Source organism: Allobosea sp. 10N428 (genome assembly GCF_056394545.1).
Window position 1 is genome coordinate 111,751 of sequence record NZ_JBFTIC010000001.1, and the last position, 113,772, is coordinate 225,522.

General features: G+C 66.9%; 102 protein-coding genes and 1 pseudogene (1 of these 103 only partly in view). 41 read left to right on the forward strand and 62 right to left on the reverse strand.

The features are described from left to right. Positions 1 to 118: 118 nt before the first annotated feature. Both sseA and AC1DDA_RS00550 read left to right on the forward strand, forming a co-directional pair. Positions 119 to 976, forward strand: a complete 858-nt coding sequence (sseA, locus tag AC1DDA_RS00545) for a 3-mercaptopyruvate sulfurtransferase (protein ID WP_476794198.1) — start codon at positions 119 to 121, stop codon at positions 974 to 976. 13 nt (positions 977 to 989) lie between these two features. Next, positions 990 to 1,511: a cupin domain-containing protein gene (locus AC1DDA_RS00550; protein WP_476794199.1), complete on the forward strand. Its 522-nt coding sequence runs from the start codon at positions 990 to 992 to the stop codon at positions 1,509 to 1,511. 117 nt (positions 1,512 to 1,628) lie between these two features. On the opposite strand, the gene tsaA is transcribed toward AC1DDA_RS00550, so the two are convergent. Beyond that, positions 1,629 to 2,120: a tRNA (N6-threonylcarbamoyladenosine(37)-N6)-methyltransferase TrmO gene (gene tsaA, locus AC1DDA_RS00555; RefSeq protein ID WP_476794200.1), complete on the reverse strand. Its 492-nt coding sequence runs from the start codon at positions 2,118 to 2,120 to the stop codon at positions 1,629 to 1,631. A gap of 14 nt (positions 2,121 to 2,134) precedes the next feature. Then, entirely contained in the window at positions 2,135 to 2,341 is a 207-nt protein-coding gene (locus AC1DDA_RS00560) for a TOBE domain-containing protein (protein ID WP_061967953.1), read from the reverse strand. A 103-nt stretch (positions 2,342 to 2,444) separates the two neighbouring features. Between AC1DDA_RS00560 and modA the strand changes: the two genes are divergently transcribed. The 7 genes from modA to AC1DDA_RS00595 all read left to right on the forward strand — a co-directional run bounded on the left by modA (position 2,445) and on the right by AC1DDA_RS00595 (position 10,523). After that, positions 2,445 to 3,248, forward strand: coding sequence for a molybdate ABC transporter substrate-binding protein (gene modA, locus AC1DDA_RS00565; RefSeq protein WP_476794201.1), 804 nt, complete (start codon positions 2,445 to 2,447; stop codon positions 3,246 to 3,248). Further along, positions 3,245 to 3,943 (forward strand): molybdate ABC transporter permease subunit, encoded by a 699-nt coding sequence (gene modB / locus AC1DDA_RS00570; RefSeq protein WP_476794202.1) that lies wholly within the window; start codon positions 3,245 to 3,247, stop codon positions 3,941 to 3,943. Before modA ends, modB begins: the two co-directional genes overlap by 4 nt. Continuing rightward, complete coding sequence (modC, locus tag AC1DDA_RS00575) at positions 3,940 to 5,034, forward strand: molybdenum ABC transporter ATP-binding protein (RefSeq protein WP_476794203.1); 1,095 nt, start codon at positions 3,940 to 3,942, stop codon at positions 5,032 to 5,034. The genes modB and modC overlap by 4 nt, the downstream gene beginning before the upstream one ends. A gap of 221 nt (positions 5,035 to 5,255) precedes the next feature. Continuing rightward, positions 5,256 to 7,760, forward strand: coding sequence for a heavy metal translocating P-type ATPase (locus tag AC1DDA_RS00580; RefSeq protein ID WP_476794204.1), 2,505 nt, complete (start codon positions 5,256 to 5,258; stop codon positions 7,758 to 7,760). A 1-nt stretch (position 7,761) separates the two neighbouring features. Then, the gene (cueR, locus tag AC1DDA_RS00585; protein ID WP_441513262.1) at positions 7,762 to 8,172 is read left to right on the forward strand and encodes a Cu(I)-responsive transcriptional regulator; all 411 of its coding nucleotides are present in this window, start codon (positions 7,762 to 7,764) and stop codon (positions 8,170 to 8,172) included. 166 nt (positions 8,173 to 8,338) lie between these two features. Further along, complete coding sequence (locus tag AC1DDA_RS00590; RefSeq protein WP_441513261.1) at positions 8,339 to 9,757, forward strand: M20 family metallopeptidase; 1,419 nt, start codon at positions 8,339 to 8,341, stop codon at positions 9,755 to 9,757. A gap of 208 nt (positions 9,758 to 9,965) precedes the next feature. Beyond that, positions 9,966 to 10,523, forward strand: coding sequence for a MarR family winged helix-turn-helix transcriptional regulator (locus AC1DDA_RS00595; RefSeq protein ID WP_476794205.1), 558 nt, complete (start codon positions 9,966 to 9,968; stop codon positions 10,521 to 10,523). On the opposite strand, the gene AC1DDA_RS00600 is transcribed toward AC1DDA_RS00595, so the two are convergent. The 10 genes from AC1DDA_RS00600 to AC1DDA_RS00645 form a co-directional block, all read right to left on the reverse strand. Further along, a complete protein-coding gene (locus AC1DDA_RS00600) occupies positions 10,480 to 11,190 on the reverse strand; it encodes an ABC transporter ATP-binding protein (protein WP_476794206.1) in 711 nt (236 codons plus the stop codon). The genes AC1DDA_RS00595 and AC1DDA_RS00600 overlap by 44 nt on opposite strands. Further along, complete coding sequence (locus AC1DDA_RS00605; protein WP_476794207.1) at positions 11,190 to 11,963, reverse strand: ABC transporter ATP-binding protein; 774 nt, start codon at positions 11,961 to 11,963, stop codon at positions 11,190 to 11,192. The genes AC1DDA_RS00600 and AC1DDA_RS00605 overlap by 1 nt, the downstream gene beginning before the upstream one ends. After that, on the reverse strand, positions 11,960 to 13,825 hold the full coding sequence (locus AC1DDA_RS00610) for an ABC transporter permease (protein WP_476795109.1): 1,866 nt from the start codon (positions 13,823 to 13,825) through the stop codon (positions 11,960 to 11,962). The genes AC1DDA_RS00605 and AC1DDA_RS00610 overlap by 4 nt, the downstream gene beginning before the upstream one ends. Before the next feature lie 206 nt (positions 13,826 to 14,031). Then, positions 14,032 to 15,237 carry an ABC transporter substrate-binding protein gene (locus AC1DDA_RS00615; RefSeq protein ID WP_441513257.1) on the reverse strand — a complete coding sequence of 402 codons (1,206 nt, stop codon included), beginning with the start codon at positions 15,235 to 15,237 and terminating at the stop codon, positions 14,032 to 14,034. 387 nt (positions 15,238 to 15,624) lie between these two features. Further along, positions 15,625 to 15,867 (reverse strand): hypothetical protein, encoded by a 243-nt coding sequence (locus tag AC1DDA_RS00620; RefSeq protein ID WP_476778374.1) that lies wholly within the window; start codon positions 15,865 to 15,867, stop codon positions 15,625 to 15,627. A gap of 70 nt (positions 15,868 to 15,937) precedes the next feature. Further along, positions 15,938 to 16,798: an energy transducer TonB family protein gene (locus AC1DDA_RS00625; RefSeq protein WP_476794208.1), complete on the reverse strand. Its 861-nt coding sequence runs from the start codon at positions 16,796 to 16,798 to the stop codon at positions 15,938 to 15,940. After that, complete coding sequence (gene exbD, locus AC1DDA_RS00630) at positions 16,795 to 17,247, reverse strand: TonB system transport protein ExbD (RefSeq protein WP_476794209.1); 453 nt, start codon at positions 17,245 to 17,247, stop codon at positions 16,795 to 16,797. The genes AC1DDA_RS00625 and exbD overlap by 4 nt, the downstream gene beginning before the upstream one ends. A gap of 3 nt (positions 17,248 to 17,250) precedes the next feature. Further along, on the reverse strand, positions 17,251 to 18,234 hold the full coding sequence (gene exbB, locus AC1DDA_RS00635; protein ID WP_476794210.1) for a tonB-system energizer ExbB: 984 nt from the start codon (positions 18,232 to 18,234) through the stop codon (positions 17,251 to 17,253). Between the two features lie 335 nt (positions 18,235 to 18,569). After that, positions 18,570 to 18,920 carry a winged helix-turn-helix domain-containing protein gene (locus AC1DDA_RS00640; RefSeq protein ID WP_476778378.1) on the reverse strand — a complete coding sequence of 117 codons (351 nt, stop codon included), beginning with the start codon at positions 18,918 to 18,920 and terminating at the stop codon, positions 18,570 to 18,572. A gap of 8 nt (positions 18,921 to 18,928) precedes the next feature. Next, positions 18,929 to 19,441, reverse strand: a complete 513-nt coding sequence (locus AC1DDA_RS00645; RefSeq protein ID WP_441513251.1) for a GAF domain-containing protein — start codon at positions 19,439 to 19,441, stop codon at positions 18,929 to 18,931. A gap of 233 nt (positions 19,442 to 19,674) precedes the next feature. Here AC1DDA_RS00645 and AC1DDA_RS00650 point away from each other — a divergent pair, with 233 nt between their 5' ends. From AC1DDA_RS00650 to AC1DDA_RS00660, 3 genes are all read left to right on the forward strand, one after another. Beyond that, positions 19,675 to 20,475: a class I SAM-dependent methyltransferase gene (locus AC1DDA_RS00650; RefSeq protein ID WP_476778379.1), complete on the forward strand. Its 801-nt coding sequence runs from the start codon at positions 19,675 to 19,677 to the stop codon at positions 20,473 to 20,475. Beyond that, complete coding sequence (locus AC1DDA_RS00655) at positions 20,472 to 20,711, forward strand: hypothetical protein (RefSeq protein WP_476794211.1); 240 nt, start codon at positions 20,472 to 20,474, stop codon at positions 20,709 to 20,711. Before AC1DDA_RS00650 ends, AC1DDA_RS00655 begins: the two co-directional genes overlap by 4 nt. A gap of 636 nt (positions 20,712 to 21,347) precedes the next feature. Then, positions 21,348 to 21,638: a GlsB/YeaQ/YmgE family stress response membrane protein gene (locus tag AC1DDA_RS00660; RefSeq protein ID WP_476794212.1), complete on the forward strand. Its 291-nt coding sequence runs from the start codon at positions 21,348 to 21,350 to the stop codon at positions 21,636 to 21,638. Positions 21,639 to 21,659: 21 nt separating this feature from the next. Here the strand turns inward: AC1DDA_RS00660 and AC1DDA_RS00665 are convergent, their stop codons facing one another. Genes AC1DDA_RS00665 through AC1DDA_RS00700 form a run of 8 tightly spaced genes read right to left on the reverse strand, consistent with a single transcriptional unit; the run spans position 21,660 to position 28,981 of the window. Beyond that, on the reverse strand, positions 21,660 to 23,459 hold the full coding sequence (locus AC1DDA_RS00665; protein ID WP_476794213.1) for an SLC13 family permease: 1,800 nt from the start codon (positions 23,457 to 23,459) through the stop codon (positions 21,660 to 21,662). 24 nt (positions 23,460 to 23,483) lie between these two features. Further along, entirely contained in the window at positions 23,484 to 25,115 is a 1,632-nt protein-coding gene (locus AC1DDA_RS00670; RefSeq protein ID WP_476794214.1) for a complex I subunit 5 family protein, read from the reverse strand. Then, complete coding sequence (locus tag AC1DDA_RS00675) at positions 25,112 to 26,635, reverse strand: complex I subunit 5 family protein (RefSeq protein WP_476794215.1); 1,524 nt, start codon at positions 26,633 to 26,635, stop codon at positions 25,112 to 25,114. Before AC1DDA_RS00675 ends, AC1DDA_RS00670 begins: the two co-directional genes overlap by 4 nt. Beyond that, positions 26,632 to 26,976 (reverse strand): NADH-quinone oxidoreductase subunit K, encoded by a 345-nt coding sequence (locus AC1DDA_RS00680; RefSeq protein ID WP_476778385.1) that lies wholly within the window; start codon positions 26,974 to 26,976, stop codon positions 26,632 to 26,634. Before AC1DDA_RS00680 ends, AC1DDA_RS00675 begins: the two co-directional genes overlap by 4 nt. Beyond that, positions 26,973 to 27,905 carry a hydrogenase subunit MbhD domain-containing protein gene (locus AC1DDA_RS00685; protein WP_476794216.1) on the reverse strand — a complete coding sequence of 311 codons (933 nt, stop codon included), beginning with the start codon at positions 27,903 to 27,905 and terminating at the stop codon, positions 26,973 to 26,975. Before AC1DDA_RS00685 ends, AC1DDA_RS00680 begins: the two co-directional genes overlap by 4 nt. Then, positions 27,902 to 28,195 (reverse strand): monovalent cation/H(+) antiporter subunit G, encoded by a 294-nt coding sequence (locus AC1DDA_RS00690; RefSeq protein WP_476794217.1) that lies wholly within the window; start codon positions 28,193 to 28,195, stop codon positions 27,902 to 27,904. The genes AC1DDA_RS00685 and AC1DDA_RS00690 overlap by 4 nt, the downstream gene beginning before the upstream one ends. Then, the gene (locus AC1DDA_RS00695; RefSeq protein ID WP_476794218.1) at positions 28,192 to 28,479 is read right to left on the reverse strand and encodes a monovalent cation/H+ antiporter complex subunit F; all 288 of its coding nucleotides are present in this window, start codon (positions 28,477 to 28,479) and stop codon (positions 28,192 to 28,194) included. The genes AC1DDA_RS00690 and AC1DDA_RS00695 overlap by 4 nt, the downstream gene beginning before the upstream one ends. Beyond that, positions 28,472 to 28,981, reverse strand: coding sequence for a Na+/H+ antiporter subunit E (locus AC1DDA_RS00700; protein ID WP_476778389.1), 510 nt, complete (start codon positions 28,979 to 28,981; stop codon positions 28,472 to 28,474). Before AC1DDA_RS00700 ends, AC1DDA_RS00695 begins: the two co-directional genes overlap by 8 nt. Positions 28,982 to 29,223: 242 nt before the next feature. Here AC1DDA_RS00700 and AC1DDA_RS00705 point away from each other — a divergent pair, with 242 nt between their 5' ends. Beyond that, on the forward strand, positions 29,224 to 30,963 hold the full coding sequence (locus AC1DDA_RS00705; protein ID WP_476794219.1) for a metallophosphoesterase family protein: 1,740 nt from the start codon (positions 29,224 to 29,226) through the stop codon (positions 30,961 to 30,963). On the opposite strand, the gene AC1DDA_RS00710 is transcribed toward AC1DDA_RS00705, so the two are convergent. From AC1DDA_RS00710 to AC1DDA_RS00760, 11 genes are all read right to left on the reverse strand, one after another. Then, the gene (locus AC1DDA_RS00710) at positions 30,953 to 32,011 is read right to left on the reverse strand and encodes an AI-2E family transporter (RefSeq protein ID WP_476795110.1); all 1,059 of its coding nucleotides are present in this window, start codon (positions 32,009 to 32,011) and stop codon (positions 30,953 to 30,955) included. The two genes, AC1DDA_RS00705 and AC1DDA_RS00710, sit on opposite strands and share 11 nt — an antisense overlap. Before the next feature lie 60 nt (positions 32,012 to 32,071). Further along, a complete protein-coding gene (locus AC1DDA_RS00715) occupies positions 32,072 to 33,058 on the reverse strand; it encodes a patatin-like phospholipase family protein (RefSeq protein ID WP_441513511.1) in 987 nt (328 codons plus the stop codon). Positions 33,059 to 33,176: 118 nt separating this feature from the next. Further along, the gene (locus AC1DDA_RS00720; RefSeq protein WP_476794220.1) at positions 33,177 to 34,907 is read right to left on the reverse strand and encodes a hypothetical protein; all 1,731 of its coding nucleotides are present in this window, start codon (positions 34,905 to 34,907) and stop codon (positions 33,177 to 33,179) included. Next, positions 34,904 to 35,413 (reverse strand): DUF1269 domain-containing protein, encoded by a 510-nt coding sequence (locus tag AC1DDA_RS00725; RefSeq protein ID WP_441513237.1) that lies wholly within the window; start codon positions 35,411 to 35,413, stop codon positions 34,904 to 34,906. Before AC1DDA_RS00725 ends, AC1DDA_RS00720 begins: the two co-directional genes overlap by 4 nt. Next, entirely contained in the window at positions 35,410 to 36,906 is a 1,497-nt protein-coding gene (locus AC1DDA_RS00730; RefSeq protein WP_476794221.1) for a M17 family peptidase N-terminal domain-containing protein, read from the reverse strand. Before AC1DDA_RS00730 ends, AC1DDA_RS00725 begins: the two co-directional genes overlap by 4 nt. A gap of 86 nt (positions 36,907 to 36,992) precedes the next feature. Further along, entirely contained in the window at positions 36,993 to 38,141 is a 1,149-nt protein-coding gene (locus AC1DDA_RS00735) for an efflux RND transporter periplasmic adaptor subunit (RefSeq protein ID WP_476794222.1), read from the reverse strand. After that, positions 38,138 to 41,218, reverse strand: coding sequence for an efflux RND transporter permease subunit (locus tag AC1DDA_RS00740; protein WP_476778395.1), 3,081 nt, complete (start codon positions 41,216 to 41,218; stop codon positions 38,138 to 38,140). The genes AC1DDA_RS00735 and AC1DDA_RS00740 overlap by 4 nt, the downstream gene beginning before the upstream one ends. Beyond that, on the reverse strand, positions 41,215 to 42,315 hold the full coding sequence (locus AC1DDA_RS00745) for an efflux RND transporter periplasmic adaptor subunit (RefSeq protein WP_476794223.1): 1,101 nt from the start codon (positions 42,313 to 42,315) through the stop codon (positions 41,215 to 41,217). The genes AC1DDA_RS00740 and AC1DDA_RS00745 overlap by 4 nt, the downstream gene beginning before the upstream one ends. A 235-nt stretch (positions 42,316 to 42,550) precedes the next feature. Next, positions 42,551 to 43,816, reverse strand: coding sequence for an MFS transporter (locus AC1DDA_RS00750; protein WP_476794224.1), 1,266 nt, complete (start codon positions 43,814 to 43,816; stop codon positions 42,551 to 42,553). Positions 43,817 to 43,819: 3 nt separating this feature from the next. After that, complete coding sequence (locus AC1DDA_RS00755; RefSeq protein ID WP_476794225.1) at positions 43,820 to 44,704, reverse strand: helix-turn-helix transcriptional regulator; 885 nt, start codon at positions 44,702 to 44,704, stop codon at positions 43,820 to 43,822. Positions 44,705 to 44,990: 286 nt separating this feature from the next. After that, the gene (locus AC1DDA_RS00760; protein ID WP_476794226.1) at positions 44,991 to 46,121 is read right to left on the reverse strand and encodes an alpha/beta hydrolase; all 1,131 of its coding nucleotides are present in this window, start codon (positions 46,119 to 46,121) and stop codon (positions 44,991 to 44,993) included. Between the two features lie 383 nt (positions 46,122 to 46,504). On the opposite strand from AC1DDA_RS00760, the gene AC1DDA_RS00765 reads away from it, so the two are divergent. The 5 genes and pseudogenes from AC1DDA_RS00765 (at position 46,505) to AC1DDA_RS00785 (ending at position 53,034) form a co-directional block, all read left to right on the forward strand. Next, positions 46,505 to 48,055: an AbgT family transporter gene (locus AC1DDA_RS00765; protein WP_441513229.1), complete on the forward strand. Its 1,551-nt coding sequence runs from the start codon at positions 46,505 to 46,507 to the stop codon at positions 48,053 to 48,055. A gap of 52 nt (positions 48,056 to 48,107) precedes the next feature. Continuing rightward, on the forward strand, positions 48,108 to 49,313 hold the full coding sequence (locus AC1DDA_RS00770; protein ID WP_476794227.1) for a M20/M25/M40 family metallo-hydrolase: 1,206 nt from the start codon (positions 48,108 to 48,110) through the stop codon (positions 49,311 to 49,313). 52 nt (positions 49,314 to 49,365) lie between these two features. Beyond that, entirely contained in the window at positions 49,366 to 51,195 is a 1,830-nt protein-coding gene (locus AC1DDA_RS00775; RefSeq protein WP_476794228.1) for an SLC13 family permease, read from the forward strand. 12 nt (positions 51,196 to 51,207) lie between these two features. Further along, the gene (locus AC1DDA_RS00780; RefSeq protein ID WP_441513226.1) at positions 51,208 to 51,474 is read left to right on the forward strand and encodes a YMGG-like glycine zipper-containing protein; all 267 of its coding nucleotides are present in this window, start codon (positions 51,208 to 51,210) and stop codon (positions 51,472 to 51,474) included. 125 nt (positions 51,475 to 51,599) lie between these two features. Next, positions 51,600 to 53,034: pseudogene (locus AC1DDA_RS00785) on the forward strand (metal-dependent hydrolase family protein). Between the two features lie 128 nt (positions 53,035 to 53,162). Here AC1DDA_RS00785 and AC1DDA_RS00790 read toward each other — a convergent pair. From AC1DDA_RS00790 to AC1DDA_RS00830, 9 genes are all read right to left on the reverse strand, one after another. Next, complete coding sequence (locus tag AC1DDA_RS00790) at positions 53,163 to 53,372, reverse strand: hypothetical protein (RefSeq protein WP_476794229.1); 210 nt, start codon at positions 53,370 to 53,372, stop codon at positions 53,163 to 53,165. Between the two features lie 137 nt (positions 53,373 to 53,509). Beyond that, positions 53,510 to 54,058 (reverse strand): single-stranded DNA-binding protein, encoded by a 549-nt coding sequence (ssb, locus tag AC1DDA_RS00795; RefSeq protein WP_476794230.1) that lies wholly within the window; start codon positions 54,056 to 54,058, stop codon positions 53,510 to 53,512. A 165-nt stretch (positions 54,059 to 54,223) separates the two neighbouring features. Continuing rightward, positions 54,224 to 55,489, reverse strand: coding sequence for a 3-phosphoshikimate 1-carboxyvinyltransferase (locus AC1DDA_RS00800; protein ID WP_476794231.1), 1,266 nt, complete (start codon positions 55,487 to 55,489; stop codon positions 54,224 to 54,226). 120 nt (positions 55,490 to 55,609) lie between these two features. Beyond that, positions 55,610 to 56,509: an ABC transporter permease gene (locus AC1DDA_RS00805; protein WP_476794232.1), complete on the reverse strand. Its 900-nt coding sequence runs from the start codon at positions 56,507 to 56,509 to the stop codon at positions 55,610 to 55,612. Further along, positions 56,464 to 57,456 carry an ABC transporter substrate-binding protein gene (locus AC1DDA_RS00810; protein ID WP_476794233.1) on the reverse strand — a complete coding sequence of 331 codons (993 nt, stop codon included), beginning with the start codon at positions 57,454 to 57,456 and terminating at the stop codon, positions 56,464 to 56,466. The genes AC1DDA_RS00805 and AC1DDA_RS00810 overlap by 46 nt, the downstream gene beginning before the upstream one ends. A 443-nt stretch (positions 57,457 to 57,899) precedes the next feature. Beyond that, positions 57,900 to 59,357 carry an efflux transporter outer membrane subunit gene (locus AC1DDA_RS00815; RefSeq protein WP_476794234.1) on the reverse strand — a complete coding sequence of 486 codons (1,458 nt, stop codon included), beginning with the start codon at positions 59,355 to 59,357 and terminating at the stop codon, positions 57,900 to 57,902. A gap of 127 nt (positions 59,358 to 59,484) precedes the next feature. After that, positions 59,485 to 62,760, reverse strand: coding sequence for an efflux RND transporter permease subunit (locus AC1DDA_RS00820; protein WP_476794235.1), 3,276 nt, complete (start codon positions 62,758 to 62,760; stop codon positions 59,485 to 59,487). After that, entirely contained in the window at positions 62,757 to 65,870 is a 3,114-nt protein-coding gene (locus AC1DDA_RS00825; protein WP_476794236.1) for an MdtB/MuxB family multidrug efflux RND transporter permease subunit, read from the reverse strand. Before AC1DDA_RS00825 ends, AC1DDA_RS00820 begins: the two co-directional genes overlap by 4 nt. Then, positions 65,867 to 67,123 carry an MdtA/MuxA family multidrug efflux RND transporter periplasmic adaptor subunit gene (locus AC1DDA_RS00830; protein WP_476794237.1) on the reverse strand — a complete coding sequence of 419 codons (1,257 nt, stop codon included), beginning with the start codon at positions 67,121 to 67,123 and terminating at the stop codon, positions 65,867 to 65,869. Before AC1DDA_RS00830 ends, AC1DDA_RS00825 begins: the two co-directional genes overlap by 4 nt. A gap of 179 nt (positions 67,124 to 67,302) precedes the next feature. Here AC1DDA_RS00830 and AC1DDA_RS00835 point away from each other — a divergent pair, with 179 nt between their 5' ends. Further along, positions 67,303 to 69,036, forward strand: a complete 1,734-nt coding sequence (locus tag AC1DDA_RS00835) for a SulP family inorganic anion transporter (RefSeq protein ID WP_476794238.1) — start codon at positions 67,303 to 67,305, stop codon at positions 69,034 to 69,036. Here the strand turns inward: AC1DDA_RS00835 and AC1DDA_RS00840 are convergent. From AC1DDA_RS00840 to AC1DDA_RS00905, 14 genes are all read right to left on the reverse strand, one after another. Continuing rightward, positions 69,033 to 69,974 (reverse strand): TIM barrel protein, encoded by a 942-nt coding sequence (locus tag AC1DDA_RS00840; RefSeq protein WP_476794239.1) that lies wholly within the window; start codon positions 69,972 to 69,974, stop codon positions 69,033 to 69,035. The two genes, AC1DDA_RS00835 and AC1DDA_RS00840, sit on opposite strands and share 4 nt — an antisense overlap. 30 nt (positions 69,975 to 70,004) lie before the next feature. Continuing rightward, complete coding sequence (locus AC1DDA_RS00845; protein ID WP_476794240.1) at positions 70,005 to 70,748, reverse strand: glycerophosphodiester phosphodiesterase family protein; 744 nt, start codon at positions 70,746 to 70,748, stop codon at positions 70,005 to 70,007. A gap of 26 nt (positions 70,749 to 70,774) precedes the next feature. Further along, positions 70,775 to 71,653, reverse strand: coding sequence for an ABC transporter permease (locus tag AC1DDA_RS00850; protein WP_476794241.1), 879 nt, complete (start codon positions 71,651 to 71,653; stop codon positions 70,775 to 70,777). Between the two features lie 11 nt (positions 71,654 to 71,664). After that, positions 71,665 to 72,594 (reverse strand): ABC transporter permease, encoded by a 930-nt coding sequence (locus AC1DDA_RS00855; protein WP_441511492.1) that lies wholly within the window; start codon positions 72,592 to 72,594, stop codon positions 71,665 to 71,667. Positions 72,595 to 72,604: 10 nt separating this feature from the next. Continuing rightward, positions 72,605 to 73,588 (reverse strand): ABC transporter ATP-binding protein, encoded by a 984-nt coding sequence (locus AC1DDA_RS00860; RefSeq protein ID WP_476794242.1) that lies wholly within the window; start codon positions 73,586 to 73,588, stop codon positions 72,605 to 72,607. Further along, positions 73,585 to 74,595, reverse strand: coding sequence for an ABC transporter ATP-binding protein (locus AC1DDA_RS00865; protein WP_476794243.1), 1,011 nt, complete (start codon positions 74,593 to 74,595; stop codon positions 73,585 to 73,587). The genes AC1DDA_RS00860 and AC1DDA_RS00865 overlap by 4 nt, the downstream gene beginning before the upstream one ends. A gap of 82 nt (positions 74,596 to 74,677) precedes the next feature. Further along, positions 74,678 to 76,312: an ABC transporter substrate-binding protein gene (locus AC1DDA_RS00870; RefSeq protein WP_476779704.1), complete on the reverse strand. Its 1,635-nt coding sequence runs from the start codon at positions 76,310 to 76,312 to the stop codon at positions 74,678 to 74,680. Between the two features lie 349 nt (positions 76,313 to 76,661). Beyond that, positions 76,662 to 77,486, reverse strand: coding sequence for an ABC transporter permease (locus tag AC1DDA_RS00875; protein WP_476794244.1), 825 nt, complete (start codon positions 77,484 to 77,486; stop codon positions 76,662 to 76,664). Further along, positions 77,486 to 78,439, reverse strand: coding sequence for an ABC transporter permease (locus tag AC1DDA_RS00880; protein WP_476794245.1), 954 nt, complete (start codon positions 78,437 to 78,439; stop codon positions 77,486 to 77,488). Before AC1DDA_RS00880 ends, AC1DDA_RS00875 begins: the two co-directional genes overlap by 1 nt. Next, the gene (locus AC1DDA_RS00885) at positions 78,440 to 79,966 is read right to left on the reverse strand and encodes an ABC transporter substrate-binding protein (protein WP_476794246.1); all 1,527 of its coding nucleotides are present in this window, start codon (positions 79,964 to 79,966) and stop codon (positions 78,440 to 78,442) included. Between the two features lie 95 nt (positions 79,967 to 80,061). Next, positions 80,062 to 80,499: a nickel-responsive transcriptional regulator NikR gene (gene nikR / locus AC1DDA_RS00890; protein WP_476794247.1), complete on the reverse strand. Its 438-nt coding sequence runs from the start codon at positions 80,497 to 80,499 to the stop codon at positions 80,062 to 80,064. Between the two features lie 102 nt (positions 80,500 to 80,601). Further along, positions 80,602 to 81,258, reverse strand: coding sequence for an urease accessory protein UreF (locus AC1DDA_RS00895; protein ID WP_476794248.1), 657 nt, complete (start codon positions 81,256 to 81,258; stop codon positions 80,602 to 80,604). 42 nt (positions 81,259 to 81,300) lie between these two features. Continuing rightward, complete coding sequence (ureG, locus tag AC1DDA_RS00900; RefSeq protein ID WP_476794249.1) at positions 81,301 to 81,951, reverse strand: urease accessory protein UreG; 651 nt, start codon at positions 81,949 to 81,951, stop codon at positions 81,301 to 81,303. 63 nt (positions 81,952 to 82,014) lie between these two features. Continuing rightward, a complete protein-coding gene (locus AC1DDA_RS00905) occupies positions 82,015 to 82,512 on the reverse strand; it encodes an urease accessory protein UreE (protein WP_476794250.1) in 498 nt (165 codons plus the stop codon). Positions 82,513 to 82,838: 326 nt separating this feature from the next. Between AC1DDA_RS00905 and AC1DDA_RS00910 the strand changes: the two genes are divergently transcribed. The 7 genes from AC1DDA_RS00910 (at position 82,839) to AC1DDA_RS00940 (ending at position 90,320) form a co-directional block, all read left to right on the forward strand. Beyond that, on the forward strand, positions 82,839 to 83,744 hold the full coding sequence (locus AC1DDA_RS00910) for an urease accessory protein UreD (RefSeq protein ID WP_476794251.1): 906 nt from the start codon (positions 82,839 to 82,841) through the stop codon (positions 83,742 to 83,744). A gap of 62 nt (positions 83,745 to 83,806) precedes the next feature. Further along, entirely contained in the window at positions 83,807 to 84,109 is a 303-nt protein-coding gene (ureA, locus tag AC1DDA_RS00915) for an urease subunit gamma (protein WP_476794252.1), read from the forward strand. Positions 84,110 to 84,118: 9 nt separating this feature from the next. Further along, positions 84,119 to 84,430: an urease subunit beta gene (locus tag AC1DDA_RS00920; RefSeq protein WP_476794253.1), complete on the forward strand. Its 312-nt coding sequence runs from the start codon at positions 84,119 to 84,121 to the stop codon at positions 84,428 to 84,430. Position 84,431: 1 nt separating this feature from the next. After that, on the forward strand, positions 84,432 to 86,135 hold the full coding sequence (gene ureC / locus AC1DDA_RS00925; RefSeq protein WP_476794254.1) for an urease subunit alpha: 1,704 nt from the start codon (positions 84,432 to 84,434) through the stop codon (positions 86,133 to 86,135). A 336-nt stretch (positions 86,136 to 86,471) separates the two neighbouring features. After that, on the forward strand, positions 86,472 to 87,518 hold the full coding sequence (gene ltaE, locus AC1DDA_RS00930) for a low-specificity L-threonine aldolase (RefSeq protein ID WP_476794255.1): 1,047 nt from the start codon (positions 86,472 to 86,474) through the stop codon (positions 87,516 to 87,518). A 175-nt stretch (positions 87,519 to 87,693) separates the two neighbouring features. After that, positions 87,694 to 89,133 (forward strand): FAD-binding oxidoreductase, encoded by a 1,440-nt coding sequence (locus AC1DDA_RS00935; protein ID WP_476794256.1) that lies wholly within the window; start codon positions 87,694 to 87,696, stop codon positions 89,131 to 89,133. A 344-nt stretch (positions 89,134 to 89,477) separates the two neighbouring features. Further along, the gene (locus AC1DDA_RS00940) at positions 89,478 to 90,320 is read left to right on the forward strand and encodes an amino acid ABC transporter substrate-binding protein (protein WP_476794257.1); all 843 of its coding nucleotides are present in this window, start codon (positions 89,478 to 89,480) and stop codon (positions 90,318 to 90,320) included. 107 nt (positions 90,321 to 90,427) lie between these two features. Here the strand turns inward: AC1DDA_RS00940 and AC1DDA_RS00945 are convergent, their stop codons facing one another. The 4 genes from AC1DDA_RS00945 to AC1DDA_RS00960 form a co-directional block, all read right to left on the reverse strand. After that, on the reverse strand, positions 90,428 to 91,177 hold the full coding sequence (locus AC1DDA_RS00945) for an SDR family NAD(P)-dependent oxidoreductase (protein ID WP_476794258.1): 750 nt from the start codon (positions 91,175 to 91,177) through the stop codon (positions 90,428 to 90,430). 304 nt (positions 91,178 to 91,481) lie between these two features. Next, entirely contained in the window at positions 91,482 to 91,712 is a 231-nt protein-coding gene (locus AC1DDA_RS00950) for a tautomerase family protein (protein ID WP_476794259.1), read from the reverse strand. Positions 91,713 to 91,741: 29 nt separating this feature from the next. Beyond that, on the reverse strand, positions 91,742 to 92,452 hold the full coding sequence (locus AC1DDA_RS00955) for an SDR family NAD(P)-dependent oxidoreductase (RefSeq protein ID WP_476794260.1): 711 nt from the start codon (positions 92,450 to 92,452) through the stop codon (positions 91,742 to 91,744). Positions 92,453 to 92,598: 146 nt separating this feature from the next. Continuing rightward, complete coding sequence (locus AC1DDA_RS00960; RefSeq protein ID WP_476794261.1) at positions 92,599 to 93,534, reverse strand: LysR family transcriptional regulator; 936 nt, start codon at positions 93,532 to 93,534, stop codon at positions 92,599 to 92,601. Between the two features lie 336 nt (positions 93,535 to 93,870). Here AC1DDA_RS00960 and AC1DDA_RS00965 point away from each other — a divergent pair, with 336 nt between their 5' ends. The 8 genes from AC1DDA_RS00965 to AC1DDA_RS01000 all read left to right on the forward strand — a co-directional run bounded on the left by AC1DDA_RS00965 (position 93,871) and on the right by AC1DDA_RS01000 (position 101,488). After that, positions 93,871 to 94,926, forward strand: a complete 1,056-nt coding sequence (locus AC1DDA_RS00965) for an NAD(P)H-dependent flavin oxidoreductase (RefSeq protein ID WP_476794262.1) — start codon at positions 93,871 to 93,873, stop codon at positions 94,924 to 94,926. Positions 94,927 to 95,331: 405 nt separating this feature from the next. Beyond that, positions 95,332 to 95,988 carry a VOC family protein gene (locus AC1DDA_RS00970; protein WP_476794263.1) on the forward strand — a complete coding sequence of 219 codons (657 nt, stop codon included), beginning with the start codon at positions 95,332 to 95,334 and terminating at the stop codon, positions 95,986 to 95,988. Between the two features lie 81 nt (positions 95,989 to 96,069). Beyond that, positions 96,070 to 97,449: an FAD-containing oxidoreductase gene (locus tag AC1DDA_RS00975; RefSeq protein WP_476794264.1), complete on the forward strand. Its 1,380-nt coding sequence runs from the start codon at positions 96,070 to 96,072 to the stop codon at positions 97,447 to 97,449. 124 nt (positions 97,450 to 97,573) lie between these two features. Then, a complete protein-coding gene (locus AC1DDA_RS00980; protein WP_476794265.1) occupies positions 97,574 to 98,239 on the forward strand; it encodes a DUF1684 domain-containing protein in 666 nt (221 codons plus the stop codon). A 119-nt stretch (positions 98,240 to 98,358) separates the two neighbouring features. Then, positions 98,359 to 99,234: a glycine betaine ABC transporter substrate-binding protein gene (locus tag AC1DDA_RS00985; RefSeq protein ID WP_441511465.1), complete on the forward strand. Its 876-nt coding sequence runs from the start codon at positions 98,359 to 98,361 to the stop codon at positions 99,232 to 99,234. A gap of 24 nt (positions 99,235 to 99,258) precedes the next feature. Further along, entirely contained in the window at positions 99,259 to 99,888 is a 630-nt protein-coding gene (locus AC1DDA_RS00990; protein ID WP_476794266.1) for an ABC transporter permease, read from the forward strand. Beyond that, positions 99,888 to 100,523, forward strand: a complete 636-nt coding sequence (locus AC1DDA_RS00995; protein WP_476779701.1) for an ABC transporter permease — start codon at positions 99,888 to 99,890, stop codon at positions 100,521 to 100,523. Before AC1DDA_RS00990 ends, AC1DDA_RS00995 begins: the two co-directional genes overlap by 1 nt. After that, a complete protein-coding gene (locus AC1DDA_RS01000) occupies positions 100,520 to 101,488 on the forward strand; it encodes an ABC transporter ATP-binding protein (RefSeq protein WP_476794267.1) in 969 nt (322 codons plus the stop codon). Before AC1DDA_RS00995 ends, AC1DDA_RS01000 begins: the two co-directional genes overlap by 4 nt. Before the next feature lie 76 nt (positions 101,489 to 101,564). Here the strand turns inward: AC1DDA_RS01000 and AC1DDA_RS01005 are convergent, their stop codons facing one another. Next, on the reverse strand, positions 101,565 to 102,788 hold the full coding sequence (locus AC1DDA_RS01005) for an MFS transporter (protein WP_476794268.1): 1,224 nt from the start codon (positions 102,786 to 102,788) through the stop codon (positions 101,565 to 101,567). A gap of 342 nt (positions 102,789 to 103,130) precedes the next feature. On the opposite strand from AC1DDA_RS01005, the gene AC1DDA_RS01010 reads away from it, so the two are divergent. From AC1DDA_RS01010 to AC1DDA_RS01035, 6 genes are read left to right on the forward strand one after another with little or no spacing between them, the layout of a single operon-like run. Further along, positions 103,131 to 104,168, forward strand: coding sequence for an ABC transporter ATP-binding protein (locus tag AC1DDA_RS01010; RefSeq protein ID WP_476794269.1), 1,038 nt, complete (start codon positions 103,131 to 103,133; stop codon positions 104,166 to 104,168). Positions 104,169 to 104,222: 54 nt separating this feature from the next. Then, a complete protein-coding gene (locus AC1DDA_RS01015; protein ID WP_476794270.1) occupies positions 104,223 to 105,530 on the forward strand; it encodes an ABC transporter substrate-binding protein in 1,308 nt (435 codons plus the stop codon). Between the two features lie 19 nt (positions 105,531 to 105,549). Continuing rightward, positions 105,550 to 106,428 (forward strand): carbohydrate ABC transporter permease, encoded by an 879-nt coding sequence (locus tag AC1DDA_RS01020; RefSeq protein ID WP_476794271.1) that lies wholly within the window; start codon positions 105,550 to 105,552, stop codon positions 106,426 to 106,428. Continuing rightward, a complete protein-coding gene (locus AC1DDA_RS01025; RefSeq protein WP_476794272.1) occupies positions 106,425 to 107,267 on the forward strand; it encodes a carbohydrate ABC transporter permease in 843 nt (280 codons plus the stop codon). The genes AC1DDA_RS01020 and AC1DDA_RS01025 overlap by 4 nt, the downstream gene beginning before the upstream one ends. Positions 107,268 to 107,283: 16 nt before the next feature. Further along, positions 107,284 to 108,126 carry an endonuclease/exonuclease/phosphatase family protein gene (locus AC1DDA_RS01030; RefSeq protein WP_476794273.1) on the forward strand — a complete coding sequence of 281 codons (843 nt, stop codon included), beginning with the start codon at positions 107,284 to 107,286 and terminating at the stop codon, positions 108,124 to 108,126. Continuing rightward, positions 108,123 to 108,947, forward strand: a complete 825-nt coding sequence (locus AC1DDA_RS01035) for an inositol monophosphatase family protein (RefSeq protein ID WP_476794274.1) — start codon at positions 108,123 to 108,125, stop codon at positions 108,945 to 108,947. The genes AC1DDA_RS01030 and AC1DDA_RS01035 overlap by 4 nt, the downstream gene beginning before the upstream one ends. Before the next feature lie 75 nt (positions 108,948 to 109,022). Here the strand turns inward: AC1DDA_RS01035 and AC1DDA_RS01040 are convergent, their stop codons facing one another. The 3 genes from AC1DDA_RS01040 to AC1DDA_RS01050 are packed head-to-tail and all read right to left on the reverse strand — an operon-like array spanning position 109,023 to position 112,518. Further along, a complete protein-coding gene (locus tag AC1DDA_RS01040; RefSeq protein ID WP_476794275.1) occupies positions 109,023 to 110,738 on the reverse strand; it encodes an SUMF1/EgtB/PvdO family nonheme iron enzyme in 1,716 nt (571 codons plus the stop codon). 47 nt (positions 110,739 to 110,785) lie between these two features. Continuing rightward, on the reverse strand, positions 110,786 to 111,241 hold the full coding sequence (locus AC1DDA_RS01045; protein WP_476794276.1) for a DUF4399 domain-containing protein: 456 nt from the start codon (positions 111,239 to 111,241) through the stop codon (positions 110,786 to 110,788). Beyond that, the gene (locus AC1DDA_RS01050) at positions 111,238 to 112,518 is read right to left on the reverse strand and encodes a DUF4399 domain-containing protein (protein ID WP_476794277.1); all 1,281 of its coding nucleotides are present in this window, start codon (positions 112,516 to 112,518) and stop codon (positions 111,238 to 111,240) included. The genes AC1DDA_RS01045 and AC1DDA_RS01050 overlap by 4 nt, the downstream gene beginning before the upstream one ends. Positions 112,519 to 112,667: 149 nt before the next feature. Here AC1DDA_RS01050 and AC1DDA_RS01055 point away from each other — a divergent pair, with 149 nt between their 5' ends. Further along, positions 112,668 to 113,772 carry the 5' portion of a caspase family protein gene (locus tag AC1DDA_RS01055; protein WP_476794278.1) on the forward strand. 350 nt of this gene lie beyond the right edge of the window, so 1,105 of the gene's 1,455 nt are visible here — the first part of the coding sequence; the start codon lies at positions 112,668 to 112,670; its stop codon lies beyond the right edge, outside the window.

Below are 113,772 nucleotides of genomic sequence, written 5' to 3' on the forward strand. Positions count from 1 at the left end.
TCATTTCGAGGCCGCGCCGATCCGGAATCCATCGCGTTCCATGATGGATTCCGGGGCAAGCCCGGAATGACGGAGCGGATCCGATCATCAGATAAGACTTTGCCCAGAGGATACGCCTATGGCCCGTGAAGACGTTTTCGTTTCGACCGAGTGGCTCGCCGAGCGCCTGAACGCGCCCGATATCGTCGTCGTCGATGCCTCCTGGTATCTGCCGGCGCAGAAGCGCGACGGAGCGGCCGAATATGCCCAGCGCCGCATTCCCGGCGCGGTCCATTTCGATATCGAGAAGATCAAGGACAGCCGCTCGTCCCTGCCCCACATGCTGCCATCCGCCCCCGAATTCGCGGCGGCCGTCGGCGCGCTTGGCATCGGCGACGGCATGCGCATCGTCGTCTATGACGGGCTCGGCTTCTTCTCGGCCCCGCGCGTGCGCTGGACTTTCAAGGTGTTCGGCGCGCGAGACGTCGTCATCCTTGACGGCGGCTTCCCGAAATGGCTCGCCGAGGGCCGTCCCGTCGAGGAAGACAGTCCGCAGCCGCGCCAACCCCGCAGCTTCACCGCCCGGCTCGACAACGGCGCCGTCGCGGATGCCGAGGACGTGGCGCGGGCCACGGCCTCGCAGGCGATCCAAGTGGTCGATGCGCGCGCGGCCGACCGCTTCCGCGGCGAAGCGGCGGAGCCGCGTCCCGGTCTCCTCTCCGGCCATATTCCCGGCTCGCTCAACCTTCCGTCATCCCAGCTCACCTCCGATGGCAGGCTGAAGTCTCCCGAGGAGATCACGGAATTGTTCCGGGATGCCGGCGTCGATCTCGACAAGCCCTCGATCATGACCTGCGGTTCGGGCGTCTCCGCCGTGATTCTGTCGACGGCGCTCGAGACCGTCGGCAAGCCGGCCAAGGCGATCTATGACGGCTCATGGTCCGAATGGGGCATGGGCCAGCGGCCTGTGGCGACCGGGCCAGCGAAGAAGGACTGATCGGGAGACTGCCATGGACCACGATCACGATCATTCGCACGACCACCCGCACGATCACAGCCATGACGGCGAGCCGCGCTGGAAGCATGAGGGCGTGCGCGTCATCTCCGGCGACAAGCTCGATCCCAACACGGCGCAGACGCCCGGCATGTTCCGGCAGGCGGCGATCAACCATGCCCGTGTCGGTGCGCAGAAGATCTGGGCCGGCACGGTTGCGATCGAGCCCAACGCCAAGACCGGCGTGCATCACCATGGCGAGCTCGAAAGCGTGATCTATGTGGTGAGCGGCAAGGCCCGCATGCGCTGGGGCGAGCGGCTTGAATTCGTCGCCGAGGCCGGGCCGGGCGACTTCATCTATGTGCCGCCCTTCGTGCCGCATCAGGAGATCAACGCCGATCCCGACAACCCACTGCAATGCGTGCTGGTGCGCTCGGACAACGAGGCGGTGGTGGTCAACATCACCGATGTCGACCCGGTCGAAAAGCCGGAAGAGGTCTATTGGGTCGACCCCATCCACAAGCACCCGCACGGCTGAGCGGAACTGCAGAAACGCCGTCGTTTTGCTCGGGCTTGCCCCGAGCATCTCCTGCCAGGGTTCTCGGGTCTGCGCTTCGCTCCGCCCTAGAACGACGGCGTTCTCAACGGGGCAACCTCAACCCGTCTCGAAATCGCCGGGCTGCGGCGGGGCGATCGGCGTGAACAGCGTGCGGTCCGGCTTGATGTCGAGGAGCGGCGTCTCGTCGAGGCAGTCGAGCCCGCGCACCAGCAACACCCGCCCTTCCCGCGCCACCAGCGTCGCGATCGAGGTGCCGATCGGATTGGGCCTCACCGGCGTGCGCAAGGCAAACGTGCCGTGGGTCTCGCCGTTGTTGGCCGGGCTCTGGCGGACGAGGTCCCGGCGCGACTGGTGCAGCCAGTAGAGCACCTCGAGCCGTTCGAAGCGCTCGACGCCATCCAGGGCCTCGTCCCAGGGCGGGAAGAGTTCGATGCGGCAGATCGGCCCGTCCGCCCTGCCCTGGCGCGGACAGGTCAGCCGCGAGGTCCAGGGCGTGCGGATCGTACCGATGAAGACGAGGCCGGCATCGGTCGCCTGCGGCGGCGCGACGGCGACCTCCTTCTCGCGGATTTCGTTCTCGCGGACCATGCCGGCAGACCTCCTCAGTCGATTGCGATCATCACGTCGGACGCCTTCACCACGGCATAGGCCTCCTTGCCGACGGTCAGCCCGAGATCGTCCACCGCCGCATTGGTGATCGAGGACGTCACGATCGCGCCGCCGATATCGATGCGCACATGAGCCGTCGTCGCGCCCTTGGTGATCTCGACGATCCTGCCCTTGAGCTGATTGCGCGCGCTGATCTTCATGGCTCGTCCTTTCGTTGCGACGGCGCCTTGACTTGGCTCGGGGGGCGCGGCAACCATCGTTATATCCATCGATATACAACGATAAATTCGAGCGAGGAACAGCATGTTGAAGCGTCGCACCCTGCTGGGCATGGGCCTGGCTCTTGCCGTGAGTTCCGCCCCGGCGTTCAACGCCGCGCAGGCGCAGACGAAGGACCTCGTCATCTTCGCCGCTGCCAGCATGAAAAATGCGCTCGACGAGGCCGCCGCCAACTGGGTTAGGGAGAGCGGCAAGCCCGCGCCGAAGATCTCCTACGCCGCCAGCAACACGCTCGCGAAGCAGCTGGAGAACGGCGCCCCGGTCGACCTCTTCGTCTCGGCCGATCTCGACTGGATGGACTATGCGGCCAGCAAGGGCCTGATCAAGCCGGACACCCGCGTCAGCCTGCTCGGCAACCGCATCGTGCTCGTTACCAGCAAGGATTCGACCGCCAAGCTCGACCTCAAGCCCGGCGTCGATGTTTCTGCGGCTGTCGGCTCCGGCCGCCTCGCCATGGGCAATGTCGATTCCGTCCCGGCCGGCAAATACGGCAACGCTGCGCTGGAAAAACTCGGCGCCTGGGACAAGGTGAAGGACAAGATCGCGCAAGCCGACAATGTCCGCGCCGCTCTGCTGCTGGTCTCGCGCGGCGAGGCCCCGCTCGGCATCGTCTATGCGACCGACGCGGCCGCCGACCCGCAGGTCAAGGTCGTCGCAACCTTCCCCGAGGCTTCGCATCCGCCGATCATCTATCCCGTCGCCGTTACCAAGGATTCGGCCAATCCCGACGCGCAGGCCTTCCTGACTTATCTGCGCAGCCCCGCTGCCAAGCCTGTCTTCGAGAAGCAGGGCTTCACGGTTCTCAACAAGCCCGCCACCTCTTCGTGACCGACTGGCTTTCGCCCGAAGAATGGACGGCGGTGAGGCTCAGCCTCATCGTCGCCAGCACGGCCATGCTCGCGAGCCTGCCGCTCGGGCTTGGCGTTGCGCTTCTGCTGGCGCGCGGGCGCTTCTGGGGCAAGTCTCTGCTCGACGCCATCGTCCATATGCCGCTGATCCTGCCGCCGGTGGTGACCGGATATCTGCTGCTCATCGGCTTCGGCCGGCGCGGGCCGATCGGGCAGTTCCTCTATGACTGGTTCGGGATCGTTTTCTCGTTCCGCTGGACGGGTGCGGCGCTGGCCTGCGGGGTGATGGGCTTTCCGCTGATGGTCCGCGCCATCCGTCTCTCGATCGAAGCCGTCGACCGCAAGCTGGAAGCCGCCGCCGGCACGCTCGGCGCGAGCCCCGTCTGGGTCTTCCTCATCGTCACCCTGCCGCTCTGCCTGCCCGGCATCATCGCCGGCATGATCCTGTGCTTCGCCAAGGCGATGGGCGAATTCGGCGCGACGATCACCTTCGTCTCCAACATCCCCGGCGAGACGCAGACGCTGCCGTCGGCGATCTACACCTTCACGCAGGTGCCCGGCGGCGATGCCGGCGCCTTGCGCTTGACGCTGATCTCGATCGTGATCTCGGTCGCGGCGCTCTTTCTCTCCGAATTGATGGCGCGCATCGTCGGTCGCCGGATCGACATCGAATGAAGCCCGCTCTCGACATCGCGGTCCGGCACCGGCTCGGCGACTTCAAGCTCGATGCCTCCTTCACCTCCGATGGGCGCCTGACCGCGCTGTTCGGCAGTTCGGGCTCGGGCAAGACCTCGCTCGTCAATGTCATCGGCGGGCTGATCCGCCCGGATTCCGGCTATGTCCGCGTCGATGGCGAGACGCTGGTCGAAACCAAACGTGGCATCTGCTTGCCGAAGCACCGCCGGCGCATCGGCTATGTCTTTCAGGAGGCCCGGCTTTTCCCCCATCTCACCGTGCGCCAGAACCTGCTGTTCGGGCACTGGTTCGTGCCGCGCGCCCAACGCAAGCCGGCCGAACTCGACAAGGTGCTCGAGTTGCTCGGCATCGGCCATCTGCTGCTGCGGCGGCCGGGCACCCTCTCGGGTGGCGAGAAGCAGCGGGTCGCCATCGGCCGCGCCCTGCTGGCGCAGCCCCGCCTTTTGCTGATGGACGAGCCGCTGGCCGCGCTCGACGAAGCGCGCAAGGCCGAGATCCTGCCGCATATCGAGCGGCTGCGCGACGAGGTCGGCATACCCATCGTCTATGTCTCGCACGCGCTGGCGGAGGTCGCACGTCTCGCCACCACCGTCGTCATGGTCGAGAACGGGCGCATTGCCGCTTGCGGGCCGACAGCCGAGATCCTCGCCCGGCCCGATCTGGCGGCGCGGCCGGGCGCACCGGAAGCGAGCACCCTGCTTGCGGCCGAGGTTGCTGGCTTCGAGGAAGCCTTCGGGCTGGCGCGGCTCGCCACCCTGGCCGGGCCGCTGACGATCGCGCGCGGCACGCTTCGGCAAGGCGAGCGGATCAAGATCCGCATCCTGGCGAGCGACGTCATGCTCAGCCTCGGCCGCCCCGGGGAGATCAGCGCGCTCAACGTGCTGTCCGGCACCATCTCCGAGATCGGCGAGCGCAGCGGGCCCGGCGGCAGCACAGTGCATCTGCTCATCGCCTGCGGCGAGGCGAAGCTGGCGGCGCGTCTGACGGCGAAATCCGTTGCCTTGCTCGGGTTGGCGCCCGGCAAGCCGGTCCATGCGGTGATCAAGAGCGTCTCGGTCGAGATGCCTTGATCCGGACGGTCAGGGCGTCATTCTCGGGCGAAGCGAAGCGCAGACCCGAGAATCTTAGGCAGGATGAGGTGAAAAGCGCCTCTTTCGGCATGAGACGCTCGGGTCAAGCCCGAGCATGACGGCCAAGCCGGTGATCGGAGAATTCGAAGCCCATCATACCCCTTGACCTTCCCACCATGGGAAGCCCTATATCGCTCGTCATCACCCTAAAGGAGACGGCGATGACGGTCATCGACAGGAGCAGGAACGACCTCGAAACCCTTGATGTGGGCGTCGAGGGCATGACCTGCGCGAGCTGCGTCGCCCATGTGGAGCGCGCCATCGCAGCGGTGCCGGGGGTCGATGCGGTCTCGGTCAATCTCGCGACCGAACGGGCACATGTCACTTTCGCCAAGGGCCGCACCGATCTCGGGCAGATCGAGGCCGCGATCCGGCACACCGGCTACACGCCGGTCGAGACGATGATCGAGCTGTCGGTCTCGGGAATGACCTGCGCGTCCTGCGTCGGCCATGTCGAGAAGGCGCTGCGCGCCGTGCCGGGCGTGGTTGAGGCCACCGTCAACCTCGCCACCGAGCGCGCCAGCGTGAAGACGCTCGCCGGCGACGAGATCGTCCCGGCCCTCGTCAAGGCCGTGGCCGGCGCCGGCTACGAGGCGAGCCCGATGGTCGCCGCCGATGGCGACGCGGCCTCGCGCCAGCAGGCCGCCCGGGACGAAGAGCAAGGCAAGTTGCTGCGCTCGGTCATCCTCGCCGGGCTGCTGACCTTGCCGCTGCTCGTCGTCGAGATGGGCAGCCACATGGTCCCTGCCCTGCACCACTGGCTCGCCGGCACCTTCGGCGAATGGAACGTGCGCGTCTTCTCCTTCGCGCTCGCGACCATCGTGCAGTTCGGCCCGGGCCTCGTCTTCCTGCGCAAGGGTTTCCCGGCGCTGCTGCGGCTCGCGCCCGACATGAATTCGCTCGTCATGCTCGGCACCGGCGCGGCCTATCTCTATTCGACCGTCGCGACCTTCCTGCCGGGTCTGCTCCCGGCGGGCACGGAGGGCACCTATTTCGAATCCGGCGCCGTCATCGTGACGCTGATCCTGCTCGGCCGCTGGTTCGAGGCTCGCGCCAAGGGGCGGACCAGCGCCGCCATCCGCAGCCTGATCGCGCTCCAGCCCAAGACCGCCCGCGTGCAGCGTGACGGCGCCGAGAGCGATGTGCCCGTCGAGAGCGTCCGCCCTGGCGATGTCGTCATCCTCCGGCCGGGCGAGCGCGTTGCGGTCGATGGCGAGGTCACGGACGGCACCTCCTACGTCGACGAATCCATGATCACCGGCGAGCCCGCCCCCGTACGCAAGCAGGCCGGCAGCATCGTCACCGGCGGAACCGTCAATGGTTCTGGCGCGCTGCGCTTCACCGCTCGGAAGGTCGGCTCCGACACGCTGCTGGCCCAGATCGTGCGGACCGTCCAGGCCGCGCAGGGCGCCAAGTTGCCGATCCAGGCGCTGGTCGACCGGGTCACGCTCTGGTTCGTGCCGGTGGTGATCGCGCTGGCACTGGCGACCTTCCTGGTCTGGCTGACGTTCGGCCCGAGCCCGGCCCTGTCGCATGCGCTGGTCAATGCCGTCGCGCTGCTGATCATCGCTTGCCCCTGCGCTATGGGCCTGGCCACCCCGACCTCGATCATGGTCGGTACCGGCCGCGGCGCGGAGCTCGGCATCCTGTTCCGGCAGGGCGACGCCTTGCAGGCGCTCAGGGACGTCCAAATCGTCGCGCTCGACAAGACGGGCACGCTGACCAAGGGCAAGCCGGAACTCACCTACATCGAGCCGGCTGCCGGCTTCGCGGTGGACGAGATTCTGCGCCTCGTCGCCTCGGCCGAGAACCGCTCGGAGCATCCGCTGGCACAGGCGCTGGTCGCGGCGGCCAAAGCGCGCGGGCTCGCGCTCGCCGAACCGGCCGATTTCGCCAGCGATCCCGGCCGCGGCGTCACCGCGACGGTCGAAGGTCGCAAGGTCGCGATCGGCGGCCACAGGCTGATGGAGGACGGCGGTCTCGACCTCGCGCCCTTCGCGGCCAGCGCCAAGGCGCTGGCGGAAGCGGGCAAGACGCCGCTCTATGCCGCGATCGACGGCCGGATCGCTGCCGTCATCGCCGTCGCCGATGCTGTGAAGGACACGACGCCCGCGGCCATCGCCGCCTTGCACAAACTCGGCCTGAGGGTCGCGATGGTGACCGGCGACGACCGGCGCACGGCAGAAGCCGTCGCACGCCAGCTCGGCATCGACGAAGTCCGGGCCGAGGTGCTGCCGACGGACAAGGCAGAGGTAGTGAAGGCGCTGCAGCAGCGCGGCGCCAAGGTCGCCTTCGTGGGCGACGGCATCAACGACGCCCCTGCCCTCGCCCAGGCCGATGTCGGCATCGCCATCGGCACCGGCACGGACATCGCAATCGAGAGCGCCGATGTGGTGCTGATGTCGGGCGACGTGATGGGCGTGCCGCGCGCCATCGCCCTGTCGCAGGCGGTGATCGCCAATATCCGCCAGAATCTGGCCTGGGCCTTCGGCTACAATGCCCTGCTGATCCCGGTCGCTGCGGGCGTGCTCTATCCGGCCTTCGGCATCCTGCTCTCGCCGGTCTTCGCCGGGCTCGCCATGGCGCTGTCGAGCGTCAGCGTCGTCAGCAATGCGCTGCGGTTGAAGCGCTTCCAAGTTCCGGTTTCGCATCGACAGGAGACCTGAGATGAATATCGGCGAAGCCGCGACCCGCTCCGGCGTCAGCGCCAAGATGATCCGCTATTACGAGAGCATCGGCCTGATCACACCGCCGGCCCGAACAGCCGCGCAATACCGGGTCTATGCCGATGACGACGTCCATACGTTGCGCTTCGTGCGCCGCTCGCGCGATCTCGGCTTCTCGCTGGAGGAGACGCGCGAACTGCTCGCGCTCTGGCGCGACAAGAGCCGGGCCAGCGCCGATGTGAAGAACCTCGCCATGGCGCATGTGCGCGAGCTCGAGGAAAAGGCGGCAGAACTCAAGGCGATGGCCGACACGCTGCGGCACCTTGCGACGCATTGCCATGGCGACCACCGGCCGGATTGCCCGATCCTCGCCGATTTCGCCGCCACCTCGCCGGTGCAGGGCAAAGCCTGAGACGCTGTTCCGCCATGCGCTGAATGTCTGGACGGCGCCGGCCGAGATTGCTCATATGCCGCTGCCCACCAGAGGCGGGTCCGGCCCGGCTGCATCGGCCCCGTCGGGGAATCCGCCTCTCAACGAAAGACGGGGAGCGCCCAGGCGTTCTCCAGGCGGAACGACAATGGACAATCGAAACGATCTCTGGCGGCATGTCGATGCGAACAAGGAGCGACTGATCGCGCTGAGCGACCGGGTCTGGGGCATGCCGGAGGTGTGCTACACCGAGAAGCGCTCGGTCGCCGAGCATATCGCCGAGCTGAAGCACCAGGGCTTCAAGATCACCGAGAATGTCGCGGATATCCCGACCGCCGTGATCGGCGAGGCCGGCGAAGGCGGCCCGGTCATCGCCTTCCTCGGCGAATACGACGCCCTGCCCGGCCTCTCGCAGGAAGCTGGCCTCGCCGAGCACAAGGAAATCGAGACCAACGGCCATGGCCATGGCTGCGGTCACAACCTGCTCGGCTCCGCCGCGATGCTCGCTGCCGTCGCGATGAAGGACTGGCTGGCCGAGAACAAGATTCCCGGCCGCGTGCGCTACTATGGCTGCCCGGCCGAGGAAGGCGGCGCCGCCAAGGCCTTCATGGTCCGCGCCGGCGCCTTCGACGACGCCGATGTTGCGATTAGCTGGCACCCGTCGAGCTTCTGGGAGGTCGCCCCGGCGCTGGCGCTGGCCAATACCCGCGCCGATTTCGTCTTCACCGGCCGCGCCTCGCACGCGGCGGCGGCGCCCCATCTCGGCCGCTCGGCGCTCGACGCCGTCGAGCTGATGAATGTCGGCGTGAACTATATGCGCGAGCACATGCCGTCCGATGCGCGCGTCCACTACGCGCTGCTCGACACTGGCGGCATCGCGCCGAACGTCGTGCAGGCCCATGCGCGGGTCCGCTACTCGATCCGTGCGCGTGACCTGCGCGGCATGTTGGAGCTCGTGCAGCGCGTGAAGAAGATCGCGGAAGGTGCTGCGTTGATGACGGAAACCAAGATGGAGATGCGGATCGTCAGCGCCGTCTCCGACCTCGTCGCCAACACGCCGCTCGAAGAAGCCATGCACAAGGTGATGGAGGATCTCGGCGCGCCGCATTTCGACGACGCCGACAAGGCCTATGCCGAGAAGATTCGAGCGACGCTCTCGCCGCAGGAGATCGCCTCGATCTGGCGCACCGTCGGCATGCCGGATAGCGGCGCGCCGCTCGCCGACTTCCTCGTGCCGCGCGATGCCAAGCGCAACCCGGCCATCGGCTCGACCGATATCGGCGATGTGAGCTGGGCGGTGCCGACCGTGCAGGCCCATGCGCCGACCGTCGCGATGGGCACGCCGTTCCACACTTGGCAGGTGGTGGCGCAGGGCAAGTCGCCGGCCGCGCACAAGGCGATGGTCCATGTCGCCAAGGCGATGGCTGCGACAGGCGCCGCCGTGCTCAGCGACCCCGCCCTGATGGAGGCCGCCAAGGCCGATCACAAGGCGCGCCTCGGCAAGGAAGGCTACACCTCGCCGCTGCCGCCCGAAGTGAAGCCGCCGCTGACGATGTCGCTGGGCTGATAGCGACGGGCTTGCCGTCATTCTCGGGCGCCGCCCAGCGGTGACCCGAGAATCTCGCACCGATAGATGCGCCCTTCCTTCATGATATGCTCGGGTCAAGCCCGAGCATGACGGCTGTGGTGCGCTAGCCTGCGCGATTGAATGAATACATATGATCCGGGACAATGACCCTGCCGGCCAGCCGGCAGAATCGCCGCCCGGAGCAGCCATGGATCGCGCAGACGAGTCGGACGACGGACTGGGCCGGCATCATCGCTCGGCCAGTGGTCAGGCTGATTCCGCCACTCCCGAACCGGTCGATCTCGCCGGCTATGTGCTGGACGAGCAGTTCGGCTTCCTGCTGCGGCAGATGCAGCAGCGCTATGTCGCGATGTTCCTGGAGATGATGGGCCAGGATGGGCCGACGCCGCCACAATTCGCGGTGCTGTGCCGCCTCGCAGCCGATGGCCGGATTTCCCAGAACCAGCTCGGCCGCATGACGGCTATGGACCCCGCGACCATCCGGGGAGTGGTGACCCGGCTTGCCGAACGCGGGCTGGTCGAGCGCCTGCACGATCCCGACGACAAGCGCCGCGTGCTGGTGCAGCTCGGCGCGCGCGGCCGCGAGTTGCTTCCTGATTATGTCGAGCACGCCAAGGCGATCACCGTCGCCGCGCTCGAGCCGATGGCCGAGCGCGAGATCGAGCCATTGCTCGACGTTATGCGGCGGCTGCTCGCCGGCTTCAAACCGCCAGATACTGGCTCCGCGCCGCCTCGTCGGTCTTGAGAGCGGCCATCGTATCGTCGAAGCGGATCAGCCCCTTCTCGATGATGACGGCACGGTCGGCGATGCTGCCGGCGAAGTGCAGATTCTGCTCGGAGAGCAGCACCGATAACCCCTCGCCCTTCAGCACGCGGATCGTCTGCGCCATGGCCTCGACGATGACGGGAGCCAATCCTTCGGAGGGTTCGTCGAGCAGCAGCAGGCGGGGATTGCCCATCAGCGTGCGGGCGATGGTCAGCATCTGCTGCTCGCCGCCGGACATCGCGCCGCCCGGCCGATCGCGCATGCGGCCTAGATTGGGGAAGAGGTCGAAGAGCCGCTCCGGCGTCCAATGCGGGGCGCCGACCCGTCGCGGCTGGCGGCCGACTTCGAGATTCTCCATCACCGTCAGCTCGGAGAAGACGCGCCGGTCCTCCGGCACATAGCCGATGCCGAGCCGGGCGATGGCGAAGGGCTCGCGCCCGGCGATCTCCTTGCCTTCGAAGCGGATCGAACCCTGCGGCTGCGGCACCAGCCCCATCACCGTCTTCATCGTCGTCGACTTGCCGGCGCCGTTGCGCCCCATCAGCGCGACGACCTCGCCCTGTCCCACCGAAAAGCCGACGCCGTGCAGGATCTTGGCGCGGCCATACCAGGCCTCGACGCCGGCGAGTTCGAGGAGCGCCGCCATTAGTGGCCTCCCGAAGTCGCGCCGGAGCCGAGATAGACGGCGCGCACTTGGCGGTCATTGCGGACCTCGGCGCTGGTCCCGGCTGCGATCAGCCGGCCGCGGTCGAGCACCAGCACGCGGTCGGCATGGGCGAAGACGACATCCATGTCGTGCTCTGTGAACAGCACGGCGATGCCGCGCTCCCTGGCGATGCGGGCGGTGAGCGCCATCAGCGCGATGCGCTCCTGCGGCGCCATGCCGGCGGTCGGCTCGTCCATCAGCAGGAGTTTTGGCGCATTGGCGAGCGCGACCGCAAGCTCGACGCGCTTCAGGTCGCCATAGGCCAGCACGCCGCAGGCGCGCTCCGCCTGCTTGATCATGCCGACCTGATCAAGCAGCGCGTCCGCCGCCTCGCTGTGGCGCCCGTTGGCGCGGCCGAAGGGGCGCCAGCTTTCGCCGGCATGTGAAATCAGCGCCATCTGGACGTTCTCGCGCACTGTCATCGAGGCGAAGGTCGCGGTGATCTGGAAGGTGCGGCCGACGCCGAGGCGCCAGATCTTGCGCGGTTCGAGCCCGGTGATCGGCTGGCCAGCGAGAAGGACCTCGCCGCGATCCGGCTTGAGCTGCCCGTTCAGCATGTTGAAGCAAGTCGTCTTGCCCGCGCCATTGGGGCCGATCAGCGCGACCAGCCGCCCGGCCGCGACCGAGAAGGACACCCCATCGACTGCTTTCACCCCGCCGAAGGATCGGGCGAGGTCGCGTGCTTCCAGCACGGGGGCCATGGGTGGGGTCATGCCGCCACGGCCGCTTGCGCCGCGCTGTCCCGCCGGGCGCGCCAGAACAGCCAGGTGCCCACCAAGCCTCGCGGGAACAGGACGACCAACAGCACGATCGACAGCCCGAGGCCGAAGCGCCAATAGGCCGTCATCTTCGCGAGCTGTTCGTTCAGTCCCATATAAGCGAAGGCGCCGACGACCGGCCCGGCAACCGTCTGCACGCCGCCGAGCAACACCATCAGCAGCGCGTCGACCGAGCGCGGGATCGCCATATAGGTGGGGAAGACCGAGCCCTTCGAGAAGGCGAAGAGCCCCCCGGCGATACCGGCCGCGATCGCGGCGATGACGAAGGCGGCCCATTGCAGGCGCCCGACATCGAGACCGATCGCCTCCGCCCGCAAGGGGCTGTCGCGGCCGGCGCGCAGGGCGTAGCCGAAGGGTGCGAAGATGATGAGGCGCAGGGCCAGGATCACAAGCACGGCGGTGGCCAGCGCGAGATAGTAGAACGCGGTCTTCGAGACTGCCCAGGCCGAGGGCCAAACGCCGAGAATACCGTTGTCGCCGCCGGTCAGATCTACCCATTGGAAGGCCGTCGCCCAGGCGATCTGGGCGAAGGCCAGCGTCAGCATGGCCAAGTAGACGCCCGAGAGCCGCACGCAGAACCAGCCGAAGATCGCCCCGGCGACGCCGGCCATCAGGGGCGCGAAGACGAGCGCAGGCTCCATCGATGCGCCCAGCCATTTTACCGCCAGCGCCGCGCCATAGGCCCCGAGGCCGAAATAGGCGGCATGGCCGAATGAGATGATGCCGCCCGGCCCCATCAGCAGATGCAGCGAGGCGGCGAAGACCGCGAAGATCACCAGATCGGTCAGCGTCAGGACGAAATGATCGGGCACGACGAGCGGCGCGATGACCAGCAGGGCAAGCGCGACAGTGCCAAACGGCTTGGCCGCGCCATCGGCCGGGCGCAGCAGGAAGAGCTGGCCGGCATGGCCGCGCGGCTCGGCGCCGGCTTTGCCGAGCAAGCCGTGGGGCCTGGCGATCAGCACCACCGCCATCACCAGGAAGACCAGCACCAGCGTGATCTTGGGGAGGATCAGGATGCCGAAGGCGTGGAACACGCCGATCAGCACGGCGGCGAGATAGGCTCCGGTCACGCTGCCGAGCCCACCGACAACCACGACGACGAAGGCCTCCGCGATCATCGACAGGTCCATATGCAGGTTGATCGCCTCGCGCGGGAGCTGGAGGGCGCCGCCAAGTCCCGCCAGCGCAGAGCCAAAGGCAAAGACCGAGGTGAAGAGCAGGCGCTGGTTGACGCCGAGCGCGCTGACCATCTCGCGGTCTTCAGTCGCTGCCCGGATCAGCACGCCCCAGCGCGTGCGATGGAACAGCAGCCAGATCAGGCCGAGCACGACCGGGCCGACCGCGATCAGAAGCAGATCGTAGCTCGGGAAACGGTTGTCGAACAGGATGACGAAACTGCGGAAGCCCGGTGCGCGCGGGCCGAGTTTGTCCTCGGGGCCCCATGTCGCCAGCGCGATGTCCTGCAGCATCAGCACGACGCCGAAGGTCGCGAGCAGTTGGAACAGCTCGGGCGCCTGATAGATCCGCCTGAGGATCGCGACCTCGATCAGCACGCCGACGACCCCGGTGAGCAGCACGGCCAGGATCACGCCGCCCCAGAAGCCCAAGGGATCAGCCGGGCCGAACCAAGTCACCAGCGTCCAGGCGAGATAGCCGCCCAGCATGTAGAGGGAGCCATGGGCGAAGTTCACGATGCGCGTGACGCCGAAGATAATCGACAGCCCGCACGCCACCAGGAACAGCGACGACGCCGAAGCCAGGCCGTTCAGGGTCTGGGTGAGGACGAGATCCAGCATGTCGTCTCGGGCAAAGCGATAGGTCTCAGACGGTGGGGATCTTAGCGGTGGTGGCATCCGGTGATGCCGGCGCTTCGCTCCGTCATTCTCGGGCGAAGCGCAGCGTAGACCCGAGAATCGTCCGCCGAAAGAGGCTCGGGAGCCTCATGCGTCAAGAGATGCTCGGGTCAAGCCCGAGCATGACGCGCTGGCTTTCAACGCCCTCAGACCGCCGGCCGCAGCTTGCGGACCTCGTCGTCGCTCGGCAGGTACTTGGCGCCGTCGCGATAGCTCCAGTCGACCATCACGCCCTTGCCGTTCCGGAGCGCGCTCTTGCCGACATAGGCGCCGAGCGTCGATTGGTGGTCGATCTTGCGGAACTCGATCGGGCCGAAGGCCGAGGTCATCTTCAGCCCCTCGAAGGCGTCGACGAGCTTCTCGTTGTCGGTCGAGCCGGCCTTCGCCAGCGCCGCAGCGATGGCCTGCACCGTCTCGTAGCCGACGACCGAGCCCAGGCGGGGATAGTCGTTGTACTTTGCCTTGTAGGCGTCTCGGAATTTGACGTGCTCCGGCGTCTGCAGGTCGGCATGGGGATAGCCGGTGATGATCCAGCCTTCCGGCGTCTCGGCGCCGAGCGTGTCGAGATATTCGGGCTCGCCGGTCAGCATCGAGACGACCTGGCGCCCCTCGAACAGGCCGCGCGTATTGCCGGCGCGGACGAAATTGGCGAGGTCGACCGCGAAGGTGACGTTGAAGATCGCCTCAGGCTTGGCGGCTTCCAGCGCCTGGACGGTGGCGCCGGCATCGATCCGGCCGAGCGCCGGAAACTGCTCGGCGACGAAGGTCACGTCTGGGCGCGCCTTGAGGAGCAGCTCCTTGAACCATTTCACCGCCGACTGGCCGTATTCGTAGTTGGGAGCGACGATCGCCCATTTCTTCGCCGGGAGCTTCGCCGCCTCCTCGACCAGCATCGCCGCCTGCATGTAGGTCGAGGGCCGCAGGCGGAAGGTGTAGCGGTTGCCCTTCGACCAGACGAGCGCGTCGGCCAGCGGTTCGGAGGCGACGTAGAGCCGCTTGTTCTGATTGGCGTAGTCGGCGAGCGCCAGGCCGACATTGGAGAGGAAGCCGCCGGCGATGATGTCGACCTTCTCGGCCGTGGCAAGGTCGGCGGCGTGGCGGACCGCGTCCTCCGGCTTGCCGGCATCGTCGCGGAAGACGGTCTCGAGCTTGCGGCCGAGCACGCCGCCTGCGGCGTTGATCTGCTCCTGTGCCAATTCCCAGGCCTGCCGATAGGGTTTCAGAAAGGCCGGCTGGGCGGTATAGGAGTTGATCTCGCCGATGCGGATCGGCCCGGCCCCCTGGGCGCGCACCAAGCCCGGAGCCCCGACGGCGGCGACGCCGGCGATGAAACTGCGACGATCGATCTGCATCAGGCTGTCCTTGCCCGCTTCGGCCGCGTTGCGCGCCGATACCACCCGCCACGCGATGCGGCAGGAGCGGATTCATTTGCATGCATATGAAAATCGATGCCAACCGATTGTCAACAGCGTCTCGGCAATGCAGCAGAAGCAGGACTGCCGAGAAACTCATCGCCGCCGCCGCAAATTTCAAGAAAACTTTTTGATATCAAGAGATTAATCGCAGCTGAAAAATAAGTCAGTGCTGCTGCCCTTTTCCTCTTGCGGGAGCGAGGTGACGCTCCTATCTAGTGCGCAGCGCAGCAGAGATGTTGCGTCGCCCTCCTTGGGCGTTTCCTCCCTAGACTTGGGCTGCGCTTTCGGGCGTGGCCCTTTTTTCTTGTCTGGAAGGTGGTTAGCTCACCACCAATTGCGGCCGTAATACCAACCGGGCGGTGCATCGTATCGGTCGAAGCGGGCGCGCCGATCCGCGGCACGATTGAGATCGAGCTGCAGCAGGCAGTTCGCAAAGCCTTCGCTCGATGTGCGGAAGCCGAATGAGTGGCAGCGCGCCTCGTCTGCCGCGCGCAGCTCGGCTTCCGTTACGCAGCCGCTGCAGGCGACCGCCAGAAGAGCGCCGGCTGCGAGCTTTCCGATATCCATGGCGCGTCTCCTTTGCGCACTGGCTGCGAACGCGACGACGCGCAAATGGCGTCCGGGTTCCCCATCTGCCTCAGCGCGAGAACCGGACGGGCACCGCAAGCGCGATCGCGCTGCCGCCGATCCCGTCCGGCGGCGCTGGCACGGGGCTCGCCCGCCTGATCATTGCGACCGCCTCCTCGTCCAGAGCCGCATCCCCAGAGCCACGGACCAGCCGCGCCGACAGGACCCGGCCGCCCCGGTCGATGCTGAACGCAACCTGCACGGTACCGGGACTGGCGCCGTTCGGGAAGCGCTTGAAGCGGTTGAGATGGGCGATCAACGAGCCCCGCCAGCTGGCATTGGCGGCCGGCGCAGCGGTCGAGGCACCCGAGGCAGGCGCCGCGGCCTGCGGGGCGGCCTGCGCCTGTGCGATCGGCGCCGTGGTCTGCTCCGCCTTCGGCTTGTCCGGGTTCACCGGCTTGCGCCGCTCGACCACTTTCGGCTTGGGCCTGGGCTTCGGCTTCACCTCCGGCAGCTTCGGCTGCTCCTTCGGCGGTGGCGTCAGCACGGCGGCAGCGTCAGGCAGCGGCGGCAGTTCTGGAATCTTGATCTCGGGTTCCGGAATCGCGACCGGCTCGGGCTCCGGCGGCGGCGGCTCTGGCTCCTTGGGCTGCTCGACAGGCTCTGGCGTCGGCGGCTCAGGCTCGGGCTGCGCCTCGACCATCTCCGGCCCCGGCGCGATATCCGGCTGTGCCGAAGCGGGCGCGACGGCGAGCGGCGCAAGCTCGATCATGACGGCGGCGGGCGGCGAGCCCATCGCAGCCTCGGCGCGCTGCCAGTTCGCCGCGACCCAGCCAGCCGTACCATGGGCACTCGCGACGACGAGCGCCGCCACGCTCCAGCGCAGCGCGGCCGGGGCGAAGCGCGACAGGGAGCGGCGTTCCAGGCTCATGGCTTAGCCCCCGCCGCGGCAGCGCCCTGTCCGGTATCCTCGAGGCCGACGAGAGCGATCTTGAGATAGCCGGCGTTACGCAGCAGGTTCATCACCTCCATCAGCTCACGATAGGCGACGGTGCCGTCGGCGCGGAGAAATACGCGCTGCTCGCGGTCCCGGTTCGTGCGCTGGTCGAGCGCGGCCTGCAGCGCCTCGCGGGACAAGGAGTCGTTCCCCAACGCCAGCGAGAGATCGCCCTTGACGGTGAGGAAGACGGGCGTGTCCGGCCGGGGCTGCGGCTGCGCATTAGACACCGGCAGATCGACGGCGACGTCGACGGTCGAGAGCGGTGCTGCGACCATGAAGATGATCAGCAGAACCAGGATCACGTCGATGAAGGGCGTGACGTTGATGTCACTGACTTCGCCGAGATCGCCATCCTGCGGGTCCTTGAGGGAAATGGCCATGGCTCACTCCGCCGGCACGAGCGGGGCGGAGGCGGCCGCGGCCGCCGAGGAGGAGGCCGAACGGGGAGTGGCCGCGACGGCGCGATGGCGCCGCTCGAGATCGCGCGAGAGATGGCGCAGGATCTCGCCGGAAGCATCCGAAAGCGTGGCGCGATAGCCGGTGATCGCACGAGCGAAGACGTTGTAGATGATGACGGCGGGGATCGCCGCGACGAGGCCGATCGCGGTCGCCAGCAGCGCCTCGGCGATGCCGGGCGCCACCACGGCGAGATTGGTCGTCTTCGCCTGGCTGATGCCGATGAACGCGTTCATGATGCCCCAGACCGTGCCGAACAGGCCGACGAAAGGTGCCGTCGAGCCGATGGTCGCGAGCAGTCCTGTTCCGCGCGCCATGGAGCGGCCGGCACGGGCCTCGATCCGCGACAGGGCGATGGCGACGCGCTCCTTGGTGCCGTCCTCACCGAGATCGGCCGAGCGCCGGGTCTCGGAGAGCGCTGCCGTGAGGAGTTCGCCGACGGCGCCGCGCAGCTTGCCGCTCTTCGAAGCTGCAGCGCTGGCCGCAGCGCCGAGACTGTCCGCCGCCTCGATACGGCGCAGTGCCCGGCCGGCCGCGGCCTTCGCGCCGGCGAGTTCCATCGCCTTCGCGAGCCAGATCGTCCAGGTGACCAGCGAGGCGAAGGCGAGGCCGAGCATCACGGCCTTCACGACGATGTCGGCAGCCATGAACATGCCCCAGGGCGACAGGTCGTGCGGCAGCACCGCCGCCACAGCCGGCGCGGCAGTGGGCGCCGATGGAGCCTCCGTCGTCAGCGGCGGATGCGCGGTGCTTGGCGGATTGATGCCGAACTGAGGCGGAACCGCGGGCAGCGGATTGGTCGGGGTGGCCGACTGGACCTGAGCAGCGGGAGCCTCCTGAGCGTGGACGGCAAGCCCGGACAGCGCCGAGAGACCCGCCGCGACGAGAGCCAGACGAAACGCACGCATCATAACCAAGTCCAGTCTTCGCTGGAGGTAAGCTTACCCAGCTGCTGCCGGCTCGGAGTCTTCCGGTTTGCGCTCTCTGCACACGGCCATCGGCCTCGTGCCAAGAAATCATTCCGAATACTTAGGCCCCGCCGCTTCCTCATTAGAAAAATTACAAAAAAGACCTGCAGAACTCATTCTGCATATGCGATACGCCTGTTCGAATAGGCTGAGAATGTCAAGGCTGACTAGCTTAGAGCCGTGTCTGTGCGCAGTCGTCTTTCCGGCGCCCAAACCGGCCCGGACGTTTCCGCATATCCGTTCTTCGATGGATGCGAGGCCGGGCGCCGGCTTGCGCTTCAGGAATTCGTCGGCCGGTCGATCTCGGCCTGAAGCGCGGCAAGGTGTTCGCTTGCGGCTGCGGTAGCGGCCTGCTCGACGGCCCGGAAGCGCGTGATCAGGGCCTGACCGAGATCGGTCACGCGGGCTCCGCCGCCATTGCGGCCGCCGGTCTGGCGCTCGACGACAGGCTTGCCAAACAGGGTATTCAGCTCCTCGACCAGTTCCCAGGCCCGCCGATAGGACATCGCCATCGCCCTGCCCGCAGCCGAGATAGAGCCCTGCGCCGCGATCTGCTCGAGCAGCTCGATCTTGCCGGGGCCGATCCGCCCCTCGGGATCGAGCTGGATGCGCAGGCTAAGCGAGGGCACCGCTCGGCTCAGGAAGCTTTGGCGAGACGGGCGCCCTCGCCGCAGGCGGCAAGATAGATCGCGGCGATGCGCTCGATCCCGGCCTGATCGGCGGCGTCGAAACGCGCGACCGAGGGGCTGTCGAGATCGATGACGCCGATGACGCCGTCACGGCCGATCAGCGGGACGACAAGCTCCGAGCGGGAGGCCGAATCGCAGGCGATATGGCCGGGAAAAGCATGGACATCCTCGACGAGAACCGAGGCACGGCGCTCGACTGCGGCTCCGCAGACGCCCTTCCCGACGGGAATACGCACGCAGGCCGGCTTGCCCTGGAAGGGCCCGAGTACGAGTTCCCCGTTCCGCATCAGATAGAAACCGGCCCAGTTCAGCTCCGGCATCATCTGGTAGAGCAGCGCCGAGGTGTTGGCCGCGTTGGCGATCGGGTCGCTCTCCCCGGTGAGCAGGGCTTCGAGCTGCGTCGTCAGCTCGTCATAGAATGCGGCCTTGTCGGTCGTGTCGATGCGCTGTGCCTCGAACATGGTCCTGCGTCTCGCTGAAGGGCTTTGAAGTCCGATGGCTGTCCTACCACCATCGACAGGCCGGCGCCAAAGCCCTTTCCGAAGGAGCGCGCGTCATGGCAATCCTCCCCCGCGCCATCTGAAAGGGAATCGACCTTTGATCGGGACGACCCGGCGGCTGCGCATTGCGACCGCCCTGCTGACGCGGGACCATATCCTGCCGTTCTGGCAATCCATGGCCTCGGAGGCCCTGAATGACCACTGACCTCAATGCCGCCACCAGCCTGCGCCGCGCCGATGGCAGCGCGGGAGATGCCGATTACGGCCGGATCGGCCAGGGCTATGCCTCCTATCGGCAACCGGAGCCGGCTATCGCCGCGCTGATCGAGAGCGCGCTCGGCCCGGCCGGTCGCATCCTCAATGTCGGGGCCGGCGCAGGCTCCTATGAGCCGCGCAACCGCGACGTCACGGCGGTCGAGCCTTCCGCCTCGATGCGGGCGCAGCGGCCGGCCGATATTGCCGTGGCGATCGATGCGACAGCCGCGAATCTGCCCTTTCCCGACAAAGCCTTCGACGCGAGCATGGCGACCTTCACCGTGCATCAATGGCAGGATCTCGATGCCGGCCTGCGCGAGATGCGCCGCGTGACCCGCGGCCCCGTCGTCATCCTCTCCTGCGACCCGGAGCTGGTCGAGGCTTTCTGGCTCAACCACTATGCCCCCAAGGTTCTGGCGACGGAGGCGCGGCGCTATCCCTCGCTCGGCCATATCGGCAAGGTCCTGGGCGGCGATGTCGAGATCGTCGCGGTGCCGATCCCCCTCGCCTGCCGCGACGGCTTCAACGAGGCCTATTACGGCCGGCCGGAACTCTTCCTGGAGCCGGGCGCTCGTTCGGCCTGCTCAGCCTGGAGCTTCGTCAGCGAAGCCGAGAGCGCCGCCTCGATTGCCCATCTGCAGGGCGACCTCGAATCCGGAGCCTGGGATTCGTGCTACGGCTTCCTGCGCAGCCAGCCGAGCTTCGAAGGTTCGCTGCGCCTCGTCGTCGCGCGGCCGTGACACAGCGACTTTCTGGCGAGGTGCAGGCGTTTCCGCGATCCATCGCTCCCGAGGCGAAACTCGTCAGCCGCGGCCTGACGCGGCGCGTCGGCTTCGTCGTGCCGAATTTCCAGTTGGTCCAGACACTGCTGCACGGCTCGGACCTGGACGCCCTGCTGCCGTCGCGCGCCCTGCGAGGGGCTGGTTTCGTTTCCGTCGCCGCTGCGGTGCTGGGCTTCTCGCTCCATATCGCCTAGCACCGGCGACGCTTGAAGGATGTCGCCCTGCGGCATGTCGCGGCGATTCTGACCAAGATGTTCCGGTAACGACATGGTTTGAAAGCGGCCCTGCAAGGTGCCGAAGATGTTGGCCCGGCTCTTCGGACGCTCTACATTATCAGTTCCGAAGCCAGTCTGGAGCGTATCCCATGGAACGACGTTCATTTCTGCTCGGATTGCTTGCCCTTGCAACGGGGTCCGCCCTGGCCCTACCGGCCCGCGAGGCCGAAGCGGCGCCGCGGCAGCCGACGCCATCGCCGGACCTGGAACTCAGGCTGCCCGACGGGACACCGATCGACTGGTCCCAGAATCGCAGGGGCCACCCGGTCCACCGCCGGCATCACTATCGGCACTGGCACCGCCATAATCGCCGCCGTCGGCGGGTTTGCCGGACCCATTGGGATCGGTGGGGAAGGCCTGTTCGCCGGTGCCACTGGGTCTCTTTCTAAAGCATTTTCGAGCGTAGCGGGTATCGTCTCGCGTGAAGAAAATGCGGTAAAACAAAGAACTAGAGCATTTCCGCGTATCGAAGACGTGCGGCGATGCTCTAGCGTTGTTTCTGCGGGCGGCCAGAGCGAACGTCGTCCCGCCATCGATCGCGACTTGGGGGGGAACATGCAGACGCTCGATCATGTGATTGTCTGGATCATCATCGGGGTGATCGGCGGCGGCCTCGCCGGCCTCACGATCAAATGGGACAAGCGCGGCTTCGGCCTCCTGCGGAATCTCGCCGTGGGTCTGGCGGGCGCCGTGGTCGGCGGACTGCTCTTCCGCTGGTTTCAGATCCTGCCGGGTCTCGACAACATCGCGATTTCGCTCAGGGATGTGGTCGCAGCTTTTGTCGGGTCGCTGATCGTGCTCGTCGGCCTCTGGGGCTGGAAGCGTTTTGAAGGGCCTTCGGCCTGAGGTCGGGGCGCCGGCAACCCTTCAGAATCGCCAGATCAGCGGTACGTAAAAGACCGCCATTACGAAGAACCACAGCATCAGCGGTGTGCCGAGCTTCCAGTAGCTGTTGAAGCTGTAGCCGCCCGGCCCCATGACCATCATGTTGGTCGCGGTCGCGATCGGGGTCAGGAACGAGGCCGAGCCGGCGACGCACAGGCTCATCAGCACCGGCCGCGGCGATACGCCCATGCCGGCCGCGGCGGCCATTGCGATCGGAATGACCAGCATCGTCGTCGCGGTGTTGCTCATGACCTGGCCGAGGCTCGCCGTCAGCACGAAGAGGCCGGCGAGGAAGACGATAGGCCCTGCCCCGCCCGTCAGAGCCACGAGATGGTCGGCCACGACCTTGGCCGCGCCCGACTGCACCATCGCTGTGGAGAGCGGCATCATCGCCGCGATCAGGATCACCGTCGTCCAGTTGATCGCACGGTAAGCCTGCTCGACGGTCATGATGCCGGCGGCGATAAGGGCCCCGGCACCGAGCAGCCCGGCGACGGCCGGCGGCAGGATGCCCGTCGCGAGCGCTGCGACGAGGCAGGTCAGCACCGCCAGCGCCACTCCGGCGCCCGCGCCCATCGGCACGGCCTGGCGCCGGACGAGGTCGGGCGAGTTGACGACGAGCACGTCGGGATCGTCGAGCTGGAGATCGAGCGCTTCCCAACTGCCTTCGAGCAGCAGCGTATCGCCGGCCAAGAGAGCATCGCCCGGCTCCAGATCGACCCCCGCGCGCTGGACGGCCAGCACGACGAGATCGCCGCTGTCCGTTACCATTCCCGGAAAGAGCGCACGGCCGATCAGTGCCGAGCGCGGCGGAATCACCACCTCCGCCAGCCCCGAGCGGCGGCTGAACAAGCCTTTCTGAGAAGGGTCGTCGCGCAGGGCGAGATGCTTGTCGGCTGCCAGCGTCGCGACGGCCTCCGCATCGCCGCGCACGAGGAGATAGTCCCCCTCGGAAATGGCCGGCGCCCGCAATGGTGTGCCGGAAGCTCCCGCCTGCACGGCCATCAGGCCGAGCCGCCCGTCCGCGTTGAGATCGACCTCGAGCGGGCTGACACCGATATAGGAGGAGGTCGAGCGCACGCGCAGCCTGAAAATCCCGTCGCTTAGCCCGTAATGCTCAACGAGAGTCTGAGCATGCCGGCTAAAATCGGCCGGCAGCCGCGCGCTACTCTGCTGCGGCAGCAGGCGTTTGCCCAGCAGCAGGATGATCGCCATCGTGCCCGCCAGCAGCGGCAGGCCGACGAGCGCGAACTCGGCAAAAGCGAACCCCTGCAGGCCGGCATCCTCCAGCGCCTCGGACACCAGGATGTTCTTGGGCGCTCCGGTCAGCAGCAGGTTGGAGCCGGCATGGGAGGCGAAGGCGAGCGGCATCAAGAGCTGGGCCGGCGACTGGCGCAGCCGCACCGCGGCCATGACCGCCACCGGCATGAGGGCTGCGACCGAGCCGCTGCCGCTGATGAGCGCGCTGAGACAGCCGGCCGCGACCATGATGATGATCAGCAGACGCGTCTGCCCGTCACTGCCAGCCTTGGCAATCAGATATTGCCCCGCCCAGGCGGTCACGCCGGTCTTGTCCAGCGCCGCGCTGATGATGAAGAGGCTGGCGACGAAAACAGCGGCGCGGTCGCCGAAGCCGGCGAAGGCCTGCTCGAGCGTGACCACGCCCGTGGCCCAGAGCGCCAGCGCCGCCCCGATCGCGACCACGACAACCGGAAGCCTGTTCCAGGTGAACAGCACGATCGCGGCCACGGTGACGACGGCGGTACTTTGGATCGGTGTCACGCAGCGGTCTCCTGCAGGCCTTCGTCAGGTCCTGAGCATCAAAGCGCCGCCGAGCAGGATGGCAAGAGCGATCAGCCCCAACCCGGCTGCGGGCCAGCGCCGGAGATGCACATCGATTTCTCCGATGCGGTTCGAAATGCCACGAACCAACGGGCCGCCCTTTTGCGCGAGGACGACGATGTCTCCCTCCGGCATCCTGCCCAGGCGTTGCGGCCAGCGGTCGACGAAGAGCATCACCGCCGCGCCCAGCAGCATCGGCCAGGTGACCTTCCAGAGCGCCTCGGGCTCGAGCAGGCTGGCGATGGGTTCGCCGGACACGGCCGGATAGAGCGACCAGGGGATGACGAGCGAGGCGGCGAGCACGACGAGCCAGGGCAAGAGCTGCCCGACCGGCGGCGATCCGACAGGGTTGTCGAGCGTGTCGCGGCGGAGGATCAGCAGAAAATGCACCATCAGCGCGGTGCTGCCCGCGGCGGCGAGCGTCATCGCGCCAGAGAGCCAGCCATAGCCGAGCATCGGCTTGGTCGCGAGCTTGGCCAGCGCCCCGCTGGTCAGCGGCAGGCCGCCGAGGCTCAGCGCCAGCACGGCCGTCAACAGCAGAACAGGCGTCAGCCGACGCCCGCCGGTTGCGGCGAGGATGCCGATGCCGAGAAAGAGCGCGCCCTTCACCAGCGTGTGGTGGACGGCGTAGTAGGCCGTCAGATGGGTGGCGGCCGGGTCGGCCGTGCCGAGGCCGACGCCGAGCAGCACGGCGAGCAGCCCCATCTGGCTCACGGTGGAATAGGCCAGCACCGTCTTGGCGCGCCGCTGGGTGACGCCGAGGATGGCACCGTAATAGGCTGTGACGAGGCCCGCGCCGATCAGGACGGCACCCGCGAACGGCATCCCGGCCTCGAAGGGCAGGAAGCGGATCAGCCCGATCACGCCGGCCTTGACCACGACGCCGCTCAGCACCGCCGAGGCCGGGGTCGGCGCCGCCGGATGCGCCAGCGGCAGCCAGACATGGAGCGGCACCAGCCCCATCTTCAGCGCGAAGCCGAGGATGAACAGCGCGACGATGCCGTCCCGCATCGGATTGGCCGAGAGATCGGCGACGACGCTGCGGATCTGGGGGTTGGCGTCGGGATGGCCTGCCGCCAGCATCACCAGCGCGATCAGCAGGAACGCCTCCGCCAGCAGCGCCAGCACGACATAGATGACGCCGGCCCGGTGCGCGGCAGCGCTCTGCTCATGGATGATCAGGCCATAGGCCGCGAGGCTCGCCAGCGTGAACAGCAGATAGAAGTTCACGACATCGCCGACGATGAACAGGCCGAGGCTGCCTGCGAGCGTCAACAGCCACCAGATCGCGAAGCGCGGCGCAGCCCGATCTCGTGCCATCTGCGAGGCGGCGTAGGCACCGGCCGCGCTCCAGAGCAGCGCCGCTCCCCCGAGCAGGATCGCGCCCGGCTGGTCGAGCACGAGCGTCAGCCTGAACGGCGCCGGGAAGAAGGCGAAGCGGCCTTCAGGCACGAAGATGGCCGCCGCAAGCGCCGGGAGCGGGGCAATGACGAGCACGGCCAGCGCCCTCGCCCGGAACCGGGCCGACAGGCAGCACGCGGCAAGCAGGAGCGGCACGAGCAGGGCCGAAGCTAGGAGGAGACCGGCGGCAGTCATGGCGCCAACGCCGTGGCGAGGCCGTCGCGGCCGATCTGCAGGAAGCCGAAGGGGCGAAGCGGCACGAATCCGAGCAGAACGGCGGCCACGGCCAGTGTCAGCGCCGCGAGCTCGAGCCGGCGCGGTACTTTGCGTCGCGGCGCGGCGGGAACGGCGGGGACGGCGAGTGCCTTGTCGATCACGCGGAAGACGTAGCCGCCGGCGAGAAGCCCGCCGGCCAGAATGGTCGCGGCCAGCCAGGGATTGCCCTGGATGACCGCCGCCGTCAGCAACAGGCATTTGGCAACGAAGCCGCCGCTTGGCGGAATGCCCATCAGCGACAGCCCGGCGAGGCCGAAGGCCGCCGCGCTGAGCGGCAGCACGCGGCCGAAGCCGCCGAGATCGGCAATGCGGTCATGGCCGTAGGCCTCGGCGATGACGCCGGCCGCAAGGAACATCGCCGCCTTCGCCAGCGCGTGAGAGATGAGCTGGAGCGCGCCGCCGGTCCAGGCGATCGTTCCCCAGGGCGGCAGCTCGGCGTTGCCGGCCGCCAGCGGAAAGACGATGAAGAGATAGCCGATCTGCGCGACCGTCGAATAGGCGATCATCAGCTTGAGCCGGGCCTGCCGGAGCGCCATGACGCTGCAGAACAGGATCGAGGCCGCGCCGAGGACGGCCAGCATCTGGCCCGCGATCGCGGCCGATTGCGGCGGAGCGACATCGAGCACCAGCCGCAGGATCAGGAAGATCGGCGCCTTGATCACCAGCGCCGAGAGCACGGCGCTTGCCGGCGCGGGCGCCCCGGCATGGGCCGGCGGCAGCCACAGATGCAGCGCGAACAGCGCCGCCTTGGCCAGGAGGCCGACGATCATCAGCGCCAGTGCCGCCGCGAGCGCCGGATCCTGCCGGCTCAGGCGCGAGAGCGCGAGCAGGTCGAGCGTGCCGTACTGGCCGTAGATCAGCCCGGTCCCGAGCAAGTAGAGCAGCGAGCCGATCAGCGCGAACAACAGGTAGCGCAGCGCGGCTTTGACGGTTTCCGCCCGGCCGTCGAGGCAGACCAGCGGCACCGCTGCGAAGGTCAGCAGTTCCAGCGCGACGTAGAGGTTGAACAGGTCCTCGCCGACGAAGACGGCGTTCAATGCACTCCAGAGCGCGAGCAGCATCAGCCAGAACGTCGTCTGCGCACGCCCGTCGTCTGCGCCCTCATGAAGCTTGTGCTGGGTTCGTGCGAAAAGGCCGACCGTGACGACGACCAGCGCCGTCATGACGAGCATGGCGCCCGAAAGCCCGTCGGCCCGCAGCGCGATACCGAGCGGCGGCTGCCAGGCGCCGACGACATAGGACAGCGCCGTGCCGCTGGAGGCGAGTTCGAAGGCGATCGCGACGGCAACGGCGAGCCCGGCCGCAAACGTCGTCATTGCGATCCGCGCCGCGCTGCGCGGCCCGCAGGCGAGGATGGCGAGCACGGCACAGACCGGCAGGATCACGGCCAGGACCAGCAGGAAGCCACCCGGCGAAGTGGTGTGGACGAGCGGCATCATGACCCGCTCCGCCGTTGGGCCGGCGCAGAGGCATCTGCCTGATCGCCCACATTCAGCTCGGAGAGGCGCTTCAGCAGGGCAACGGCCAGAGCACTCGCCGAAAAGGCGACGACGATCCCGGTGATGACCAGAGCCTGCGGCACCGGGTCCGCTTCGAAGCCGGCGGCGGCGCCCCGCCGCGCGACGGCGCCGAAGACGAGGAAGATACCCGCGCCGAGAATGTTGCAGCCTACGATCCGCCGCAGCAGGACGGGGCTCGTGACGATGGCGAAGAGCCCGATGCCGACGAGCGCAGCGCCGCATAGGCCGAACAGAATGCCGGGCTGCAGCGCCGCCGTCATCGTGTGGGCGCCTTTCGGGCCGGGCCGGCCACCAGCATGGCGAGCGCCGCGGCGACGGACAGAGTGAGGGCAGCCTCGATCGCCACGATCAGCGGCTTGGCGAGCCCTTTCGGATAGGCAAGGAAGCCGTCGGCAACAGCGAAGCCGAGAAAGGCGATCGCCAGGAACAGGGCCGGGCCGCCCGTGAGCGCGAGCCGAAGCAGCGGGCGCGCCGTATCGGGCGGTGCACGGAGGCCCGCCATCATCACCAGCAACCACATCGCGGCAAGCACCGTGCCGGCCTGGAAGGTGCCGCCCGGTGCATCGGCCCCGACCCAGAACATGTAGACGCCGATCACGATTCCGAAGGGTGGCAGGATGCGCGCGAGATAGGCCAGCGGCCCCGGAACGGCGGCGGGCTTCACCTCGGGGGCGCCACCCCAGACCCCGTCAGGCGCCAGGGACCAGACCCCGATCAGCGCGAGCAGCACGACGACCTTCTCCAGCAGGGTGTCGAGCGCGCGAAAGGCCAGCAGCACGGCAGTGACGGGGTTGCCAAGCCCCGTCGTCCCCAGCGCCTCCGACGCGGCCGGCGCCAGCGTCGGAGCGGGCGCCGACAGGGTCAGCACGGCAAAGGCGAGCCCCGCGGAGATCGCGGCGCAGCCCACGGCCACGGCGAGCTTGCCGGCGCGCGTCATCGTTTCCTCATGCTTGCCGCGGCCGCGCAGCGCCGCTTCCGCTCGCAGCAGCAGGATGCCAGTCCCGCCCCCTCCGATGGCGATTTCCGTCAGCGCGACGTCCGGCGCCGCGAGCCGGACCCAAACGAGCCCGAGCAGGAGCCCGAAGGCGAGGAAGGCGATGATCGCGCTGCGTTCATCCGGCTGCGCGACCACATAGGCCGCGAGCCCCAGCAGCCAGGCGACGAGCGCGAGATCGAGCAGGAGCGTCATGGCTCGGCCCGGTCGCGGTGGAGGGCGCGCGCGAGCAGCTGGCTCGCCGTCGCGGCCGAAAGCTGAGCGAGCAGCCAGACGCAGATCAGCTTCAGCGCGCCCGTGACGCTCGCCGCCTGTGGCAGGAGACCGAGAACGATCAAGCCGAGCCCCAGATTGTCCGCCTTGCTGATGGCGTGCAGCCGGCTCAACGTATCGGGGAAGCGCAGCAAGCCGAGCGTGCCGGCGAGAAAGAGCAGCGCTCCCGCCGTCACGAGAACGACTGTGACGATGTCGGGGAGGCCGCTCACGGCCGCTCCTTCGACGAATCCCCACCGGCGCCCGGCCCGTCGGCGCCAAGCACGAAGGCGACGCAGGAGAACGCCGCGAACAGCGCGAGCAACAGCGCGACATCGCTCGTCGCCGCCGATCCGGAAGCAGCTCCCAGCAGCAGGAGGGCCGCCGCTCCGCCGGTCCCCAGCAACTGTACGGCCATCATGCGCTCGGGAACGATGCCGGAACGCAGCACGCGGAACAGCGCTATCGCCGTCACGGCCAGGATGAAGAGCGCGGCCCCGGTGAGGAAATCAGCCATCGTGCCGCCCCGGTCCGAGGATGCGCAGGAATGCCGCCTCGTCATCGGCGACCTGCTCGGCCACGGCCTCGCGCAGATCTAGGCAGTGGATCAGCAACGTCCCGTCGGGCTCGGCGGAAACGGGCAGCTTGCCCGGTTGCAGGCTCATCACGGCGCAGGCCGAGTCGAGCGCAAGGCCGGCTGGAATCAAGAAGAGACAGGTCGCAAAACCGGGCTGCAGGTCGGGCTCGCGTGCAAAGGCGCGCCGCGCCACGTCGAGACCTGCAACGACGGATTGCGGGAGAAAGCGAGCCAGAAAACCAACGAGGCCAATCCATGAGAGCTTCCCGCCGGGCGGCCAGAGAGCCGTGCTGGCCCAGACTCCGCAGGCGCTGGCGACCAGCCCGACCGGCAAATCCTCGAGCGCCGGTCCCATCAGGATCACCCAAAGCAGCAGCAGCCCGAGCCCTCGGGCGAAGAGCGCCGAGAGGGGCGCGTCGTCGGCTGCGGCCGCCGCCTTCATTCCATCCGCCCGTCTCTGGTGGGTGCCCTGCCGGGCCGTGAGACCAAGGTAGCTTCCACCTCCGCGGGCAACATCAGCCCGACGTCTCACTCCTGTGCGCCGCGTCCCATTCTCGCCCGCGCTGCTGGCAGTGGCCCGCCCGATATGAGCAGGATGCGTTCGGTGCCGCACTCTGGGGATCGCATGAATCGGCCAAGGCTTTCGCCAATCACAGCTCTCGGCTCCGCCGGGGTGCCGTGTCCATGATCATCGAACCGCGCAACGGCGACGCCGAGGACGATGCCAGCAGCACCAAGAAGCACTCGCTGATTGCGATCGCCGGCAGTCTGCTCGGCGAGATCAGCCTGCCCAAGCTCGCGCTCGCCTGGGTTCTGGGCGCCTTGCTGCCGAGCCTCCTTCTGGGCGCAGCTCCGCTGGTCATGACGGCGTGGGTCGCATCGGTATCGGGCCGCGTGGTGGCGCTGGCCGGGATCAGCTCCCTCGTTTTGCTCGCACTTGTCGGAATTGTCGGCTGGTATGGCTTCCGGCCACTGTTCCGCATGGCAGAGAAGAGCTTCTGGTCGTTGAACGCTCTGGTGGTCCAGCCGGGCTACGCGGTCTGCCGCGAAGGGCTGCAGCATCTTGCGGAGAGTTTCAGTTCCGTCGGAACCGATCCCGATAAGCGCGCACGATTGCGGGCAGGCAGCGCGATCGGGGCAGGCTTGCTGGGTTGTGCCGTCGCCGGGGTCGTCTTCTGGCTCGTCTGGGCGGCGACGCGCTGGTCCGGCGGCTTTGCCGATTTCGCCGATCCGCTGCGGCTCGTCGTTCCAGCGCTGGCCAATGCGGTTGCGCTGATGTCGCTCTATCTGGCTGCGGCGTCGCTGCTCTGGGGCCTGGCCGACGGGCTGATGGACCAGCCGCGCGATCTCGATGGCTTCGACACCGCGGCCGCATCGGCGCGGCGATGGCGCGTCGCCCATCTGTCCGACGTCCATGTCGTCGGCGAGCGCTACGGCTTCCGGATCGAAAGCGGGCGCGCGGGTCCGCGCGGCAATGAACGCTTCCTGCAGGTGCTCGACAGGCTGGCGGCGATCCACGCGAGCGAGCCGCTCGACCTGCTGCTCATCACCGGGGACATGACCGATGCCGGGCGCTCGGCCGAGTGGGGCGAATTCCTCGACGCGATGGAACGCCATCCCGCCCTCGCCGGTCGCTGCCTGATCCTGCCGGGCAATCACGACGTCAACATCGTCGACCGCGCCAATCCCGCCCGGCTCGAGCTGCCGGGAAGCCCGGGCAAGCACCTGCGCCAGATGCGGACCCTTTCCGCCATGGCGGCCCTGCAGGGCGAGCGCGTGCAGGTCTTCGACCAGCGCCGGACCAGGCTCGCAGGCAGCCTCAGCGCGGCGCTCGAACCGCATCGCGAGAAGATCGCCGCCTTCGCCGACGCCGGCGGCCTGCGCCGAGCGGTGGGACTCGAAGCCGTCTGGGCGGATGCCTTTCCGATGGTGCTGCCGCCGGCGGAACCGGACGGGCTCGGCGTCATCCTGCTCAACTCGAATGCCGAGGCGCATTTCTCCTTCACCAACGCTCTTGGGCTGGTCGCCGAGGAGGACATGCAGGCCACCATCGCCGCGGCCCGCGCCTTCCCGCAGGCGCGGTGGATTTTGGCGCTCCATCACCACCCGATCGAATATCCGAAACCGGCGAAAGCCTTTTCGGAGCGGATCGGAACCGCGCTGATCAACGGCAGCCGCCTCTTGCGGCTGCTGCGGCCCGTCGCCGCCCGCATGGTCGCGATGCACGGCCACCGCCATATCGACTGGATCGGGCGCTGCGGCGCGCTGAAGATCGTCTCCGCGCCCTCCCCGGTCATGGAGGCGACGAATGCGGAGCCAACCTGCTTCTACATTCACACGCTGGCGGCAGCGCCCGAGGGGATCGCGCTGCTCGAACCGCAGCGCATCCTGATCGCGCCGGCACCGCCCGCCATTACGGCGTGACGGGCGCGCCTTCGGGGACCTTACCTTCCTTCTGCGGCGAGCCGAAGATTTCGGCGAGCCACAGGCTCGACGGATGCAGGGCGCAGAAGGTGAGGAAGGCGATGGTGATAGGCACGCCGATGAAGGCGCCGAAGACACCCCAGAGATAGCTCCAGAAGAACACCGAGAACAGCACTGTCGCCGGCGAGATCGAGAGCGCACTGCCGGCCACGCGCGGCTCGACATAGCTGCCGACGACGAACTGGATCAGGTTGAGGCAGGCGAAGACCGCGACCACCGCCTGCCAGGAGCCGAACTGCGTCATCGCGAACAGCGTCGGGAAGACGGTGGCGACGAGCGGCCCGAGGAACGGGATGTAGTTGAGCGAGAAGGCGATGAAGCCCCATTCCTCGGCCAGTTGCAACCCGACGGCTCTGGCGAAGAGCCAGACCAGGACGCCGGTGATCACGCTCATCAGCGTTCGCACCAGCATGTAGCGCCTGATTTTGGCCGCCGTCATCATGCTGCCTTGCAGCAGCAAGGCCCCAGCGGCGCGGTTGCGCATGCCCTTGAGCTTGCGGCCGAAATCGTCGACCTCCAGCAGCCCGAGAAAGACGTAGACGAGAACAACGAGCCAGAAGCTCATGGTGCTGTTCAGGCGGCCGGTCACGGTCTGCGCGGTGCGCAGCATCCAGCCGACACTGAACGCCTCCGACCAGGCTCCCGCGACCGCGATTCCGTGTCCTTCGAGCCAGAGTGTGATCTGGTCATAGAAAGCCTGGAAGCGGGCGGCGTCGCTGACGATCCAGCGCCCGACACGTCCGAACGCGGACACCACCAGCGACCCGACATAGACGAACGCGACGGTCATGACGATTACGCTGACCGCGAGCGCGAGCAGCCGCGGCAGAAAGCCCTGAAGCATCTTCTGCAGGGGCCAGACCAGCGCGATGATGAACAGCGCGAAGGCGACCGGCGCGAAGACCGAACTCGCGATCGACAGCGCCGCAACGACGAGGATCGTCGCAACGACGACCTGGGCCGCCTGATAGATGCCGCCACTCGTCATAGGCCCGCCCAATTCCGCATCCGGAGCGTCGCCGACACGGCTCGATTTCAAAGACACCCGTCAAACCCCCTTGGTGAACTCGGCGAGATCGAGCGTCGAGCGCTTTCCGATCTCGTCGCGATGCGTCCGGTAGAACATCTCGGCCGAGCGCCTGCCCTCGTCATGCAGCATCGTCAGGAACTCCCACTCGGCATTGAGTTTGGAAGAGTAGCCGAGCTCCGTCATCGCGTCGCTGGCGATGCGGTGGATGCGCATGCGCGCCCAGCGGGCGCCCTCGCCCGAGCCGGAGACTGCCTCACGCTGCAGGAGAGCCATCATGCGCAGCTCCTTCAGCAGAACCGCGTTGAAGGAGACCTCGTTGAGGCGGTTCAGAATGTCGCGCGCCGTCCGCGGTGTGCCCGGCCGCTCGACCGGATTGATCTGGACGAGGATCGTGTCGCTCGCGTTGCTCTCCTCGATCAACGGGGTCATGGTCGGGTTGCCGGAGTAGCCGCCGTCCCAATAGCTGTCGCCGTCGATCTCGACGGCTTGAAACAAGGTCGGCAGGCAGGCCGAGGCGAGCAGCACCTCGGGGGTGATTTCGGCGTTGCGGAAAACGCGGTTGCGGCCGGTCCGGACATTCGTCGCGCTGATGAACAGCTTGATCGGGCATTTCGCGAGCGCCTCGAAGTCGATCACCTCGGCGAGGATGTCCGTCAGCGGGTTCGTGCCCATCGGGTTGAGGCTATAGGGCGAGACGACGCGGGACATCATGTCCATCGCCACGAACAGCGGCGAGGTGTCGAGCGTCCAGCGCCCGAGCAGGACATCGAGCGGCGAACGCTGGAACGGGCTGAAGCGCGCAGCGTCCGAGACCTTCCGCCAGAATTCGTTCAGGGCCTCGCGCGCGCCGGCCCGCCCGCCCGTGACATAACCGGAGGCGAGGACCGCGGCGTTCATGGCGCCGGCCGAGGTGCCCGAGATAGCCTCGATCGTCAGCCAGTCTTCCTCGAGGATCCGGTTCAGCACGCCCCAGGTGTAGGCGCCATGTGCGCCGCCGCCCTGCAAGGCGAGATCGATGTTGAGCGGCTCGCGCGACGCTGCACTGCCGCGCTCATCGCTGGCGCTGCTGGAAGTGGAAGGTGCCTTGCTCACGATTTCACCCTTGTTGATAGAACCGGCCGCCTCACGACGACTTCACCAGCCCGGAGAAGCCCGCGACGGCGAGCAGGCTCAAGGCCCAGCCGACGACCGACTGGAAATAGAAATAGTTGATGGCGGCCCGCCCCCCCGGCTTGGTCGGATTCGGCCGCCAGAAGGTACGCTGCCCCATGTCGAGCACAGGAAGCAGCGTGTCGAGCGAATACATCCAGGGGCTGAAGGCGGGGTAGCTCGAGGCCTCCCAGCGCTGCCGGAAGCAGGCGAGCTGGTTCTGGCCGGGCGCCGCCAGCCCTTGCGACAGGCCGGTGGCGACCAGCGGCCGCTGCTCGCCCCGCTCGATGCCGCACAAGGTCCATTCGGGCGCGCGCAGCACCACGGCGCTGTTGGGCATCAGCGCGCCCTCGCGCTCGGCATAAGCGAAGATTGCGACCCCCACGAGCCAGAAGAACACCAGCCAGACGAGCGCGAAAAGCGGCCTACGGCCGTATCCGAGCGTGATCCCGAGAATGCCGTCGGCGACGAAGAGAATTGCCCGCCAGACCGGGTTCTCCGTCCGGGCGCGGCGCGCCCTGCGCTGCAGGCGCTCCTTGATGACGAGGACGGAGCTGGCATCCTCGCCATGGCCCATCTCGCGAAAGACGGCGGCGAGCTGCTCGTAGGGCTGCGGCCAGAAATCCTCGCCCCAGCGCTTGGGCGTTTGACGCGCCAGCCAGTCCAGACGGCTCTCGGCATCGACCGGCCCGTCGATGAAGGCGCCATAGCGGCAGCGGTTGAGGAGCAGGTCGCCGGCCCTCGGCCAGCTCGCTGCCTCGTCATGGATCGTACCGATCGAGGCGCCGGTGAGTGCGAGCGTGCCGTCCAGCCTTGCCTCGCGCCGCAGGAAGAACGCTCCCTTGACCACGACACGGCTCGCTTCGATGGCCGTCTGCCCGGCATTTTCCACGGTCGTGCCGGAGCAATCGAGATCGCCGGCGATGGCCGAGCCGATCAGCCGCACCTCCCCCGTGATCCGGGTGCCGCGCAGGACGACGCTGCCGTGGCAGGCGATCTCGCCGGCGTCGAGCGCCATTCGATCGAAAGCGGGGATGCTCGCACCGGCCGCATCCAGATCGGCGGCCAGCACGGCGCCGGACAGGTTGATCCCGCCGCGCAACATCGCCCCGCGCAGGAGCACGTTGCGAGCCTCCAGGCTGCGGCCCAGCAGTGCATAGTCTCCGCGGTTGCGGATCGCCGCACCATCGCATTGCAGGTTCCCGCCGAGCCGCGCCTGGTCGAGATTGACCGCCCCCTCGACCTCCGCGCCCCGCAGATAGACCCCGCCGCGCGCCTCCAATCGCTCGCCCTGCAGGCCGGGAAGCCGCGAGCCATCGAGGAACAGCCGGTTGATGATCGCCGCGCGCAGGATCGGCGTCGCCTCGAAATGGCAGTCGTTCAGGCCGATATCGCGAAAGACGCGGCAGGCTTCGAGATCGAGGACCTCCGTGATCCAGGCGCCCCGGATCAGGACGCCCTTCTCATGCGGGCGGAAGCCCGGCTCGCCGCCCAGGATCAGGAAGCGCAGGAAGGGGGCGCGAACCGACCGGGTCGGATCCGCCTGCGTGGGCAGGATGCCATCCCCCAGCCTGTCGAAATTGCCGGACTGGAGCCTGGCGACGATCTCCTCCTCTGCCGGAAGCAGAGGCCGGAAATCGTCGAGACGCGCGGTCGACGCCGCCCAGACGGCGGCCTCCGCTCCCAGGCTCCAGTCCAGGGTCACGTCGCGGCCGCTTGCGTGTCCGCCACGGCCGAGAGGGCTTCGCGCAGCTGGGCTTCCTTCGTTTCATCGAAGGAGGTGCTGATCAACGTGCCGCCGGTTCCCTTGAGATCGGCCAGAACCTTGTCGGTGGTCATCTTGCGGATCAGCAGGAAGAGACCGGCGGTGTTCGGCTGGAGCGCCGAGGCGGCATCCTTCATGAACTGGTCGTTGATGCCGATGTCGCTGAACTTGCCGCCCAGCGCACCCGAGGCGGCGCCGATCGCGGTGCCGATGAGCGGCGACAGGAAGATGAAGCCGATCAGCGTGCCCCAGAGCGCGCCCGAAGCCGCGCCCGTGGCGGTCAGGTTGATCATCTGGTTCAGCTTGACGTGGCCCTTGTCGTCCTTGACCACGACGACGGCGTCGCCGAGCTCGATCAGGTATTCGCGCTGAAGCGAGAGGACCTTCTGACGGACCTCCTCGGCCTTCTGTTCGGTCGGAAAGGCGATGAAGACGAGATCGCTCATGAGTGTAGCTCCGGGTTCGGGCGGGGGGGAAAGATTGACTGGCCGGGTACCGCCCGTGCCCTGCCGATCAGGAATTCGGCCAGCAGCGGGACAGGACGCCCCGTAGCGCCGCGGATGCGGCCCGCGGTCGAAGCGGTTCCGGAGATGTCCAGATGCGCCCAGGGATAGGCGGTGGCGAAGCGGGCCAGATCGGAGGCGGCGGCGATGGCGTCGGGCGGTCCGTCGGCCGGGTCCGCCTCACCGGCCGGAGAGGACGCCGGATCGTCATCCCATAGCGGCAGCCGCCAGACGCGATCGCCAGACCGTCCACCGCATTTCATCAGTTCCGATGCAAGAGCTTCGTCATTGGCGAACAGGCCGCTGGCATGACTGCCCAAGGCGACGACGCAGGCGCGCGTCAGCGCTGCGACATCGATGACGCAGCTCGGCGAAAACTGTGCGGCGTAGCCAAGCACGTCGCCCAGCAGCGAGGACTCATGTGCCTGCCGGCGCCGGACTGCTTTCGGCGCGGCTGGGCGCCATCCGCCTTGACGCGGTGTCCAACCCTGGCTGGCGACGATGAGCCCCACGACATTCAGAGCGAGGCCGAGCCGTTCCACCGTCCGCATCGCGCCCAGCACGCTGGCGATCCCGCTGATGTCGCGGATCGGGGCGCGATGCAGGCGCTGCTCATGCTCGGGCAGCGCGTCCAGCGCCGCGACGCCGTTACCGATCAGGACAATCGGCCGGCCCGTCGCCATGCGCCGGTCACTTCTCAGGACGATGAGTTTGCAGTCGCCAGCGGCGATCTGTTCTCCGGCGAGAAACGCCGCCAGCCCGTGTTCCTCGAATTCGCGCCGCCCGAGCACGTCGACGCTGAAGCCGAACTGGCTCGCCATCGCCTCGGCCGTCCGCGCGATGAAAGTCGGCGTGCACAGATCCGGCGGCAGGTTTCCGAGCTCCTTGGCGAAGGAGACGCCCTCTCCGATGGCCACGCCCTGCCGAAGCGCCGTGACCAGCTCCGAGGTCAGGGTTTGCGGCACCAGCAGCATGATGTTGCGCCGCTCCTCCCGAATGGGCACGTCAGGCAATCCGAAATCATAGCGGCCATCGGCGAGGATGCGCCCCGCCTGCTGCATCCGCCAGCTGAGCGTCCGGCGCGGGACCTCGTTCTCCGCCAGCGTCACGACTACCTCGGTAGCGGGGTCGCCATTGAGGGCTTTGGCCACGACGGAGAGTACCTGGCGATAGGCCCTGTCCGAAAAAGTCTCCGCACGTCCCAGGCCGACCAGCAGCAGTCGTTTCGCCGCGACGCCCGGCAACGGCCCGACCATTTGCACGGCGCCAACGGCGTCCCCGAGACCGGCCCGGCCGAGGATGCCGGCGAGCCGGCCGGAGCAGCGATCGTTCACGGCCCGAGCCGACCCCGTCAGCGGGCCATCGCCGAAGACGCCGAGGACGAGCAACTCGGCCCCGAGCTTTTCCGCTTCTCCGACTGCCGGAATGATCTCCATGGATGCCCTCTGCCGGGGAAACATCGTGTCGGTGGCCACATTTCGAAACGCTTTGACCTGGTATCGCGCCAGCTCCCGCCGCCGCGTCACGGTCGCTGCGGCGAAGCAGCGGCCTCCTGACGCGAGCCGGATCGCTGCTCGGGCAACAGCCTGACGCGTTGACCGGGATGCAGCGCCTGGATACCGGCCGAGACGATCGCTTCACCCGGCTCCAGCCCCTGTGACAGGATGACCTTGCCCGGATCGAAGCGCAGCACATCGACGCTGCGCAGGGAGACGGTCGACTTGACGGGATCGACGATCCACACGGCGGGCGAGCGGCCCTGCTGGGTCAGCGCGCTCGCGGGGATCGAGACGATTGCGGAGGTGGTGAGCTCGACCGTGCCGACGACGGTGGAGCCGAGCCGCATCGCCTCGGGCGGATTCTGCAAGCCGACCCTGATGGCGAAGGTCCGGGTCACCGGATCGGCCTGCGGGGCGACCTCGCGCACTGCGCCATAGGCCGTTACCGTCGGCGCATCGGCCAGCGCGACGCGGATCCGAGCGTCGCTGAGATGGGTATCGAGCACGGCCGCCGGCACGTTGAAGACCGCATCACGGCTGTCGTCGCGGGCGATCTGGACGACGACCTGACCGGGCTGCACGACCTCCCCAGGCTCGATCTGCCGCGCCGTCACCACGCCATCGACATTGGTGCGCAATTCGGTGAAGCCGAGGCGGTCCCGCGCCAGCTCGAGCTGCGCCTCCGCATTCTCCAGCCGGGCCTGCGCGGTTTCCTGGGCGCGCTGCGCCTGGTCGAAACGCGGCCTCGTGGTGAAGCCCTGCGCCATCAGGCGCTCCTGGCGCTCGAAGGTGTTGCGCGCCGTGTCGACCTCGCCGCGGGCAGCTTCCAGCGCCGCCTTGGCTGCCGCCAGCGCATTCTGTTCGAGGGCCGGTTCGAGCCTTGCGATGACCTGCCCCGCCTTCACCCGGTCGCCGACATTCACCGGGCGTTCGAGGACGCGCCCGCCGATGCGGAAGGCGAGCCCGACATCCTTCTTCGCCTGGATCTCACCGCTGAGCTGGATGTCGTCGGAGAACTGCCCGGCCTCGACCGTGACGACCCCGACAGGCCTCCCCTCCGCCTGCGGCGCCTTCTCGCTGCTGCAGGAAACGAGAACCGTTCCCAGCAACGCGGCGGCGGCGACCCGTCCCAACCCGTTCATCGGCATCCGCCTCGTCGCGATCGCGCTCATGACAGGGAGCCTCCCGCACCGGCCGTCCGCCCCGCCCTGCCGCCCGCGCTCGCTGCGCCGAAGACGGTGACGTAGAGGACAGGCAGAAGAACGAGGGTCAGCACGGTCGCGACCAGCAGGCCGCCCATGATCGCGAAGGCCATCGGCCCCCAGAACACGGTCGGCGCGATCGGGATCATGCCGAGCACGGTCGAGATGGCCGTCAGCATGATCGGGCGGAAGCGCGTGCCGGCGGCGTCGATGGCGGCTTCGACCACGCCCTTGCCGGCTGCACGCTCGTCCTCGATCTGTCCGACCAGGATCACCGCGTTCTTGGTGATGATGCCGATCAAAGCGAGGATGCCGAGCAGCGCGACGAAGCCGAGCGGCTTGCCGGAAAGCAGCAGCGCTCCGACGACGCCGATCAGTCCGAGCGGCGCGATGCTGAGCACGATGGCGAAGAGCCTGAAGCTCCTGAGCTGCGCCATCAGCACCGTGAACATGATCAGCAGCATCACGGGGATCACGGCGATGACCGATGCCTGCGACTTGGCGCTCTCCTCGACCGTGCCGCCGACGGTGATGTCGTAGCCGGCCGGCAGCGTCTTCCGGAGCGCGTCAACCGAGGGCTGCAGTGCGCCGACGACGGCATCCGGCAAGGTGCCGGGCGGCACATCGGCCGAGACCGTCAGGTTCGGCACCCGGTCGCGACGCCAGATCAGCGGCGCGTCGAGCCCGTAGCTGAAGCTCACGAACTGCGAGACCGGCACCGAGCGGCCGCTCGGCAGCGCGACCTGCATGCTGCGCAGCGTGTCGAGCGAGGCGCGCTCGGCGTCCTGGGCCCGCACGACGACGTCGACGAGGTAGATGGAGTCGCGCACCTGGGTGACGACCGTGCCGGAGACTACGGTGTTGACGATCGCGGCGACTGCGGCGGAGCTGAGGCCGAGCCGGCGCGCCTCGTCCTGGTCGACGCGCAGCCGCAGCTCGCGGGCGGGCTCGATCCAGTCGAAATTGATCTGGAGCGCCTTGGGATTCGACGCGACGACCTGCGCGAGTTGCATCGCGATGGTGCGGACCTCGGCGATGTCGGGGCCGCTGACGCGGTACTGGACCGGCCAGCCGACCGGTGGGCCGAGCTCGAGCGGCGAGACGCGCCCGACCACATTGGGGAAGTCCTTCGCGAGGAGCGCCTCGAGCTTCTTCTGCAGCCGCTCGCGTGCCGCAACATCCTTGGCGACGATCACGGCCTGGCTGAAGAAGTCGTTGGGAAGCTGCGCATTCAGTGGCAGGTAGAAGCGGATCGCGCCGCGGCCGACATAGGTGCTCCAGCGCTCGACATCGGGATCGCCTTTCAGTGAGGCCTCGAAGCGCTCGACGAGGTTCTCGCTCGCATAGATCGAGGCGTTCTGCGGCAGGGTGAGGTCGACGAGCAGCTCGGGCCGGTCCGAGGCCGGGAAGAACTGCCGCGGCACGAGCGCCAGGGCCAGGATCGACGCCACGAACAGGCCGAGCGTCACTGCGATCGTCACCCAGCGCAGCTTGATCGCGCCGGAGAGCAGGGAGCGGAAGCCGCGTTCGACCCGCCCTGGCTCCTTGCCCTGGGCCGAAGCGTCAGGTGCCTTCAGCATGGCGACGCCGAGCACCGGAGCGAAGAGGACGGCCACGAACCAGGATACGACGAGCGCGATCGTCACCACCGCGAAGAGCGAGAAGGTGTATTCGCCGGCCGAGCTCGCCGCGAAGCCGATCGGCACGAAGCCGGCGATGGTCACCAGCGTGCCGGCCAGCATCGCAGTGGCGTATTTGTCGAAGGCGAAGGTCGCCGCCTTCATCTTCGCGTCGCCTGCGGCCAGCCGCGTGACCATGGCATCGGTCGTGGTCATGGCGTCGTCGACCAATAGCGCGAGCGCGATGATGAGCGCGCCGAGCGAGATTCGCTGCATGTCGATGCCGGCGACCAGCATGCAGGCGAAGACGATGGCGAGCGTCAGCGGGATCGCGAGCGCGACGACGAGGCCCGGCCGCACGCCAAGGCTAATGAAGCTGATGAAGAGGATGATGCCGACCGCCTGCCAAAGCGAGGTCATGAAGTCGTTGATCGCGTGCGAGACCGTTACGGCCTGGTCGGCGACGAGATAAGGCTCGATGCCCAGCGGCAGGCCGGCGGTGATCCCTGCCATCGCCTTCTTGATGTTGCTGCCGAGCGCCAGGATGTCGCCGCCCTCGCGCATGGCGATGCCCAGCCCGATCGCATCGCGCCCATTGACGCGGAACATCGGCGCCGGCGGATCGACCTGTCCGCGCCTGATCGTCGCGATGTCGGCGAGGCGCACCATCCGGTCGCCGGCCGGGAAGTTGATGCCGAGCAGATCGGCCTCGGACTGGAAGGCGCCGGACACCCGTACCGAGAACGTCTCGTCCTGCGTCTGCACCTCGCCCGCCGGCCGGACCACGTTCTGCGCCTGGAGCGCCGCAAGCAGCGCGGAACGATCGAGGCCGAGATTGGCGAGCTCTCTCACCGAGAATTCGATGAAGATGCGTTCGTCCTGCGCGCCGATGATCTCGATCTTCGAGACATCGGGCACGAGCAGCAGGCGCGACCGGATGGTCTCGACATGGTCGCGCAGCTCGCGGCTGGAGAAGCCGTCCGAGGTGAAGCCGTAGATGATGCCGAACGTGTCGCCGAAGCGGTCGTTGAAGAACGGCCCGAGCGTGCCGGCCGGCAGCGTGTGCCGCATATCGGCGATGAGATTGCGCACTCTGTACCAGGTGTCCTGGACCAGGCGGCCGGGCACTTCACCCTTGAGGTTGACGAAGATCGTCGTCACGCCGGGCTTGGTGTAGCTGCGCACGCTGTCGAGGCCGGGCGTCTCCTCGAGCTGCCGCTCGAGGCGCTCGGTGACCTGGCTCAGCGTGTCTTCCATGCTGGCGCCGGGCCAAACCGCCGAAACCACCATCGTCTTGATGACGAAAGCCGGGTCCTCGTTGCGGCCGAGACGGATAAAAGCAAAGATTCCGGCCGCGACCGCTACGATCATGAGATAGATCACGACCGAGCGGCTCTTCAGCGCCCATTCCGAGAGGTTGAAGCTCATCGCGGCTCCGCTCCGATCAGGCGTACGCGCTGGCCTTCATGCAGAAGCCCCGCTCCGGCGGTGACGACGATGTCGCCGATGTCCAAGCCCTTGGCGATCCTGGCCGCCGCCGGGTCCGCGCTCGCGACGTCGAGCTTCCGCAGCGAGACCGTCAGATTCTTGGGGTCGACCACCCATGCCCCTGTCGCCTGATCACGCTGCGTCAGGGCCGTCGCGGGGATGGTGATGGCGCCGCTCGCGCTGGCGCGGATCGAGCCCGAGACGGCAGCGCCGAGCCGGAAGGCCGGCGTGGGGTCTGTGAGGCCGACCCTGATCCGGAAGGTTCGGGTCACCGGGTCCGCCTGCGGCGCGATCTCGCGCACGCGGCCGGTCGCCTCCGCGCCCGCCTCCCCGGTGAGCGCAACCCGCACCCGCATGCCGGGCGTGAGCTGACGCACCAGATCGGCCGGGATCTCGAAGACCGCGTCGCGGCCCTCTCGCCGCGCGAGCTGGACGATCATCCGGCCGGCCGTGACGACCTCGGAAGGCTCCGCGCCGACACGCGTCACGATGCCCGGCGCGTCAGCCGTCAACGTCGTGAAGCCGACGACGTCCTCGGCGGAGCGGACACGCGCCTGGGTGGCGTCGACCTGCGCGCGGGCTGCCGTGAGCGCCTGCTGGGCGGCCTCGAAATCGGCCTGCGTGGTGATGTGGCGATCGAGCAGATGGCTCTGCCGCTGGAACTGGTTCTCTGCCTTGCGCAGATCGCCCTGCGCGGCCGTGAGCGCAGCCTGGGCCGAGCGGAGATCGTTGAGCTCGTTCTCGGGGTCGAGCCGCGCGACGATCTCTCCCTCCTTCACGCTCGCGCCGACGCCGACAAGGCGCTCAGCCAGCCGTCCGCCGATGCGGAACGCCAGCGAGGCCTGATCCTGCGCTTCGATATGGCCGGTGAAGGCGAGATCGGGCGCCTGGCGCGGCGCCTCGACCGTCACGGTGCGGACATAGCGCACCGGAGGCGGAGCCTCCTTCTCCTCCCGATTGCAGGAGGCGACGCCGAGCGCGACGACGGCCGCGGCCGCGACGCAGCCCAGGCGCGATGAACCTTCGCTGCGCCTCATGCCCGCTCCGCGGAAGCCCCCCGGTGCCGTGTCGGCCCCGGACGCCGTAAGCCTCGCCTCTGCATCGAACTGTTCCTCTGACGGCTGCCGCGTCGCGCATCCGCAAGCGCGTTTGCGCCCAGCAAAGCTCTTCGGGACCCTGGATCGACGCTAGCAACAGCCGAGGAGGCGTGGATTAGCTCAGAATCCCAACTCTGGGCTGCTCATCCCATTGTTGGGAAAGGTCACTCTCCCGCTAGGTCACGCTCAACGGTTCCCGCGTCGAGACACGGCGCAGACCGAGGGCAACCGCCAGCAACAGGGAGAGCCCGGCCGCGGCGACCGCGGCCATGACGAGGTAGATCTGCTCTCCCCACGTCTCGTAGAGCAGGCCGCAAAGGGTCGTCAGGACGGCCATGGCGCCGGCCCAGCTGCCCGCGAGCCAGGCCTGGGCACTGGCTTGCATTCCGCCCGGCGCCAGCCGCGCGAGGAGGAAGATGCCGGCAAGATGCGTAGCGCCGAATGTCACCCCGTGCGTCAACTGGAGAAACACCAGCGTGGAAAGGCTCGGATCCTGCGACATCGCTCCCCAGCGCAGGATGGTGGCGACCGCCGCGACGACCAGCAGGCCGGCTGCGCTCGAGACGCCTTTGACGCGGTAGCCAAGGAAGGAAAACAACACGACCTCGGACAGGACACCGAGCGCCCAGAGCCCGCCCATCGCTGCGCCGGGAACCCCGGCTGCCTGCCAATGGAGCGTACCGAAGCCATAGTATGCGGCGTGGCTTGCCTGCACCAAGGCCGCGCCGGCAATTGTGCCGATGAGCAGCAATGGGCGCACCGCCCGCGCTTCGTTCGCTTCGGCAGCGCGCGGGCCGTTCGATCGGGGGGCCATGCAGCTGGTAGCGGCCGCCGCCGTGAGGACGGACGAGAGCAGCAGCATTGGGACGATCGAAGAGGTCGAAAACCATTCGAGCGACCAGCCGGTTGCGAGATTGGCTGCGGCGAAACCGAGCGATCCCCACAGCCGGATGCGCCCGTAAGTCAGCTCGGATCGCGGCGTTTCGGCGAGACGGCCGAGCGTCATCGCGTCGGCCAAGGCAATCAATGGGCCCTGCGCCAGAGCAATGGCGACGACGACGGCGAGGATCGGCCAGAAGCCGCGCGCGACGGTCAGGAGGCCGGTGCCGGCAGCAACCAGCGCCGCGCAGACCGCAAGCGTCGCCGAGATGCGTCCGCTCCGGTCCGCGAACGCCCCGACCGTGGGATTCGCGATAATTCGGATCAGCAACGGCGCCGCCAGAACAATGCCGATGGCGTCGGCGTCGAGAGACTGCGCTTGCAGCCAGAGCGGGAAGAACGGGAGATTGACCCCAAGTTCGAAGAACAGACATGCGTAGAGAAGCGAAAGCCGCCCCCTGGGCAGGCCAGCGGCCGGGCTCGCTAGCGGGACCTGCCGAACAGCAGAATCCGAGGTCCACCGGCCGAAACGCGGCGTTCTGGCACGTGCTCGAAGCCGCATCGTTCAGCCTTCGATCGCCTCGCCCCGCTCATCGGTGAAGGCGCGCACGATCCCCTGCTCACGCGCTTCGGTCGGGCTGTAGCCGAACTCGCGGCGAAAGGCCCGGCTGAAGGTGGAATGATCGACGAATCCGACCTCGCTTCCGATCGCGTGGATCGAAAGCGTTTCACGCTGCGAGCTCAACCGGAGATGGGCTTCGCGCAGCCGCTCCCTGTTGATGAAATGAGCCACCCCGCCACAGTTCTCGAAAAGCCGGTAGAGCTTCGAGCGGGACATCGCCAGCAGGCGGGCCAGCCGTTCAGGGCCGAAATCCGGCGAGGCCATGTTCTGGCGCACGACATTGCGGGCCCTGTCGACGAGAACCGATCCAAGAGGCGCCCTCGCCGCCTCTTGGTAAACCGATTGCGGGATGATGCAGGCCGCAACGAGCGCCCTGGTCGGCATTTCGAGGCTTGCTGCATGCTCCGCGGTGACGTGCGGCAACTGTCGCACCAGACTGTCCAAGTAGCCGATGAGCAGGGGCGCGAAATCCTGGCTCACGGCCAGATCATGCGCCCAATCGAAGCGCTGCTCGTCGGCAACGCGCTGGTCGCGCGGGAGATACAGGGTGATAACCTCGCTGTCCCGGGCTCTCCCCTCATAAGGGAGCGCCAGCGAACGGAAGCTCAGCTCTTCGTGCAGCACGCCGTTCGCAGCCTTCGTCCGCGCCAGCACGACGCACCAATGATCCAGATAGGATCTGGGGCGGTGCCGCCATTGCCTGTCCGGCGCGCCGGAATAGACGACATGCGTCAGGGCAAGCTCGCCCACGCGCCATGAGGCGAATTCGGCGGCGAATCCCGCCAGGGATTCGCGCGTCGGGAAAAGCTCGATGGTGTTCCCATGCAAGGACCGCCAAGCGTCAAATTGATCCTTCGCGTGAAGCTCTGCAGTGCAAAAATGCGCTACGGAAAACACGCTGGTGTCCTTCCTCACCCCGCCATGAGAGAAAGCCGGCATCGGACACTCCGATCATTCGACGCTCGTCAGAAGTAAGGTGAAATTCCAGCACAAACCGAAGTCGATTGAAATTGATCGAAGTCAATAAACTGAAACAAGATCAATATTGCTTATTCAGTATTTCAAGTTTAGTATATCAGTCAAATATTGGCACCATCGACCTAGGCCGTCAACCCTATGGCGTCGCTGCGGCATCGAACACTCTGATCGGCGCGGTGACGAGGAGTGTCGCCGCCGAGCCGATCGCCCCGGCAGCAGCCAGCGGTGCCGGAACGTCGACATCGGTGATCACCTGGCCTTGCAGCAACCTGTCGCCGATCAGGCGAACGGCGTCCGGGCTGGCCGCGAACAGATCATGGTTGATCCTGTCCCCCGCATTGATCGCGGACAGATCGATCACGGTGATCCCCGACAGCCCCGCGAACTGGGTGCGGTACTCCTCCTGCGTCGGGTCGATGCCGCCGAGCCGGGTCCCCCCGCGCGAAATAAAGCGGGACAGCTGCAGTGCCCGGTCGTGCTGTGCCGTGAACAGGGTGATCTGCGGTCGTTTCGGACCCATATCTTCGATCTGACGGCGGAAGACCCCGACATCGAGATCTGGCGATGCCAGGATGAGGTTGCTGATCTTGCGCGGGACGCCGCCATCCCTGAGGGCGATCTGCCTGACCGCTTCGACCGCGGGCCAGCTCCCCATCGAATGGGCCAGGATCACGATTTCCCGAACCGAGGGGCTCGCAGCCGCCACCTTCAGCAGATCCGCCAGATCCGAGCGCGAGTAGGAGGCATTGTCGAAGTCGCGGCTGTAGTCGAGCAGATAGCCGCGCGATGGCCAGGAGAACAGCACGGGCGCCGCATCGGCATCCGCATCATGCGCCAGCTGCGCGAAACGGAAGACTGCGCGGTCGAACGGCGTGTTGAATCCGTGGACGAAGACGAAGACGCGCTTCGACCGCCCGCTCGTCGAACGAAACCAGTCGACGAGCTTGGCTTTCGGCAGCGGCGTCGCGCTTGTGACGACGAAATCCGTGGCGGGATTGCCGGGAACCGAGCGCGGCAACTGGATTGTGCCGGCCTCGCGCTCACGCGGGATCGAGACGATGATATTGCTGAACGAAACATGCTCGCCCCGGTCGCCGGTGAAGAGGATACCGGGATCGGGCGAGGCTGCGCGCGTCGTTGCCGCCAGCATATCGACCCGGTCGGTTCCGGGCGCCGCGGCGACGGGCTGCAGCAGCCCCTGCGGCGTCGAGGCGCAAGCGCCGAGACCGACGGCAAATACCAGGAGAGCAAGACGGCATAGAACCATCCGGCCGATATGCGCGCGCAGCTCAGGCCGAATCCTGCCGCCGGTCGCGCAGCGGGCCCCCGCCCAGCTTGCGCGGCCATTATCTTTGCCCCGAGCTGGCATCGCTTCGACTCGTTAGGTTACCGGTAGGCGGCATTTCGCATGCGCAGCAGACCGTAGGAAACCCCCTGGCCCACGGCAAGCGAAAGCATCTCCTGCCGCCGCGACCGGCTGAACTTTGGGACAGGGGGCCCAAAGTTTGGGATTCTCTGCCGATGCCCTCCCCGTGCCCGGATTTATGGTTCGCTTTCGAGACTCGGAGTCTTGTCGGCGCCCATCATCGGGTCGTGCGGGCCTGCCGCTGATCTTGCGTCGAGGGCCTTGGCTCAAGGGGGATAAGAGCGATGACGACTGACGCCGCCGCGCCGAAGACAACCATGCAGAGGTTCCTCGACACCGTCGAGAAGGTCGGGAACATGGTTCCCCACCCCGTCATCATCTTCCTGATCCTTATCGGCATCGTCATCGTCCTGTCGGCCGTGCTCGGGCTCTTCGGCGCAGCCGTCACCTTCGAGCGGATCAATCCCGACACGCACAAGATCGAGACGGCGAGCACGGCGATCCAAAGCCTGCTGACGATCGACGGCATCCGCTTCATGTATTCGTCGCTGATCCCGAACTTCATGAGCTTCACGGCGGTGGGGCTGATGATCGTCGCGATGATCGGCGCCGGCGTCGCCGAGGAATCGGGGCTCGTCACCGCGCTGATCCGCAAGCTGGTCATCGTCTCCCCGCACTGGGCGCTGACCTATATCCTGGCCTTTGTCGGCATCCTCGCCAGCATCGCGGCCGACGCCGGCTATCTCGTGCTGATTCCGCTGGCCGGCATCGCCTATCTCGCTGTCGGGCGCCATCCCGTTGCCGGTCTGGCGCTGGGTTTCGCTGCGGTGGCGGGAGCCTTCACCGTCAACATGCTGATCAAGCCGCTCGACGCGGTTCTGGTCGAGTTCACCAATGATGCGGCGCGCCTCGTCGACCCCAACCGCACGATCGGCCTGGCTTCCAATCTCTGGTTCTCGATCGCCTCGGTGCTGTTCCTGACCGTGATCATCGCCTTCATCACCGACAAGATGATCTCGCCGCGCCTTGGAGCCTACGATCCGAAGCTGGCGGCCGAGGGAACCGTCACCGAGCAGGGCGCCGTGCTGTCCGAGGCGGAGTCGCGCGGGCTTCGCTTCGCCGGCTTCGGCCTGCTCGCGCTGATCGCGGTGTTCTGCCTGCTGACGCTCCCCGCGGGCGCGCCGCTGCGCAACCCGACGACCGGCGAGCTCATCGGCAACTCGCCCTTCATGAACGGCCTGATCGCCCTGATCATGCTGATGTTCCTGATCACCGGCTGGGCCTATGGCATCGGCGCCGGGACACTGAGGACGCTGTCGGAGGTCATCGCCGCGATCGAGAAATCGATCAAGAACATGGGCGGCACGATCTTCCTCTTCTTCGTGCTCAGCCAATTCGTCGCCTATTTCACCTACACCAATATCGGCACGGTGATGGCGCTGAGCCTTTCCGGGATGCTGCAGGCAGCCAATATCGGCGCCCTGCCGCTGCTGCTCGGCTTCATCGTCGTGGTCGCGCTCATCGACCTCCTGCTGACCGGCGCGATCGCGAAATGGGCGATCTTCGCTCCGGTCTTCGTGCCGCTGCTGATGAAGCTCGGCGTCGAGCCCGAGGCCGTGCTCGCCGCCTATCGCATCGGCGATTCCCCGATGAACGCGATCACGCCGCTCAACGCCTATTTCGCTCTCGTGGTCGGCTTCATCCAGAGATACGACAGGAACGCCGGCGTAGGCACCGTGGTCTCGCTGATGCTGCCCTATGTCGTGTGGATGTTCGTGCTGTGGACGGCGCTCTTCGCCGTCTGGAAGATGCTCGGCCTGCCCTGGGGGCTGTGAGCCTCTTCGCCGGCCTCCCCCGTCGCCAACTCAACCCGACCGGATACAGATCATGACGACACCATCCATCCCGCTCGATGTCGAAGCCGCCATCGCCCATCTCATGCGCTTCCTCTCGGTCGAAGGCGTGACCGGCAAGGAGGCGAATATCGGTGCCGCGGTCAGCGACGCGCTCAAGGCCGTCGGCGTGCCCGCCTCGGCCATCCGCTTCGACGACGCCAACAAGCGCATTCCCCTGCCGACCGAGACGGGAAACCTGATCGTGGACCTGCCGGGCACCAAGGCCGGCCCGCGCCTGCTGTTCTCGACCCATCTCGACACTGTGCCGCTCTGCGCCGGCGCCAAGCCGAAGCGCGAGGGTGACCGCATCGTCTCCGACGGCACCACGGCGCTGGGCGGCGATGCCCGCACCGGCGTCGCCCTGCTCGTCGTGCTCGCAGAGACGCTGATCAAGCACAAGCTGCCGCATCCGCCGATCACGCTGCTGTTCACGGTGCGCGAGGAAAGCGGCCTGCACGGCGCGCGCGAGCTGAATCCGACGGACCTCGGCGGCGCCGTCATGTGCGTCAATGTCGATGGGCAGCTCGCTTCCGAGTTGCTGATCGGCGCGGTCGGCCAGGAGAACTGGGAGGTCGAAATCACCGGCAAGGCCTCCCATGCCGGCGTCGCACCGGAAAAGGGCATCTCGGCCACGCTGGTCGGCTCGATCGCCATAGCGGAGGCTCGCCGCGAGGGCTGGTTCGGCAAGATCGTCAAGCCGGACGGGCGCGGAACCAGCAATGTCGGCATCTTCGGCGGCAAGGGCGGCACGGTCGCAGCCGGCGACGCCACCAATGTCGTCACGGATTACGCCTATATCCGCGGTGAAGCGCGCAGCCCCGAGGCCGCCTTCGCCACGAAGATCGCCGAGGCTTTCAAGGCCGCCTTCGCCAAGGCGCAAGCCGAGGTCAAGGACGATGGCGGCGAGACCGCAAAGGTGACCTTCACCCATAAGCCGGCCTATCCGCCTTTCGAGCTCGACAAGAATTCGCCGGTGGTCAAGCGCGCCGCCAAGGCACTCGGCATTCTCGGCATCGAGCCGAACTACCTGTTCTCCAATGGTGGGCTCGACGCCAATTGGCTCGACAAGCATGGCGTTCCGACGATCACGATCGGCGCCGGCCAGGCCGAGATCCATACGATCAAGGAATATGTGAACCTGACCGAGTACGAGAAGGGCTGCCGGCTCGGCATCCTGATGGCGACGCTCGAGGACTGAGACCCTTCCAAGCAGGGTCTGCGATCGAGCAGGACCCACAAGGAGCTGATGCGTGAGTCCGATCGCCTATACCGGCATCATCATCGCGATTGCCGTTGTCCTGTTCGTCACGAACAAGGTGCCCGTCGTGCTCGTCGCGATGGGCACGGCACTCGGCTTGTGGGCGACGGGCGTCCTCACCTTGCCGCAAGCGCTGAGCGGCCTGGGCGATCCCGCCGTCATCTTTATCGCCTCGCTCTTCGTCGTCAGCTCCGGCCTCGAGGTGACGGGCGTCACTGCCTGGGCGGGCCAGCTCCTGATCAAGGGTGCGGGTGAGGAAAGCCGCACACGCCTGCTGCTGATGATGATGGCGCTGGTCGCGCTTCTCGTCGCGCTGATCAGCCTCAATGGCGCCGTCGCAGCGCTGCTGCCGGTCGTCGTCGTCATCGCGGTCCGACTCAAGCGCAACTCGTCGCAGCTCCTGATGCCGCTGGTCTTCGCCGGTCATGCCGGCTCCATGCTGGCGCTCACCGGCACGCCGGTGAACGTGCTGGTCTCCGAAGCCGGGCTCGACGCCGGCGTCGGCGGCTTCGGCTTCTTCGAGTTCGCTTTGGCCGGCATTCCGCTTCTCGCCGGCACGATGGCGATCATCATCCTCTTCGGCGAAAAGCTGCTGCCGCAGCGCAATGGCGCGACCATGCCGGCTGATTTCAGCCGCCATGCCCGCACGCTGGTCGAGCAATACGGGTTGGCAAGCGGCCTCCATCAATTGCGTGTCCGCGCGAGCTGCCCCTATGTCGGAGCGTCATCCGGCGCGATCGTGCTGGACGAATGGCCCGGGCTTCAACTGGTGGCGGTCCAGGACGGCAACACGGCCGGCCCGCTGCGTCGGACAACCATCGCCGAGGGCGATTATCTGCTGCTGCGCGGCGACGCCGAGGCGGCTGCCAATTTCTCGGCCAAGATGCATCTCGCCTTCCGTGAGGAAGGGGCCGGCGATAGCGAGGAAACCCTGTTCAATCGCCGCTCGGGCTTGGCCGAGGTGGTGATCCCGCCGCGCTCCGGCTTGATCGGCCAGTCCGTGTTTCCGGGTATGGTCACCGAAAGCGGCGACCTGATCATCCTCGCCGTGCAGCGCGGCGCGAGCGCGGCTCCGACCGTCGGCGCAACAAAGGCCGCCGGCGTCATGCTGCAAGCCGGCGACACCATGCTGCTTCAGGGCACGTGGAAAGCGCTCGACACCCATCTCGACGACCCGGACGTGCTGGTCGTCAGCTCACCGGAGCTGGTGCGGCGGCAGGCCGTGCCGATGGGGCCGGGAGCCAAGCAGGCGATCATCATCCTGTTCGCGATGGTGCTGATGCTGGCGACCGGTGTGGTGCCCTCCGCCGTGGCGGGCCTGCTGGCGGCCGGCGCCATCATCCTCTGCGGCATCATGACCGTCGAACAATCCTACCGCGCGATCAGCTGGACGACCGTGATCCTGGTCGGCGCGATGATGCCGCTCTCGACCGCGATGATCGAGACGGGCGCGGCGAAGATGCTCGCGGACCGACTCGTCGGCCTGGTCGGCGACGCCGGACCTACCGCGCTGCTCGCCGGCCTGTTCGTGCTGACCGCGATCATGGGGCAGCTCATCAGCAACACAGCGACCGCGCTGATCGTCATCCCGATCGGCGTCGCCGCCGCCGCCAGCATGGGCATCTCGCCGCGCCCCGTGCTGATGAGCACCGCCGTCGCCGCCGCCGGCGCCTTCCTGACGCCGATCGCCACTCCGACCAATCTGATGGTGATGGGCCCCGGCGGCTACATCTTCAGCGACTATTGGAAGCTCGGGCTGCCGCTCCTGATCTGGTTCTTCGTCGTCGCGGTTTTCATCGTGCCATTGATCTGGCGCTTCTGAGGGAGGAATACGATGCGTTGGAAGTTTGCTCTACTTGCGGCTGGCCTGGTCCTCGCGGGCTGCAATGCCGACTCGGCCGATCAGCGGACGCTGGGCGGCGGACTCATCGGCGCCGGCACTGGAGCTGCGATCGGCGGCATTGCGGGCGGCGGGCGTGGCGCGGCTGTCGGTGCCGCGATCGGCGGCATCACGGGTGCCGTGATCGGGCGCGCGACCACCCCCAACAACTGCATCTATCGCGACCGCTATGGCCGCACCTTCGAGGCGCGCTGCCCCTGACGGTCGCCGATCATTCGGCCCGGAGGTCATGGGACCGCCGTGACGTCGGCGGATGATGGTCTTCGAAGCCTGATCCGCGAGGCGCGCTCCACGCGCCTCGCATCCTGCTGCCCAGGAGGAAAACCATGATCCGCGTGGGCAAGAAATATCAGCACCTGATCCACGGCGCGGCCTGCAGCTGCTCCAATCCGATGCTCGTCCAGGCCTCGCGTCGTCTCGATGCCTTCACGCGCCGGGGCCTCCTGACGGGAGCGGCCTTGCTGGCCGGCGCAGCGGTTGCGCCGGCTCAGGCGCAGAGCACGCGTCCTCCGACGAAAACCTTGTTCCGGCCTGTTCGACGGCAAGTCCAGCAGCCTGCAACAGGGCGCGCAGGTGCTGGTCGAGGGCAATCGGATCGCCGCGGTCGAAACCAGTAACAATCCGCCCCAGGCGGACTGGACGGTGATCGACTGCAGCGGCCGCATGTTGATGCCGGGCCTGATCGATGCCCATTGGCATACGCTGTTCGCGGCGGTTCCCGCGCCGACCCTGATGACGGGCGAGCCCGGCTCGATCTTCACGGCCTCGACGGCAGAAGCCAATCGCACCCTGCTGCGCGGCTTTACCACGGTCCGTGACGTCGGCGGACCGGTCTTCGCCTTCAAGCAGGCTATCGACGCGGGCATCATCCCTGGGCCGCGCATCTTTCCTTCGGGCGCGATGATCACGACGACCGGCGGGCATGGCGACCTGCGCATGCTGAGCGACATCCCGCGCGATCCGGCGCGCCTCAGCCTGATCGAAAGCATGGGGGCTGCCGCGATCGCGGACGATGTCGGCGACCTCAGAATGAAAATCCGCGAGCAGCTGATGCAGGGCGCCTCGCAGATCAAGCTCGTGGGCGGCGGCGGCGTCTCCTCGCCGCGCAGTCCGCTCGACATGACGACATTCAGCGAGAGCGATCTCCGCGCGGCGGTCGCCATCGCCAGCGACTGGAACACCTATGTCACCGTCCATGCCTACGCGCCGCGCACGGTCCAGCGCGCGGTGGCGGCGGGCGCCGCCTGCATCGAGCACGCCCATCTGATGGACGAGGAAACCGCTGGCCTGCTCGCTCAGAAGGGCATCTGGCTCAGCATCCAGCCCTTCCTGACCGAGGCGGATTCCGTGCCGCTGACGGGGCCGAGCCGCGAGCGGATGCTGCAGGTCTTCGCCAGCACGCCGCGGGCCTACGAACTCGTCCGGAAGCACGGCATCAAGACGGCCTGGGGATCCGACCTGCTGTTCTCGCCCGAGATGACGCCCCGCCAGGGCGTGATGCTCACTCATCTCGGCCAATGGTACAGCAACGCCGAAGCGCTGCGCATGGCGACGGCAGGCAACGCCGAGCTCCTGGCATTGTCCGGCCCGCGCAACCCCTACCCCGGTAAGCTCGGTGTCATCGAACCGGGAGCGCTGGCGGATCTTCTTGTCGTCAACGGAAACCTGCTCGACGATCTCAAGCTCATCGAACAGCCTGATCGGAGCCTCGCCGTCATCATGAAGGACGGGACGCTCTACAGGAATTCGCTGGCCTCGTAGCGGGCTATGCGGATGTCTCAAACGCAACACAGGCCGGTACGCGCGCCCGGGCTGCAAGGCCGGCGAATCCGTGCCGGAAAAGGGAGCACAACGATATGATGGACAGGCGCCTGTTCCTGTTGGGCCTTCTAGGCGGCGTCGGCCTGGCGCCGAAAAGTGCCGCTGCCGAAACCGGATTTCTCCCCGGCGGCGATCGGCCGGTCACGGTAGAGATCGCTCGCGCGCTGGACGAGGCCGACGCCGCCTTCAGCCAGCAGCGGCCGCAATTGCACTACAACCGCCAGCGCCAGCACGGGCAGCCGCCGCGCCATCGTCGTCAGCGCCGGCGTCCGCCGCATTGGCGCCATCGCTGATCGCAAGCAAGCCCGCTCCGCGCCACCCAGCGCCTGAACTGCTCGCCCGTTTGTCAATGAAAAAGGCGCTGCAAAACAGCGCCTTAGTGCCAGTAGCTTTACAAGACTACCGGAGGTGTTAGCTAGAACGGAATATCGTCGTCGAGATGGGTCGATGAGGAACGGCCACCGCCGCCGCCGCCGCCGGACATGGCCGGCTGGCGCGAAGCTCCGCCACCGCCCATCGCGCCGGAGCGGCCGAAGGAGCCACCGCCGCCCGAACGATCGTCGACGTAGCCGCCGCCACCGCCGCCCTCGCTGTACTCATCCGAGCCGCCCTGGCGGCTGTCGAGGATGGTGAGTTCGCCGCGGAAGCGCTGCAGCACGATCTCGGTGGTGTATTTCTCCACGCCGGACTGGTCCTGCCATTTCCGGGTCTGGAGCTGACCCTCGATGTAAATCTTCGAGCCCTTCTTGAGGTACTGCTCGGCCACCTTCGCCAGGTTCTCGTTGAAGATCACGACCGAGTGCCACTCGGTGCGCTCCTTGCGCTCGCCGCTCTGCTTGTCGCGCCAGGTCTCGGAGGTGGCGATGCGCAGATTGACGACAGGCTCGCCGCTGCCGAGGCGGCGCACTTCGGGGTCGCGCCCGAGATTGCCGACCAGAATGACCTTGTTGACGCTACCAGCCATGACAGGCTCCACTTCCTGCGCACTTCACACAAACCGGCCGCTTGACCGGAGCCGAACCCTATCGGCCAATTAAGGCATTATCAATGATGTTCTCGTTTTGTTCAAGCGGTTTTCCCCTATCGAATCGCAGCGCCGGGCGGTCGCCGCAGACGAACCGTCGGAGGGCTATGGCAGGTCGCCCTCCAGCCTGACGCCGAGCGAAGCCAGCGCCCGCCAATAGCCGGGATAGGTCTTGCCGACGCAGGCGGGGTCCAGGATAGTGATGCCGTTGAGCTTGAGCCCCGCCAGCGCGAAGCTCATCGCGATGCGGTGATCGGCATGGCTGTCGATCCGCGCTGGAAGGGTCTGTCCGGCGAGGGCCGGATCGGACGCGATCAGAAGATCGTCGCCCTCCTCCACGCCGAGGCCCGGCCGGATGCGCGACAACCCCTGCGCCAAGGCCGACACCCGGTCGCATTCCTTGACACGCAGATTGGCGATCCCGACGAAGCGAACCGGCCGCCGGTTGAAGGCCGCGAGCACGGCGAGCGTGGGAACCGCATCCTGCATCTGCGAGCCGTCGATGACGTCCGGAAGGTTCGGAAAGCTGGCGATGACCTTGTGCGCGGCGGCATCGGGCTGGGTGAAGGCCGAGGGGGCGACGCCGAGATCGATAGCGCCGCCGGTCAGCACCTCGGCCGCCCAGAGATAGGTGGCGGCGGAGGCATCGGGTTCGACCAGGAAGTCGGCCGCCCTGTAGCCGGTGGGCTCCACCCGCCATGTCGCCGGATCCGGCTGTGAAACCTTCGCTCCGAAGGCCTTCATCACCGCCAGCGTCAGATCGATATAGCCGCGGGCGCCGATTTCCTTGCCGGTCAAGGCGATCTCGACCGGCCCACGCCCGCAGGCCGCCGCCATCAGCAGGGCGGATACGTACTGGCTGGACAAGCCGCCATCGATCTCCACGCGTCCGGCGGGGAAGCTCCCCTGCCCCTGGACCTTGACCGGGGGGCAACCGCTCGGAGCCGTCACCGCGACATCCAATGTCCGCAGCGCCTCGACCAGCGGCGCGATCGGGCGTTTGCGCATGTGCTCGTCGCCGTCGACGATCACGGTGCCGTCGACCAGCACGGCGGCTGCGGTCAGGAAGCGTGTCGCAGTACCGGCGTTGCCGAGGAAGAGCGGCTCGGCCGGCGGCTGCAGCCGGCCGGTTCCGGCGACGACGAAGGTGGTCGCATCGGGCTCCTCGACCACGACGCCCATCGCGCGAACCGCCTGCGCCATGTAGCGGGTATCGTCGCTCTTCAGGGCGCCGGTCAGCCGGCTCGTGCCTCCGGCCAGCGCCGCCACGAGCAAGGCACGGTTCGTGATGGATTTCGAGCCGGGCGGCACCACCCTGCCCCGCAGCGGCGCGTCCGGCGGAACGATCGTCAGTGCGGCCGTCGCATTCATCGTCCGTAGCCTTTGCGCGTTTCAAAGCCCGCGCCGAAACGGCGCGCGCAAGCTCATAGCGTGGCCGGCTCGGCTTGTCGCGGACGAAGCGCCGAGCGTTCCTCGCCCGGCTCCCAACAATCAGCCACCCTGCCGCCGCGACACGAGGACGGCCTGCGCCATCCGGTCCAGCAGCACGGCGAGCAGGACGATGGCGAGCCCGCCGACGAAGCCGAGGCCGGGATCGGCCCGCTGCAAGCCGAGCAGGACGATCTCGCCGAGCCCCTTGGCGCCGATCATCGAGGCGACGACGACCATGGCCAGTGCCATCATGATCGCCTGGTTCAGCCCCTGCAGGATGGTGGGCTGGGCAAGCGGCAGCTCGATCAGCCAGAAGCTCTGCCGGGGTCGCAGGCCGAGCGCCCGGGCGGCCTCGATGAAACCGGGGTCGACGCCGCGCAGGCCCAGTTCCGTCAGCCGCGCGAAGGGCGGCAGCGCATAGATCAACGTCGCGACCAGCGCCGGCGCGCGCCCGAGCCCGAGCACCATCGCCACCGGGATCAGATAGACGAAGCTCGGGATGGTCTGCATGAGGTCATAGAGCGGCGCGAGCGCGCGGCCCAGTCGCGGAAGCCGCGCCGCCGCAACGCCGAGCGGCAGCCCGAGCAGCACGACGAAGAGCACGGCGACAGTGACCAGAGCGAGCGACTGCATCGCCTCACCCCAGACGCCGAGACCGGCCAGCGCCACCGGCAGGGCCGCCATCGCCAGGGCGAAACCGATCCGCCGCGTCGCGAGCCAGGCGCCCGCCGCGACCGCGAGGACGAATGCCGGAACCGGGATGTGCTGGAGCGCCGTTTCGACCAGGCGGACCGGCGCGGTCAGCGTTGCGCCGAGACCGTCGAGCTTGTCGCCATAGCCGGTGACGACGGCATCGACCGCGCGGTTGACGGCGCCCTGCAGCGCCTTGCCGAATTCCGGCACCGAAGCGGCCGTCACAGGCTCGATGCGACCTTCGTGGCGATATCGGCCGGCAGCCATTTGCGCCAGATATCGGGCTGCGTCTTGAGGAAGACCACGGCCTGCTGCTCAGGCGTGACCCCTTTCTCGCGCGCCTCGGCCAGCATCTTCGAGGTCATGTCGCTGGTCGTGCCGTAGCTCTTGAAGAAGCTCGCCAGCTGCGGCGCCTTCTTGGCGAGGTCGACATTGGCGCCGATGACCACCTTGCTCATCGGATAGGCGGTGGCGCGCTTGGGGTTGTCGCTCGCCTTGAGCTCGGCCCAAACAGCGGGGTCGAAGGGCGGCTCCTCGAGCTTGACGAGGTCATAGGCACCGAGCAGCCAGCTCGGCCCCCAATAGTAGAATACGACCGGGCGCTTGCGCTTGAGTGCGGCCTCGATCGCAGCGACCAGCGCCTCACCCGAGCCACCGCGCGTGTTGGTGAAGTCCCCGGCGAGCCCGTAGACGGCGAGTTTCTTGGTGTTGATGCCTTCGCAGACCCAGCCGGCGACGCAGTTGTAGAAGCGCCCCTTACCCGGCTCTTCCGGATCAGCGAACAGAGCCTTGTAGCGCTTGAGATCTTCAGCGGTCTTCAAGTCCGGCGCCTTGGCGTCCGGCCCGGCGACCAGATAGCGCGGCACGAACCAGCCCTCGCTCGCATCCGGAAAGGTGGTACCCAGCGGCTCGACCTTGCCGGCCTCGGCCGCCTTCACCCAGGCTTCGACCGGGTTGGCCGTCCAGATTTCCATGACGATGTCGACATCGCCCCGCGCCACGCCGTTGACCAGAGGCGCGATGGCGCCGGGCACGCGCTCGACCTTGCAGCCGAAACCCCGCTCGGCGATCGCGCTGGCGACGGCGGTGTGGAAGGCGGCGGAATCATAGTCGAGCCCTGCCATCTTCAGCGGGCGATCAAGCTCGCAAGCCATGGCCGAGGCGCCGAGACCGAGGCCGAAAGCAAGCGTGGCGGCTCCCAAAAAGGCTTTCATCGTCAATGCTCCCCCGCTGGCCATGACAGATGCCGCCGGGGCCGATCGCCCGGGCGGTTCGCGCAGTAACGCGGAACCGGGCGAATTGATCCGTCCCTCCGCCCTTCCCGCGTGGCAGCATCGCCCAAGTGAGGCCATAGAACCACACCCCACCCTGCCAGGGCCCGTCAGGACCATAGGCGTGACCTGGCGGGCGACGCGAGTGATACCTCATCGACCGAGCTTGCCGGCCATTGAGCGAGGTTCCTGATCGTCAGAAGTGGTAAGAAAGGACAGAGATCGATGCTGCCAAAAGATTGCGTAGCGGAGAGAACGTCTGCTGCTGGAGGGGACCGGTTTCGTGGACCCCGTCGAAGTCAAATCCGAAGTGCCCGATGCAGGTCTTGAATCTGCAGATCCTGCGCGGGTTCGGGGCGATCGCCCCCCAGGCAGACGCAACTCGATCAAAGAGGCAGATCGCGGGTCCATCCGCCGCCCAGCGCCTGAAACAGGCTCGTCGCGGCAAGAAAGCGGCTTAGTCTGACCTGCGCCAGATTGTCCTCGGCGGTGAAAAGCGTTTGCTGGCTCTGCAATACGCTGATGAGATTCGCCGTGCCGCCGCGCAACTGCGCTTCCGCCACTTCGAAGGCCCGGCGCGCGCTGCTGACGACCTCCGACTGCAGCCTTTCCTGCCGCGTCGTCTGGGTCAGCGCCACCAGCGCCTTCTCGACATCGGCGAAGGACGAGAGAACCGATTGACGGTAGGCCTGCAGGGCCTGCAGTTGCGCGCCCCTCGCCTGGTCGAGCTGGCTCTGCAGCAGCCATCCGTCGAAGATCGGCTGCGTCAAGCCGGCAGCCAGCGTGTAGTACCAGGCGCCCGGCCCAAACAGCGAGGCGAGCGCCTTGCTCTGGAAGCCGGCATCACCCGTCAGCTGGATCTGCGGAAAGAAGGCCGCCCGGGCCGACTCGACGCTGAAATTCGAGGCGGCGAGCTGTGACTCGGCCTGCAGCACATCCGGCCTGCGGCGCAACAGCTCCGATGGCAGCCCCGGCGTCACGCGCGGCACCGAGACCTTCGCCATGCCACCGCCGATCACTCTGAAATTCGCAGATGCCCGGGCGAGCAGGAGGGCCAGGGTCACGTTGCTCTGAGCCGCGGCAAGCTCGAGTGGCGGGACCGCCGCCTTCTGCGTCGCGACGAGTGTCTCCTGTTGGGAAAGATCCAGTTGCGACACCGTTCCGGCGTTGAACTGCTGCCGGACCAGAGTCAGGATCCGCTCGGCCGCGGCGACGTTGCCGCGGGCGATCCGCAAGCGGTCATTGGCCGTCAGAATCTGGAAGTAGGTATTGGCGACACTGACGGTCGTGCTGAGGGTGACGACGTCCCGATTGTACCGGGCCGTGATGGCATCCTCCTGCGCGGCATACAGGGTCGCGCGGTTCTTGCCCCAGAAGTCGATCATGTAGCTCGCCGTCAGCCCGACGTTGACCTGGGACCTCGTGCTGGACCCCGAGCTGCCGCTGGTCGTGGCCAGCCTTATCCGCTCCGTATTTCCAACTCCGGTCACCGTGGGGAGCAATGGCGCGCCGGCGATCCCGGCCTGCGCATCCGCCTGGACGATCTGCGCAACCGCGACCGCGATATCGAGGTTGGCGGATTGTGCGGCTTCGATCAGGCTCGTGAGCTCGGCGGAGCGGAAGCCGCGCCACCAGTCGCTGCCGGGCAGCGCGGCGTCAGGGCTTCGGTTTGCGCCCCGGTAGCTGGCAGGCACCTCCAGATCGACCGCCGGATTCTCGCTGCCGAGAATGCAACCCGACAGGCCAAGCGCAACGGCGATCGATGCGCCGATACCGCGCCAGCGGAACGACGGCTTGCGCCTTGCCAAGACGCAAACCGAAGCGGACGCGACGCCGTCACGCATGCATGAACTCCTTCGCCAATCCTTGGAGTTCATCCGATCGCACCGCGAAGCGATAGACTCGGTCAGGCAACAGCAAATGTTTTTGCATCATGAGACGTCGCCGCGCTCGCCTCGCCGCCTCGCCGCGTCATGCCGTGAGATCCGCGACCGGCTGAGGGGGACGCCTGCGCAGATTCCCGCACCAGGCGCGGAAGCGGTCAGCGTAGAGATAAACGACCGGCGTCGTGTAGAGCGTCAGAATCTGGCTCAGGACCAGACCGCCGACGATGGCGATGCCGAGCGGGCGCCGCAGTTCGCCGCCTTCGCCGAAGCCGATCGCGAGCGGCATCGCACCGAACATCGCTGCCATCGTCGTCATCATGATCGGCCGGAACCGCAGCAGGCAGGCCTCCTGAATGGCATCGAACGGAGACAGGCCGCGATGGCGCTGCGCGTCGAGCGCAAAGTCGATCATCATGATCGCATTCTTCTTAACGATGCCGATCAGAAGGATCACCCCGATCAGCGCCATGATGCTGAACTCGACTCCGAAGGCCATCAGGGCGAGCAACGCGCCGACCCCGGCCGAGGGCAGCGTCGATAGGATCGTCAGCGGGTGGACGAAGCTCTCATAGAGCACTCCCAGGACAAGGTAGATCGTCACCAATGCCGCCAGGATGAGATAAGGCTGGCTGCCCAGGGAGGCCTGGAAGGCGCGGGCCGTCCCCTGATAGGTGCCGTGGATCGTGGCGGGGACGCCCAGCCGGTTCATGGCAGCCTCGATCGACTGAATTCCCGTGCTCAGCGACACGCCCGCCGGGAGGTTGAACGAGATGGTATTGGCGACGAGCAGCCCCTGGTGGTTGACGGCCAGCGGCGTCGCGCCCTGTCCGAAATGTGCGATCGCGGAGAGCGGTATCATCGTCTCCTGCACCGTGCTGACCGCCGAACCCGTCGAAACCGCCCCCTTGCCGGTAGCGCCGATGGAGTTGGTCGCGAGATTGCGGGCCGCATCGGCCGCAACGCTGCTCGCCTTGGTCGATTTGCCCGCGACCACGACCGTGCCGGCGACCGCATTGGTTGCCTGAGAGCCCCCGACCGACCCGCCGGCGGTGCTGATGAAGACCTGCTTCAGCGTTTCCGGATTCTGCCAGAACCGCGGCGCCACCTCCATGATCACGTGGTATTGGTTGCGCGCGACATAGATGGTCGACACCTGCCGCTGGCCGAAGGCGTCGTAAAGGGTGTTGTTCACCTGTGCCATGGTGACGCCGAGGCGCGCGGCGGTGTCGCGATCGACGATGACATTGGATTCCAGCCCCTTGTTCTGCTGGTCGCTGTTGACGTCGGCGAGTGTCGGCAGCGCCTGCAGTGCGGCTGCGATCCGCGGCGTCCATTCCGCAAGATCCTCCAGGGTCGAGCCTTGCAGCGTGTATTGGTACTGGGCGTTGCCGGCCCGGCCGCCGACCCGGATATCCTGAACCGCCTGCAGGAAGAGGCTCGCGCCGGGCACGACTGCCAGATTCCGCCGCAGGCGCGCGATCACCTGGTCGGCCGAGACGACGCGTTCGGCGAGCGGCTTCAGCGCGATGAAGACGCTGCCGGAATTGGTCTGCCCGCCGCCGGTGAACCCGACCACCGTGTCGACGGCCGGGTCGGCCTTGACGATCGAGACGAAGCGCGAAAGCTTCTGCTGCATCAATTGGAAGGAGATGCTCTGATCGGCTTGGATGGCACCGACGATGCGCCCCGTATCCTGCTGGGGAAAGAAGCCCTTCGGAATAGTGTCGTAGAGATAGAGGTTGAGGCCCAGCACAGCCGCCAAGACCAGCATGACCGCCCCGGGATGGCCAAGCGCGGCTGTCAGCGTTCGCCTGTATCCATCCAGCATCCAGGCGAAGACCCGCTCGCTGCCGCGATATAATCGGCCATGCCTGAGCTCGGCGTTTCTGCGCAGGAGCACGGCGCACATCATCGGCGTCGTCGTCAGCGAGATCAGCAGCGAGATCATGATCGCCAGCGAGGTCGTCATGGCGAATTCACGAAACAGCCGGCCGACGATCCCCCCCATCAGCAGGATCGGAATGAACACGGCGACGAGCGAGATGCTCATCGACAGGACCGTGAAGCCGACCTCCTGCGCGCCCTTGAGCGCGGCCGCGCGAGGCTCCATCCCGCTCTCCACATGGCGCGCGACGTTTTCGAGAACCACGATGCAGTCGTCGACCACGAAACCCGTCGCGACGGTCAAGGCCATCAGCGACAGGTTGTTGAGGCTGTAGCCGAGCAGGTACATCGCCGCGAAGGTCGCGATTAGCGATACGGAGACGGCCACGACCGGCACGAGCATCGACCGCCAGTCGCGCAGGAACGCGAACACAACGGCGATCACGAGAAGGATCGCGATCACCAGCGTGCGCTCGACGTCCTGGAGCGAAGCCCGGATCGTCGTGGACCGGTCGACCGCAGGCGCGAGATCGATGGCGGGGGAAATCGAGGCCCGCAGCGTCGGCAGGAGCGCCTTCACCCGGTCGACCACGCCGATGATGTTCGCGTTTGGTTGCCGGAACAAGACGAGGAGAACGCCCGGCTTGCCGTCGACGAGCCCGGCATTGCGCAGATTCTCGACCGAATCCGTCACTTCCCCGATATCGGACAGCCGGATGGGGGCGCCGCCGCGATAGGCGATGGTGAGAGAGCGATACTGTGCCGCCTTTTCCGCCTGGTCGTTGGCGTAGATCTGGTAGCGTCGATCGCCGACATCGATCCCGCCCTTGGGGCTGTGGGCATTGGCGCTGGCGATGGCGGCACGGACATCCTCCAGGCCGATACCGTATTTATAGACGGCCTGCGGATTCAACTCGACCCTGACGGCCGGCAGCGAGCCGCCGCCGACGAGGACCTCGCCGACACCCTCGACCTGAGACAGCTTTTGCGCGAGCACCGTGGTGGCCGCGTCGTAGAGTTCGCCCCGGGTCTTCGTATCCGAGGTCAGCGTCAGGATGAGCACGGGGGCGTCCGCCGGATTGACCTTTCGATAGGTCGGATTCGCACGGAGGCTTGCCGGCAGGTCGGCGCGAGCCGCATTGATCGCAGCCTGTACGTCGCGCGCAGCGCCGTCGATATCGCGGTTCAGGCCGAACTGGAGGGTGATCCGCGTTCCCCCGACCGTGCTTGACGAGGTCATCTCCGTCACATTGGCGATCTGGCCGAGATGGCGCTCCAGCGGGCTCGCGACGGTCGCCGCCACATCTTGCGGGCTGCCTCCCGGCAACGTGGCCTGGACCGAGATCGTCGGGAAATCGACTTCCGGGAGCGGCGAGACGGGGAGTTGGAAGAAGGCGACGGCACCCACCCCTGCTAGCCAGGCGGTCAGCAGCGTGGTCGCAACCGGGCGGCGGATGAAGGTCCGCGACGGGTTCATGGCCCAGGCATTTCGTGGGACGGCGGCAGGGCCAACCGGGCATCGGTGGCGCCGACGGCCAGCCGATCGAACCAGAGATAGATGACCGGCGTCGTGAACAGGGTCAGCAACTGGCTGAGCAGCAGCCCGCCGACGATCGCGATACCGAGCGGATGCCGGAGTTCGGAGCCCGCGCCGGTTCCGAGCATCAGCGGCAGGGCCCCCAGCACGGCAGCCATCGTCGTCATCAAAATGGGCCGGAACCGCAGCAGACAGGCCTGACGGATCGCCTCGCGCGGTGTCCTCCCCTCGTTACGCTCGGCGTCCAGCGCAAAATCGATCATCATGATCGCGTTTTTCTTCACGATGCCAATCAGCAGGATGATGCCGATGATGGCGACGATGGTGAGTTGCTGGCCCGCCATCATCAGCGCCAACAATGCGCCGATGCCCGCCGACGGAAGCGTCGAGAGAATCGTGAGAGGGTGGATGAAGCTCTCATAGAGCACGCCCAGCACGATATAGACCGTCACGATCGCCGCGAGGATGAGCAGGATCTGGTTCGACAGCGACGACTGGAAGGCCTGCGCTGCGCCCAGGAAGCTGCTGGTCACGCTTTCCGGCAGGCCGATTTCGGCCTGAGCCTGCCTGATCGCAGTCACGGCTTCGCCGAGCGAGGTTCCGGGCGCCAGGTTGAAGGAGACCGTGGCCGAGGGAAACTGGCCGAGATGCGAGACCTGGAGCGGTGCGGTGCCCTCGCGGATCTTCGCGACGACCGCCAGCGGGACAGGTCCACCGCCCACCGCCGACGGCAAATAGATCGCCGAGAGCGAACGCAGGGAGGTCTGCAGCAGCGGATCGGCCTCCAGGATGACACGGTACTGGTTCGCATTGGTGAAGATCGTGGAGACGATGCGCTGGCCGAAGGAATCGTAGAGCGCGTTGTCGATCGTGGCCGGGGTGATGCCGAAGCGGGCCGCCTGGTCGCGGTCGATGTCGACGAAGACGGCGAGCCCTCGTGCGGAGATGTCGCTCGCGACCTCGGCGATCTGCGGCAGCGCCGCCAGCCGCTCGACCAGTTTCGGCGTCCATTCGGCGAGCTGAGCCGCATCGGCATCCTGCAGGACGAACTGATACTGCATGCGGCTGACGATGCCCTCGACCGTGAGGTCCTGCACCGGCTGCATGTAGAGCGAGATGCCCGGCAGCGCGGCCGTGCGCTGTCGCAGGCGCTCCATCACCGCCGCGATGTTGGATCTGCGCTCCTCGTGAGGCTTCAGATTGATCAGGATGCGCCCGCTGTTCAGCGTGCTGTTGGTGCCGTCGACCCCGATGAAGGAGGACAGGCTGGCGACATCGGGATCCTCCAGGATCGCCGCGGCGAGCGCCTGCTGCCGGCCGGCCATCGCGGCGTAGGAAACGGACTGCGGCGCCTCCGTGATCGCCTGGATGACCCCGGTGTCCTGCAGCGGGAAGAAGCCCTTGGGGATGACGGCGTAAAGGTATCCCGTCAGCCCGAAAGTCCCGAGCGCGATCAGCAGCACCAGCGTCTGCCGATCGAGCACCCAGTCCAGCATGCGGCCATACCCCGCAATGATGCTGTCGAAGGCTTCCCGGCTGACGCGCTGGAAGCGGTTCTCGCGCGCCTCGGCGGCCGGCTTCAGAAGCTTGGCACAGGCCATCGGCACCAGCGTCAGGGAGACGACGGCCGAGATCAGGATCGTCACCGCCAGCGTCACCGCGAACTCGCGGAACAAACGGCCGACCACGTCGCCCATGAACAGCAGGGGGATCAGCACCGCGACCAGCGAGACCGTCAGCGAAATGATGGTGAAGCCGATCTGCTCCGAGCCGCGCAGGGCGGCCTCGAGCGGGGAATCCCCCTCCTCGATGTAGCGCGAGATGTTCTCGATCACGACGATCGCGTCGTCGACGACGAAGCCGGTCGAGATGGTCAGCGCCATCAGCGTCAGGTTGTTGAGGCTGAAGCCCATCAGATACATCGCGCCGAGCGTCCCCACGAGCGAGAGGGGAACGGACAGGCTCGGGATCAGCGTCGCGCGCGGGCTGCGCAGGAAGACGAAGATCACCAGCACGACGAGCATGACCGCCAGGGCGAGCTCGTATTCAACGTCGCGGACCGAGGCCCGGATGGTCACCGTGCGGTCGGTCAGAATCGTCATGTCGACGGCTGCCGGCAGCGACGCCTTGAGTTGCGGCAGAAGCACCTTGATGCTGTCGACCACGGAGATGACATTGGCGCCCGGCTGACGCTGGATGTTCAGAATCACAGCCGGCGTCGCGTTCATCCAGGCACCGAGCTTGTCGTTCTCGGCGCCGTCGACGACCTCTCCGACATCGCTCAGCCGAACCGGAGCTCCGTTCTTGTAGGCGACGATCAGGGAGCGGTAGCCGTCGGCGGAGCGGATCTGGTCATTGGCATTGATCGTCGATGCCCGCATCGGCCCGTCGAAACTGCCCTTGGGCGTGTTGACATTGGCATTGCCCAAGGTGGTGCGCAGGTCGTCGATGTTCAGGCCGTAGGCGGCGAGCTTGCGGATATCGGCGCGGATCCGCACGGCGGGGCGCTGGCCGCCGCTGATGGTAACGAGACCGACCCCGGGAAGCTGCGAAATCTTCTGCGCCAGCCGTGTATTGGCGAAGTCCTGCACCTGCGTCAGCGGAACGGTGGCGGAGGTCAGACCAAGCGTCAGGATCGGCGCGTCGGCAGGGTTGACCTTCGCGTAGATCGGAGGCGCCGGCAGGTCCGCCGGCAGAAGGTTGCCGGCGGCGTTGATAGCGGCCTGAACCTCCTGCTCCGCCACGTCCAGCGAGATGTTCAGGTCGAATTGCAGGGTGATGACCGAGGCGCCGCCCGAACTGACCGAACTCATCTGGTTCAGGTTCGGCATCTGGCCGAATTGCACCTCGAGCGGCGCCGTCACCGAGGAGGTCATCACATCGGGGCTGGCGCCCGGATAGAAGGTCTGCACCTGGATGGTGGGGTAGTCGACCTCGGGCAGAGCCGCCACAGGGAGAAACCGGAAGGCGAGGATGCCCGAGAGCATGATCGCCACCATCAGCAGAGCGGTGGCCACCGGCCGCAGAATGAAGGGTCGGGACGGGCTCACGGGCCTGGCCTCGCGCCCGCGCGGCGGCCAGAGCCCGCGGCCTGCGGCGGCGTTGCGTCGGGCGGCGCCCGCACGCTGATCCTGGCGCCTTCGCGCAGCTTGTCGGCGCCGTCGATGACGACCGCGTCGCCCGGCTTGAGGCCCGACAGGATCTCCACATGATCGCCATCGGTCACGCCGAGCTCGACCTTGCGAACCGAGACGGTGTCGTTGGGGTTGACGATATAGACGAAGGTGCCGGGCACGCCGCGCTGGACGCCCGCCGACGGGATTTGCGTCACGCCCCTGCGCGTGTCGAGCAACAGGCGGATATTGACGAACTGGTTGGGATAGAGCGATCGCTCCCCGTTCCCGAAGGTCGCGCGCAGCTTGATCGTGCCCGTGGTGGGATCGATCTGGCTGTCGAAGGTCTTCAGCGTCCCATCCGCGAGTTTCGTCGTGCCGCCGCGGTTGAAGGCCTGGACCGGCAATGTCGCGCCCGCCCGCAGGCGCGCGGCGACGGCCTGGAGATTGTCCTCCGGCAGGGTGAAGAGCACGCTGATGGGCTCGAGCTGCGTGATCACGACGATGCCGCTGGCGTCGCCGGCCGTGACGTAATTTCCCGCGTCGACCTGGCGTAGACCGGCGCGCCCGTCGATCGGCGAGACGATCCTGCAATATTGGAGATTGACCTCGGCGGCCGTGACCTGCGCGTGATCCGCCGCGACCGTGCCCACATATTGGGCGACCAGCGCGACCTGCGTGTCGAGAGTCTGGTGCGGCACGGCGCTCTGGGCTGAAAGGCTCCTGTAGCGCTCCAGGTCGACGCGTGCCCCGCTGAGCAGCGCCTCATCGCGCGCCAATTGCCCCTTCGCCTGAGCCAGAGCGGCCTCATAGGGACGTGAATCGATCTCCGCGAGCAGATCGCCCTTCCTGAGGTCCTGCCCCTCCTCGAAGTCCACCGCCAGGAGCTTTCCTGCGATCTGGGACCTGATCGTCACGGTCGCGAGAGCAGTCACGGTACCGAGAGCATCGAGGTTGATCGCGATATCGCCTTGCGTCGCTTGCGCGGACACGATCGACATCGCTGGAACGCTGCGATTGCCCCCCGCCAGCTTCTCGCCGCCCGGTCGCACCCACCACCACAATCCGAGCCCTGCCGCGACCAGCGCGATCAGCACCAAACCAGGAAGGCCGGGCCGCGACTTCCGCGAGACCGTGTGCGAACGATCCGTGGCAGGAGCTAAGGCCGGGAACTCGGGCTTCTGGTTCATCGCTGCACCGATGCCGCATAGAACGCCCGCAGGATGCTATACGCATTTGCGCGGCGCCGCACATGAAACAGGCGTAATCCAGCGTTAATCTAGCCCGGAACGACGCGCTTCAGCCTGCATGAGGCGAACTGCTATGGTTGCTGCCGCATCAGCTTCGCATGCAACGACGGTGGCCGGTCATGCCAAGCAACGCAGCCCTCGCCGGATCGGAACAGCGCTCTTCCAGAGGCCCGTCGCATCCCAGCGATCTTGGGCGGAATGTGCTCGCGGGTTTGACGCTCGCGGCGATCACGATCCCGGAGCAGATGGCAACGGCGCGCCTCGGCGGCTTTCCAGTGCAGGCGGGATTGTTCGCCTTCGTCGCAGCGACGCTCGGTTTCCTGCTGCTGGGAGCCAGCCGTGTCCTCACCGTCGGCGCCGATTCGACGATCACCCCCATCTTTGCCGGCGCACTCGCCGCGCTTGCGGCGGGGGGCATCATCGCACCGACGGCTGCGCCGACCCTTGCCGTGCTGGTCGGCGTCCTCCTTCTGGGGGCCGGCTTCCTGCGCTTCGGCTGGATCGCGGATCTTCTCTCGACGCCGGTCGTGTCCGGCTTCCTGGCCGGCATCGCAGCCCATATCGTCGTGTCCCAGCTCCCGAGCCTGCTGGGGCTGAATGTGCAGGCGAGCAGTCTGCCTCCCCGGCTTGCGGAAATTTGGGCGGCGCGTGCAGGTAGCAATCCGTTCTCGGTCATGCTGGGTCTCGGCGTGCTGGCTGTCATCGTCGTCTGCGAAAAGCTCGCAGCCTGGCTGCCCGGCGCGCTGATCGCCTTCGCCCTAGCGACGGCGGCGGTCGCCGCTCTCGGTCTGGAGAGCCGCGGCGTCGTAGTGCTCGGCTCGTTGCCGACGGGGTTGCCGCCATGGCCCGGCTTTGATCTGTCCTGGGCCGATTTGCGGTCTCTCGTTCCGCTCGCCCTGATCATCGCGCTCATCGTGATGATGCAAACGGCGACGGTCAGCCGATCCTTCCGCGATCCCGATGGGCGCGAGCCCGATGTCGGGCGTGATTATCTCGGACTGGCGGGTGCCAATCTGCTCGCCGGCCTGGCAGGTACATTCCCCGTAAACGCCAGCCCGCCGCGGACGGCCATCGTCGTCGAGAGCAGGGGCCGGAATCCCGTCGCCGGTCTCGCCGCCGCGGCGCTGGTTCTGGGTCTCGCGCTCTTCGGCGCCGATGTTCTCGCCGATGTCCCCGAGGCTGCCTTTGCCGGAGTCCTCTTCTTCATAGCCGGGCGGATTGTGAGGGTCGGACTGATCGCGCAGATCGCGCGCCAGAGCCCGCAGGAATTCGCCCTCGTCCTGCTGACCGCGCTTGCCGTTGCCCTGCTTCCGATCGAAAGCGGCGTGGCGATCGGCATCGGCCTGTCGCTGTTGCACGGCATCTGGATGACGACCCGCAGCCATCTGGTCGAGTTCGGTCGGATCACGGGCACGACGATCTGGTGGCCACCGGGGTCGGGGCAGCCATTGACGACGCTTCCGGGCATCCTCGTCGCCGGCTTTCCGGCGCCGTTGCTCTTCGCGAATGCGTCAGGTTTCCAGCAGGAGCTGGTCGATCGGCTCGCAGCGCAAAAGCCGAGGTTAGTCGTCTTGGAGGCCAGCGGCATTGCCGCCATCGACTATACGGCGGCGCAGTCGCTGCTGGCCGTGGCCCGGGCCTGCGAAGCGCAGGGAGCCGCCTTCGCGATCGCGCGGGTGGAGTCCGCACGGGCCCGCGAAGCGCTGGAGCGCTTCGGCATTATCCGCGCGATCGGAGAAGACCGGATTTTCCACAGCGTCGACGAAGCTGTTACCCGGCTTGGCGGTGTCCTGCCTAAATCTTGGGACCTCGCCACCCCCGCCGATCCGGCGCGTAGTGAGCGCCAACCCTAGACGGTGGCGTAAGGCGTCGGCGCGTTGGTCGACCTCGACGCGCCGTTGACGGCGTTCAGAGCCATCAAATGCTTGGCGCGCTCGAGGCAGGCCGGCTGCTCGCTGCGATAGCGCCGGCCGATCTCCATCATCAAGACCGTGCCGGGCAGGAACGTCAGCTCGGAGAAGATCTCGTCCCAGTCGATATCGCCCCAGCCAAGCGGCATGTGCAGGTCGCCGATGCCGAGCGCCGTGTATTCCTGCAGATGATAGCCCTTGTAGAACGCGGTTGGCCGCCCGAAGGAATCGTGGACGTGCAGATGGCCCGCGACGGGCGCCATGGCGCGAAGCTGCTCGCGGAAGTCGAGCCCCTTATAGGTCGCTTCGAGATAGGCATGGCTGAAGTCGATCAGGGCAACCAGATTGGGATGGTCGACGCCCCTCACCGTCTCCGCGATTCCAGCCGGTGTCTGACGGTATTGGCCGGCCTCCGTTGTGAAGATGTTCTCCAGCGCGATGCGCACGCCGTAGGATTTCGCGAATACGGCAAGTTCGCGCAGAGCCTCGCGTTCCCGCCGGTCGGCATCAGCCCTTTCGAAGAGCTGCTCCGCGCGCAGAAAGCCGCCGTGATGGACGAGGATCCGCGAGCCGACCCGATCGCAGAGCTGGACCAATGCTTTCGCCGCCTCGAGCTGATAGCGCAGCGTGTCCGGGTCCATGAAGTTGGACGAGACCAAGCCATGCATCGTGTAATTGAACGGGAACTGGGCTGTCAGCTTTGCGAGCCTGTCGGCGCGCTCCTCGATGATGCGCCCGCCCGCAATGAGATCGATGCTGGTCGGTGTCAGCTCAACCGTCTCCACGCCGAGATCTGCGAGTCGCTTCAGATCGCTTTCCAGGCTGTCGAGTTCGCCGTCCGTCGAGGCGGCGACAAAGCCGGTCGAGATGATGTGATTCATGGAGGTCTCCAGTCCAAGCAAACTCAAGGATCAGGCCGTGATCGTCTCGCGCAGCGCGAGCGCCAAATCGGGGCTGTCCGAAGTCATGCGGCCGATATTGCGCCCGAGCCAATGGCGGATTCCAGCTTCGTCGTTGACCGTCCACACGCAGAGACGGTCGAGTGCGAGCCTGCTTCGGATCAGCTCCCACTCGGCGTCGAGCAGCTCATGATGAACAGCCACGATCTCGGCCAGATCCTCGACGCGGTCGAGGAAGGCGGGAAGCCCGCCCTGCCGCGCCGCCCAGGCGGCATTGACCGAGACGAGGCGAGCGACCTGCGGGGCATGGCATCGGCATTCCTCCAGCACGGAGGTGTCGAAGGATGTCAGATAAGACCGCTCCTCGATGCCGAAACGGGCCAGCTCGGCGGCCACGCGCGGGGCGATGCCGGGATAGGGAGTTCCGGTCTCGTCAATCTTGATCTCGACATGCAGCTCGATGGCCTTTGCGGGCGACAGGATTTCGAGCACTTCCGCCAAGGTCGGGATGGTCTCGTTGGTGTCCTTCAGCTTCATGGCCTTGCGCGCTTCGGCCGACAGCTCGCGCACCGGGCCCGTCCCGTCGGCGGTGCGGTCCAGCGTCGCATCGTGGATGACGACAAGTTCGCCGGACTTCGTCAGATGCACGTCGAACTCGATGCCGTCGACGCCGAGCGTCAGCGCGTTTCGGAAACCGGTGAGCGAATTCTCCGGCCAGAGATTGCGGGCACCACGATGGCCTTTGATCAGGGTCATGCCAATTCCCTCGGAAAGCGGCGTCTCTAGCGGATGGTCGGGTCGAGCTTGTCACGCAGCCAGTCGCCGACCAGCGAGATGGAGAGCGTCGTCAGCATGATGACGATGGCGGGGGCGAGCATGATCCAGGGTGCACGCGTCAGATATTCCCGCCCGAAGCCGACCATGTTGCCAAGGCTCGTTTCGGGCGGCTGCACGCCGAGCCCCAGAAACGAGAGGCCGGATTCCATCAGGATGATCTCGGGGAAGGTCAGCGTCATCGACACGATCAGCGTCGAGGCGACATTGGGCAGGATATGGCGCAGATAGACCCGCGCCGGCGTAGCTCCGAGCTGGACGACCGCGGCAGCATAACCCTGCGCGCCGGCGGAGATCGCAAGGCCGCGCGCGATGCGCGCATAGCGCTCCCAGCCATAGAAGCCCATCAGGCAGACCAGGAGCACCATCGACGAACCGAAGAAGGCGAGCACCGCCAGCGACATGATGAGGAATGGCAACGCCGCCTGGAAATCGGCCAGAGCCAGCACGACATGCTCGACCGTTCCGCGAAACTGCGCCGCCAGGAAGCCGAGCAGCGTGCCGAAAAACGCCGAGAGCAATGTCGCTCCGAACGCGATCACCAGCGAAATGCGGATGGACTGGATGAGCCGCGAGAGCACATCGCGGCCGAGTTCATCGGTGCCGAGCAGATGCCTGAGACCGCCCGGCGCCGCGAGTCGGCTGGCCAGGTCCATGGAGGTGATGTTGTAGGGGCGAATCTGATCGGCGAAGGCGGCAACGATGATCATCGCCAGCAGCCAGATTATGCCAAGGCCGACTGTCAGGGGAAGCTTCAGCCGCAGAAGCGCGACAAAACCACGCCTCGGTTCAGAGGATGGTGCTTCGTGGAGATCGATGGCAGCCATGGGGTTTTTCCTCAATGACCGGAGGCCTGCGCGCGCAAGCGCGGGTCGAGCCAGCCATAGAGCAGGTCGACGACGAGGTTGGAGACGACCATGGCCGCGGCGACGATCAGCAGGATGCACTGCACCACGGCGAGATCGCGGTTCCCGACCGAGACGACCAAGAGCCGCCCGATCCCCGGCCAGGAGAAGATCGACTCCACCACCACGGCACCGGCGATCAGCGAGCCGACCATGAAGCCGACGATGGTGACGATCGGCACCGCCGCGTTCGGCAATGCGTGCCCCAAGACCACCTCACGCCATTTCAGCCCCTTTGCGGAAGCCGTGCGAATATAGGGCTGGCCCATCACCTCGATCATCGCGCTGCGCGAGAAGCGGGCGAGGATGCCGATGCCGCCGATGCTCATTGTCAGGGTCGGCAATATGCCGTGCACCCAGGTGTCCTGTCCGCCGGAGGGCAGCCAGCGCAATGTGATCGAAAAGATCAGCACCAGCACCAGGCCCATCACGAAGGACGGGATGGTGAAGCCGAACACGGCGGCGAGCATGACACCGCGATCGGTGAAGCTCTGGCGGTGCAGCGCGGCATAGACGCCCGCCGGGATGCCGATGATCAGCTTCAGGATGAGAGCCGGCAGGGTCAGCTGCAGGGTCGCCGGCACGCGCTCCAGCACCAGATTCAGGGCGGAGGCCTTGTCGCGCATCGACATGCCGAAATCGCCCGAGAAGATCGCCTTCAGATAGGCGACGTATTGCACCCAGAGCGGCTGATCGAGGCCCCAGGCCTTGCGGAAGGCGGCGAGGGATTCCAGCGGCACGTCGGGGCCGAGCATAACCTGCGCCGGATCGCCCGACATACGCAGCACGACGAAAGCGAACGTCACAACCGCCAAGATGGTAACAAAGGCGCGGAACAGGCGGACGAGAGCGAAGCGGAACATGCGCCCTACCCTATGCGGCTGCAAGGGCGGGTTCGCCCGTCAGGACGTGGCAGGCTGCTGTCCGCCCCTCGGCGATTCGGCGCAACTCCGGAACTTCCGCTCGGCAGACGTCGCGCGCCAGCGGGCACCGTGGATGGAAGGCACAGCCGGAGGGCCTGTTGGCCGGGTTCGGCGGCTCCCCCTGCAGAATGACGCGCCCCTGCAGCAGCTTGCCGGGCTCCGGCACACTGGAAACGAGCGCTCTTGTGTAAGGGTGCAGCGGTGACCGGAAAAGCACATCGGAGGAGGCCTCCTCGACGATGCGGCCGAGATACATCACGGCGACCCGGTCGGCGATATTGCGCACCACCTTCAGGTCGTGGCTGATGAAGACCATGGCGATGCGGGTCTGATCCTGCAGGTCGCGCAGCATGTTGACGACCTGCGCCTGGATCGAGACATCAAGCGCCGAGACCGGCTCGTCGCAAACCAGGAGCCTGGGTTTTGAGGCGAGCGCGCGGGCGATGACGGCACGCTGCCGCTGGCCGCCGGAGAGCTCGTGCGGATAGCGCCCGGCCTGATCCGGCCTCAGGCCCACGGCGGCCATTAGCTCCGCCACGCGGGCCCCGCGTTGTTCTCTCGGAAGCAGATCGTGGATCTCCAGCGGTTCGCCGATCTGCGCGGCGATCGTCAGGCGACGGTCGAGCGCCGCGAGCGGGTCTTGATAGACGAACTGCATACTGGCTCTGAGCGCCCGCCATGCGCCCGTATGGAGCGCCGGCATCGGCTGCCCGTCGTAGAGCACCCTTCCCTCCTGCGCGTCATCGATACCAAGCAGCATGCGGCCGAGGGTGGACTTGCCGGAGCCGGATTCGCCGACGATGCCGAGCGTTTCGCCGGGCATAACGGAGAGCGAGACACCGTCCACCGCGCGCACCGGCACCGAGCGACCAAAGAGGCCGCGGCGGATCTGATAGACGCGCACAAGCCCGCGCGCTTCGACAAGCGGCGTCATGCCGGCACCCCCTCGGCAATTCGGGCCGGAACCAGCGCGGCGGGGGGAACCGGGCGGATGCAGGCGAGCTTGCGCCCATTGTCGAGAGCCAGCAGCGGCGGGCGCGCCTCGTAGCAGGCATCCGCGACGCGCGGGCAGCGCGGCGAGAAGGAGCAACCCTTCGGCAGATGCTGCGGATGGGGCACCGTGCCCGGGATAGGGCGCAGCCGCTCGCGCCCGCCATCGAGGCGCGGGATCGCGTCGAACAGGCCGCGCGTATAGGGATGGCGCGGCTCCGCGAAGAGATCGGCGACGCGCCCCTCCTCGACGATGCGCCCGGCATACATGACGCAGACGCGCTCGCAGACCTGGCTGACGGCGCCGAGATCATGGCTGATGAAGACTGTCGCCATGCCCGTCTCGCGTCTCAGCCGGGCCAGCAGATCGAGAATCTGGGCCTGGATCGTGGCGTCCAGCGCCGTTGTGGGTTCGTCGGCCACGAGGACGTCCGGCTCCCCGGCCAGCGCCATCGCGATCATCAAGCGCTGGCACTGGCCGCCCGAAAACTCATGTGGGTAGAGGTCGAAGCGGCGGCGGGCGTCGGGGATGCCGACCATTTCCATCAGCCGCAGCGCCTCGGCGCGGGCCGCCTCGCCGCGAAGACCGCGATGGACGGCAAGCGCCTCGACGATCTGCCGGCCGATGCGCAGCACCGGGTTGAGCGAACTCGACGGGTCCTGGAAGATCATGGCGATCCGTCCGCCGCGCACGCCTTCGAGGACGGTGCGTGCCCCGCCGATCAGCTCCTGTCCCTCCAGCTTCACCGAACCGGAGACCGCGGCCTTCCCGGGCAAGAGGCCCAGCGCCGCCAGCCAGGTGACCGACTTGCCGCAGCCGGACTCGCCGACGAGGCCAAGCGCTTCTCCCCTGCCGACGTCCAGATCGATGCCATGGAGAACCTGCACGCCGTCGAAGGCGACCGTCAGGCCGCGCAGTTCGACGAGTCTGGAGTCGGCTGTGCCGAACATGCCCATCGCCATTCCGTCGTTTCAGAGAATGTCGAAATCTCCGGCGGCCTTTCGGCCGCCGGAGATCATCACCGAGGGCCGTTCAGATGGCCCAGTTCGCCGCGCGGAAGTCCATGGCGAAGGCCGGTGCAGCCTTCCACTTCAGCGAGGATTTCATGCCGGTGAAGACTGCGTTCTGGTGCAGGACCTGATAGGCCGGGTCCTCGCGCTCGCAGATCTCGAGCATGCGCGCGATGGCCTTCTTGCGCAGCGCCCGGTCGGTAGAGGTTTCCATGACCACGGAGAGCTGGTTCATCTCCGCGTTGGTCCAGTCCTTCATCTGCTGGAGCTCGCCGTTCGGGCCGTATTGGACGACCATCGGCGTGATCGGATCGTTGATGTTGTTGGAGGCTGACCAGTCGCGCACGCCCTTGACGCCGTTGCGATCATGGATCTGGCCCCAGTTCTCCTTCATCTCGATCTCGACGTTGAGGCCGACCTGCTTCCACATCTCGACCATGATCTGCCCGTTGGCGGTCTGGTTCGTGTAGTAGTTGTTGAGCAGGCGGAAGGGGATGCGGTCCCCCTTGTAGCCGGCTTGCTTCAGCAGGTCGCGGGCGAGCGCGGGGTTGAATTCCGGCGCCTTCCAGCCTTCGATGAACATGTCCGTGGCCCGGAAGGACTCGAACTGCAGGCCGGCCGGGACGACGGTCTTGCCGGCCCAGAGCGCATCGACGATCGCCTGACGGTCGATCGAATGCGTCATGGCGCGGCGCACCAGCGGGTTCGCCAGGACCGGGTTCTCGATGTTGAAGACCGAGACGCGATGGTTCCAGATGGTCGAGCTCTGCACCTCGAAGCCCGGCGCTTTCTGGATGGTCGCGATCTGGTCAGGCGGCAGGTCGCAGGCGAAGTCGTACTCGCCCGAGAGCAGACCGTTGACGCGCGACGCGACTTCCGGGACCTCGACGAAGCGGATCTGCTCCAGCGGCGGGCGGCCGCCCCAATACTGGTCGAAGGCAACCAGCGTCAGCGAGACGTCCGGCCTGAACTCCGCGACCATATAGGGGCCCGTGGTGACCGGCTTGCGCGCCCAATCGGTGTAGCTCTTCGCCTCGTCCCAGGCGCGGCGATTGGTGATCTGGCTGCCGGCCGAGTAGAGGCGGCCTTCCAGCGTCACGTCGGGCGTCGCATTGTGGAAGCGCACGGTATACTTGTCGACGGCCTCGACGCCGGCGAGCGCCGGCCAGAGGCGGCGCGCGATGCCCGGCACGGAAGCCGGCAATTCCTTGACCGTGGTCGGCTTGTGATCGTCGGCGAAGATGGTCTTGCCGCCCTTCGGCTCGGTGTTGCCGAACAGGCGCTCCTTGGAGAAGGAGAACACGACGTCGGCAGCGGTCAGCTCGTCGCCATTGTGGAACTTCACGCCCTGGCGCAGCTTCAGCTCCAGCGTCTTGTCGTCGATGCGCTTCCACTCGGTGGCGAGACCGGGGAGCGGGCCCTGGTTGCCCATCCAGTCGCGCAGGATCAGGCCTTCCCACAGGTTCGGGAAGAAGACGCGTTCGCCGACATTGGACTGCTCGTTCCAGACGTCGAGCGTGCCGTTGATGGTGATCTTCTGCACTGCAATGGTGATGGAACGCCGCTTGCCCTGGGCAAGGACCGGGCGCGGCAGAATCAGGGAGCCGGCAGCCGCCCCGAACAGGCCGAGCGCGCCGCGTCGATTGATAGGAAGCACAGGGAGTCTCCTTCGGTCGCAACCGGCCTGGAAGGGGTCACGGTTGAATTTGCAGGAGGGCTCTAGGTCCGCGATTTAACATTCGCATGAAGGTTCGGACGGGTGCGGGGCCGGGCTCCGTCGACGTCCCGCACGAACCCGCCGGATCGGCTTCGCGCAAGCCGGCGGGCATGCTCTCGATCGGCCCGCCGAACCGGCCAAAACTGACGAGAAAAGATTTTGCTTATCGGCCGGGCCATGGCCGCGAGTGCATTTCCGCAAGGCCGGGAAACATGGCTCGAAGGCGCCCAGCGCGGGACAACGCCTCATATTCCGCAGAACGCCGGCTATCGCGCGTGCGCCATCCTCTTCAGCGAGGCGATTGATATCGTCCACCGCGAACGTCGTCTGCCTCCCGCCGGCCGAAGCCGCGTGCCATCCAGAGCGCGCATGCCGTCAGCAAGAAGAGAAAAACACCTGGCGCGATCACGAGCCACGGCGCCCGCGAGAAATAGGGCCGTGCTTCGGCGATCATCGTTCCCCATTCCGGCGTCGGTGGCGCAACACCGATTCCCAGAAATCCGAGGGCGGCAATGTTCAGGATGTTGTGTCCGAACTGAAGGGCCAGCAGCCCGGAGAAGACAGGCAGGAGCTGGGGCAGGATGTGCCTCCTGACCAGGTACAGCCGCCGCCCTCCTGCGGCCCGGGCGGCGGTGACGAAATCGCGTTCCCGCAGCGAAAACGTCGTGGCCCGTGCGATCCGGGCATATTTCACCCAGCCTGCCGTGGACAGGGCGAGGACGAGCGAGAGCCCGCCACCGCCGAGATAGACGGACAGGATCAGGGCGATCACGATCTGCGGCAGCGCCGTCAGCACGTCCATCGCGAAGGTCAGGGAGCGGTCGAGCGTCCCGCCGATCGCGGCGACCAGCGTGCCGATGCCCAGGCCGATCGCGAGGGACAACGCCACGATTGCCAGCGAAAGGCCGATATCGAACACGAAGCCGTGTGCGATCCGGGCGAGCACGTCGCGGCCGAGATGGTCGGTCCCGAGGGGGAATTCCGCTCCGGGCGGCCGCAGGCTGTCGCGAAGCGAGCCGTCGAGGGGATCGCGCAGCAACCCGCAGCCGATCGGCACCAGCAGAAGCGCCGCCAGCAGGATGAGCGGCCAGGCTGCCCTCCAATGCCGCGTCATCATGCCCTCCTGTTGAACTCGATGCGCGGATCGATCCGCGCGACGACCAGATCGGCGGCGAGGTTGACCGTGGACAAGGCCAGCGCGATCACGCCGATCGCGCCGAGAAAGGCCGGGCCATCATGGCTGTCGAGCGCGTCGGTCAGGTAGCCGCCCAGGCCGGGGATCGAGAATAGCCGCTCGACCACCACCACGCCGCCGATCAGGAAGGCGAATTGCAGCGCGAGATAGGGAATCAGCGGCACGAGCGCGTTGGGCAGGGCGTGGACGAGCAGGACCCTGCCCTCGCCCAGCCCCTTCGCTCGCGCCGTTGCGATGTGAGGGGCGTCGAAAGCCTCGCTCAGGGCATCGTCCAGCAGAATGGCGTTGAAGCCGAACTGGCCCAGAGCCAGGACGGCGACCGGCAAGACCAGATGCGCCCAGCCCGCGAAGCCGCTGACCGGCAGCCAATCCAGACCGATCGCGAAGAGGATGATCAGAAGCGCGCCGAGAAAGAAGGCCGGCAGCGCGACCGAACAGACGGCGAGAAGCTCGAGCCCTCGGGCGGCGAGCGGCGTCGCGACCGTGCGCTTCAAGGCGACGAGCCCGAAAGTCAGGACGAGCGACAAAAGCGTCGCCAAGACGGCGAGGAGCCCGGTCGCGGAGAGACGCCAGCCGAGCTCGGTCGCGACCGGCCGGCCGGTCCGGATCGAGTGGCCGAGGTCTCCCCCCAAGGCGCCGAGGAGCCAGCGGCCATATTGCACGACCAGAGGGGCATCGAGGCCGAAGCGCCCGGCGATGGCCGCGACATCCGCCCGCGAGACGGCCGCTGTCTGGTCCCGGACGAAGACCCGCGTGAGGATCACCTCTGCCGGCTCTCCCGGAACCAGTTGCAGAAGCACATAGGTCAGAAAGGTGGCGGCCAGGACGATCGTGACCGCCAGCGCCAGCCTCCTGGCGACATAGGCCGTCATCTAGGGAGCGACCGTCATGCGTGGATCGAGCATGTAGTCATGGGCGATCGGATTGAAGGCGTAATTGGCGATGCCAGGCTTCATCACGACGTTGACGCCGTAATGCGCGATGGTCAGGCAGGGCTCGTCCGCGGCGACGATGCGCTGGACGAGGTTGTAGGCGGCAGTGCGTTCGGCTTCGTCGTGCGTCGTCAGCACCGTCGCGAGAGCCTGGTCGACCTCGGCATTGGCGTAGCCCCAGCTATTGATCGCCCCCTTCGAGTGATAGGTCTGGCGCAGGTAGAAATCCGGATGCGGATACATGGCCGTCGCCAATGCGGCGAGCCTGGCATCGCCGGGCTTCATCTCCCTGGCGATGGCGGCGAAGGTCGTCACCTTGATCTCGACGGGCACTCCCAGCTTGCGGAGCTGGTTCTGGAGTGCCCCGGCGATCGGCACGAGCCCTGGTCGCTGCGCATAGGTGTACAGGGTGAAGCCGAGCGGCTTGCCGTCCTTCGCCATGACGCCGCCCGGGCCCGGCGCATATCCGGATTCGGCCAGCAGCTTCCGCGCGGCCGCGAGGTCGGGCTTGGGCAGGACGATCGATCTGTCGGCGAAGGCCATGGTGTCGGGAAAGGCCCCGATGCCCGCGCGGCCCATGCCGAACAACACGTATTGCACGATCTCTTCACGATCGATGGCGAGCGAGAGCGCCTTGCGGATGCGGGCGTCGGCGAAGGGCGTATCCTTGAGACTGCCGAAGCTCAGCACGTAGTTGCGGGCGGTGACGTTGCGCGAGACGGTGAAGCCCTTTCCCGCGAGCATGTCGAGGTCGCCATAAGGGACCTCCGAGGCGAAATCGACGCTCCCCTTCTGCAGTTCGAGCGAACGTGTGGTCGGATCGGGAATTCCGCGGAAACTGATCGCGGGGATCGCAGGCTTCTCACCCCAATAACCATCGAAGCGCTCGGTGGCGAAGCTCTGTGCGGCCGGCTGCCAGGCCGAGATCCGGAAGGGGCCGGTGCCGATCGGGCGCTCGATCGCCCCATCGTCCAACCGTGGCGAAGCCGGCGACACGATCGCCGCGCTCGAATAGACCAGGGCCGCGGGTAGCGCCGGGAACGGCTCGGAAGTGGTGATGGCAACCGTATTGGTATCGCGCGCCGCGAGATCGGCGATCCTGGTGTAGCTTCTGACGGTGCCGCTTCGCTTCAGCGTGTCGGACAGGCTCGCGACCACCGCCTCGGCCGTCAGCGCCGAACCGTCATGGAATCTGACGCCCTGCCGCAGCTTGAAGAGCCAGACCGTGTCGCTTTCGCGCGTCCACGAAATGGCGAGCCCCGGCCTCAGCGTGAAATCCGGGTTGCCGGCCACCAATGTCTCGGTGACCATCGCCTTTTCCTTCATCAGGGTGCCGTCCTGAGAAGGGTCGAGCGTGGGAATCTCCCAGATCTCGGCCACGCGCAGCGGCCGCTCCTGTGCGGCTGCGACCGAAGCGACGAACAGCGCCCCAATCAGAACCAGCTTGCGCAGATGGGCGCGAGGCATGAGGTGCCACCGTATGACGTTTTCGTCCAAAATTCATACGGCAGCGGCGGCGGGCTGTATCGCTGAAATGTTGAGCAGCACGGAGCCGAAAATGCTCAGTGATCGTGCTCGTGAGGATGCCGATCCTCGGTTGCGGTCGCGTCGGGCAGGATCTGAAGATGACCGTGCCGGACGCCGCGCTGGCTGATGACGCCGTCGGCAAAGGCGCGGACTTCACCACTCGTTCCACGCAGCACCGAGACCTCCAGGCATTCATGTCGATCGAGATGGACATGGAGGGTGGCGACAGAGAGGTCGTGATGGTCATGCTGCCGATTGGTCAACCTGCGCGCGAGATCCCGCGTCTCGTGATCGAAGACATAAGCCAGCGTCGCAAAGCAGGGAGCGGCGGGGTCGGTGGCGGTCTCCGTCCGGGCGGCATGGCGCAGAATGTCACGGATCGCCTCGGAACGGCTGCCATAGCCTTTCGATGCGCTGAGCGCATCGACGAATGCGAGAAGTTCTGCATCGATGGTGATCGTGACCCGTTCCACCTGCACCCCTATTCCGACCCCACGGCCCGGCTGCAAAATTGAGCAAGCACCCGACATTTGCGAGACGCAGATCGCTCGCGTCAGGCGCCGGTGTTGCCGCCTCTAGGATTGAAAGAGACGGCTGTATTGCGCTTCGTGCCAGGCGCTCGCCATGGCCAAGGCCGGGGACAGGCTGCCGATCTCGTCGTCGCCGATCGAGCGAGCGCATTCAGCCGCTTCCTCGATTGCGCCCGCGGCCTCGATGAGGATGCGCTGACCGGCGGTATGGCCGAGGGGGACCAGCCGGATCGCCGCGTTCACCTGTCCTTCGACATAGATCCACAGCAGGCCGCTCAGCGCCGCCGTCGGCGCAATGCACCAATGATGTGCGGCCAGGGCAAAAGCCCCCGCGAAGGACAGCCCGCCGGCACAGTGGCCCGCGGCCGCGGGAACTGCGAGATCGGCGAGGAGGCGGAGAAGCGCCTCGCCCAGACGCCTGTCCTCGAGCTGGAATTCGCGGCTTTCGCGCCCCGCCGCGAGCCAGGCGTTCGCCGCGCGGAAGCCCTCAACGTCGCCAGCGGCCAGAGCGTTCGCCATGCGCCAGAACAGCGCGCCGTCCAACTGCGCCACGTTCGTCCGGAGCGTGCCCAGTATCCAGTCGCCGGCGGTCCTCTCGTCACGAACCCAGCCGGCCGTAACGGCTGCTTCGAGGCCGCGAGAATAGGAGAATCCACCCACCGGCAAGCCCTGGCTGACCAGGCGCAGCAGATGCAGCGGCATGGTTTCCGGTCTCTGCGGCTGATCCGGCGCAGCGCCCATCGCTCACGCTCCCGCCGGGGCGGCCTCAGCCGGGCGGCTCTCGAACAGCCCGCCCTGCTCGACGATGAAGTCGACGATGCCGTCGACGCCATGGCCGCGCGAAAGATCGGTGAAGCCGAAGGGCCGAGCTCCGCGCATCCGCGCCGCATCCCGCCGCATCACGTCGAGGTCGACATTCACATAGGGCGCGAGGTCGCTTTTGTTGATGACGAGGAAGTCGGAGCGGGTGATCCCCGGCCCGCCCTTGCGAGGGATTTCTTCGCCCTGGCAGACGGAGATGACGTAGAGCGTCAGGTCGGCAAGGTCGGGCGAAAAGGTCGCCGCCAGATTGTCGCCACCGGATTCGATGAAGACGATGTCGAGACCGGGAATCCGGCGATTGAGCTCGGCGATGGCCTGCAGATTGATCGAGGCGTCCTCGCGGATCGCCGTATGCGGGCAGCCGCCGGTTTCGACGCCGACGATGCGATCCTCGGGCAGTGCCTGGAGGCGCGCCAGGATCATGGCGTCCTCCTTGGTGTAAATGTCGTTGGTGATGACGGCGATCGAGAACTTATCCCGCATCGCCTTGCACAGCTTCTCGGTCAGCGTGGTCTTGCCCGAGCCGACGGGACCGCCGATGCCGACGCGGAGAGGACCGTTCTTGGATATCATCGGTGCAAATGCCCTCGGGTTGGAAACCGGGCGAGCTTGCATGCAAGCTTCGCTCCGCCGGCTTCAGCCATGGTGATGATCATGATCCCCATGGCCGTGGGAATGCCCATGCGCGTGGCCATGGCCGGAATACGCGCCGCGCACGGGGGTGAACGCCGCGGTGATCTCCTCCACGGCGGCGCCCAGCCCTTCGAGCATCGCCTTGATGACGTGGTCGCGCAGGATCAGTATCCGGTCCGCCTCGATCGCCGCGGCCAGGTGACGGTTGCCGATATGCCAGGCCAGCTCGGCGACATGCAGGGCATCGCGGCCACGGACCGCATAGAGCGCCTCTTCGGCGGCGGCGATCTCGACGACGCCGCTGCCTTCCAAAAGCAACTCGTCCCCGTCCGCGAGCACGACCGTGTCGGGGAGATCGATCAGAATCTTCTGGCCGTCCTCTAGCCCGATCGCTCGTCGGCGCAGGTGGCGCTCATCGTGGTGGAGAACCGCCCTGCCGAGCACCGGTTCGTGGCTCGGACCGCTCTGCGAAGCTCGCCTGACCGCAATCGCCTTCAACATATCGCCTCTCGCAGCCTGTGCCCCTCGCGGCGCTGGGACCCGTTCCGGGCGCGACGGGCTTTCCGCCGCCAAGGCAAGTGAAGGGCCAATGTCCCGAAACGACGTTCCCTGCCGCATTTGGTGGCTCTTCATCCCTGGCCAGGCAAGAGTCATGGTGGACCGGCAACGCCGAAACGGCGGGCATATGGCGCCGATTGAGGCAGTTTCAGCCAATTCTGCCGTTTTTGTAGACCGCGGCGCGCTGTGGCCAGGATGACAGCAGACGAGATCCCGACATAGTCTCGCATTCGAACCGCGAGCTGGAATCCCTGATCAAAACCTTATCCATGGATGCTCTCGCGCCAGTTCCCTCCGTCGAAGCCGCACGACCGCCCGCGGGCTCTGCCGAGCGCGCCCGCTATACCGTCCAGCCGAGCGATTGGCTGGCGGAGCTGGAGCTGTGGTTCGCGGTTGCAGCCGGCAAGACCCGGCTTATGCGCCGGCGCCATCTCGGGCCGCTCGTCGTCCAGCAGCCCTTCCATCCCGAGAAGGACGGGACCTGCCACGTCTATCTGCTGCATCCGCCCGGCGGCGTGGCCGGCGGCGATCGGCTGGAGCTGAGCTTCCATCTCGAAGCCGGGGCCCGCGCCGTGCTGACGACGCCCGGCGCGACCAAGTTCTATCGCAGCGAGCACGGCTTGTCCGTGCAATCGAGCCGGGTCGCAGTCGGGCCTGGAGCGGTCTGCGAATACCTGCCGCAGGAAACCATCTTGTTCGATGGTGCCGATGCTCGTCTCGAAACGCAGGTGTCGCTCGCGCCCGACGCGACCTATGTCGGGTGGGATTTTCTCTGCCTCGGCCGTCCGGCCGCCCATGAACGCTTCACGACAGGCAAGCTGAGCCAGCGCGTCGAGATCACGCGAGACGGCAGGCCGATCTGGTTCGAGCGGGTCGAGATCGCCGGTGGATCTCCCCTTCTGAGCGCGGCCTTCGCGCTCGCCGGGCAGCCCATCTTCGGGACGATGATCTATGCCGGCGCGATCGGCGAGGATGCGGCGGAACGCGTGCGCGCCGCCAGCGGCGCCAGCGGCGAAGGCGTGTTTTCAGTCAGCCAGCTCGAGGATGTCGTGGTCTGCCGCTATCTCGGGGCGCGGGTATCGGAAGGCAAATCGTACTTCCTCCGGGCATGGGATTTGCTGCGGGCGGCCGGCCAGGGCAAGCCCGCCAGCCCGCCGCGGATCTGGGCGACATGAAGAGGCTCGCTCGCCCCCCGGAACAGCGGCAGCAAGGTCAAAGGCAGGAACGAGAGAAGGCCATGGAACTTCTTCCACGTGAGAAAGACAAACTCCTCCTCTTCACGGCAGCCCTGCTGGCGGAACGGCGGAAGGCGCGCGGGGTCAAGCTCAATTACCCGGAGGCGGTCGCCTACATCTCCGCGGCCATCCTCGAAGGCGCGCGGGACGGCCGTGCCGTCGCGGATCTGATGTCCTATGGCGCGACCCTGCTCGGCCGTGACGATGTCATGGAGGGCGTGCCGGAGATGATCCACGACGTCCAGGTCGAAGCCACCTTTCCCGACGGGACCAAGCTCGTCACCGTTCACAGCCCGATTCCGTGAGGTGCCGGCATGATCCCGGGTGAATTCTTCATCGAGGACGGCGAAATCGAACTCAATGCCGGGCGCGAGACCTGCTCGGTCGATGTCGCCAATTCCGGCGATAGGCCGATCCAGGTCGGCTCGCACTACCATTTCTACGAGACCAACGCCGCGCTGCATTTCGATCGCGCGGCGGCGCGGGGCTTCCGGCTCGACATTCCCGCCGGTACGGCAGTGCGTTTCGAGCCCGGCCAGTCGCGCACCGTCCGTCTCGTGGCGCTCGCCGGCGACCGGGCCGTCTTCGGCTTCAACGCCAAGGTCATGGGCAAGCTGGAGAGCTGAGATGGCGCGCATCACACGCGAGAACTACGCGTCCCTCTATGGCCCCACCAAGGGAGACCGCATCCGCCTCGCCGACACCGAACTCGTCATCGAGATCGAGGAGGACCACACCATCTATGGCGACGAGGTCACCTTCGGCGGCGGCAAGGTCATCCGCGACGGCATGGGCCAGAGCCAGCGCAATGCCGCCGAGGTCGTCGACCTCGTCATCACCAATGCGGTGATCCTCGACCATTGGGGGATCGTCAAGGCCGATATCGGCATCAAGGACGGACGCATCGCCGCGATCGGCAAGGCTGGAAATCCGGATATCCAGCCGGGCGTCGACATCGTCATCGGCCCGGGCACGGACGTGATCGCCGGCGAGGGCAAGATCCTGACCGCCGGCGGCGTCGACGCGCATATCCATCTCATCGCGCCGCAGCAGGCCGAGATGGCGCTCGCCAGCGGCACGACGACCTTCGTCGCCGGCGGCACCGGGCCTTCGGTCGGCACGCTCGCCACCACCGTGACGCCGGGCCCCTGGTACATCCACCGCATGCTCGAGGCGATCGAGGACCTGCCGCTCAATGTAGGCCTCCTTGGCAAGGGCAATGCGAGCCTGCCCGAGCCGCTGCGCGAACAGATCCGCGCCGGTGCCATCGGCCTCAAGCTGCATGAGGATTGGGGCACGACCCCAGCGGCGATCGACTGTTGCCTTTCCGTCGCCGACGAAATGGACGTCCAGGTCGGGCTGCATTCCGACACCCTGAACGAGAGCGGCTTCGTCGGCGACACCTTCGCGGCGACGAAGGGCCGCACGATCCATTCCTTCCATACGGAAGGCGCCGGCGGCGGCCATGCGCCGGACATCATCACGGCGGCCGGCCAGGAGAACATCCTGCCGTCCTCGACCAATCCGACCCGGCCCTACACGGTCAACACCATCGACGAGCATCTGGACATGCTGATGGTGTGCCACCACCTCAGCCCGCGGATTCCCGAGGATGTCGCCTTCGCCGAATCCCGCATCCGCAAGGAGACGATCGCGGCCGAGGACATCCTGCACGATCTCGGCGCCTTCTCGATGATGTCCTCGGATTCGCAGGCGATGGGCCGTGTCGGCGAGACGATCCTGCGCTGCTGGCAGACCGCGCATAAGATGAAGGTGCAGCGCGGCCCGCTGCCGGAGGACAGCGAGCGCAACGACAATTTCCGCTGCAAGCGCTACGTCGCCAAATACACGATCAACCCCGCGATCACGCATGGTTTCGCCCATGAGCTCGGTTCGATCGAGGTCGGCAAGCGCGCCGATCTCGTGCTCTGGAAAACAGCGTTCTTCGGCGTCAAGCCGTCGCTGGTCCTGATCGGCGGCATGATCGCCACCGCGCCGATGGGCGATCCCAACGCCTCGATCTCGACGCCGCAGCCGGTGCATTACCGTCCGATGTTCGGCATCATGGGCCGGGCGCGCGGCAAGACCGGCGTTACCTTCGTCTCGCAGGCGGCGCTCGACGACAAGATCGGGGAAAAGCTCAAGCTGCAGAAGCAGCTCGTGGCTGTGAAGGGCATACGCGGCATCCGCAAGAAGGACATGATTCACAACGCGCTGACGCCGAAGATCGAGGTCGACCCGCAGAACTATCAGGTCCTTGTCGACGGCGAACTCATCACCTGCGAGCCGGCGACCTCGCTTCCCATGGCGCAGCGATACTTCCTGTTCTGACGTCCGAGGGGTTCGGCACGGCCGCCTCGCCGTGCCCCCTGCCCGCTCCGCCGGGTTGAGCGTTCCTCGTCGGCAGGATCGTTCAGCGCGCGGCGGTGCAATCAGGTGGACCGCCGTCCGCGCTCATTGTCGGCAGCGAGACGCGCGTGACAGGCCGCTGGACGACCGCGTCGAGGCGATGCGGCAGACCGGCGTGGCCATGAAGAACCGGTTCAAGAAATCCAGCCTTCGTGGCTTCGCGGTCAATTTGCCCGAGCGTTGAACCGCCGCTTCATCCTATACCGCTCCGGTGGGGCTCTCGCCCGAGCAGACTCACGCTGAATAAGGATCTGATCGATGCTGGTGGATGACTTCCGTTCAGATACGGTCACGCGCCCCGACCAGGGCATGCGGGCCGCGATGGCTGGCGCCGAGGTGGGCGATGCCGTCTACGACGATTGCCCGACCACCAAGCGCCTGGAAGCGATGACCGCCGAGAGGCTGGGAAAGGAAGCCGCCCTCTTCTTCCCCACTGGCACGCAGGCCAATCTCGCCGCTCTGATGGCCCATTGTGGCCGCGGCGACGAATATCTCGTCGGCCAGATGGCTCATACCTATCGGCTCGAAGGCGGCGGCGCGGCCGTGCTGGGCTCGATCCAGCCGCAGCCCTTGCCCAATGAGCCGGACGGCACGATCGCGCTCGACGCCATCGCCAATGCAATCAAGCCCAACGACTTCCATTTCGCGATGACGCGGCTGCTGGCGCTGGAGAACACCTTCAACGGCCTCGTCCTGCCCGATGCCTATCTGGAGGCTGCGACCGGGCTTGCCCGCTCGCGCGGCCTTGCCACCCATCTCGATGGCGCCCGGCTAATGAACGCAGCCGCGGCGAGCAACCGCGACGCGGCCTGGATCGCCGGGCAGTTCGACACGGTGTCGATGTGCCTCTCGAAGGGGCTGGGCGCGCCGATAGGATCGATCCTCGTCGGCCCGAAGGACTTCATCGAGAAGGCCCGCCGGATCCGGAAGATGCTGGGCGGCGGCATGCGCCAGACCGGCGTGATCGCTGCGGCCGCCATCTACGCCCTGGAGCACAACGTCACGCGGCTCAGCGAGGATCACCGGCGCGCTGCAGATCTCGCGGCTGTGCTCGCGTGTTTTCCGGACCTCGGCGCGGGACCGGCGCGGACGAACATGGTGTTCATGACGCCGAAGGGGTTCGACACAGCCACCCTCGCCGCATTTCTGCGCGAGCGCGGCATCGGCGTGAGCGGCCGCTACGGGACGCTGCGCTGGGTTACCCATCTGGATGTGGATGACGCGTCCGTCGAGCGGGTTGCCGAAGCCTGCGAGGCCTTCTTCGACAAGCAGAAGCTCTCAACAGAGTTGAGATCCAACGCCTAAAGCGCGGGCCAGTCACCGTTTTTCCGGATTGCGAAAGCCGGGCGTGCGGCGCTTCTCAGCTGAAGCGTTGCAGCTCGCGCTGTGTGACCTGCATCACTGCGTGGCGCCACGAATGGACGCACATTCCCGGTCGCCGGGGGGCGAAAGCCAGTGCACCCGTTCCGGAGGAGCCATCATGCCTGCACACAGCCTTACGACGCTGACGGCCGGAAAGACGAGCATCGCGAGCTCGGCCGTCGAAGCATTTGCCGCACAGCTGAGCGGCAGCATCCTCGCCCCGCATGATGCAGGCTATGACGACGCGCGCGCCATCTGGAACGGAATGATCGACCGCAAGCCCGGGCTGATCATACGCTGCATGTCCACCGCCGATGTCGTCAGCGCGGTGCGGTTCGCGCGCGACAACGGGTTGCTCGTCTCGGTGCGCGGGGGCGGCCACGGCATCGCCGGAAACGCCGTTTGCGACGGCGGCCTGATGATCGATCTTTCGCCGATGAAATCAATCCGCGTCGACGCGGCAGCGCAGCGCGCCCGGGTCGAACCGGGAGCAACCCTCGCCGATGTCGACAGGGAGACGCAAGCCGCCGGGCTGATCGTGCCGACGGGCATCAATTCGACCACAGGCATCGCCGGGTTGACGCTGGGCGGGGGCTTTGGCTGGATCACACGGAAGTTCGGCCTGACCCTGGACAACCTCATATCGGTCGAGATCGTCACCGCCGATGGCGAACTCCGGCGGGCCAGCGAGACGGAAGAGCCCGACCTGTTCTGGGCCCTGCGCGGCGGCGGCGGGAATTTCGGCGTCGTGACGGCGTTCGAGTTCCGGCTGCATCGGTTTGGCCCTCAGGTCTTCTCGGGCCTCGTCGTCCATCCGCTCGACGATGCCGAGCTCATCCTGAAGAACTATCGCGCGGCGCTCGAAGCAGCCCCCGACGAGCTGACATGCTGGGCCGTGATGCGAAAGGCGCCGCCCCTTCCGTTTCTACCGGCGGAGTGGCACGGCAAGGAGGTGCTGATCCTCGCAATGTGCTACTGCGGCGACATCGCCGAGGGCGAAAAGGCCACTGCGATGCTGCGTTCGATCGGGAGGCCGATCGCCGATGTCGTGGGGCCCGCCCCGTTCACCGCGTGGCAACAGGCTTTCGATCCCCTGCTCACGCCGGGCGCCCGCAACTACTGGAAGAGCCACGATTTCACCGAGCTCTCGGATGCTGCCATCGACATCCTGCTCCGTGCGGCGCGCCGGCTGCCGGGGCCGGAATGCGAGATTTTCATCGCGCATGTCGGCGGTGCCGCAGGCCGCGTGGCCGCCGCCTCCACGGCATTTCCCCAGCGCAGCTCCCATTTCGTTATGAACGTTCATGCGCGCTGGCGTGAACAAGGCATGGATCCGGCCTACATTGGCTGGGCACGAGAGCTCTTCGAAACCGCGAGACCGCTTTCCGCCGGTACGGCCTATATCAATTTCATGCCGGCCGACGAGGCAGATCGCGTCCAGGAGGCTTACGGAGCCAGCTATCATCGCCTCGCCATGCTGAAGCTACGCTACGATCCATCCAACCTGTTTCGCATGAATCAGAACGTGACGCCGATGACGAATACAAAGGCGGCTTAAGCTCAGGGGCATCTCCGCGAATACCCGAATCGTGGAGATGCCCTATCGCTTGTTTTGGCGCGCTTTCTTTGCGCTATCGGGCGCCCGCTCGCCTGGAAGCGCCCTCGTCCGGCGGTAGTTGCGCGAAACGATTTCCGGCAGTCGCAGGGCGGCAAACGCCCCGGCGGCCGAGATCGACGAATGTCGGCGGCGGCGCCGAGATCGGTGATTGCTGCACCGCCGCGAGCCGGAAGTTGCGATCGGGCCGATACGCAAGCGCCGCAAGCCTCAGCCGCCGGAAAGGGCGTTCTTCGATTTATCCTGCCGGCCTAGTGTGCGCATACTTGCCGGATGGAGGGGGGCAGATGATGCGGGCTTTCTTGATCGCGTTTCTGTGCACGGCGATATCGACGGCGAGCGCGGCGGCCGACACGCTGGCACGGGCTCGCGAGACCGGCACGTTGCGGCTTGGCTTCCGGGCCGATGCGCCACCATACTCCTATCGCACGTCCAGGGGCGATCCTTCCGGATACATCGTCGACCTCTGCCGCGAAGTTGCTGCCAGCGTGAAGAACGCGCAAGCCATCCCGGCCCTCAAGCTCGAATATGTCGAGGTCTCGTCCGCGAATCGCCTGGAAGCCCTGCGCGATGGCAAGATCGATCTTCTTTGCGACCCGACTTCGATGACGATGTCGCGCCGCGCGATCGTCGATTTTTCGCTCCCGACCTTCATCGACGGCGCCGGCGTGCTGCACCGGAGCAACGAGGTCGTCCGCCTTGAGGATCTTCGCGGCAAAAGGATCGGCGTCCTGCGGGGCACGACCACCGAAGAAGTCCTGACTGCGACGTTGGGGCAACTCGGAATCCAGGCCGAGATCATCCCGATGGCGACTCATCCCGACGGTGTCCGGAGCCTCTCCGCCGGCAAGATCGACGCCTATTTCGCGGATCGCGGGATCCTCAGCTATCATCTCCTGAACAGCCCGAACCGCTCGGGCATGAAGCTTTCCGACCAGTATTTCACGTTCGAGACCTACGCGCTGGCTCTGCCGCGCGGCGACGAAAAGCTGCGCTTGCTCGTCGACGCCACGCTGGCGGAGCTCTATCGCACCGATCGTGTGAAGGAGATCTACGCCCGCAGCTTCGGCAGCTTCCCGCCCGATCAGTTCACGCGCGCCCTCTTCGTCATCAACGGCGTGCCGAAATAAGGCGCGGGCCAGAGCGCGCGATACCGGGGACGACGAGCCGCGCCAGCGGGCAATTATGCAAGCATGCGCTTGGCGCGGTTGCGACGCGCCAAGTGCGATGGCAAGGGTCAAGGCCCGACGAGTTGCCCGCCGTCCACCACGATGCTTTGGCCGGTGACCCAGCTCGCCTTGGCGGAGGCGAGGAAGAGCACGACCTCGGCGACTTCCTCGGGCTTGCCCATCCGGCCAAACGGGATGGTGGCCAGCGTCGCCTGATAGAGCGCGGGGTTCGAGGTCTTTCGATCCTCCCAGGAACCGCCCGGGAACTCGATCGAACCGGGCGCGACGCAATTCACCCGGATCCCCTTGCGCGACAGCATCTTCGCCTGGCTCGCCGTATAGTGCATCACGGCTGCCTTGATGGCGCCGTAGGGCGCCGAACGCGAGGAGGCGCGCAGGGCCGAGATCGACGAGATGTTCACGATCGACGAGCCCGGTTCCATGTGCGGGATCGCCGCGTGGCTGCCGCGAACGACAGCCATCATGTCGACGCTGAGCGAGGCGGCCCAGCCGTCCTCGTCGTCCGATTGGCCGAAACCGGAGGCGTTGTTGACGAGGATGTCCAGCCCGCCGAGGGCCTTCGCCGCCGCGGGCACATAGGCCGCAATCGCATCCGCGTCGGCGAGGTCGACGCTGGCCGCATGAGCGGTGACGCCGAGCGCCTCGATCTCCCGGCGCGTCGCCTCGAGCGGGCCAGCGCCCCGGGCACAGATCGAGACAGATGCGCCGCCCGCCGCGAAGCCGAGCGCGATGGAACGCCCGATGCCACGGCTGCCGCCCATCACGATCACGCGTTTGCCGGTGAATTCCTTGGCCATGCGGGCACTCCCCTTCCGATTGTGTGTCGCCTTATAGCTGCGGTGAAGGGGTTGGTTTCAAGGCCCGTCAGCACGCGGGCAGGGTTGCGCAACCGGCGGGCGCGGATGTCAGGGCTCCCGCCGGTTTGAGTTAGGCGAGACAGCCGGACCAAACGCCGGCCCCCAAGAAGGTCCGCTGCGGCTTCACCTTCGCAATCGCCAACTCGACGCCAGGCTGATCGAACGACCGCGACTGGTCAGCCGCAGTCATGGCATACCCTTTCGGATATCCGGCGGCTTGCCGGCCCGAGTGTGTTGCCGTGGACTAACTTGCCGCACGTCGCCGGCGATATTCCGGGACTGGCAGGCCGCCCCACCCCCAGTTGTCGAGATCGACTTCCTCGATCACCACGAAGGTGGAGTCGAGCGGCTTGTTCAGCACGTCGAACAGGAGCTGACTGACGCCGGCAATGAGCCTGGCCTTCTCCTCGGCGGTTACCGAGGTACGGCCAGGGCCAGAGCCCTCCCGCGTGACCTGGATGGTGACGATCGGCATGAAACCCTCCTTCTGGTTTGGCTAGCGCTTCAGTGGCCGGCGCTCTGACCGCCGTCGACATGCAGGATCTCGCCCGTGACGAACGGAGCGCTCTCGAGGAACAGCACGGCGTCGACGATGTCCTTGATCTCGCCCATCCGCTTGACTGGGTGAAGATTGGCCAGGAACTCGTGCGTCTGGGGGGCATGCATCGGCGTCTTGATCACGCCCGGCGAAACCGCGTTCACACGGATGCCGCTCTGAGCATATTCGATCGCAAGCGCCTTGGTCGCAGAATTGATGCCGCCCTTGGTCAGATTGGCGAGCACGGTCGGGACGCCGGCGATCGCGTGGTCGGACAGGCTTGTGGTAATGCTGACGATGTGACCCGAGCCCTGCTTCAGCATGCCGCCCGCGGTCTTCTGGGTGATGTGGAAGAAACCGGTAAGATTGGTCGCGATCTTGCTGGCGAAGTCTTCGGCCGTGTAGTCGATGAAGGGCTTGGCGATGAAGATGCCGGCATTGTTCACCAGCGTGTCCACCCGTCCGAAGCGGGCCAGCGCCTCGCGGACGACCACCTCGGCCGTCGCGGGATCGGCGATATCGCCGGGAACCGCGAGAATGTCCGGGTCAGCGCCCTGCTTGATGGAGCGCGACGTCGCGACGACGCGATAGTTGCGGTCGCGGAACCCCTTGACCAGAGCGGCGCCGATGCCCTGCGAGGCACCGGTAATGATCGCCACCTTCCGTTCGTTGCTCATGATGATCCTCGTCTTTGCGACAGCTCGCGGGACGCGCGCCGCCCGGCCGGTTCGACCTGACGAGGACAGTTTTCGGAAATTTCACCCTTTCACTGAATGCGCGACGTTCGGCAGTCATTCTTCCATAAATCGGAAGAGTTACTGTCTCAGTCATGCATGGCGACCGACTCCGCCGACAGCCGAGCGAAGTCCGCGCGCAGCCGGGGCACGGCGAAGTCGAGGAACGCCCTGACCTTCGGGAGGCTCGAACGCCCCTGCGGCAGCACCAGATTGACAGGGCGAGCCGGCGGCTCGGCGTCCCGCAGCAGGAGCTGGAGCGATCCATCCTGCACGCGCTCGGCGACGTGGTAGGTGAGGAGGCGGGTGACGCCCAGCCCACCGACGGCCGCACCCAGCGCCGCCCGCACGCTGTTGACGATGAGCCGCGGCTTGAACTGGACCGCGCGGGGAACCGAGCCGCCCTTCGCGGGCGGGAAGACCCAGGCATCGCGCCCGAAATCCGTGCAGGCGACGATGCTGTGCCTGCTGAGGTCGCCCGGCTCTTCAATGCGCGGGTGCTGGCTGAGATAGCGCGGTGCGGCCACGATCACCGGCCTGACGTCCCCGCCGATACGGATCGCTGTCATCGCGGAATCAGGTAGCTCCAGGATGCGCAGGGCGATGTCGATCCCCTCCTCGATCAGGTTCGCGCCCCGCACGAGCAGGACGAGATTGACCGAGACGGCCGGGAATGCCTCGACGAAGGCGTCGATAATAGGCCGCAGGATCTCCTCGCCGCTGACCGGCGGCGCCGTGATGGTCAGGGTGCCACGCGGCGCGACACGCTCGCCGGCCGCCACGGCCTCGGCCTCCTGCAGCTCGGCAAGGACGCGGCGGCACGCGGCGGCATAGCGCTCGCCGATCTCGCTCAGCCTGATCGCCCGGGTGGTGCGGTGGAGCAGCGTCGCGCCGACCTGCTGCTCGAGGAAGGCGATCGCCCGGCTCACCGCTGCCGGGGAGCGCCCAAGCTGGCGCCCCGCCCCGGCGAGGCTCCCCTCGTCCAAGGCGGCTATGAAGACCTTCATCGCGTCGATGCGATCCATGCAGTGCCAATAGCCTCGTGGCGTCCAGCCTTCGCGGTTTCAGCAGCTTGTCAAGCGCGGAGGCTCGGCGACGGACAGCAGGCTTGCCCCGTTGACGCGCGCCGCCGGGGCCAGCTCGGCGCGACATCAGGGCCGTGTCGTACGGGCTTTCGCTCCTCTTTCCGCCCAGCGGCGGAAACCACCGGCTGCTGTTTGTGATCGGCGCCGCAGCGACGATTCGGGCCTCGGCCATCGACTCGCTGAGAACTGATCCGCAAGTGGCTCCCGGCGGACGCGCATCGCGGCTAAGCTCCGTTCCGCCCGCCGACAACCGGGCACCAATCGAAGAGGTTCATCGTGAGCGCGACAGGAAATACGAGACTTCTGGATCTCCTGGGCATCGAGCTGCCGATCATCCAGGGGCCCATGGCCCTCGCGACGACACCGGAGATGGTGATCGCCGTGAGCGAGGCCGGCGGCCTCGGCTCGCTGGCGGGTGCCCAATACAACGAGGCGGGACTGCGGGCAGCGCTCGACAAGGTGCGGGCCGGCACGCGGCGGCCGATCAACGTCAATTTCTTCTGCCATACGCCGCCGGCCGACGATCCGGCGCGCCAGGCGGCCTGGCTCGCGAGGCTGTCCGGCTATTATGCCGAGGCCGGGCTCGATCCGGACATGCCGAAGACGCCGGGCGGACGCACGCCCTTCGACGCCTCGCTCGCGACTGTCATCGAAGAATATCGGCCCGAGGTGGTCAGCTTTCATTTCGGCCTGCCCGCACCCGAATTGCTCGAGCGGGTGAAGCGCACCGGCGCCAAGGTCATCGCCTCCGCCACCACGGTGCCCGAGGCGCGCTGGCTCGCCGAGCACGGCGTCGACGCCGTCATCGCCATGGGCGCCGAGGCCGGCGGCCATCGCGGCACTTTCCTGACCGACCGGATCTCCGAGCAGGTCGGCACCTTCGCGTTGGTGCCGCAGATCGTCGATGCCGTCTCCGTGCCTGTCATCGCGGCGGGCGGCATCACGGACCGGCGCGGCGTCAGCGCGGCCTTCGCGCTCGGCGCCGCCGCCGTCCAGGTCGGCACCGCCTATCTGTTCACGCCGGAAGCGAGCATCTCGCCGATCTACCGCAAGGCCCTCGGCATGAGCGAACGGCCGACTGCGATCACCAACCTGTTCACCGGCCGGCCGGCGCGCGGCATTGTCAACCGCGTGATGGCGGAACTCGGACCGCTGTCGGAGCTTGCGCCGGCGTTTCCGACTGCCGGCACGGCGCTGGGGCCGCTGCGCAGTGCAGCCGAGGCGGCGGGGCGCGACGACTTTACCCTGCTTTGGGCCGGCCAGGCCTTCCCGCTTGCAAGACCAATGTCGGCGGCAGCTCTGACACGGACGCTGGCGGGCCTGGACGCATGACGGTATCGGCAGGCTCTTGGACGACCATTGCGCGCTGCGGGATCGGCGCGTTGCGAGCGAAGGCCGGATGCGCGGAGGTCCGGCTGCAACGATGTCGCCGCAGGTCGCCCTTGAATAGCGGCGAATGCCATGCGCATCATCGACGATCGTCAGCATCGGCGCGCCGGCCCATACCAGCGATGGCGATGCCAATGGCGCCCGCATCCGGAGCCGACGGCCTATGCCAAGCGCTTCACCGGCCAGTACGCGCACCCGCCATTCAAGCGCTGCATCGGCACAACTCGGCGCAGGAGGTGACACACAAGTTCGCCAAGGCAGCGATAGATGACGCCGGGGGGTGATCAGGCCCTGGCGGGCATGAGGGCGTAAACACACTCAAGACATTCGCAAAGGGAGGAGTCCGATATGAGCGACACTCTGCAACACGGCGAACCTGCGGGTGGAGCGGCCAAGGTGCCCGGTGTTGACCTGAAGCTCGAGGTCGTCGCCATCCCCGTCGCGGATGTCGATCGTGCGAAGCGCTTCTACGGCGGGTTGGGCTGGCGGCTGGATGCCGACTTCCGGGTCGGTGACAGTTTCCGCGTTGTCCAGTTCACGCCGCCGGGCTCGCCTGCCTCGATCCACTTCGGCACCGGCATCACTGCGGCTGCGCCCGGCTCGGCCAGCGGTCTCTATCTCGTCGTCTCGGACATCGAGATCGCGCGCGCCGAACTCGTCAAGGGCGGCGCCAAGGTCAGTGAGGTCTTTTACCGGACGGGGCCGGGCCAACCGGCGCTCAGCGGCCGGGATCCGGAGAGGCGCAGCTATCGCTCATACGCAACCTTCACCGACCCGGACGGCAATGGCTGGTTGCTGCAGGAGATCACCCAGCGCTTGGCCGGGCGCCTGGATAGCGGCAACACCGTGTTCGCCTCGCCAGGCGATCTCGCCGCTGCGTTCAAGCGCGCTGCGGCCGCTCATGGCGAGCACGAAAAGCGTACCGGCGAGCACGACGAGAACTGGCCGGAGTGGTACGCCGACTTCATGGTGGCCGAGCAGAACGGCGCGCCGTTGCCGAGCTGAGCCGCGCCGCCTGGCACGAGGCCGGCGGCTCAGATGAATGTGCCCGCGTTTGCTCTCGCAGCAAGGATGGAGGCTCACGCCATGGAGCAAAGCTTCGACGCCATCATCATCGGGGCCGGGCAGGCTGGCCCTTCCCTCGCGGCACGGCTGACCGCTTCGGGGATGAAGGTGGCCTTCGCCGAGCGCCACCTGTTCGGCGGCACCTGCGTCAATACCGGCTGCATGCCGACCAAGACGCTCGTGGCAAGCGCCTATGCCGCGCATCAGGCCAACCGCGGCGCCGAGTACGGGGTCACGATCGACAGCCCGATCCGGATCGACATGGAGCGGGTTCGGGCCCGCGCCAACACCGTCACGATCAATGCCCGAACGGGCGTCGAGACCTGGCTGCGCGGCATGGACGGGGTGACCGTCTTCCTGGGGCATGCGCGTTTCGAAGGCCCTGACCGCGTCCGCGTCGACAAGACCCTTCTGCGAGCGCCTCGCATTTTCATCAATGTCGGCGGTCGTGCGAGCGTGCCGGAGATGCCGGGCGTCGAAGCGGTCGACTACCTCACCAATACCTCCATTCTCCGGCTCGACACCGTCCCGAAGCATCTGGTCGTCGTGGGCGGGAGTTATATCGGCCTCGAATTCGCGCAGATGTATAGGCGCTTCGGCGCGCAGGTCACGGTCGTCGAGAAGGGGCCGCGGCTGATCGCGCGTGAAGATGAGGACGTCTCCGATGCCATCCGGGAGATCCTGACGGACGAAGGGATCGCGGTTCGCACGAACGCGACCTGCATCGCATTCAAACCGCACCCGGACGGCGTGGCTGTTGGCGTCGATTGCACCGCCGGCGCCCCCGAGGTCGTCGGCTCGCACGTCCTGCTGGCGGTGGGCCGCCGGCCGAACACCGACGATCTCGGCCTCGACAGGGCCGGCGTGACGACGGATGCCCGGGGCTATGTCACCGTGGACGACAGCCTCGCCACCTCCGTTCCCGGTATCTGGGCGCTGGGCGACTGCAACGGCAGGGGTGCCTTCACCCACACCGCCTATAACGACTTCGAGATCGTCGCCGCCAATCTCCTGGACGGCGCGAGCCGCCGCGTCAGCGACCGCATCCCCGCCTATGCGCTCTATATCGACCCCCCGCTCGGCCGCGTGGGGATGACCGAGACCGAAGCTCGCAAGACCGGGCGCCCCCTGCTGGTCTCGAAGCGGCCGATGACGCGGGTGGGCCGCGCGGTCGAACGGGCCGAGACCAAGGGCTTCATGAAGGTCGTTGCCGACGCCGACACGAAGCGGATACTCGGCGCCGCGATCCTCGGCATCAGCGGCGACGAGGCGATCCACGGCGTCCTGGACATGATGAACGCCGGCGCCCCCTACCCGACCCTGCAATGGGCCGTGCCGATCCACCCGACCGTCTCGGAGCTGATCCCGACCGTGCTCGGCGATCTGCGGCCGATCACTTGAACCATGGCCTTGGTGCAAAGGGGGCCCACTGACATGAGGTGACACCGAGTCATCGCTTCTGTGATCCGTCCATGGCAGCGGAGCGCCGGGGCGGCCGCAACTGTCCGAACGCGGAGGTATCTCGATGGCCGACGCATTGCTGGAACCGCTCGGGTCAACGGCCGGCACACTCCGGCAGTTCTCGAGCCTGCACGATTGGCGGCGGCAGGTTGCCGATCTCTATGCGACCGTCCGCTCCATGCCGGGACGCGAGGGCTGGGAGCACTGGCGCAGCACGCGCGACCGGCTCTTTCGCGAACACGCCCAGTCGCCGCTCCCGCCGGAACGGCGCGCCGGCTTCCGCGGCATCGACTGCTTCCCCTATGACCCCGCACTGCGCTTTGATGTCGGCCTGCAGAGCACCGGCGATCGCGAGGCGATCGACATCCGGCTCGGCGAGGACGAGGCGGTCCGGCTCGTCCCGTTCGCGCTTACCGACGGACTAAGTGCCGCGCTCGGCAAGGAGCTCACGCTCTACTGGATGACCGGCTATGGCGGCGGCCTCTTCCTGCCCTTCGGCGACCTGACGAACCGCGACGAAACCTATCCCGCCGGGCGCTATCTCCTCGACACGATCAAGAGCGCCGACCTCGGCAAGACCGATGACGGCCGGCTGATCCTGGACTTCAACTTCGCCTACTTTCCATCCTGCGCCCATTCCGACGCCTGGGTGTGCCCGCTCGCGCCGATTGAGAATAGTTTGCCGGCAGCCGTCCGAGGCGGGGAACGGAACCCGCCGCCCACCGGATAGTTCGCGCATGAGCCTACCGGTCACCAGCCACCACGGCAGGGCAATTTCCTGCGCTATCGCTTGCACCGGCCGCCCCGCTTGCTAGCCTGTCATCCACCGACGCTCAGGAGCTTACCGCCATGCGTCCCATCTCCATGCTCTTCGCCGCTGCCGCGCTCATCGTCTCATCCGTGACGGCCGTCACGGCCCAGACCATCAAGATCGGCTCGAAGAACTTCACCGAGCAGTTCATCGTGGCGGAGCTTTATGCCGCCGCGCTGGAGAAGGCCGGCTTCAAGGTCGAGCGCAAGATCAATCTCGGCGGCACGCTGGTCGCGCATGAGGCTCTGAAGAGCGGCGCGATCGATCTCTATCCGGAATATACCGGCACCGGCTTCAACGCGGTGATGAAGGCGACGACGACCGAGACGGATCCCGAGAAGGTCCGTCAGATCGTCAAGGCCTACTACGAAAAGGAGTTCAATCTGACCTGGCTGAAGCCGTCGAACATCAACAACGGCTATGCGATCGTGGTCCGGCCGGAGACGGCCAGGGAATACAACCTCAAGACCCTCAGCGATCTCGGCAAGGTCGCGAACAAGCTCAGCCTCGGCGCCGGCACCGAATTCGTCGACCGGCGCGACGGCCTCGCCGGGCTGAAGGAGGTTTATGGCGCCGAGTTCCGCGAGTTCAAGCAGTTCGCAGCGTTGCGCCTGCGCTACGACGCGCTGACGCAGAAGCAGGTCGACATCGCCAACGGCTTCTCGACCGACTGGCAGATCGCGGCCGAAAAGTTCGTCGCGCTCGACGACGACAAGGGCCTGTTCCCGCCCTATTTCCTGGCGCCTGTCGTTCGCCTGGACATCGCGAAGAACGAGAAGGTGGTCGCGACTCTCGAGCAGGTGAACGCGCTGCTCGACAACGCCGTGATGCAGGAGCTCAACCGGCAGGTCGAGGTCGACAAGAAGGAGCCGCGCACCGTCGCGGCGAACTTCCTGAAAGCCAAGGGTCTGTAAGCGTTCGGCCCCGGCGCTCCTCTCATGACCTGGACGATCGAGAACTACGACCGCCTGCTTCTCGCGCTCTGGGAACATATCCAGCTCGTGGGAACCGGCCTCCTGATCGCGCTGGCGATCGGCCTGCCGCTCGGCGTCTTGTCCGCGCGGCGCCCGCGTCTGGCGCTCGGCGTCCTCCTGGTCGCCGGCGGGCTCTACACCGTGCCGGCCCTGGCGATCTTCGCGCTGCTCATTCCCTATCTCGGCCTCGGCTTCTGGCCGGCCATCGTGGCGCTCGTCGCCTATGCGCTCCTGATCATCATCCGCAACACCGCGACGGGCTTGCGCGAAATCGCGCCGGACATCCTCGATGCGGCGGATGGCATGGGCTACGGCAAATGGCGCCGCCTCTTCGCCATCGAATTGCCGCTGGCGCTGCCGGTAATCATCGCCGGCATCCGCATCACCGTGGTGACTCAGGTCTCGGTCGCCACCGTCGCCGCCTTCGTCAATGCCGGCGGGCTCGGCGACATCATCTTCCAGGGCATCACCCAGGACTTCGGCGAAAAGGTCGTGATCGGCGCCGTCGTCACCTCGGCGCTGGCGATCTTCTGCGACGAGAGCCTGCGCAGGTTCGAGGTTTGGGTGCGCGCCCATCAGGCGGAGCAAGCCTGATGTTCGGCTGGATCTCGGCACATCCGCAGAGCTTCGTCTCCGCGATCCAGGACCATCTCTGGCTGAGCGCGACATCCCTCGCCGCCGTGCTGCTGATCGCCCTGCCCGGCGGCCTTGCGCTGACCCGTCATCGCAGCTGGGCTCAGCCCGCCATCGCGCTCGCCAATATCCTGAGGACAGTGCCTTCGCTGGCGCTGCTCGTCCTCATGCTGCCCGTCCTGGGAACGGGTTTCCCGCCCTCGGTCGTGGCGCTGACGCTCTATGGCCTCCCGGCCCTGCTGCTCAACACCTATACCGGGGTGACCGGTGTCGACGCCGACATCGTCGACGCCGCGCGGGGCCAGGGCCTGTCCGATGCCCAGTTGCTGAGGCGGATCGAGATCCCCCTCGCTCTGCCCGTGATCTTCGCCGGCATCCGCACCGCAGCCGTCCAGATCGTCTCGGCTGCGACGCTGGCCGCTTTCATCGGCGGCGGCGGGCTCGGCGAGTTGATCACCAGCGGCATGGCCAACTTCAATTTCCCGCAGCTGATCGCCGGGGCCGTGGCGGTCGCAGCCCTGGCCTTCGCGACGGAGATTTTCTTTGCGGGGCTCGAGCGGCTGACGACCCGCCGCCTGCAAACGGAAAGCGCATGACGATCCGGCTCGAACAGATCAGCAAGTACTTTTCCGGCGCAGCGCGCCCGGCCATCGACGGGCTCGATCTCACCGTCGAAACCGGCAAGCTCTGCGTCCTGATCGGCCCGTCCGGCTGCGGCAAGACCACGACGATGCGCATGATCAACCGGCTGATCGAGCCGACGTCCGGTCGCATCCTCGTCGGCGACCGCGACGTCACCCAGGCAGACCCCGTCGAGCTCAGGCGCCATATCGGCTACGTCATCCAACAGGTCGGGCTATTCCCCCACATGACGATCGCCGAGAACGTCGCGACCGTGCCGAAGCTGCTCGGTTGGGACGCCGCACGCATCAAGGCTCGCAGCGAGGAGATGCTGGCGCTCGTCGGCCTCGACCCGGCGCAGTACCTGCCGCGCTACCCGCGCCATCTCTCGGGCGGCCAGCGCCAGCGCGTCGGCGTGGCGCGGGCTCTGGCGGCCGACCCGCCGGTGATGCTGATGGACGAGCCTTTCGGCGCCGTCGACCCCATCGCCCGCAGCCGCCTCCAGGAGGAGTTCCTGGCGATCCAGAAGCGGCTGAAGAAGACCGTGATCTTCGTCACCCACGACATCGACGAAGCCATCCGCATGGGCGACGTCGTCGCGATCATGCGCGACGGCAAGCTCGTCCAATACGACACGCCCGATCGTCTGCTCGCCGCACCGGCCGACGATTTCGTCGCCGATTTCGTTGGCGCCGACCGGGCGCTGCGCCGGCTCTCACTGGTCAACGCCGCCGACGCCGTCGAGCCGGGCTATGCTTCCGACGGTTTCGAGCTTCCCGGCTCCCTTCCGCTCCGGGGAGTGCTGTCGGCGCTGCTCGCGGAAGGCCGCGACGCCGCGACCATTGTCGACGAGCACGGTCGGCCCATTGGTCAGGTCACGCTGGCGGCGCTGCGGGCGCGCTGTGCCGGTCACCCCATTGCCGCGAGCGAAATGACCTGAATGAGTGCGGCGCAGGGATCGGTCGGGAGCCGACCGTTGCGGAGGTCGATGCCGGACGAGCTCAGCGCAGCCTGCCTCAATGCGCCGGCCGCGCCCCGGCGGTGTCGTGGAGACGCGGCAGGAACCAGGCGAGGAGGCCGACCAGCGGGATGAAGGAACAGATCCTGTAGACCGCCTCGATGCCGAGCATATCCGCGAATCCGCCGAGCAACGCCGCCGCCAAGCCGCCGAGCCCGAAAGAGAGCCCATAGAAGAAGCCCCCGACGAGCCCGACGCGGCCGGGCAGCAATTCGAGCGCGTAGATCAGGATCGCGGCGAAGGCGCTCGACATGATCAGGTTGATCACGACGGTCAGAACGCCCGTCCAGAACAGATCGGCATAGGGCAGGATCAAGGTGAAGGGCAGCGCGCCCAGGATCGAGAACCAGATGATCTTGTTGCGGCCGATCCGGTCGCCGAGCATGCCGCCGCCCAGCGCGCCCACAGCCGAGGAGGCGAGGAACAGGAACAGCATGACCTGCGAATTCTGCACGGAGATGCCGAACTTGCCGATCAGGTAGAAGGTGTAGAACGAGGTGAAGCTCGCGGTATAGGCGTTCTTCGAGAAGAGCAGCACGATCAGGATGGTGATGGCGAAGGCGACCGAGCGGCGGCCGGGCCGGGCGGGACGGGCGCCTGATGTTGCAGCGGGCTTGGACGGACGCGCACGGTCCAGCCGGGCATAGCTCGACGCCGTCCAGATCATCAGCATCATCGCGACGAGCGCCGCAACCGAGAACCAGGCGAGGCTTCCCTGCCCGCGCGGCACGATGATGAAGGCAGCAAGCAGCGGTCCGAGCGCGCCGCCTGTCTGCCCGCCGACCTGGAAGATGCCTTGCGCAAAGCCATGCTGCCCGCCGGAGGCGTTGCGCGCCATCCGCGTCGCCTCCGGGTGAAAGATCGACGAGCCGATGCCGACGCAGGCTGCCGACAGGAGCAGAAGCCCGTAGCTGCCGGCATAGGAGAGGCCGATCAACCCGGCCAGCGTGAAGCCCATGCCCGCAACCATCGAATAGGGCATCGGATGCTTGTCGGTATAGAGGCCGACGGCCGGCTGCAGCAGCGAAGCAGAGACCTGGAAGGTCAGCGTGATCAGGCCGATCTGGCCGAAGTCGAGGCGATAGGCCTCCTTGATGATCGGATAAATCGCCGGGATCAGCGACTGGATCATATCGTTGAGCAGATGCGTCACGCTGAGCGCGATCAGCACCGGCATCATGGCACGCTGAGGCAAGGAGGCGGTCTGTGCGCTGGTGGTCATCGCGGAGCCTTCCAGCACGCGCGGCCGGAACGATTCCTGACCGGCATGCAGAATGCGCTCTAGACGATCTCCGGGACGCAAACAATTTCGTAAGCCGGCGTCACGGCGATGCAAATAATGCATGCGCCAGCCACAAAGCGGCCGCATGGAGCGGACCCTGGACCGCCGACGCTGCGCGCGCAGCGCGAGCCTCCCATTTCCCCCGCGCAGGAACGTGTGGTCAGGCTTGGCGCCGCTCTTGTCTCCGCATGAATTTTATCTTCAAGTTCGGCCCGTCACATAGCCGACAGTCGCAACGTCCAGCGTCGGCACGATATGGATTGCTGGGACGGCGGGTTGCGAATGGTTTCGGTAGAGCTCAAGACCGTTTCGAAGAGCTGGGGCGGAGCCGCGGCCGTCGATGCCATCAGCTTCACCGTCGCAGGCGGCAACCTCGTCGCGCTGCTCGGCCCTTCCGGCTGCGGCAAGTCGACAACCCTCAGGTTGATCGCCGGGCTTGAGGACACCAGCAGCGGCACGATCTCGATCGGTGGTCGCGACGTCACGCATGCCTCGCCCTCGCGACGCGGCATCGCCATGGTGTTCCAGAACTACGCGCTGTTTCCGCATCTGAGCGTGGCCGAGAACATCCTGTTCGGGCTCAAGGTCCGCAAGGTCTCCCGCGCCGAGCGCGACGAGCGCCTGGCTCGCGCAGCCGCGATCCTCGGGCTCTCCGCGCTGCTCGAACGCAAGCCCTCCCAGCTCTCCGGCGGCCAGCAGCAGCGCGTCGCACTGGGCCGCGCCATCGTCGCCGAGGCCCCGGTCTGCCTGATGGACGAGCCGCTCTCCAATCTCGATGCCCAGTTGCGCGTCGAGATGCGCCGTGAAATCCGGGAGCTGCAGCAACGCCTCGGCATGACCATGGTCTATGTCACGCATGATCAGATCGAGGCGATGACGATGGCCGATCAGGTCGTACTGATGCGCAACGGCAAGATCGAGCAGGACGCCCCGCCCGATGTGCTCTACGAGAACCCCGAGACGATCTTCGCGGCCCGCTTCGTCGGTACGCCGCCGATGAACGTTCTGCCGCTCGCGACCATGCAGGCGCGCGGCGGCGCGATCACTGCTCCTGATGGTCTCGACCCTGCGAGCCTTGCCGTCGGCATCCGTCCGGAGATGGTCGAGATCACCGGAAGCGGCGTTGCGGCCGATGTCGTCGCGGTCGAATATCTCGGCTCTGACACGCTGCTCGAAACCCGCATCGACGGCCATTCCTTCATCGTCAAACGGCCGGGAAAAGTGCGGGCCACAGCCGGCGAACAGATCTACATCACGTTGTCACAATCGGCGCTGCACTGGTTCGATCTGGCGTCGGAACGAAAGGTGGTTCGGGACTGAACCGGCCGCGCGAGTCGGACGCTCGAACCATCCCAGCAAGGGAGAGAGGACATTATGGACAGGCGTGAATTCATTGGCGGCACCGCTGCTCTCGCGGGCGCGACCGCCCTGCCCGGCATCGCCCGCGCGCAGAGCACCGAGCTTTCCTTCTTCTACCCGGTCGCCGTGGGCGGGCCGATCACCAAGCTCATCGACGCCTATGCCGCCGGCTTCGAGAAGGACAATCCCTCGATCAAACTGAAGCCGATCTATGCCGGCACCTATCAGGAGACCATCGTCAAGGCGCTGACCGCGCACAAGAGCGGCAATCCGCCGGTGCTCTCGGTGCTGCTCTCGACCGACATGTTCACGCTGATCGACGAAGAGGCGATCGTTCCCTTCGACGACTTCGTCAAGACCGACGAGGACAAGAAGTGGCTCGCCAGCTTCTTCCCCGGCTTCATGGAGAACAGCCAGACCGGCGGCAAGGACCCTAACGAAAAGAAGACCTGGGGCATCCCGTTCCAGCGTTCCACGGTGGTGCTCTACTGGAACAAGGAGCTGTTCAAGGAAGCCGGGCTCGACCCCGAGAAGCCGCCGAAGACCTGGGCAGAGCAGCTCGAATTCGCGCAGAAGCTGACCAAGCGCGATGCCGCCGGCAACGTCACGCAATGGGGCATCCAGATCCCATCCTCCGGCTTCCCTTATTGGCTGTTCCAGGGCCTTTCGACCCAGGCCGGCGCAATCCTCGCCAACGCCGCGGGCGACAAGACCGACTATGCCAATCCGGGCGTCGTCGAGGCCCTTCAGTACTGGGTCGACCTCGCGCAGAAGTATAAGGTTCACCCGCCCGGCATCGTCGAATGGGGCACCACGCCGCGCGACTTCTTCGAGAAGAAGGTCGCGATGATGTGGACCACCACCGGCAACCTCACCAATGTCCGCGCCAATGCCAAGTTCCCCTTCGGCGTCGCGGTTCTGCCAGCTGGCAAGAAGCCGGGCAGCCCGACCGGCGGCGGCAATTTCTACCTGTCGAAGAAGGCGACCAAAGCCGAACAGGAAGCCGCCTTCAAGTTCGTGCGCTGGATCACCACGCCCGAGCGCGCCGCGCAGTGGAGCGCCGATACCGGCTATGTCGCGGTGACACCGGCCTCCTACGAGACCGAGGCGATGAAGAAATACGTCGCCGATTTCCCGCAGGCGCTGGTCGCGCGCGACCAGTTGCCGAGCGCGGTCGCCGAGCTCTCGACCCATGAGAACCAGCGCGTCACCAAGGCACTGAACGACGGGCTGCAGGCCGCGCTGACCGGCACCAAGACGCCGCAGAAGGCGATGGAGGATGCCCAGGCCGAGGCCGAACGCATCCTGAAGCCGTACCGCTGACCCGGACGCCGAACTCTCGATGACGAACCGCGCGACCGCGACCATCCATGGCTGGCTGCTCCTGCTGCCCGCCATGGCGTGCCTGGCCCTGTTCACGCACTGGCCCGCGGTCGCGAGCTTCATCGAGAGCTTCTATTCGACCCCGAAAGCGCGCCGCCCGGCGCGCTTTGTCGGGCTCGACAACTATCAGCAGATGCTGGCCGATCCGATCTTCTGGAAGGCGCTGAGCAACAATTTCTGGTTCGCGCTCGGCACTATCCCGACCTCGATCGCGTTGGCGCTGCTGATGGCGGTCTGGGTCAACGACAAGATCGCGGGGCGGACGCTGGTCCGCATGGCCTTTTTCACGCCGACGATCCTGCCGATGATCGCGGTCGCCAATATCTGGCTGTTCTTCTACACGCCGCAATACGGGCTTCTGGAGCAGATCGTTGGCCTGTTCGGCGGCCGCTCGACCAACTGGCTGGGATCGCAGGACACCGCGCTCTACGCCATCACCGTCGTCGCGATCTGGAAAGAAGCCGGCTTCTTCATGATCTTCTACCTCGCGGCGCTGCAGGCGATCCCGCCAAGCCTCGGCGAGGCGGCTGCGATCGAAGGCGCCTCGCGCTGGACCTTCTTCCGGCGCATCCAGTTCCCGCTGCTGATGCCGACGACGCTGTTCGTGCTGATCAACGCGGTGATCAACGCCTTCCGCATGGTCGACCATATCGTGGTGATGACGCGCGGCGGGCCAGACAACGCCACCACGCTGCTGCTCTACTACATCTATCAGGTCGGCTTCGGCTTCTGGGACACGGCCTACGCGGCGACGCTGACCTGCGTGCTGCTGGTGCTGCTCGCGCTGGTCGCCTTCGTCCAGTATGGCTGGCTCGAACGCAGGACGCACTATCGATGAGCGCCCCGACGCGCACAGACCCTTACGCGCCCAAAGGCTTCTCGCTCACGCTGGAATCCACCGGCGCGATCCTGCTCGCCCTCATCTGGGTGCTACCGCTGGCCTATGCCGTCTGGGCGGCGTTCCATCCGGCCGAATACACGACGCGCTTCGTGCTGACCGCGCCGCTGACGCTGGACAATTTCACGCGCGCCTGGGCCGCGGCGCCCTTCGCCCGCTATTTCCTCAACACCTTCATCCTGGTCACCATGATCCTCGCCTTCCAGCTCGTGCTGGGGACGCTCGCAGCCTATGCGCTGGCGCGGCAGGATTTCTGGGGCCGCGACGCCGCCTTCGTGCTGATCCTGGCGCAGCTGATGATCATGCCGGACGCGCTGATCGTCGAGAACTACCGCACGCTGGCCAAGGTCAACCTGATCGACACGATCCCGGCGATCGCCCTGCCCTACATCGCCTCGGCCTTCGGCATCTTCCTGCTGCGGCAGACCTTCAAGACCGTACCGAAGGAGCTGGACGACGCCGCGCGCGTCGAGGGCGCGAACCCGCTGCAGGTGCTGATGAGGGTCTATGTCCCGCTCGCGAAGCCGACCTACATCGCCTACGGCCTCGTTTCAGTCAGCTATCACTGGAACAACTTCCTCTGGCCCCTTCTCGTCACCAATTCGGTGGAGTCGCGCCCGCTGACTGTCGGCCTCCAGGTCTTCTCCTCGGCCGACCAGGGCATCGACTGGGCGATCATCTGCGCGGCGACGCTGATGACCTCGGCGCCGCTGCTCGTCGGCTTCCTGCTGTTCCAGCGCCAGTTCGTGCAGAGTTTTATGCGCGCCGGCATCAAGTGACATCGAGGCTGAGCCGATGAAGCTGATCACCTGGAACATTCAGTGGGCACGCGGCGTCGACGAGCGCGTCGATCCACGCCGCATCATCGACCACGCCCGGCAGATGGCCGATTTCGACGTGCTCTGCCTGCAGGAGGTCGCGGCCAACTTTCCCGATCTCGACGGCAATGATCGCACCGACCAGTTCGCCCTGTTCAGCGAACTCCTGCCCGGCTTCACCGCGATCGAGGCTGTTGGCGTCGATGTCCCGGATGGCGAGGGCGGGCGCAAGCGCTTCGGCAACCTTCTGCTGACGCGGCTGCCGGTAGCGCAGGCGCTGCGCCACCTGTTGCCCTGGGAAGCGGCGGCGACGCGCAACATGCCGCGCGTGCTGGTCGAGGCGATGGTCGAGACACCCTTTGGGCCGATCCGGGTGATGACCACGCATCTTGAATATTCCTCTCCCATGCTGCGCACCGCGCAGGTCGAGGGCATCCGGCAGGTTCACCGCATGGCCGCTGCGCGACAGGCGACGCCGCGAGCGCCCGGTCCGCACACCTATGCTCCGACGCCTAACGCCGCGAGCGCGATCCTGACCGGCGATTTCAACATGCGCCCGGATGATGCCGGGCTGGGGCAGCTGCTCGCCCCGTTCGAGGGCGATGTGCCGCCGCTGATCGATCTCTGGCCGGTTCTGCGTGGCGACGCGCCGCATCCGCCATCAGCCTTCATCTGCGACCAGACCTACGGGCCGCCCGGTTGCCTTGATTATGTGCTGGCGACGCCGGATCTCGCCGCACGGGCGCGCTCCATCGTCTACGACGTCGAGACACGGGCCTCGGACCACCAGCCGATCCTGGTCGAGTTCGACCTCGGATGATCTTCACCCGGCAGGACCACGACCGGCTCCACGCAATCCTGAGCGAGGCGGCTCGCCGCGAGGTGATGCCACGCTTTCGCCGGTTGGCTGATGGCGACATCCGCGCCAAGCAGGCACCCGGCGATCTGGTGACGGAGGCCGACGAGGCGGCCGAGCGCTTCATCTGCGCCGAGCTGGCGAAGGCCTTTCCGGGCGCGGCGCTTGTCGGCGAGGAGGCGGTGACCAAGGACCCCACCCTACTCGGCCAATTAGCCGATGCCGATCTCGCCTTCGTCATCGATCCGATCGACGGCACGCTCAACTATGCCAGCGATCTCTCGCTCTTCGCGGTGATGGCAGCCGTCATCGTCAAGGGCGAGATCGCCGCCGCCGTGATCCATGATCCGGTCGCGGACGACAGCGCCATGGCGCTGCGCGGCGAAGGTGCATGGCTAAGGCGTGCGGATGGCTTCAGCCGCGACCTGCGCGTCGCCCCGGCCGTCCCAACGCGGCACATGAACGGCATGGCGAGCTGGCAGTATTTCCCGGAGCCGATGCGCGGCACGCTTCCGGGCCGCTTCCCGGCCTTCCTCGAAGTCGGGTCGCTGCGCTGCTGCGGCCAGGAATATCGACTGGCCGCTGCGGGACGCTGCCAGTTCCTGCTCTATGGCGTCCTCAACCCCTGGGACCACGCGCCGGGTGTGCTGCTCTACGGCGAATCCGGTGGCCATGCGCGACTGCTCGACGGCGGCAGCTATTCCCCAACCGAGCGCCCTGCCGGGCTGCTCTGCGCGCCCGACGCGGAAAGCTGGAAGGAAATCCGCCGGATTCTGCTCGACTGAACAGCGCCCGGCAATCATCAGCGGGCCTACAGGCACTTTCCGAACCAGCCATCCCATCCGCGATTTCGCCGCTGGTCAGGGATCGCGCGCCACGCGGAAGCCGTTTGTATAGAAGCGCACATCGGCCTCGTATTTGAAGCGGGCGGCCGAGCGCAGATAGCGTGGATCGTTGTTGAAGGAGCCGCCGCGCAGCACGCGCTCGCGGCAGCCGGGCACCACATAGGCGCTGCCGTCGCGCGGTGCATTGCGATAACTCTCGCTCCAGCAATCCGCGACCCATTCGGCCGCATTGCCGGCCATGTCGTAGAGGCCGAGGGCATTGGGCGGATACTGGCCCGAAGGGACGGCGTTCCGGAGTGGCCGATCATTGCAGCCCAGGCAGTTCGCCTGGTCCTTTTCCACGGTCTGGCCCCATGGATAGGTCGTCGTCGTGCCGGCGCGAGCCGCATATTCCCATTCGCTCTCGCTGGGCAGCCGGTAGCGCTTGCCGGTCTTGGCCGAGAGCCAGGCGAGATAGGCGTTGGCGTCGTTCCAGTGAATATCCGTGACGGGGCGCTTGCCGCGCCCAAGGCCGCGATCGTCGGGCCGGTAGTTGCAGCCGCCCTCGCTGACGCAGCGGTCCCATTCATCCAGGCTGATCTCGCGCGTGCCGAGATAGAAACCGCGAATGGTGACGGGGTGAACCGGCTTCTCGAACTCATAGAGATCGTTCGAGCCCATCTGGAAGGAGCCGGGCGGTATCGCCGTCAGCTCGGGGCAGTCGCTGCAATCGCGGATCGGTCCGGTCTTCGGCGCCGGTGCGGCAGGCGTTGCCGCAGCCGGGGGCGGAGCGACCGAGGCTGCAGACACCCCGGGCTTGCCCCGGTAGAGTTGCTCGCGGGTGCGCGCCAGCGTCGAAAAGCGGCCATTCGGGTAGGCGTCGAGATAGGCGCGGTACTCGCTGGCATTCTCGCTGTTGCGGATCGATTCCCAGAAGGCGAGTTCGAAGGCGTCCGGCGAGGCGTCGGGCCCGGTCGGTGGCAGGATGACGGCGCGGCTCGCCTGCGCCACCGCAACGGGCTGGCCGACAGGTGTCGCCACCAGCCCCTTCGGCGGTTCGGATGAAAGCCAGATCTGCTGGCTGCGCCGGCTCGCCCGCGCCACCGCGTCGCGCACGCGGACGACAGCCGCCGCCATGTCGAGACCGGGCGTGCGGATCGCCTTCAGCCATTCCTCGACCGCGTGGTTCCCGCGGGGCCCAGAATCCGCGACCGTCTTTCCCGGCGAGGCCGTGAACATCACCGCGACGGTCTCGAGCGGCTCGGTCGCGCGAAGGCCCCTGCCCCGCGCCTGCCAGGGATTGTCGCGGCTGGCGTCGATCAGCACGAGGGCACTTGACGGCTTGGCGATGATCAGCGGATCGATCACCTCGTCGAGATCGACCGCGTCCTGCACGGGGTTGGGCGAGATTGGCACGATGAAATTGCGGTCGCGCTGCTGCACGGCATGGCCGGAATAGAAGACCACGGCCTGCGCGCCGGGCCGCAGCTTGCCGGCAAATTCGGCGATGGCCTGCCGCGTCTCCGCACGGGCGCCGTTCTCGATCGCGATCACCTCGAAGCCGCCGTCGCGCAGGGCCGCAGCGACGGCCCGCCCCTCTGTCGGCGCCTGCGCGACGGCGGCGTCGGGGTAGGTGCCGTTGGCGATCACCAGCGCGATGCGGGCGGGCGGCGCAGCCTCCTGCGGCAGGGCGGGACTGGCCGCAAGCGCGATGAGCGGCACGGCGAGAAGGAAGAAGCGCAACCAGTCCATGCTTGGCGACCATTCGTCATCGGCGGCTGGCTGGGGCCGCCGCGGGCTCAGCGAACATAGATCGTGATTTTCTTCGACATCACGGGCGGATCATGCGGCGTATGGGTATGATCTCCGACCAATAATTGCAGCGTATGAGGCCCTTTCGGCAAGGTGACGACAACCTCCGTTTGACCGTTGCCAAGATGGATATTGTTGTAGTCGGACGGAATCGGCTGGTCCGGCGGGCCGGGATCGGTGTCGATCAGCAGATGATGATGGCCTGTCGCCGCGTGCTCGACGCCGGCCGGCGCGACGCCCATGTTCCGCAAGCCGATGCGGACCGTGAAGCGCTCAGGCACGCGCAATCCGTCGAGCGGGTAATGGAAGTAGACCTCCGCGCCGGGGGGCGCCTTCTGCCGTGTTGCGGCCTGCGCCTGCGCGTCTGTCGGCTGGAAGAGGCCGGCCATCGCACAAGACCAGACTGCCAGGAGCACCGTGATGCCAGGGCGCGAACTTGTCATCGACGCCTCGCGGGTTTGCCGCCGCCGGGCATCACGATCACGGTGATGCGCTCCGACATGACCGGCGGATCGTGCGGCACATGGTTCTCGTCCGCGAGCAGGAGCTGCAGCGTGTGCTTGCCCGGCGACAAGGTGATGCGCCGCTCCGTCTGGCCGCCGCCGAGATGGATATGGTCGAGGTCCGAGGGGATGGGCTCGTCGAGCGCCGGGGTCGCGACATCGACCAACAGGTGGTGGTGCCCGGTGTTCGGCCTGGCGACGCCGGCAGGCGCCACGCCCATGTTGCGCAAGCCAAAGCGGATCGTCGAGGTCGGGAAGATCGTCTCGCCATCCTTCGGATAGATGAAGTAAACCGCCGCATCATTGGGCGAAGCTGTGCGCGGACGCCCTCCTCCGGCCGCCGGGGCAGCGGGCGCCGCGGGGCCGACCTGCGCGGTGTCGACGACGCGCACCCGGATCCGCTCGGACATCACCGGAGGGTCATGCGGGACATGCTCGTGATCGCCCAGGAGGAGCTGCAGCGTATGCTCGCCGGGTGGAAGCGAGAGCTCCACCTCGGTCTGGCCACGCCCGAAATGCAGGTGATTGAAATCGCTGGGAATTTCGCGATCGAGCGGCGGAACCTCCGTATCGACGAGCAGGTGGTGATGGCCACCATTGGGGCTCATCGTGCCGGCCGGCGTGATGGCGATGCCCTCGATGCCGAAGCGAATCTTCGCGCGCGTAGGAATCGTGGCGCCGTCCTTGAGGTCGATGAAGAAGACACGGGCGCCGGGAGCAGCGGCGGAACGCGGCTTCTCGGCCGGATCGGCCGCGACCTCGACGGTAATCCGCTCCGACACGACCGGAGGGTCGTGCGGCACATGGTTATGGTCGGCGAAGAGAAGCTGGAGCGTGTGCCGGCCGGGCGTGAGAGCGATCTCGGCCTCGGTCTGCCCGCCACCGAAATGGATATGGTTGAAGTCGCTCGGGATCGGCTGGTCGAGTGGAGGAAGTTCGGTGTCGATCAGCAGGTGATGGTGCCCGGCATTGCGTCTGGGCTGCCCGGCGGGCGCGACCTCCATGCCGCTGATCGCAAAGCGGACCGTAAACTTGCCGGGGACGCGGTCGTTATTGGCGAGACCCACGAAGCTCAGCCTCGCAGTTGCCGGCGCCGGGCTGCGCTGCATCGCACGCGCCTGCGCCATCGCCCCGCCGATCGGAAGAGCAACGGCCAACGCCCATGCCAGAGCCGCCGGTACCAGGGCGGGTATAAGGCGCGGCGCCCTCGATGGCATCGACGTCTCCCATCCACGAGACGAACAGTGCGAGGCTACCAGCGCGGCTGCGCCCCATCAAGCGGAACACTCGGCGCTTACGTAGCTGGAGCGGCTTTGTTCTGGAGTCCGGCGAAGTCATGCGTTAGCCTCACGCGGGGAAGGCGGTCATGATCCTCATCGCCAGACTTTGCGGGCTGGTCATGCTCATGCTGGCGGGGCTGGCCATGGCGGCGCCGGTTCCGGAGCGCCGTGTCGCGCTCGTCATCGGCAATTCCAGCTATCGCAACGCCCCCGCCCTGCCGAATACGGTCAACGACGCCCGCGACATGGCCGGGGCACTGCGCAAGGTCGGCTTCGAGGTGATCGACGGCATCGATCTCGACAAGCGCGGCATGGATGCGGCGCTCACGCGCTTCGCCCGGCTGGCGCAGGACGCCGATGCCGCGATGTTTTATTTCGCCGGCCACGGCTTCCAGTTCAACGGCGAGAACTACCTCGTGCCGGTCGAAGCCAAGATAGAGGACGAGGTCGGCGTCCAATATGAGACGACGCGGCTGAACGACGTCGTCACGGCGCTGAACTTCGCCAAGGGCGTCAAGATCATGGTGCTGGACGCCTGCCGCAACAACCCCTTCGTCAACCAGCTCGCCAAGAGGCAGRCGACGCGCGGCTTCTCTGTCAGCTCGGGCCTGGCGCCCGTGGCGCGGGCGCAGGGCATGGTCATCGCCTATGCGACGCAGGCCAACGACGTCGCCGCCGACGGCGCCGGCCGCAACAGCCCGTTCACGGCCGCGCTGGTGCGCGAGATCGACCAGCCGGGCCTGGAGGTGGCGACACTGTTCCGCCGCGTTCAGAAGAGCGTCTACGATGCGACCTCCGGCCGGCAGACCCCTGAGCTCTCGCTATCACTGCTCGGCGATTTCTACCTCAACCGCGAGGAGACCGATGCCGATATCTGGCAGCGTATCCGCTCCAGCGACGAGCCCGGCGTGCTCCGGGATTTCATCCAGCGCTATCCGGCGAGCTTCTTCGCCATCGATGCGCGCACGCGTCTCGACCTGATCGAGCGCCGCTCGCTCGCGACGAATGAACGCGACCGGCTGGTGCGCGAGTTCGCAGAGCGCGAGCGCGCGCTGCTGGAGCGTGTCGAGCGAGCCGAACAGGGGCGCCAGCAGGCCGCGACCGATCTTGCCCGGCAGGAGCGCGACGAAGCGGTCCCGCCGCCGCCACCCGCGAGCGGGGACAGCACGCGGGCGAAGCCGGCTCCTATCC

Bases quoted from the DNA above. Each gene is read 5' to 3' on its own strand.
- sseA (WP_476794198.1), top strand. From the start codon at position 119: ATGGCCCGTGAAGACGTTTTCGTTTCGACCGAGTGGCTCGCCGAGCGC.
- AC1DDA_RS00550 (WP_476794199.1), top strand. From the start codon at position 990: ATGGACCACGATCACGATCATTCGCACGACCACCCGCACGATCACAGC.
- tsaA (WP_476794200.1), bottom strand. From the start codon at position 2,120: ATGGTCCGCGAGAACGAAATCCGCGAGAAGGAGGTCGCCGTCGCGCCG.
- AC1DDA_RS00560 (WP_061967953.1), bottom strand. From the start codon at position 2,341: ATGAAGATCAGCGCGCGCAATCAGCTCAAGGGCAGGATCGTCGAGATC.
- modA (WP_476794201.1), top strand. From the start codon at position 2,445: ATGTTGAAGCGTCGCACCCTGCTGGGCATGGGCCTGGCTCTTGCCGTG.
- modC (WP_476794203.1), top strand. From the start codon at position 3,940: ATGAAGCCCGCTCTCGACATCGCGGTCCGGCACCGGCTCGGCGACTTC.
- AC1DDA_RS00580 (WP_476794204.1), top strand. From the start codon at position 5,256: ATGACGGTCATCGACAGGAGCAGGAACGACCTCGAAACCCTTGATGTG.
- cueR (WP_441513262.1), top strand. From the start codon at position 7,762: ATGAATATCGGCGAAGCCGCGACCCGCTCCGGCGTCAGCGCCAAGATG.
- AC1DDA_RS00590 (WP_441513261.1), top strand. From the start codon at position 8,339: ATGGACAATCGAAACGATCTCTGGCGGCATGTCGATGCGAACAAGGAG.
- AC1DDA_RS00595 (WP_476794205.1), top strand. From the start codon at position 9,966: ATGGATCGCGCAGACGAGTCGGACGACGGACTGGGCCGGCATCATCGC.
- AC1DDA_RS00600 (WP_476794206.1), bottom strand. From the start codon at position 11,190: ATGGCGGCGCTCCTCGAACTCGCCGGCGTCGAGGCCTGGTATGGCCGC.
- AC1DDA_RS00605 (WP_476794207.1), bottom strand. From the start codon at position 11,963: ATGACCCCACCCATGGCCCCCGTGCTGGAAGCACGCGACCTCGCCCGA.
- AC1DDA_RS00615 (WP_441513257.1), bottom strand. From the start codon at position 15,237: ATGCAGATCGATCGTCGCAGTTTCATCGCCGGCGTCGCCGCCGTCGGG.
- AC1DDA_RS00620 (WP_476778374.1), bottom strand. From the start codon at position 15,867: ATGGATATCGGAAAGCTCGCAGCCGGCGCTCTTCTGGCGGTCGCCTGC.
- AC1DDA_RS00625 (WP_476794208.1), bottom strand. From the start codon at position 16,798: ATGAGCCTGGAACGCCGCTCCCTGTCGCGCTTCGCCCCGGCCGCGCTG.
- exbD (WP_476794209.1), bottom strand. From the start codon at position 17,247: ATGGCCATTTCCCTCAAGGACCCGCAGGATGGCGATCTCGGCGAAGTC.
- exbB (WP_476794210.1), bottom strand. From the start codon at position 18,234: ATGATGCGTGCGTTTCGTCTGGCTCTCGTCGCGGCGGGTCTCTCGGCG.
- AC1DDA_RS00645 (WP_441513251.1), bottom strand. From the start codon at position 19,441: ATGTTCGAGGCACAGCGCATCGACACGACCGACAAGGCCGCATTCTAT.
- AC1DDA_RS00650 (WP_476778379.1), top strand. From the start codon at position 19,675: ATGACCACTGACCTCAATGCCGCCACCAGCCTGCGCCGCGCCGATGGC.
- AC1DDA_RS00660 (WP_476794212.1), top strand. From the start codon at position 21,348: ATGCAGACGCTCGATCATGTGATTGTCTGGATCATCATCGGGGTGATC.
- AC1DDA_RS00670 (WP_476794214.1), bottom strand. From the start codon at position 25,115: ATGACTGCCGCCGGTCTCCTCCTAGCTTCGGCCCTGCTCGTGCCGCTC.
- AC1DDA_RS00675 (WP_476794215.1), bottom strand. From the start codon at position 26,635: ATGATGCCGCTCGTCCACACCACTTCGCCGGGTGGCTTCCTGCTGGTC.
- AC1DDA_RS00680 (WP_476778385.1), bottom strand. From the start codon at position 26,976: ATGACGGCGGCGCTGCAGCCCGGCATTCTGTTCGGCCTATGCGGCGCT.
- AC1DDA_RS00685 (WP_476794216.1), bottom strand. From the start codon at position 27,905: ATGACGCTCCTGCTCGATCTCGCGCTCGTCGCCTGGCTGCTGGGGCTC.
- AC1DDA_RS00695 (WP_476794218.1), bottom strand. From the start codon at position 28,479: ATGGCTGATTTCCTCACCGGGGCCGCGCTCTTCATCCTGGCCGTGACG.
- AC1DDA_RS00700 (WP_476778389.1), bottom strand. From the start codon at position 28,981: ATGAAGGCGGCGGCCGCAGCCGACGACGCGCCCCTCTCGGCGCTCTTC.
- AC1DDA_RS00705 (WP_476794219.1), top strand. From the start codon at position 29,224: ATGATCATCGAACCGCGCAACGGCGACGCCGAGGACGATGCCAGCAGC.
- AC1DDA_RS00710 (WP_476795110.1), bottom strand. From the start codon at position 32,011: ATGACGAGTGGCGGCATCTATCAGGCGGCCCAGGTCGTCGTTGCGACG.
- AC1DDA_RS00725 (WP_441513237.1), bottom strand. From the start codon at position 35,413: ATGAGCGATCTCGTCTTCATCGCCTTTCCGACCGAACAGAAGGCCGAG.
- AC1DDA_RS00730 (WP_476794221.1), bottom strand. From the start codon at position 36,906: ATGGAGATCATTCCGGCAGTCGGAGAAGCGGAAAAGCTCGGGGCCGAG.
- AC1DDA_RS00735 (WP_476794222.1), bottom strand. From the start codon at position 38,141: ATGAGCGCGATCGCGACGAGGCGGATGCCGATGAACGGGTTGGGACGG.
- AC1DDA_RS00740 (WP_476778395.1), bottom strand. From the start codon at position 41,218: ATGAGCTTCAACCTCTCGGAATGGGCGCTGAAGAGCCGCTCGGTCGTG.
- AC1DDA_RS00745 (WP_476794223.1), bottom strand. From the start codon at position 42,315: ATGAGGCGCAGCGAAGGTTCATCGCGCCTGGGCTGCGTCGCGGCCGCG.
- AC1DDA_RS00750 (WP_476794224.1), bottom strand. From the start codon at position 43,816: ATGCGGCTTCGAGCACGTGCCAGAACGCCGCGTTTCGGCCGGTGGACC.
- AC1DDA_RS00760 (WP_476794226.1), bottom strand. From the start codon at position 46,121: ATGGTTCTATGCCGTCTTGCTCTCCTGGTATTTGCCGTCGGTCTCGGC.
- AC1DDA_RS00765 (WP_441513229.1), top strand. From the start codon at position 46,505: ATGACGACTGACGCCGCCGCGCCGAAGACAACCATGCAGAGGTTCCTC.
- AC1DDA_RS00770 (WP_476794227.1), top strand. From the start codon at position 48,108: ATGACGACACCATCCATCCCGCTCGATGTCGAAGCCGCCATCGCCCAT.
- AC1DDA_RS00780 (WP_441513226.1), top strand. From the start codon at position 51,208: ATGCGTTGGAAGTTTGCTCTACTTGCGGCTGGCCTGGTCCTCGCGGGC.
- AC1DDA_RS00790 (WP_476794229.1), bottom strand. From the start codon at position 53,372: ATGCGGCGGACGCCGGCGCTGACGACGATGGCGCGGCGGCTGCCCGTG.
- ssb (WP_476794230.1), bottom strand. From the start codon at position 54,058: ATGGCTGGTAGCGTCAACAAGGTCATTCTGGTCGGCAATCTCGGGCGC.
- AC1DDA_RS00800 (WP_476794231.1), bottom strand. From the start codon at position 55,489: ATGAATGCGACGGCCGCACTGACGATCGTTCCGCCGGACGCGCCGCTG.
- AC1DDA_RS00805 (WP_476794232.1), bottom strand. From the start codon at position 56,509: ATGGCTGCCGGCCGATATCGCCACGAAGGTCGCATCGAGCCTGTGACG.
- AC1DDA_RS00810 (WP_476794233.1), bottom strand. From the start codon at position 57,456: ATGAAAGCCTTTTTGGGAGCCGCCACGCTTGCTTTCGGCCTCGGTCTC.
- AC1DDA_RS00815 (WP_476794234.1), bottom strand. From the start codon at position 59,357: ATGCGTGACGGCGTCGCGTCCGCTTCGGTTTGCGTCTTGGCAAGGCGC.
- AC1DDA_RS00820 (WP_476794235.1), bottom strand. From the start codon at position 62,760: ATGAACCCGTCGCGGACCTTCATCCGCCGCCCGGTTGCGACCACGCTG.
- AC1DDA_RS00830 (WP_476794237.1), bottom strand. From the start codon at position 67,123: ATGAACCAGAAGCCCGAGTTCCCGGCCTTAGCTCCTGCCACGGATCGT.
- AC1DDA_RS00835 (WP_476794238.1), top strand. From the start codon at position 67,303: ATGCCAAGCAACGCAGCCCTCGCCGGATCGGAACAGCGCTCTTCCAGA.
- AC1DDA_RS00840 (WP_476794239.1), bottom strand. From the start codon at position 69,974: ATGAATCACATCATCTCGACCGGCTTTGTCGCCGCCTCGACGGACGGC.
- AC1DDA_RS00845 (WP_476794240.1), bottom strand. From the start codon at position 70,748: ATGACCCTGATCAAAGGCCATCGTGGTGCCCGCAATCTCTGGCCGGAG.
- AC1DDA_RS00850 (WP_476794241.1), bottom strand. From the start codon at position 71,653: ATGGCTGCCATCGATCTCCACGAAGCACCATCCTCTGAACCGAGGCGT.
- AC1DDA_RS00855 (WP_441511492.1), bottom strand. From the start codon at position 72,594: ATGTTCCGCTTCGCTCTCGTCCGCCTGTTCCGCGCCTTTGTTACCATC.
- AC1DDA_RS00860 (WP_476794242.1), bottom strand. From the start codon at position 73,588: ATGACGCCGCTTGTCGAAGCGCGCGGGCTTGTGCGCGTCTATCAGATC.
- AC1DDA_RS00865 (WP_476794243.1), bottom strand. From the start codon at position 74,595: ATGTTCGGCACAGCCGACTCCAGACTCGTCGAACTGCGCGGCCTGACG.
- AC1DDA_RS00875 (WP_476794244.1), bottom strand. From the start codon at position 77,486: ATGACGCGGCATTGGAGGGCAGCCTGGCCGCTCATCCTGCTGGCGGCG.
- AC1DDA_RS00880 (WP_476794245.1), bottom strand. From the start codon at position 78,439: ATGACGGCCTATGTCGCCAGGAGGCTGGCGCTGGCGGTCACGATCGTC.
- AC1DDA_RS00885 (WP_476794246.1), bottom strand. From the start codon at position 79,966: ATGCCTCGCGCCCATCTGCGCAAGCTGGTTCTGATTGGGGCGCTGTTC.
- AC1DDA_RS00895 (WP_476794248.1), bottom strand. From the start codon at position 81,258: ATGCCGCTGCATCTGCTGCGCCTGGTCAGCCAGGGCTTGCCGGTGGGT.
- ureG (WP_476794249.1), bottom strand. From the start codon at position 81,951: ATGATATCCAAGAACGGTCCTCTCCGCGTCGGCATCGGCGGTCCCGTC.
- AC1DDA_RS00905 (WP_476794250.1), bottom strand. From the start codon at position 82,512: ATGTTGAAGGCGATTGCGGTCAGGCGAGCTTCGCAGAGCGGTCCGAGC.
- AC1DDA_RS00910 (WP_476794251.1), top strand. From the start codon at position 82,839: ATGGATGCTCTCGCGCCAGTTCCCTCCGTCGAAGCCGCACGACCGCCC.
- ureA (WP_476794252.1), top strand. From the start codon at position 83,807: ATGGAACTTCTTCCACGTGAGAAAGACAAACTCCTCCTCTTCACGGCA.
- AC1DDA_RS00920 (WP_476794253.1), top strand. From the start codon at position 84,119: ATGATCCCGGGTGAATTCTTCATCGAGGACGGCGAAATCGAACTCAAT.
- ureC (WP_476794254.1), top strand. From the start codon at position 84,432: ATGGCGCGCATCACACGCGAGAACTACGCGTCCCTCTATGGCCCCACC.
- ltaE (WP_476794255.1), top strand. From the start codon at position 86,472: ATGCTGGTGGATGACTTCCGTTCAGATACGGTCACGCGCCCCGACCAG.
- AC1DDA_RS00935 (WP_476794256.1), top strand. From the start codon at position 87,694: ATGCCTGCACACAGCCTTACGACGCTGACGGCCGGAAAGACGAGCATC.
- AC1DDA_RS00940 (WP_476794257.1), top strand. From the start codon at position 89,478: ATGATGCGGGCTTTCTTGATCGCGTTTCTGTGCACGGCGATATCGACG.
- AC1DDA_RS00945 (WP_476794258.1), bottom strand. From the start codon at position 91,177: ATGGCCAAGGAATTCACCGGCAAACGCGTGATCGTGATGGGCGGCAGC.
- AC1DDA_RS00950 (WP_476794259.1), bottom strand. From the start codon at position 91,712: ATGCCGATCGTCACCATCCAGGTCACGCGGGAGGGCTCTGGCCCTGGC.
- AC1DDA_RS00955 (WP_476794260.1), bottom strand. From the start codon at position 92,452: ATGAGCAACGAACGGAAGGTGGCGATCATTACCGGTGCCTCGCAGGGC.
- AC1DDA_RS00960 (WP_476794261.1), bottom strand. From the start codon at position 93,534: ATGGATCGCATCGACGCGATGAAGGTCTTCATAGCCGCCTTGGACGAG.
- AC1DDA_RS00970 (WP_476794263.1), top strand. From the start codon at position 95,332: ATGAGCGACACTCTGCAACACGGCGAACCTGCGGGTGGAGCGGCCAAG.
- AC1DDA_RS00975 (WP_476794264.1), top strand. From the start codon at position 96,070: ATGGAGCAAAGCTTCGACGCCATCATCATCGGGGCCGGGCAGGCTGGC.
- AC1DDA_RS00980 (WP_476794265.1), top strand. From the start codon at position 97,574: ATGGCCGACGCATTGCTGGAACCGCTCGGGTCAACGGCCGGCACACTC.
- AC1DDA_RS00985 (WP_441511465.1), top strand. From the start codon at position 98,359: ATGCGTCCCATCTCCATGCTCTTCGCCGCTGCCGCGCTCATCGTCTCA.
- AC1DDA_RS00990 (WP_476794266.1), top strand. From the start codon at position 99,259: ATGACCTGGACGATCGAGAACTACGACCGCCTGCTTCTCGCGCTCTGG.
- AC1DDA_RS00995 (WP_476779701.1), top strand. From the start codon at position 99,888: ATGTTCGGCTGGATCTCGGCACATCCGCAGAGCTTCGTCTCCGCGATC.
- AC1DDA_RS01000 (WP_476794267.1), top strand. From the start codon at position 100,520: ATGACGATCCGGCTCGAACAGATCAGCAAGTACTTTTCCGGCGCAGCG.
- AC1DDA_RS01005 (WP_476794268.1), bottom strand. From the start codon at position 102,788: ATGACCACCAGCGCACAGACCGCCTCCTTGCCTCAGCGTGCCATGATG.
- AC1DDA_RS01010 (WP_476794269.1), top strand. From the start codon at position 103,131: ATGGTTTCGGTAGAGCTCAAGACCGTTTCGAAGAGCTGGGGCGGAGCC.
- AC1DDA_RS01015 (WP_476794270.1), top strand. From the start codon at position 104,223: ATGGACAGGCGTGAATTCATTGGCGGCACCGCTGCTCTCGCGGGCGCG.
- AC1DDA_RS01020 (WP_476794271.1), top strand. From the start codon at position 105,550: ATGACGAACCGCGCGACCGCGACCATCCATGGCTGGCTGCTCCTGCTG.
- AC1DDA_RS01025 (WP_476794272.1), top strand. From the start codon at position 106,425: ATGAGCGCCCCGACGCGCACAGACCCTTACGCGCCCAAAGGCTTCTCG.
- AC1DDA_RS01030 (WP_476794273.1), top strand. From the start codon at position 107,284: ATGAAGCTGATCACCTGGAACATTCAGTGGGCACGCGGCGTCGACGAG.
- AC1DDA_RS01035 (WP_476794274.1), top strand. From the start codon at position 108,123: ATGATCTTCACCCGGCAGGACCACGACCGGCTCCACGCAATCCTGAGC.
- AC1DDA_RS01040 (WP_476794275.1), bottom strand. From the start codon at position 110,738: ATGGACTGGTTGCGCTTCTTCCTTCTCGCCGTGCCGCTCATCGCGCTT.
- AC1DDA_RS01045 (WP_476794276.1), bottom strand. From the start codon at position 111,241: ATGACAAGTTCGCGCCCTGGCATCACGGTGCTCCTGGCAGTCTGGTCT.
- AC1DDA_RS01050 (WP_476794277.1), bottom strand. From the start codon at position 112,518: ATGCCATCGAGGGCGCCGCGCCTTATACCCGCCCTGGTACCGGCGGCT.